At 72.2% G+C, this 115,343-nt stretch carries 90 protein-coding genes, 1 tRNA gene and 7 pseudogenes (2 of these 98 running past the window's edge); 46 read left to right on the forward strand and 52 right to left on the reverse strand.

Annotation, left to right across the window (positions count from 1 at the left end):
• From RVR_RS38080 to RVR_RS31595, 5 genes are all read left to right on the forward strand, one after another.
• A protein-coding gene (locus RVR_RS38080) for an SDR family NAD(P)-dependent oxidoreductase (protein WP_430393252.1) crosses the window boundary here: on the forward strand, positions 1 to 13,720 show its 3' portion. 10,337 nt of this gene lie to the left of the window's left edge; the window shows 13,720 of its 24,057 coding nt (coding positions 10,338–24,057); the start codon falls outside the window, past its left edge; the stop codon is at positions 13,718 to 13,720.
• 1,076 nt (positions 13,721 to 14,796) lie between these two features.
• Positions 14,797 to 16,104 carry an ABC transporter substrate-binding protein gene (locus tag RVR_RS31580; protein WP_202237301.1) on the forward strand — a complete coding sequence of 436 codons (1,308 nt, stop codon included), beginning with the start codon at positions 14,797 to 14,799 and terminating at the stop codon, positions 16,102 to 16,104.
• Between the two features lie 101 nt (positions 16,105 to 16,205).
• Positions 16,206 to 17,135: a carbohydrate ABC transporter permease gene (locus RVR_RS31585; RefSeq protein WP_202239470.1), complete on the forward strand. Its 930-nt coding sequence runs from the start codon at positions 16,206 to 16,208 to the stop codon at positions 17,133 to 17,135.
• Positions 17,132 to 18,022: a carbohydrate ABC transporter permease gene (locus RVR_RS31590; protein WP_202237302.1), complete on the forward strand. Its 891-nt coding sequence runs from the start codon at positions 17,132 to 17,134 to the stop codon at positions 18,020 to 18,022. The genes RVR_RS31585 and RVR_RS31590 overlap by 4 nt, the downstream gene beginning before the upstream one ends.
• A gap of 5 nt (positions 18,023 to 18,027) precedes the next feature.
• Positions 18,028 to 18,684: a DUF624 domain-containing protein gene (locus RVR_RS31595; RefSeq protein ID WP_202237303.1), complete on the forward strand. Its 657-nt coding sequence runs from the start codon at positions 18,028 to 18,030 to the stop codon at positions 18,682 to 18,684.
• A 136-nt stretch (positions 18,685 to 18,820) separates the two neighbouring features.
• Here the strand turns inward: RVR_RS31595 and RVR_RS31600 are convergent, their stop codons facing one another.
• The 3 genes from RVR_RS31600 to RVR_RS31610 form a co-directional block, all read right to left on the reverse strand.
• Complete coding sequence (locus tag RVR_RS31600) at positions 18,821 to 21,100, reverse strand: rhamnogalacturonan lyase family protein (RefSeq protein ID WP_202237304.1); 2,280 nt, start codon at positions 21,098 to 21,100, stop codon at positions 18,821 to 18,823.
• A gap of 668 nt (positions 21,101 to 21,768) precedes the next feature.
• Entirely contained in the window at positions 21,769 to 22,035 is a 267-nt protein-coding gene (locus tag RVR_RS31605) for a hypothetical protein (protein WP_202237305.1), read from the reverse strand.
• Between the two features lie 73 nt (positions 22,036 to 22,108).
• The gene (locus RVR_RS31610; protein WP_202237306.1) at positions 22,109 to 23,194 is read right to left on the reverse strand and encodes a hypothetical protein; all 1,086 of its coding nucleotides are present in this window, start codon (positions 23,192 to 23,194) and stop codon (positions 22,109 to 22,111) included.
• Between the two features lie 911 nt (positions 23,195 to 24,105).
• Here RVR_RS31610 and RVR_RS31615 point away from each other — a divergent pair.
• Together RVR_RS31615 and RVR_RS31620 are read left to right on the forward strand one after the other, a co-directional pair.
• Positions 24,106 to 24,348 carry a hypothetical protein gene (locus RVR_RS31615; protein ID WP_202237307.1) on the forward strand — a complete coding sequence of 81 codons (243 nt, stop codon included), beginning with the start codon at positions 24,106 to 24,108 and terminating at the stop codon, positions 24,346 to 24,348.
• Between the two features lie 89 nt (positions 24,349 to 24,437).
• A pseudogene (locus RVR_RS31620) lies at positions 24,438 to 24,584 on the forward strand (alpha/beta fold hydrolase); the annotation flags it as partial.
• A 465-nt stretch (positions 24,585 to 25,049) separates the two neighbouring features.
• Here RVR_RS31620 and RVR_RS31625 read toward each other — a convergent pair.
• Positions 25,050 to 26,312 (reverse strand): S53 family peptidase, encoded by a 1,263-nt coding sequence (locus RVR_RS31625; protein WP_237405074.1) that lies wholly within the window; start codon positions 26,310 to 26,312, stop codon positions 25,050 to 25,052.
• A 35-nt stretch (positions 26,313 to 26,347) separates the two neighbouring features.
• Positions 26,348 to 28,660 (reverse strand): hypothetical protein, encoded by a 2,313-nt coding sequence (locus tag RVR_RS31630; RefSeq protein WP_202237308.1) that lies wholly within the window; start codon positions 28,658 to 28,660, stop codon positions 26,348 to 26,350.
• A 235-nt stretch (positions 28,661 to 28,895) separates the two neighbouring features.
• Here RVR_RS31630 and RVR_RS31635 point away from each other — a divergent pair, with 235 nt between their 5' ends.
• Together RVR_RS31635 and RVR_RS31640 are read left to right on the forward strand one after the other, a co-directional pair.
• On the forward strand, positions 28,896 to 29,585 hold the full coding sequence (locus tag RVR_RS31635) for a response regulator transcription factor (protein ID WP_202237309.1): 690 nt from the start codon (positions 28,896 to 28,898) through the stop codon (positions 29,583 to 29,585).
• Between the two features lie 819 nt (positions 29,586 to 30,404).
• On the forward strand, positions 30,405 to 31,406 hold the full coding sequence (locus RVR_RS31640; RefSeq protein WP_430393253.1) for a S1 family peptidase: 1,002 nt from the start codon (positions 30,405 to 30,407) through the stop codon (positions 31,404 to 31,406).
• A 265-nt stretch (positions 31,407 to 31,671) separates the two neighbouring features.
• On the opposite strand, the pseudogene RVR_RS38090 reads toward RVR_RS31640, so the two are convergent.
• Positions 31,672 to 31,875: pseudogene (locus tag RVR_RS38090) on the reverse strand (IS110 family transposase); the annotation flags it as partial.
• Positions 31,876 to 32,535: 660 nt separating this feature from the next.
• Complete coding sequence (locus RVR_RS31645) at positions 32,536 to 33,009, reverse strand: DUF4396 domain-containing protein (RefSeq protein ID WP_202237310.1); 474 nt, start codon at positions 33,007 to 33,009, stop codon at positions 32,536 to 32,538.
• A gap of 274 nt (positions 33,010 to 33,283) precedes the next feature.
• Here RVR_RS31645 and RVR_RS31650 point away from each other — a divergent pair, with 274 nt between their 5' ends.
• Positions 33,284 to 33,487, forward strand: a complete 204-nt coding sequence (locus tag RVR_RS31650) for a hypothetical protein (protein WP_202237311.1) — start codon at positions 33,284 to 33,286, stop codon at positions 33,485 to 33,487.
• A gap of 143 nt (positions 33,488 to 33,630) precedes the next feature.
• Here the strand turns inward: RVR_RS31650 and RVR_RS31655 are convergent, their stop codons facing one another.
• Both RVR_RS31655 and RVR_RS31660 read right to left on the reverse strand, forming a co-directional pair.
• Positions 33,631 to 34,194, reverse strand: a complete 564-nt coding sequence (locus tag RVR_RS31655) for a DinB family protein (RefSeq protein ID WP_202237312.1) — start codon at positions 34,192 to 34,194, stop codon at positions 33,631 to 33,633.
• A gap of 8 nt (positions 34,195 to 34,202) precedes the next feature.
• A complete protein-coding gene (locus tag RVR_RS31660) occupies positions 34,203 to 34,679 on the reverse strand; it encodes an Lrp/AsnC family transcriptional regulator (protein WP_202237313.1) in 477 nt (158 codons plus the stop codon).
• A gap of 79 nt (positions 34,680 to 34,758) precedes the next feature.
• Here RVR_RS31660 and RVR_RS31665 point away from each other — a divergent pair, with 79 nt between their 5' ends.
• From RVR_RS31665 to RVR_RS31675, 3 genes and pseudogenes are all read left to right on the forward strand, one after another.
• Positions 34,759 to 35,817: a Glu/Leu/Phe/Val dehydrogenase family protein gene (locus RVR_RS31665; protein WP_202237314.1), complete on the forward strand. Its 1,059-nt coding sequence runs from the start codon at positions 34,759 to 34,761 to the stop codon at positions 35,815 to 35,817.
• Positions 35,817 to 36,302 carry a thiamine pyrophosphate-binding protein gene (locus RVR_RS31670; protein ID WP_202237315.1) on the forward strand — a complete coding sequence of 162 codons (486 nt, stop codon included), beginning with the start codon at positions 35,817 to 35,819 and terminating at the stop codon, positions 36,300 to 36,302. The genes RVR_RS31665 and RVR_RS31670 overlap by 1 nt, the downstream gene beginning before the upstream one ends.
• Before the next feature lie 77 nt (positions 36,303 to 36,379).
• Positions 36,380 to 36,826 (forward strand): annotated as a pseudogene (locus tag RVR_RS31675) (transposase); the annotation flags it as partial.
• A 68-nt stretch (positions 36,827 to 36,894) separates the two neighbouring features.
• Here RVR_RS31675 and RVR_RS31680 read toward each other — a convergent pair.
• The gene (locus tag RVR_RS31680; protein WP_202237316.1) at positions 36,895 to 37,503 is read right to left on the reverse strand and encodes a TetR/AcrR family transcriptional regulator; all 609 of its coding nucleotides are present in this window, start codon (positions 37,501 to 37,503) and stop codon (positions 36,895 to 36,897) included.
• A 253-nt stretch (positions 37,504 to 37,756) separates the two neighbouring features.
• On the opposite strand from RVR_RS31680, the gene RVR_RS31685 reads away from it, so the two are divergent.
• Positions 37,757 to 38,494, forward strand: coding sequence for an alpha/beta fold hydrolase (locus RVR_RS31685; RefSeq protein WP_202237317.1), 738 nt, complete (start codon positions 37,757 to 37,759; stop codon positions 38,492 to 38,494).
• Positions 38,495 to 39,048: 554 nt separating this feature from the next.
• On the opposite strand, the gene RVR_RS31690 is transcribed toward RVR_RS31685, so the two are convergent.
• Genes RVR_RS31690 through RVR_RS31710 form a run of 5 tightly spaced genes read right to left on the reverse strand, consistent with a single transcriptional unit; the run spans position 39,049 to position 43,509 of the window.
• Positions 39,049 to 39,948 (reverse strand): HpcH/HpaI aldolase/citrate lyase family protein, encoded by a 900-nt coding sequence (locus RVR_RS31690; protein WP_202237318.1) that lies wholly within the window; start codon positions 39,946 to 39,948, stop codon positions 39,049 to 39,051.
• Positions 39,949 to 40,005: 57 nt separating this feature from the next.
• Entirely contained in the window at positions 40,006 to 41,175 is a 1,170-nt protein-coding gene (locus tag RVR_RS31695) for a CaiB/BaiF CoA transferase family protein (RefSeq protein WP_202237319.1), read from the reverse strand.
• Positions 41,172 to 41,615, reverse strand: a complete 444-nt coding sequence (locus tag RVR_RS31700) for a MaoC family dehydratase (protein ID WP_202237320.1) — start codon at positions 41,613 to 41,615, stop codon at positions 41,172 to 41,174. The genes RVR_RS31695 and RVR_RS31700 overlap by 4 nt, the downstream gene beginning before the upstream one ends.
• Before the next feature lie 17 nt (positions 41,616 to 41,632).
• The gene (locus RVR_RS31705) at positions 41,633 to 42,136 is read right to left on the reverse strand and encodes a MaoC family dehydratase (RefSeq protein ID WP_202237321.1); all 504 of its coding nucleotides are present in this window, start codon (positions 42,134 to 42,136) and stop codon (positions 41,633 to 41,635) included.
• Between the two features lie 14 nt (positions 42,137 to 42,150).
• The gene (locus RVR_RS31710; protein ID WP_202237322.1) at positions 42,151 to 43,509 is read right to left on the reverse strand and encodes an MmgE/PrpD family protein; all 1,359 of its coding nucleotides are present in this window, start codon (positions 43,507 to 43,509) and stop codon (positions 42,151 to 42,153) included.
• Positions 43,510 to 43,701: 192 nt separating this feature from the next.
• Between RVR_RS31710 and RVR_RS31715 the strand changes: the two genes are divergently transcribed.
• Both RVR_RS31715 and RVR_RS31720 read left to right on the forward strand, forming a co-directional pair.
• A complete protein-coding gene (locus tag RVR_RS31715; protein WP_202237323.1) occupies positions 43,702 to 44,445 on the forward strand; it encodes an IclR family transcriptional regulator in 744 nt (247 codons plus the stop codon).
• Positions 44,446 to 44,537: 92 nt separating this feature from the next.
• Positions 44,538 to 45,779: an acyl-CoA dehydrogenase family protein gene (locus RVR_RS31720; protein WP_202237324.1), complete on the forward strand. Its 1,242-nt coding sequence runs from the start codon at positions 44,538 to 44,540 to the stop codon at positions 45,777 to 45,779.
• A gap of 46 nt (positions 45,780 to 45,825) precedes the next feature.
• Here RVR_RS31720 and RVR_RS38095 read toward each other — a convergent pair.
• The 8 genes and pseudogenes from RVR_RS38095 to RVR_RS31740 all read right to left on the reverse strand — a co-directional run.
• Positions 45,826 to 45,951: pseudogene (locus RVR_RS38095) on the reverse strand (IS5 family transposase); the annotation flags it as partial.
• Positions 45,952 to 46,042: 91 nt separating this feature from the next.
• Positions 46,043 to 46,129: pseudogene (locus tag RVR_RS38990) on the reverse strand (hypothetical protein); the annotation flags it as partial.
• A gap of 106 nt (positions 46,130 to 46,235) precedes the next feature.
• Entirely contained in the window at positions 46,236 to 47,045 is an 810-nt protein-coding gene (locus tag RVR_RS31725) for a class I SAM-dependent methyltransferase (RefSeq protein WP_202237325.1), read from the reverse strand.
• Between the two features lie 219 nt (positions 47,046 to 47,264).
• A complete protein-coding gene (locus RVR_RS31730; protein WP_202237326.1) occupies positions 47,265 to 48,227 on the reverse strand; it encodes an amidohydrolase family protein in 963 nt (320 codons plus the stop codon).
• A 409-nt stretch (positions 48,228 to 48,636) separates the two neighbouring features.
• Entirely contained in the window at positions 48,637 to 49,047 is a 411-nt protein-coding gene (locus RVR_RS38100) for a hypothetical protein (protein ID WP_237405077.1), read from the reverse strand.
• A 58-nt stretch (positions 49,048 to 49,105) separates the two neighbouring features.
• Positions 49,106 to 49,381: an alpha/beta fold hydrolase gene (locus RVR_RS38105; protein WP_237405078.1), complete on the reverse strand. Its 276-nt coding sequence runs from the start codon at positions 49,379 to 49,381 to the stop codon at positions 49,106 to 49,108.
• A gap of 18 nt (positions 49,382 to 49,399) precedes the next feature.
• The gene (locus RVR_RS38110) at positions 49,400 to 49,564 is read right to left on the reverse strand and encodes a hypothetical protein (RefSeq protein WP_237405079.1); all 165 of its coding nucleotides are present in this window, start codon (positions 49,562 to 49,564) and stop codon (positions 49,400 to 49,402) included.
• Positions 49,565 to 49,591: 27 nt separating this feature from the next.
• Positions 49,592 to 50,524 (reverse strand): ketopantoate reductase family protein, encoded by a 933-nt coding sequence (locus RVR_RS31740; RefSeq protein WP_202237327.1) that lies wholly within the window; start codon positions 50,522 to 50,524, stop codon positions 49,592 to 49,594.
• A 156-nt stretch (positions 50,525 to 50,680) separates the two neighbouring features.
• Here RVR_RS31740 and RVR_RS31745 point away from each other — a divergent pair, with 156 nt between their 5' ends.
• Complete coding sequence (locus tag RVR_RS31745) at positions 50,681 to 51,298, forward strand: TetR/AcrR family transcriptional regulator (RefSeq protein ID WP_202237328.1); 618 nt, start codon at positions 50,681 to 50,683, stop codon at positions 51,296 to 51,298.
• A 157-nt stretch (positions 51,299 to 51,455) separates the two neighbouring features.
• On the opposite strand, the pseudogene RVR_RS38115 reads toward RVR_RS31745, so the two are convergent.
• The 4 genes and pseudogenes from RVR_RS38115 to RVR_RS31760 form a co-directional block, all read right to left on the reverse strand.
• Positions 51,456 to 51,635, reverse strand: a pseudogene (locus tag RVR_RS38115) (alpha/beta fold hydrolase); the annotation flags it as partial.
• Between the two features lie 74 nt (positions 51,636 to 51,709).
• Positions 51,710 to 52,048 (reverse strand): hypothetical protein, encoded by a 339-nt coding sequence (locus RVR_RS31750; RefSeq protein WP_202239715.1) that lies wholly within the window; start codon positions 52,046 to 52,048, stop codon positions 51,710 to 51,712.
• 365 nt (positions 52,049 to 52,413) lie between these two features.
• Positions 52,414 to 54,420, reverse strand: a complete 2,007-nt coding sequence (locus RVR_RS31755) for a caspase, EACC1-associated type (protein ID WP_202237329.1) — start codon at positions 54,418 to 54,420, stop codon at positions 52,414 to 52,416.
• Positions 54,410 to 54,754: an effector-associated constant component EACC1 gene (locus RVR_RS31760; RefSeq protein ID WP_202237330.1), complete on the reverse strand. Its 345-nt coding sequence runs from the start codon at positions 54,752 to 54,754 to the stop codon at positions 54,410 to 54,412. Before RVR_RS31760 ends, RVR_RS31755 begins: the two co-directional genes overlap by 11 nt.
• 590 nt (positions 54,755 to 55,344) lie before the next feature.
• On the opposite strand from RVR_RS31760, the gene RVR_RS31765 reads away from it, so the two are divergent.
• The gene (locus RVR_RS31765; protein WP_202237331.1) at positions 55,345 to 55,506 is read left to right on the forward strand and encodes a hypothetical protein; all 162 of its coding nucleotides are present in this window, start codon (positions 55,345 to 55,347) and stop codon (positions 55,504 to 55,506) included.
• A 509-nt stretch (positions 55,507 to 56,015) separates the two neighbouring features.
• Here the strand turns inward: RVR_RS31765 and RVR_RS31770 are convergent.
• A complete protein-coding gene (locus RVR_RS31770) occupies positions 56,016 to 56,744 on the reverse strand; it encodes a TetR/AcrR family transcriptional regulator (RefSeq protein WP_202237332.1) in 729 nt (242 codons plus the stop codon).
• Positions 56,745 to 56,801: 57 nt separating this feature from the next.
• Between RVR_RS31770 and RVR_RS31775 the strand changes: the two genes are divergently transcribed.
• The 4 genes from RVR_RS31775 to RVR_RS31790 all read left to right on the forward strand — a co-directional run bounded on the left by RVR_RS31775 (position 56,802) and on the right by RVR_RS31790 (position 61,431).
• The gene (locus RVR_RS31775; protein ID WP_202237333.1) at positions 56,802 to 57,965 is read left to right on the forward strand and encodes an LLM class flavin-dependent oxidoreductase; all 1,164 of its coding nucleotides are present in this window, start codon (positions 56,802 to 56,804) and stop codon (positions 57,963 to 57,965) included.
• On the forward strand, positions 57,962 to 58,951 hold the full coding sequence (locus tag RVR_RS31780) for a sulfurtransferase (protein WP_202237334.1): 990 nt from the start codon (positions 57,962 to 57,964) through the stop codon (positions 58,949 to 58,951). The genes RVR_RS31775 and RVR_RS31780 overlap by 4 nt, the downstream gene beginning before the upstream one ends.
• Positions 58,948 to 59,838 (forward strand): LLM class flavin-dependent oxidoreductase, encoded by an 891-nt coding sequence (locus tag RVR_RS31785; protein WP_202237335.1) that lies wholly within the window; start codon positions 58,948 to 58,950, stop codon positions 59,836 to 59,838. Before RVR_RS31780 ends, RVR_RS31785 begins: the two co-directional genes overlap by 4 nt.
• 180 nt (positions 59,839 to 60,018) lie before the next feature.
• Positions 60,019 to 61,431: an MFS transporter gene (locus RVR_RS31790; RefSeq protein WP_202237336.1), complete on the forward strand. Its 1,413-nt coding sequence runs from the start codon at positions 60,019 to 60,021 to the stop codon at positions 61,429 to 61,431.
• 259 nt (positions 61,432 to 61,690) lie between these two features.
• On the opposite strand, the gene RVR_RS31795 is transcribed toward RVR_RS31790, so the two are convergent.
• The 16 genes from RVR_RS31795 to RVR_RS31865 all read right to left on the reverse strand — a co-directional run bounded on the left by RVR_RS31795 (position 61,691) and on the right by RVR_RS31865 (position 79,890).
• Positions 61,691 to 63,529, reverse strand: coding sequence for a dipeptide ABC transporter ATP-binding protein (locus tag RVR_RS31795; RefSeq protein WP_202237337.1), 1,839 nt, complete (start codon positions 63,527 to 63,529; stop codon positions 61,691 to 61,693).
• A complete protein-coding gene (locus tag RVR_RS31800) occupies positions 63,526 to 64,407 on the reverse strand; it encodes an ABC transporter permease (protein ID WP_202237338.1) in 882 nt (293 codons plus the stop codon). The genes RVR_RS31795 and RVR_RS31800 overlap by 4 nt, the downstream gene beginning before the upstream one ends.
• A complete protein-coding gene (locus RVR_RS31805) occupies positions 64,404 to 65,354 on the reverse strand; it encodes an ABC transporter permease (protein ID WP_237405080.1) in 951 nt (316 codons plus the stop codon). The genes RVR_RS31800 and RVR_RS31805 overlap by 4 nt, the downstream gene beginning before the upstream one ends.
• Position 65,355: 1 nt before the next feature.
• On the reverse strand, positions 65,356 to 67,011 hold the full coding sequence (locus RVR_RS38120; RefSeq protein WP_237405081.1) for an ABC transporter substrate-binding protein: 1,656 nt from the start codon (positions 67,009 to 67,011) through the stop codon (positions 65,356 to 65,358).
• A 168-nt stretch (positions 67,012 to 67,179) separates the two neighbouring features.
• Positions 67,180 to 68,085: an LLM class flavin-dependent oxidoreductase gene (locus RVR_RS31810; RefSeq protein WP_202237340.1), complete on the reverse strand. Its 906-nt coding sequence runs from the start codon at positions 68,083 to 68,085 to the stop codon at positions 67,180 to 67,182.
• 144 nt (positions 68,086 to 68,229) lie between these two features.
• Positions 68,230 to 68,907 carry an antibiotic biosynthesis monooxygenase family protein gene (locus RVR_RS31815; RefSeq protein ID WP_202237341.1) on the reverse strand — a complete coding sequence of 226 codons (678 nt, stop codon included), beginning with the start codon at positions 68,905 to 68,907 and terminating at the stop codon, positions 68,230 to 68,232.
• An 89-nt stretch (positions 68,908 to 68,996) separates the two neighbouring features.
• Positions 68,997 to 70,007, reverse strand: a complete 1,011-nt coding sequence (locus tag RVR_RS31820) for a methyltransferase (protein ID WP_202237342.1) — start codon at positions 70,005 to 70,007, stop codon at positions 68,997 to 68,999.
• Positions 70,008 to 70,474: 467 nt separating this feature from the next.
• Entirely contained in the window at positions 70,475 to 70,978 is a 504-nt protein-coding gene (locus RVR_RS31825) for a nuclear transport factor 2 family protein (protein WP_202237343.1), read from the reverse strand.
• A complete protein-coding gene (locus tag RVR_RS31830; protein ID WP_237405082.1) occupies positions 70,975 to 72,645 on the reverse strand; it encodes an FAD-dependent monooxygenase in 1,671 nt (556 codons plus the stop codon). The genes RVR_RS31825 and RVR_RS31830 overlap by 4 nt, the downstream gene beginning before the upstream one ends.
• A 2-nt stretch (positions 72,646 to 72,647) precedes the next feature.
• Positions 72,648 to 73,592: an aromatase/cyclase gene (locus RVR_RS31835; protein ID WP_202237344.1), complete on the reverse strand. Its 945-nt coding sequence runs from the start codon at positions 73,590 to 73,592 to the stop codon at positions 72,648 to 72,650.
• 70 nt (positions 73,593 to 73,662) lie between these two features.
• Positions 73,663 to 74,577, reverse strand: a complete 915-nt coding sequence (locus tag RVR_RS31840; RefSeq protein ID WP_202237345.1) for an SDR family NAD(P)-dependent oxidoreductase — start codon at positions 74,575 to 74,577, stop codon at positions 73,663 to 73,665.
• Between the two features lie 225 nt (positions 74,578 to 74,802).
• Positions 74,803 to 75,078, reverse strand: a complete 276-nt coding sequence (locus RVR_RS31845) for an acyl carrier protein (protein WP_202237346.1) — start codon at positions 75,076 to 75,078, stop codon at positions 74,803 to 74,805.
• A gap of 205 nt (positions 75,079 to 75,283) precedes the next feature.
• Complete coding sequence (locus RVR_RS31850; protein ID WP_202237347.1) at positions 75,284 to 76,504, reverse strand: ketosynthase chain-length factor; 1,221 nt, start codon at positions 76,502 to 76,504, stop codon at positions 75,284 to 75,286.
• Entirely contained in the window at positions 76,501 to 77,772 is a 1,272-nt protein-coding gene (locus RVR_RS31855; protein ID WP_202237348.1) for a beta-ketoacyl-[acyl-carrier-protein] synthase family protein, read from the reverse strand. Before RVR_RS31855 ends, RVR_RS31850 begins: the two co-directional genes overlap by 4 nt.
• Complete coding sequence (locus RVR_RS31860) at positions 77,769 to 78,098, reverse strand: TcmI family type II polyketide cyclase (RefSeq protein WP_202237349.1); 330 nt, start codon at positions 78,096 to 78,098, stop codon at positions 77,769 to 77,771. The genes RVR_RS31855 and RVR_RS31860 overlap by 4 nt, the downstream gene beginning before the upstream one ends.
• A gap of 187 nt (positions 78,099 to 78,285) precedes the next feature.
• Positions 78,286 to 79,890, reverse strand: a complete 1,605-nt coding sequence (locus RVR_RS31865) for an FAD-dependent monooxygenase (protein ID WP_202237350.1) — start codon at positions 79,888 to 79,890, stop codon at positions 78,286 to 78,288.
• A gap of 621 nt (positions 79,891 to 80,511) precedes the next feature.
• Here RVR_RS31865 and RVR_RS31870 point away from each other — a divergent pair.
• Together RVR_RS31870 and RVR_RS31875 are read left to right on the forward strand one after the other, a co-directional pair.
• Positions 80,512 to 81,294 (forward strand): OvmZ protein, encoded by a 783-nt coding sequence (locus RVR_RS31870; protein ID WP_202237351.1) that lies wholly within the window; start codon positions 80,512 to 80,514, stop codon positions 81,292 to 81,294.
• Positions 81,291 to 81,521 (forward strand): MerR family transcriptional regulator, encoded by a 231-nt coding sequence (locus RVR_RS31875; RefSeq protein ID WP_202237352.1) that lies wholly within the window; start codon positions 81,291 to 81,293, stop codon positions 81,519 to 81,521. The genes RVR_RS31870 and RVR_RS31875 overlap by 4 nt, the downstream gene beginning before the upstream one ends.
• Before the next feature lie 172 nt (positions 81,522 to 81,693).
• Here the strand turns inward: RVR_RS31875 and RVR_RS31880 are convergent, their stop codons facing one another.
• Positions 81,694 to 82,656 (reverse strand): NADP-dependent oxidoreductase, encoded by a 963-nt coding sequence (locus tag RVR_RS31880; protein ID WP_202237353.1) that lies wholly within the window; start codon positions 82,654 to 82,656, stop codon positions 81,694 to 81,696.
• Positions 82,657 to 82,953: 297 nt separating this feature from the next.
• On the opposite strand from RVR_RS31880, the gene RVR_RS31885 reads away from it, so the two are divergent.
• Entirely contained in the window at positions 82,954 to 84,060 is a 1,107-nt protein-coding gene (locus RVR_RS31885; RefSeq protein WP_202237354.1) for an FAD-dependent oxidoreductase, read from the forward strand.
• A gap of 162 nt (positions 84,061 to 84,222) precedes the next feature.
• Complete coding sequence (locus RVR_RS31890) at positions 84,223 to 85,026, forward strand: SDR family NAD(P)-dependent oxidoreductase (RefSeq protein ID WP_202237355.1); 804 nt, start codon at positions 84,223 to 84,225, stop codon at positions 85,024 to 85,026.
• A gap of 92 nt (positions 85,027 to 85,118) precedes the next feature.
• Here RVR_RS31890 and RVR_RS31895 read toward each other — a convergent pair whose 3' ends face one another.
• Together RVR_RS31895 and RVR_RS31900 are read right to left on the reverse strand one after the other, a co-directional pair.
• Positions 85,119 to 86,756: an FAD-dependent monooxygenase gene (locus RVR_RS31895; RefSeq protein ID WP_202237356.1), complete on the reverse strand. Its 1,638-nt coding sequence runs from the start codon at positions 86,754 to 86,756 to the stop codon at positions 85,119 to 85,121.
• Between the two features lie 353 nt (positions 86,757 to 87,109).
• Positions 87,110 to 87,310, reverse strand: a complete 201-nt coding sequence (locus RVR_RS31900) for a hypothetical protein (RefSeq protein WP_202237357.1) — start codon at positions 87,308 to 87,310, stop codon at positions 87,110 to 87,112.
• 322 nt (positions 87,311 to 87,632) lie between these two features.
• On the opposite strand from RVR_RS31900, the gene RVR_RS39215 reads away from it, so the two are divergent.
• From RVR_RS39215 to RVR_RS31930, 7 genes are all read left to right on the forward strand, one after another.
• Positions 87,633 to 87,710 (forward strand): putative leader peptide, encoded by a 78-nt coding sequence (locus RVR_RS39215; protein ID WP_430393254.1) that lies wholly within the window; start codon positions 87,633 to 87,635, stop codon positions 87,708 to 87,710.
• A 430-nt stretch (positions 87,711 to 88,140) separates the two neighbouring features.
• On the forward strand, positions 88,141 to 89,793 hold the full coding sequence (locus tag RVR_RS31905) for a dipeptide ABC transporter ATP-binding protein (RefSeq protein ID WP_237405083.1): 1,653 nt from the start codon (positions 88,141 to 88,143) through the stop codon (positions 89,791 to 89,793).
• A gap of 32 nt (positions 89,794 to 89,825) precedes the next feature.
• Entirely contained in the window at positions 89,826 to 91,418 is a 1,593-nt protein-coding gene (locus RVR_RS31910; RefSeq protein WP_202237359.1) for an ABC transporter substrate-binding protein, read from the forward strand.
• Positions 91,419 to 91,508: 90 nt separating this feature from the next.
• Entirely contained in the window at positions 91,509 to 92,528 is a 1,020-nt protein-coding gene (locus RVR_RS31915; RefSeq protein WP_202237360.1) for an ABC transporter permease, read from the forward strand.
• The gene (locus RVR_RS31920) at positions 92,528 to 93,463 is read left to right on the forward strand and encodes an ABC transporter permease (RefSeq protein WP_202237361.1); all 936 of its coding nucleotides are present in this window, start codon (positions 92,528 to 92,530) and stop codon (positions 93,461 to 93,463) included. The genes RVR_RS31915 and RVR_RS31920 overlap by 1 nt, the downstream gene beginning before the upstream one ends.
• Positions 93,460 to 95,217, forward strand: a complete 1,758-nt coding sequence (locus RVR_RS31925) for an FAD/NAD(P)-binding protein (protein ID WP_202237362.1) — start codon at positions 93,460 to 93,462, stop codon at positions 95,215 to 95,217. Before RVR_RS31920 ends, RVR_RS31925 begins: the two co-directional genes overlap by 4 nt.
• Positions 95,218 to 95,244: 27 nt before the next feature.
• Positions 95,245 to 96,351, forward strand: coding sequence for a M24 family metallopeptidase (locus RVR_RS31930; protein WP_202237363.1), 1,107 nt, complete (start codon positions 95,245 to 95,247; stop codon positions 96,349 to 96,351).
• A gap of 86 nt (positions 96,352 to 96,437) precedes the next feature.
• Here RVR_RS31930 and RVR_RS31935 read toward each other — a convergent pair whose 3' ends face one another.
• Entirely contained in the window at positions 96,438 to 97,115 is a 678-nt protein-coding gene (locus RVR_RS31935) for a GntR family transcriptional regulator (protein WP_202237364.1), read from the reverse strand.
• 206 nt (positions 97,116 to 97,321) lie between these two features.
• Between RVR_RS31935 and RVR_RS31940 the strand changes: the two genes are divergently transcribed.
• The 6 genes and pseudogenes from RVR_RS31940 (at position 97,322) to RVR_RS31960 (ending at position 101,674) form a co-directional block, all read left to right on the forward strand.
• The gene (locus tag RVR_RS31940; RefSeq protein WP_202237365.1) at positions 97,322 to 98,719 is read left to right on the forward strand and encodes an NtaA/DmoA family FMN-dependent monooxygenase; all 1,398 of its coding nucleotides are present in this window, start codon (positions 97,322 to 97,324) and stop codon (positions 98,717 to 98,719) included.
• 11 nt (positions 98,720 to 98,730) lie between these two features.
• Positions 98,731 to 99,321 carry a carboxymuconolactone decarboxylase family protein gene (locus RVR_RS31945; RefSeq protein ID WP_202237366.1) on the forward strand — a complete coding sequence of 197 codons (591 nt, stop codon included), beginning with the start codon at positions 98,731 to 98,733 and terminating at the stop codon, positions 99,319 to 99,321.
• Positions 99,318 to 99,953: a peroxidase-related enzyme gene (locus RVR_RS31950; RefSeq protein WP_202237367.1), complete on the forward strand. Its 636-nt coding sequence runs from the start codon at positions 99,318 to 99,320 to the stop codon at positions 99,951 to 99,953. Before RVR_RS31945 ends, RVR_RS31950 begins: the two co-directional genes overlap by 4 nt.
• A gap of 72 nt (positions 99,954 to 100,025) precedes the next feature.
• A pseudogene (locus RVR_RS39220) lies at positions 100,026 to 100,134 on the forward strand (IS982 family transposase); the annotation flags it as partial.
• 81 nt (positions 100,135 to 100,215) lie between these two features.
• Complete coding sequence (locus tag RVR_RS31955; protein ID WP_202237368.1) at positions 100,216 to 100,851, forward strand: IS3 family transposase; 636 nt, start codon at positions 100,216 to 100,218, stop codon at positions 100,849 to 100,851.
• A 52-nt stretch (positions 100,852 to 100,903) separates the two neighbouring features.
• The gene (locus RVR_RS31960; protein ID WP_202237369.1) at positions 100,904 to 101,674 is read left to right on the forward strand and encodes a site-specific integrase; all 771 of its coding nucleotides are present in this window, start codon (positions 100,904 to 100,906) and stop codon (positions 101,672 to 101,674) included.
• A gap of 197 nt (positions 101,675 to 101,871) precedes the next feature.
• On the opposite strand, the gene RVR_RS31965 is transcribed toward RVR_RS31960, so the two are convergent.
• Positions 101,872 to 101,945: transfer RNA gene (locus RVR_RS31965), tRNA-Pro, on the reverse strand.
• Between the two features lie 154 nt (positions 101,946 to 102,099).
• On the opposite strand from RVR_RS31965, the gene RVR_RS31970 reads away from it, so the two are divergent.
• Positions 102,100 to 102,393 carry a YiaA/YiaB family inner membrane protein gene (locus RVR_RS31970; RefSeq protein WP_202237370.1) on the forward strand — a complete coding sequence of 98 codons (294 nt, stop codon included), beginning with the start codon at positions 102,100 to 102,102 and terminating at the stop codon, positions 102,391 to 102,393.
• Between the two features lie 139 nt (positions 102,394 to 102,532).
• Here RVR_RS31970 and soxR read toward each other — a convergent pair whose 3' ends face one another.
• Entirely contained in the window at positions 102,533 to 102,997 is a 465-nt protein-coding gene (gene soxR / locus RVR_RS31975) for a redox-sensitive transcriptional activator SoxR (protein WP_202237371.1), read from the reverse strand.
• A 53-nt stretch (positions 102,998 to 103,050) separates the two neighbouring features.
• Here soxR and RVR_RS31980 point away from each other — a divergent pair, with 53 nt between their 5' ends.
• The 4 genes from RVR_RS31980 to RVR_RS31995 all read left to right on the forward strand — a co-directional run bounded on the left by RVR_RS31980 (position 103,051) and on the right by RVR_RS31995 (position 106,703).
• On the forward strand, positions 103,051 to 103,782 hold the full coding sequence (locus RVR_RS31980; RefSeq protein ID WP_202237372.1) for a thiamine pyrophosphate-dependent enzyme: 732 nt from the start codon (positions 103,051 to 103,053) through the stop codon (positions 103,780 to 103,782).
• 177 nt (positions 103,783 to 103,959) lie between these two features.
• Positions 103,960 to 104,862: a transketolase family protein gene (locus RVR_RS31985; RefSeq protein ID WP_202237373.1), complete on the forward strand. Its 903-nt coding sequence runs from the start codon at positions 103,960 to 103,962 to the stop codon at positions 104,860 to 104,862.
• 209 nt (positions 104,863 to 105,071) lie between these two features.
• Complete coding sequence (locus tag RVR_RS31990) at positions 105,072 to 105,665, forward strand: DUF4291 domain-containing protein (protein WP_202237374.1); 594 nt, start codon at positions 105,072 to 105,074, stop codon at positions 105,663 to 105,665.
• Positions 105,666 to 105,950: 285 nt separating this feature from the next.
• Positions 105,951 to 106,703 carry a DUF309 domain-containing protein gene (locus RVR_RS31995; protein ID WP_202237375.1) on the forward strand — a complete coding sequence of 251 codons (753 nt, stop codon included), beginning with the start codon at positions 105,951 to 105,953 and terminating at the stop codon, positions 106,701 to 106,703.
• A 73-nt stretch (positions 106,704 to 106,776) separates the two neighbouring features.
• On the opposite strand, the gene RVR_RS32000 is transcribed toward RVR_RS31995, so the two are convergent.
• On the reverse strand, positions 106,777 to 107,304 hold the full coding sequence (locus tag RVR_RS32000) for an NUDIX hydrolase family protein (protein ID WP_202239478.1): 528 nt from the start codon (positions 107,302 to 107,304) through the stop codon (positions 106,777 to 106,779).
• A gap of 42 nt (positions 107,305 to 107,346) precedes the next feature.
• A complete protein-coding gene (locus tag RVR_RS32005) occupies positions 107,347 to 110,511 on the reverse strand; it encodes a glycoside hydrolase family 2 TIM barrel-domain containing protein (protein ID WP_430393255.1) in 3,165 nt (1,054 codons plus the stop codon).
• Positions 110,512 to 111,082: 571 nt separating this feature from the next.
• Between RVR_RS32005 and RVR_RS38125 the strand changes: the two genes are divergently transcribed.
• Entirely contained in the window at positions 111,083 to 113,368 is a 2,286-nt protein-coding gene (locus tag RVR_RS38125; protein ID WP_237405084.1) for a glutaminase family protein, read from the forward strand.
• Between the two features lie 83 nt (positions 113,369 to 113,451).
• Positions 113,452 to 115,343: the 5' portion of a TIM-barrel domain-containing protein gene (locus RVR_RS38130; protein WP_237405447.1), read on the forward strand. It continues 1,300 nt past the right edge of the window; only the first 1,892 of its 3,192 coding nucleotides appear in the window; its start codon is at positions 113,452 to 113,454; its stop codon lies off the right edge, out of view.

Raw genomic sequence — 115,343 nt, forward strand, 5'->3', positions numbered from 1 at the left:
TGAGCTGGCGCTGCCGGGTGGTGCGGGTTGGCGAGTGGAGGTTGCTCGGCCGGGTGACTTGGGCAGTGCCGCTGTCGTGGACGCTCCCGAGGCGGGCGTGGCGCTGTCGGCGGGCCAGGTGCGGGTGGGGCTGCGTGCGGTGGGGGTGAACTTCCGCGACGTGGTTGCCGGTCTGGGAATGGTTGCGGACAACCGTGGTCTCGGCGGGGAAGGCGCCGGCATCGTCCTGGAGATCGGTCCCGGGGTGACTGGCCTGACGGTCGGTCAGTCGGTGATGGGGCTGGTTCCGGGTTGGGGGCCGGTCGGGGTCGTGGACAGCCGGTTGGTGGCTGCTGTCCCGCGGGGTTGGTCGTTCCAGCAGGCCGCGGCGGTGCCGGTCGGGTTCCTGACCGCGTTCTACGGGTTGCGGGATCTGGCCCAGGTCCGTCCCGGTCAGCGGGTCCTCATCCATGCCGGGACCGGTGGTGTCGGCACGGCCGCGGTGCAACTGGCCCAGGCGTGGGGCCTGGAGGTCTTTGCGACGGCGAGTCCGGCCAAGCAGTCCGCTTTGCGGGCCATGGGCGTGGACGAGAGCCATATCGCCTCGACCCGTGATCTCGCGTTCTGCGAGCGGTTCCTTGCCGTGACCGGTGGCGAGGGCATGGACGTGGTCGTCAACGCGCTGGCCGGGGAGTTCACGGACGCCTCGCTGCGGTTGCTTCCGCGCGGTGGCCGGTTTGTCGAGATGGGCAAGACTGATATCCGCGACCCCGAGCAGGTCGCCGAGGCCCACCCCGGGGTCGTCTACCGGGCGTTCGACACGATGGACTCCGGTGCCCCGCGGGTCGCGGAGATGTTCGCCGAACTCGGTGCGATGTTCGACGCAGGTGAGCTGACTCCGCCTCCGGTGACGTGCTTCGAGCTGTCCCAGGCGGTGGCGGCACTGCGCCACCTCCAAGCTGCCCGCCATATCGGCAAGGTCGTCGTGAACGTCCCCGCCGAATGGGACCCCGAGGGCACGGTACTGGTCACGGGCGGGACCGGGACCCTGGGTGGGGAGTTGGCCCGGCACCTGGTCAAGGTCCGGGACATGCGGCATCTGCTGCTGTTGTCCCGGCGCGGTCCGGCGGCTCCGGGCGTGGCGCGCATGGCTGCCGAGTTGGCTGAGCTTGGTGCGGAGGTGCGGGTGCAGGCCGGCGACGCCGCCGACCGCGACGCCCTCGCCTCGATCCTGCACCGGGATACAGCACTCCGTCCGTTGACGGCGGTGGTGCACGCCGCCGGGGTGATCGACGACGCGACCGTGGAGTCGTTGACGCCCGAGCGGATGACGAAGGTCTTGGCGGCGAAGGCGGACGCGGCCTGGAACCTGCACGAATTGACCGAGGGCGCGGGCCTGGCGGGCTTCGTCCTCTACTCCTCGGCCGCGGCGGTCATGGGCAGCCCCGGGCAAGGCAGTTACGCCGCCGCGAACGCGTTCCTCGACGCACTTGCCACCCACCGCCGCACTCGCCACCTGGCCGGTCAGTCGTTGGCGTGGGGGCTGTGGGCCCAGACCTCCGAGATCACCGGGCAGTTGGCCGGCGCCGACCTCTCCCGTCTGCGCCGTGGCGGCATCCAGCCGCTGTCGACCGAGCAGGGTTTGGCGCTCTTCGAGGCCGCTACCGCGCTGGGCGCGCCGCTGGCCGTCCCGGCCCGACTGGATCTGAGTGCCCTCTCCCGCCCGGGACGACCGCTGCTTCCGCTGCTGCGGAGTCTGGCAGTCGGCGCGTCCGCCCGCCCGACGGCGGCCGTTGCTGCGGATGCCGGTGGCCTGGCGGCGAGGTTGGTCGCGCTCGGCCCCGTCGAGCGTGAGCAGGAGGTTCTGCAGATCGTCCGGGCGGCTGCGGCGGTGGTTCTGGGCCATGCCCGGCCCGAGGACATTGATCCGCAGCGGGCGTTCCGGGACATGGGCATCGACTCGCTGACCGGGTTGGAGCTGCGCAACCGGTTGGCGAACGAGATCGGCCTCACCCTGCCCGCCACCCTCGTCTTCGACTACCCCGTCCCTCTGGAACTCGCCCGACACCTGGTGACAGAGGTGTGCGGGACGGCCGAGGCCGCCGGAACGCTGACCGTGCCGACAGTCCGCTTCGGGACGGACGAACCGGTGGCGATCGTCGGTATGGGGTGCCGGTTCCCGGGCGGGGTCGAGAATCCGGAGGGCTTCTGGCAGATGGTCGCTGCCGGGTCCGACGCGATGTCGGGCTTCCCGGCGAACCGCGGCTGGGACGTGGACGGCCTGACCGTCCCGGATCCCGCCGACGAGGGCGCCGCCTTCGCCCCGGTGGGCGGGTTCCTCGATGGTGCGGGTGAGTTCGATGCGGAGTTCTTCGGGATCAGTCCGCGTGAGGCGTTGGGGATGGATCCGCAGCAGCGACTGCTCTTGGAGACGTGCTGGGAGGCGCTGGAGGACGCCGGCATCACCCCGGCGTCACTCCGCGGCTCCGACACGGGTGTCTACGCCGGCATCATCGCCTCGGGATACCGGGCCGGTGAGCAGGACGGTGCTGGTGGTTTCGGCCTGACCGGGACGACGGCGAGTGTGGCGTCGGGTCGGGTGGCGTACTCGCTGGGGTTGCAGGGTCCTGCCGTCTCGATCGACACGGCGTGCTCGTCGTCGCTGACGGCCATTCACCTTGCGGCGCAGGCGCTCCGCGCGGGTGAGTGCGGGATGGCGCTCGCCGGTGGTGTGACGGTGATGGCCTCGCCCGGGACGTTCACGGAGTTCGCGCGGCAGCGGGGGTTGGCTGCTGACGGGAGGTGTAAGCCGTTCGCGGAGGCGGCTGACGGGACCGGGTGGGGTGAGGGTGTCGGGGTTCTGGTGTTGGAGCGGTTGTCGGATGCGCGGGAGCGTGGGCACCGGGTGTTGGCGGTGGTTTCCGGTAGTGCGGTGAACCAGGACGGGGCCAGCAATGGTTTGTCGGCGCCGAATGGTCCGTCGCAGCAGCGGGTGATCCGGGCGGCGTTGGCGAGTGCGGGGTTGCAGCCTGCTGATGTCGATGTGGTGGAGGCGCACGGTACCGGCACCGCCCTGGGCGACCCGATCGAGGCGCAGGCCCTGCTGGCGACCTACGGGCAGGACCGACCGGAGGGCCGGCCGCTTCTGCTGGGCTCGGTGAAGTCGAACATCGGTCACACGCAGGCGGCTGCGGGTGTGGCGGGTGTGATCAAGATGGTGCAGGCGATGCGGCACGGGACGCTGCCGCAGACGCTGCATGTGGATGCCCCGTCGTCGCACGTGGATTGGTCGGCCGGAGCGGTGGAACTGCTCAGCACGGCGCGGGAGTGGCCGGTGGGGTCTGGTCCGCGGCGTGCGGGTGTGTCGGCGTTCGGGATCAGCGGCACCAACGTCCACCTGATCCTTGAGCAGCCCGCGCAGGATGCGGCTGCCGTGGAGATTCCTGTCCTGGAGGGGTCGGGGTCCGGGGGTTCGGTGGTGTGGGTGGTGTCGGCGCGGTCGGGTGGGGCGTTGGCTGCGCAGGCGGGTCGGTTGGCGGAGTTCGTGGGGGCTCGTCCGGGGGTTTCGGTTCGGGATGTGGCGTTGTCGTTGGCGGTGTCGCGGACGACGACGTTCTCGCATCGTGTGGTGGTGGTCGGGGAGGAGCGTGACCAACTGCTGGCGGGTCTGGGGGCGGTCGCGGCGGGCCGGGAGGCGCCGGGTGTCGTGACCGGTGTGGTGTCCGGGGTTGCTGGTTCGGTGTCTCGGCCGGTGTTTGTGTTCGCGGGTCAGGGTGCGCAGTGGGTCGGGATGGGGTTGGAACTGTGGGATGGGGAGCCGGTGTTCGCGGCGGCGATGGAGCGGTGTGCTGCTGCGTTGGAGCCGTTCGTGGAGTGGCGGTTGCGTGATGTGCTCGCGGATGCGGGGTTGTTGGGGCGGGTGGATGTGGTGCAGCCGGCGTCGTGGGCGGTGGCGGTCAGTTTGGCGGAGTTGTGGCGTGCCTACGGTGTGGAGCCCGCCGCGGTGGTGGGTCACAGTCAGGGTGAGATCGCGGCGGCGTGTGTGGCGGGCGGCTTGTCCTTGGAGGATGGCGCGCGGGTGGTGGCGTTGCGTAGTCGGGCGTTGGCGGGTCTTGCTGGGACGGGTGGGATGGTGTCGGTGCCGGCGGGGCTGGATGAGGTGGGGGAGTGGATCTCCGTCTGGGGTGATGACCTGTCGGTCGCGGCGGTCAACGGCCCTCGGCAGGTGGTGGTGGCGGGTGCCGCGAGGGCGTGCACGGAGTTCGCGGAGGCGTATGCGGATCGGGGTGCGCGGCGGATCGCGGTGGACTACGCCTCCCACACCGCGCATGTCGAGGCCGTCGAGGAGCGTCTGGCGGAGGACCTGGCCGCGGTGGTTCCTGAAAGCAGCCCGGTGCCGTTCTTCTCCACGCTCGAAGCCCGCCTGCTGGATACGGCTGAGTTGGATGGTGGGTACTGGTTCCGGAATCTGCGTCGGACGGTGCGGTTCGGTGAGGTCGTCGCGACGCTGGCGGCGGAGGGTCATCGGGTGTTCGTGGAGGTGAGTCCGCATCCGGTGTTGGGGTTGGCGGTCGCGCAGGCCGGTGAGGACCTGGTTGCGGCGGGCACGTTGCAGCGCGGCGATGGCGGTCGTAACCGCTGGCTGACCGCACTGGCTGGTGCGTATGCGGCTGGCGTGGAGGTGGACTGGGCGGCGGTGAGCACCGCCGCCGGCGCCGGCAAGGTGACTCTGCCGACGTATCCGTTCCAGCGCCGGCACTACTGGCCCAAGGCCGTCAGCGCGCGTGGGGACGCCTCCTCGATCGGACTGCAGCGCTCCGGTCACCCGTTGCTGGGTGCTGCGGTGTGGCTGGCCGAGGGCGACGGGCTGGTGTTGACGGGGCGCCTGTCGTTGGGGGCGATGCCGTGGCTGGCCGACCATGCGGTCCACGGCACCGTCCTGCTGCCCGGCACCGCGTTCGTGGACTTGGCGGTCCACGCCGGTGACCTGGCCGGGTGCGGCATGCTGGAGGAGCTGACGCTCCAGGAGCCCCTGGTCCTGCCGAGCCTGGGTGGCGTGCAGCTTCAGGTCCATGTCGGTGACAGCGAAGGCGACAGCGGCCGCCGAACGGTCACGGTGTCCTCCCGTGACGGAGACGGTGAGTGGGTCCGGCATGCCGTGGGCGTACTGGCCGCAACTGATGGTGAGCCGGTGCCGTCCCCGCTGGCCGTTTGGCCACCGGCCGGCGCGGAGCCGGTTCCGGTCGACGACGCCTACGAGAAGCTCGCCGGGCGTGGTTACGGCTACGGTCCGGCCTTCCAGGGTCTGCGTCAGGTCTGGCGCGCCGGGGACACGGTCTACGCCGAGGTGGAGCTGCCCCAGGCCGCGGAAGCCGATGCGACCGGGTTCGGTCTGCACCCCGCTCTGCTCGACGCCGCGCTGCACGGTCTGCTGGCAGCGAGTGACGGCAGCGGTGGGACGGGGCTGCCGTTCGCGTGGTCGGGGGTGCGGCTGCTGGCCGGCGGTGCACGCCATCTGCGGGTGGCCCTGGCCCAGGTCCAGGGTGGTGTCTCGGTCACCGCGTTCGACGCCGTCGGTCAGCCGGTGTTGCAGGCGCGGTCGTTGGCGTTGCGTGAGGTCCCGGCTGGTCAGCTCAGCGGCTCGGGTCGGCAGGTGCGGCAGTCGCTGTTCACCGTCGACTGGGTCCCGCTGACCGCGCAGGCTTCGGTGGCCGCCGGCGTGCACTGGGTACGGCACGGCCAGCCGGTCGGCTCCGCGCCGGTGGCGGTCGCGGCCGTGCCGGCCGCCCCGTTCGGGATGTCGGCGCCGCAGGCGGCCCAGGTGGCCGCCGCGACGGTGCTGGACTGGGTGCAGCAGTGGCTGGCCGACCCCGAGACGGACACCGCACGGTTGGTGGTATGGACGCAGGGAGCGGCCTCCGGTCAGGACCTGGCCGCCGCGGCGGTGACGGGTCTGGTCCGCTCGGCCCAGTCCGAGCACCCCGGCCGCCTGGTCCTGGTCGACGTCGACCCGTCAGCCGGGCTCTACCCCAGCTACGACGCCGACGTGGAGACCGTTCTCGCGGCTGTGCTGGATGCCGACGAACCGGAGGTCCGGGTCCGTCCCGCTGCCGACGGTGGCGGCGTGGTGGCGTTCGGCCGGCGGCTGGTCCGGGCGGGGACGGAGGAGCCCGGGGCCGCGCCCGCCGAGTGGGACGCGCAGGGCACGGTGCTGATCACGGGCGGAACGGGGGCGCTGGGCGGGGAGTTGGCCCGACACCTGGTGGACGCCCGTGGCATGCGGCACCTGGTGCTGATGTCGCGGCGCGGCCCGGCCGCGCCGGGAGTGGCGCGCCTGACTGCCGAGTTGGCGGCCTCGGGAGCGTGCGTGCGGGTGCAGGCGGGTGACGCCGCCGACCATGACGCCCTGGCTCCGGTGCTGGAAAGGATCGCGGCTGCGCGGCCGTTGACGGCGGTGGTGCATGCCGCCGGGGTGATCGACGACGCGACCGTGGAGTCGTTGACGCCCGAGCGTATGGCGCCGGTGCTGGCCGCGAAGGCCGATGCGGCGTGGAACCTGCACGAGTTGACGGAGGGCGCGGGCCTGGCGGGCTTCGTGCTGTACTCCTCGGCCGCGGCGGTCATGGGCAGCCCCGGGCAGGGGAGTTACTCCGCCGCGAACGCCTTCCTGGACGCACTCGCCACCTACCGCCGGGACCGGCACCTGGCCGGCCAGTCACTGGCCTGGGGCTTGTGGGCCCAGACCTCGGAGATGACCGGCCACCTCGACGGCACGGGTCTGTCCCGCCTGCGCCGTGCCGGCATCCAGCCGTTGACGGCCGAGCGCGGCCTGGCGCTGTTCGACGCCGCAGCCGCGCTGCGTGCGCCCTTGGCAATTCCGGCTCTGTTGGACCTGACGACGCTGTCCCGCCCCGGAAGGCCGTTGCCGCCAATGCTGCGCGGCCTGGTCGCCGGTGGTCCCGCCCGCCCGACCGCGGCCGGGGCGGCGACCGCGGCTCCGGACGCGGGCGGCCTGGCGGCCCGGTTGGCGGCGCTGTCCGGCGCCGAGCGCGAGCAGGAAGTCCTCGAGATCGTCCGGGTGGCTGCGGCGGCTGTCCTGGGCCATGCCGGCCCCGGGGACATCGATCCCCGGCGGGCGTTCCGCGAACTGGGCCTCGACTCCCTGACCGCACTGGAGTTGCGCAACCGACTGGTCGCGGAGACGGGCCTGAGCCTGCCCGCCACCCTCGTCTTCGACTACCCCGTCCCGCTGGAACTCGCCCGGCACCTGGTGGCGGAGGCGTGCGGGACGGCCGAACCCCTCGGCGAGAGCGCCGGGCCGGCGGTTCGTGTCGGTACGGACGAGCCGGTGGCGATCGTCGGAATCGGCTGCCGGTTCCCGGGGGGAGCGGAGGGACCGGAGGGCTTCTGGCAGTTGGTCGCCGGTGGCTCGGACGCGATGGCGGGCTTCCCGTCGAACCGCGGCTGGGACCTGGCCGGTCTGCCGGACCTCGAGTCGGGCGATGACGAGGGCGCGCGGTACGCCCCGGTGGGTGGCTTCCTGGACAGCGCTGGTGAGTTCGATGCCGAGTTCTTCGGGATCAGTCCGCGTGAGGCGTTGGGGATGGATCCCCAGCAGCGGCTGCTGTTGGAGACGTGCTGGGAGGCGCTGGAGGACGCGGGCATCACCCCGGGTTCACTCCACGGCTCCGACACGGGCGTCTACGCCGGCATCATCACCTCCGGCTACCGAGTCGGGGGCCAGTACGGGGCCGGCGGCTACGGGATGACCGGGACGACGGCGAGTGTTGCGTCCGGACGCGTGGCGTACGCGCTGGGGCTCCAGGGTCCCGCGGTCTCGATCGACACGGCGTGTTCCTCGTCGCTGACGGCGATCCACCTGGCCGCGCAGGCGCTGCGGTCCGGGGAGTGCGGGATCGCGCTCGCGGGCGGCGTCACCGTGATGGCCACCCCGGGCGCGTACCTGGAGTTCGCGCGACAGCGAGGACTTGCTGCCGATGGCCGGTGCAAGCCGTTCTCGGATGCCGCCGACGGCACCGGGTGGGGCGAGGGCGTCGGAGTAGTGGTGCTGGAGCGGCTGTCCGTCGCCCGTGAACGTGGGCACCGGGTGCTCGCGGTGGTGGCGGGGAGCGCGATCAACCAGGACGGGGCCAGCAACGGGTTGTCGGCGCCGAATGGTCCGTCGCAGCAGCGGGTGATTCGGGCGGCGTTGGCGAGTGCGGGGTTGCAGCCTGCTGATGTCGATGTGGTGGAGGCGCATGGCACGGGTACGGCGTTGGGTGATCCGATCGAGGCGCAGGCGCTGTTGGCCACGTACGGTCAGGGTCGGCCGGAGGGTCGGCCGTTGTTGTTGGGTTCGGTGAAGTCGAACATCGGGCACACGCAGGCGGCTGCGGGTGTGGCGGGCGTGATCAAGATGGTGCAGGCGATGCGGCACGGGATGCTGCCCGAGTCCCTGCATGTGGATGCTCCGTCGTCGCATGTGGACTGGTCGGCGGGGGCGGTGGAGTTGCTGATGGCGCCGCGGGAGTGGCCGGTGGGGTCTGGTCCGCGGCGGGCTGGGGTGTCGGCGTTCGGGATCAGCGGCACCAACGTCCACCTGATCCTTGAAGAGCCCACCGTGAACGGCCCTGCGCCGGACGGATCCGACGACGGCGGACGCCTCGTGGACGCCTCGGCTCCGGATACCGCTGTCCTGGAAGGGCCGGAATCCGGGGGTTCGGTGGCGTGGGTGGTGTCGGCGCGGTCGGGTGGGGCGTTGGCTGCGCAGGCGGGTCGGTTGGCGGAGTTCGTGGGGGCTCGGCCGGAGATTTCGGCCAGGGACGTTGCGTTGTCGTTGGCGGTGTCGCGGACGACGACGTTCTCGCATCGTGGGGTGGTGGTTGGTGAGGACCGTGACCAACTGCTGGCGGGTCTGGGGGCGGTCGCGGAGGGCCGGGAGGCGCCGGGCGCTGTGTCCGGGGTTGTTGGTTCGGTGTCGGTGTCTGGGCCGGTGTTCGTGTTCGCGGGTCAGGGTGCGCAGTGGGTCGGGATGGGCCTGGAACTGTGGGATGGGGAGCCGGTGTTCGCGGCGGCGATGGAGCGGTGTGCTGCGGCGTTGGAGCCGTTCGTGGAGTGGCGGCTTCGTGATGTGCTGGGTGATGCGGGGTTGTTGGGGCGGGTGGATGTGGTGCAGCCGGCGTCGTGGGCGGTAGCGGTCAGTTTGGCCGAGCTGTGGCGGGCCTGCGGTGTGGAGCCGGCGGTGGTGGTGGGTCACAGTCAGGGTGAGATCGCGGCGGCGTGTGTCGCGGGCGGCTTGTCCTTGGAGGACGGTGCGCGGGTTGTGGCGTTGCGTAGTCGGGCGTTGGCGGGTCTTGCTGGGACGGGGGGGATGGTGTCGGTGCCGGCGGGGTTGGGTGAGGTGGGGGAGTGGATCTCCGCGTGGGGTGAGGACTTGTCGGTCGCGGCCGTCAACGGCCCCCGCCAGGTGGTGGTGGCGGGCGCCGCGAGCGCGTGCACGGAGTTCGCGGAGGCGTATGCGGATCGGGGGGCGCGGCGGATCGCGGTGGACTACGCCTCCCACACCGCGCATGTCGAGGCCGTCGAGGAGCGTCTTGCCGGGGATCTGGCGGGGGTGTCCGCGGTCTCTGGTTCGGTGCCGTTCTTCTCCACGCTTGAGGCCCGCCTGGTGGATACGGCTGAGTTGGATGGTGGGTATTGGTTCCGGAATCTGCGTCGGACGGTGCGGTTCGGTGAGGTCGTCGCGATGCTGGCGGCGGAGGGGCATCGGGTGTTCGTGGAGGTGAGTCCGCATCCGGTGTTGGGGTTGGCGATTGCGCAGGCCGGTGAGGATCTGGTTGCTGCGGGCACGTTGCAGCGCGGCGATGGTGGCCGGAGCCGCTGGCTGACCGCGTTGGCCGGAGCGTATACGGCTGGTGTGGAGGTGGATTGGGCGGCGGTGACCGCTGACGGGGGTCGGGCGGTGAAGGTCGGGCTGCCGACGTATCCGTTCCAGCGGGAGCGTTACTGGCCGAAGGCTGTGGCCGGGCGTGGGGATGCTTCGTCGGCTGGGCAGGAGCGGGTGGGGCATCCGTTGCTGGCGGCGGCGGTGTGGCTGGCCGAGGGCGACGGGCTGGTGCTGACGGGCCGTCTGTCGCTGGGGGCGATGCCGTGGCTGGCCGACCACACCGTCCACGGCACCGTCCTGCTGCCGGGCACGGCCTTCGTGGACCTGGCGATCCACGCAGGGGACCTGGCCGGTTGCCGCACGTTGGAGGAGTTGACGCTCCAAGAGCCCCTGGTCCTGCCGGGCCAGGGTGGTGTGCAGCTTCAGGTCCATGTCGGTGACAGCGAAGGCGACAGCGGCCGCCGAACCGTCACGGTCTCCTCCCGCGGAGGCGAGGGCGAATGGGTCCGGCATGCCGTGGGCGTACTGGTCCCGGGCGGTGGTGAGCCTGTTCCGGTCCCGCTGGCCGCTTGGCCTCCGGTCGGCGCTGAGCCGGTTCCGGTCGACGGCGCCTACGAGAGGTTCGCCGAGCGGGGCTACGGCTACGGTCCGGCGTTCCAGGGCCTGCGTCAGGTCTGGCAGGCCGGGGACACCGTCTACGCCGAAGCCGAACTGCCCGAGGCCATCGGCTCCGATGTGGCCGGGTTCGGTCTGCACCCGGCACTGCTCGACGCCGCGCTGCACGGTCTCCTGGCCGTCGGCACCAGCAGCAGCACCAGCAATGGCATCGGCAACGGCAGCGGCGGGACGGGATTGCCGTTCGCGTGGTCGGGGGTGCGGCTGCTGGCCGGCGGTGCCCGCCATCTGCGGGTGGTCCTGGCCCGTGAGTCGGGCGGCGTCTCGGTGACGGCGTTCGACGCTGTCGGTCAGCCGGTCCTGCGGGCTCAATCGCTGGCGATGCGTGAGACCTCGGCCGGTCAGCTCGCCGGGTCCGGTCGCCAGGTGCGGCAGTCGCTGTTCACCATGGACTGGGTGCCGTTGACCGCGCAGGCTTCGGCCACCCCGGTGCCGTGGGTGCGGCACGGCGAGTCGGTCGGCTCCGCGCCGGTGGTGGTGGCGGTGGTTCCGGCTGCGGAGCCCGGGGTCTCGGCGCCGCAGGCGGCCCAGGTTGCCGCCGCGACGGTGCTGGGTTGGGTGCAGCAGTGGCTGGCCGATCCCGAGACCGACGACGCGCGGCTGGTGGTCTGGACCCAGGGTGCGGCTGCCGGCCAGGATCTCGCTGGTGCGGCGGTGGTGGGCCTGGTCCGCTCGGCGCAGTCCGAGCACCCCGGCCGCCTCCTCCTGGTTGATGTCGACCCGTCAGCCGGTCTCGACCCGGACCGTGACGCCGACGTGGACACCGTCCTGGCCGTGGCACTGGACGCCGACGAGCCCGAGATCCGCATCCGACCCGCTACTGACGGCGGGAACGTCGCGGCGTTCGGCCGGCGGCTGGTCCGGGCCGGGGCGTCCGGGGAACTGGTGCTGCCCGGTGGTGCGGGTTGGCGGGTGGAGGTGACCCGGCCGGGTGACCTGGGCAGTACCGCTGTCATCGACGCTCCGGAGGCGGATGCGATGCTGTCGGAGGGTCAGGTCCGCGTGGGCCTGCGTGCGGCGGGGGTGAACTTCCGCGACGTGGTCGCCGGTCTGGGGATGGTCTCCGACGGCCGGATCCTCGGCGGGGAAGGTGCCGGGATCGTCCTGGAGACCGGTCCCGGGGTGACCGGCCTGACGGTTGGTCAGTCGGTGATGGGGCTGGTTCCGGGTTGGGGGCCGGCCGGGATCGTGGACAGCCGGTTGGTGGCTGCTGTCCCGCAGGGTTGGTCGTTCCAGCAGGCTGCGGCGGTGCCGGTCGGGTTCCTGACGGCGTTCTACGGGTTGCGGGATCTGGCCCGGGTCCGTCCCGGTCAGCGGGTGCTGATTCATGCCGGTACGGGTGGTGTCGGCACGGCCGCGGTGCAGCTTGCCCAGGCCTGGGGCCTGGAGGTCTTTGCGACGGCGAGTCCGGCCAAGCAGTCCGCGTTGCGGGCCATGGGGGTGTCCGACACCCATATCGCCTCGACCCGTGATCTGGCGTTCTGCGACCAGTTCCTTGCCGTGACCGGTGGCGAGGGCATGGACGTGGTGGTGAACGCGCTGGCCGGGGAGTTCACGGACGCCTCCCTGCGGCTGCTGCCGCGCGGTGGCCGGTTCGTGGAGATGGGCAAGACCGACATCCGCGACCCCGAGCAGGTCGCCGAGGCCCACCCCGGGGTCGTCTACCAGGCGTTCGACCTGATGGACGCCGGTGTGCCGCGGGTGGCGGAGATGCTGGCCGAACTGGGCGCGATGTTCGACGGGGGTGAGCTGACTCCGCCGCCGGTGACGTGCTTCGAGCTGTCGCAGGCGGTGGCGGCGCTGCGTCACCTCCAGGCCGCCCGGCACATCGGCAAGGTCGTCGTGAACGTCCCTGCTGAATGGGACCCCGAGGGGACGGTACTGGTCACGGGCGGCACCGGGACGTTGGGTGGGGAGTTGGCCCGGCACCTGGCCGGCTCCCGGGGCATGCGGCATCTGCTGCTGATGTCCCGGCGCGGCCCGGCGGCTCCGGGAGCGGCCCGCCTGGTCGCGGAACTCGCCGGATCGGGCGCTGAAGTGCGGGTGCAGGCCGGCGACGCCGCCGACCGCGACGCCCTCGCCTCGATCCTGCACCGGGATACAGCACTCCGCCCGTTGACGGCGGTGGTGCACGCCGCCGGGGTGATCGACGACGCCACCGTGGAGTCGCTGACGCCCGAGCGCATGGCGCCGGTCCTGGCGGCGAAGGCGGACGCGGCCTGGAACCTGCACGAATTGACCGAGGGCGCGGGCCTGGCCGGCTTCGTGCTGTACTCCTCGGCCGCGGCGGTCATGGGCAGCCCCGGGCAGGGCAGCTACGCCGCCGCGAACGCGTTCCTCGACGCACTCGCCGCCCACCGCCGCGACCGCCACCTGGCCGGCCAGTCGCTGGCGTGGGGATTGTGGGCCCAAGCCTCGGAGATGACCGGCCACCTCGACGGCACGGGTCTGTCCCGTCTGCGCCGTGGCGGCGTCCAGCCGCTGTCGACGGAGCAGGGCATGGCGCTGTTCGAGGCCGCTACCGCGTTGGGCGCGCCGCTGGCCGTCCCGGCCCGGCTGGACCTGACGGGGTTGTCCCGCGGCGGAAGGCCGGTGCCCGGGCTGCTGCGGGAGCTGGCCGCCGCTGGCGGTGTCACCGAGCGTCCGACGGCGGCCGTGGCCGCGGATGCGGGTGGCCTGGCGGCCCGGTTGGCCGCGCTTCCTCCCGCCGATCGCGAGCAGGAGGTCCTGCAGATCGTTCGGGCCGCCGCGGCCGTGGTCCTGGGCCATGCCCGCCCCGGGGACATCGATCCCCAGCGGGCCTTCCGTGAACTGGGCCTCGACTCCCTGACGGCGCTGGAGCTCCGCAACCGGCTCTCGGCCGAGACCGGCCTGAGCCTGCCCGCCACCCTGGTCTTCGACCACCCCGTCCCCCTGGACCTCGCCCGGCATCTGCACGAACAACTGGTGCCGCGCGAAGCCGGCGCCATCGAGACGGCCCTGGCAGATCTGGACGGTCTGCGCGCTGTGTTGTCGGCTGTGCCTCTCGAAGACGTCGATCGCGGGAGGATCACCGAACAGTTGTATGCCCTGATGGCGGACTGGCGAGCGCAGGAATCAGAGGCGGGCGAGGAGGACGACCTGGAATCGGCCACGAACGAGGATCTCTACCAGATCGTCGAGCGCGGGTTCGACAAGTAGCCGAATGGTCTGCCGCGAAACAAGGAGGAGGAGTAACTGAGCGCGCGCCGCCGCCGGCTCGGCCGCTGGGCTGTCGCCGACCACCGTCACCCGAGGCGGCGAACGAGGACGGCCGTGGTGCCGTGCCGGGCGGCGCCGTCCGGGAAGAGCGGAGGAACCGTGGCGGAGCCGGGACCGCGGCTGGTGAAACGTAACAACCAGCCGTCCGGCGTCGATGTCGGCGAGCGGCCGATGGCATGGAGACAAGGCTCGGCGGAACTCGTCGGCCGAGCCGGTCTTTGCGGCGCACCGGCGTAAAAGGCATACGGCGGCGCCGTCAAGAGACTGAATATGTGCAGCGCACAGAGCAATTGATGCTCTTACGCGCCGTGCGGACCCTGATCGGTGCGTCGTCCGGCCCCGCGGACAGGACCCGCATCGGCTGGATTTCGCCTCGGATCACCCAAAGCCGCGCGCGGAAAATCGTTTCAAATATCCTCTTGACGGTGCTCAGTCAGCGCCGTAGCGTCCCAGCCCGTCAGGTCTCGTCGGACCGCAACTTCTTCGCACCGTTCCGAAAGTGAGGGCAGCATGCCGTCAGGTACCGCTTGCACCACGATCGTGGCCCCGCCGCCTCGGGCCGCCGGTATGGAGACCGCTCGGCGGCATGCGCGACAAGGTGCCCGGTCCAGTCCCACCGGTGGCTGACCGAACAGTCGGACACCCTGGTCGTCGGCCCGGAGACGGTCGAGGGCCGACCCCGTGCCCGTGCCGAGTGGATCGCGGCCCGGGCCTGCGGCAGTCGGCGGGTCGGCGCCCAGCCAGCCGGAGACATCGACCAGGGCGCTGAAGACCGTCCACCCCGCCGAGGCGTTCGGCATGGACGGCGAGATGCACGGCGGTGGCACGGCGACCCGGCTGTGCTCAGTGCCGTGCTCGGCGCCGTGCTCGGCGCCGTGGACAACAGCCGCTGGTACGAACGCGGACTGCTGCACCCTCTCCACGACTTCGATGAAGTCCCCCCCCGCATCCGGACCGGGCCACACCGCCATCCGCATCGGCCGTCACAGGCGTGCGCTTCCCGCAGGAGAGTTCCGATGAGACTGCGTCACACAGCCGCCCCGCGCCCTGCCCATCCGCTGCGGACCCTCGCCGTGGCCACGACTTTGGCCTGCGCTCTGCCCCTGACCGCCTGCGGTTCGGGCTCAGGCTCCTCCGACGGCAAGGTCAAGCTGAGCTTCTCGTGGTGGGGGGACGCCTCCCGGGCCAAGGCGACGGAGGCAGCCGTCGCCGCCTTCGAGAAGGTCCACCCGAACATCGAGGTCGGCACCCAGTACGCCACGTTCGCCGCCTACAACCAGAAGCTGGCCACCCAGATCGCCGGCGGTGGTGCCTCCGACGTGATCCAGATCGACTGGGGCAACCAGAGCCAGTACGCCCAGAGCCACACCCTGCTCGACCTGTCGTCCGGGCCCGGCAAGGTCGACGTCTCCGGCCTCGACCCGAAGTTCGCCGCCAGCGGCAAGGAGGGCTCCGACCAGGTCGCCGTCCCGTTCGGCCAGACCGCCCAGAGCATCGTGGTGGACGAGACCAGGCTGGACGCGCTCGGCGTGCCGGTCCCGAAGGCCGGCTGGACCTGGGAGGACTTGCAGACGTTCGCGCAGCAGGTGCACGCCAGGTCCGGGGGGAAGACCGCCGGCATCACCGATCCCGGCTCCACCTGGCCCGCCTTCCAGTCCTGGCTGCTTCAGCGCGGCAAGCCGCTGTACACCGCAGACGGCGCTTTCGGGTTCACGAAGGATGACCTCGCCGGCTTCTGGACCTTCTGTACCCAACTGCGCAAGTCCGGGGCGGCGACCGCGGCCAACCTCACCGAGACGGTCGTCTCCGGCCCGGCCGAGGACCCGCTGGCCAAGGGCGCCGCGGCCGCCGAGTGGGATTACGACAGCATCTACACCAGCCATGTCGCGGCCAACAAGGACAAGTTGGTGCTCGTTCCGCTGCCCACCGTGAACGGCAGGACAGGCATGTACGCGAAACCGTCGATGCTGCTGTCGGTCTACGCCCGCTCCAAGCACCCCAAGGAGGCGGCGGAACTCGTGAGTTTCCTGGTGACCGACTCCCGTGCGGCCACCGCCCTCGGCAGCAGTCGCGGCCTGTTCCCCGACCTGGTGGTGCGCCAGCAGCAGGGGGCGAGCGCGACGGGGGCCGACAAGGTGGTGGCGGACTACGAGGCGGCCGCCGACTCGCTGCTCAGCGCCACCCCCTCGGCTCCTCCGAAGGGAGACGCCCAGCTGATCACCCTGATGCAACGGGTCTACGACGAGGTCAGCTTCGGTCGGCAGAGCCCGCAGGACGCATCGGCCTCCTTCATGCAGCAGGCCGGACAGATCCTCGAGCAGTGAACGCCTGACGGCTCCCGCCCCCGCGCGCACCCCGGCGAAGGACGAAGCACGAAGGAGGCAGTCCGGTGAGCTCGACGGCCAGGTTCGACGGACCGGGGGCGATGACCCCGGCGAGCAGACGACGCAGACCCGCTCGTCCCGGCGGGGTCGCCGACCGCACCGCCGGATACGTCTTCCTGCTGCCCTGGTTCGCCGGGTTGGCGATCTTCACGGTCGGCCCGCTCGTCTACTCCCTGTACCTGTCGTTCACCCGGTACGACCTGCTGGACGCGCCGAAGTGGATCGGGCTGGCCAACTACCGGCGGATGTTCACCTCCGACCCCCGCTACTTCCACGCGGTGCGCGTCACGCTGGAGTACGTGGTGGTGGTGACTCCGGTCAAGCTCGGGCTGGGCCTGGCGGTGGCACTGCTGCTCAACCGCAGACGACGCGGCGTCGGCCTCTACCGCTCGCTCTTCTACCTGCCCTCGCTGCTCGGCACGAGCGTGGCGGTGGCCCTGGTGTGGCGCTCGTTGTTCGCCCAGGGCGGCGCGGCCTCCGACGGCCTGTCTTCGCTCGGCCTCCCCGGGACCGACTTCGTCAACGATCCCTCGTGGTCGCTGCCGACCATCATCCTGCTGTCCTGCTGGCAGTTCGGCGCACCCATGGTGATCTTCCTGGCCGGGCTGAAACAGATCCCCTCCGAGCTGTACGACGCCGCCGCCGTCGACGGGGCGGGCTTCCGGCAACGGTTCCTGCACGTGACCCTGCCGCTGCTGTCACCGGTGATCTTCTTCAACGTGCTGCTGGAGACGATCAACTCCTTCCAGGCCTTCACCCCGGCGTTCATCATCAGCGGCGGCACCGGCGGACCGGCGGACTCCACGCTCTTCTACACGCTCTACCTGTACCAGTCCGGCTTCAACGACTTCCGGTTCGGCTACGCGTCGGCCATGGCCTGGGTGCTGATCGCGGCGGTGGCGGTCATCACCGCGCTGATGTTCCGCCTCTCCCGGCTCTGGGTCTTCTACGGGGACGGAGGAAACCGATGAGCGAGCCCACCCCGAGGGCGGCCCCGGCGCCCGCCGCGTTCGCACCGCCCTCCGGGAGGCGGACACGGACGGTTCTGTGGCACCTGCTGGTGGCAGCCGTCCTCGTCGTCGTGCTCTACCCGGTGATCTGGATGCTGGGCACGTCGTTCAAGCCCGCTACCGAGATCGTCACCTCCGACCGTCCCTGGCCGCTGCACTGGACCTCGCACAACTTCCCGGACGGCTGGCACGCCGACCCGGGGGTGACGTTCGGCCGGTTCTTCGCCAACTCGCTGACCGTCTCGGCCCTGGCAGTGGCCGGCACGCTGGTGTCGTGCTCCCTGGCCGCCTACGCCTTCAGCCGGCTGGAGTTCCGCGGGCGCTCGGTGATGTTCGCCGCCATGGTGGCGACGATACTGCTGCCGTACCACGTGCTGATCGTCCCGCAGTACGCGATCTTCAAGAAGCTCGGCTGGATCAACACCGACCTGCCGCTCGTCGCCCCGAAGTTCCTGGCCACCGAGGCGTTCTTCATCTTCCTCATGGTGCAGTTCATGCGGGGCATCCCCCGGGAGATCGACGAGGCCGCCCGGCTCGACGGCTGCGGTCCGTACCGGACCTTCCTCTTCGTCGTGCTGCCGTTGACCCGGCCCGCACTGATCACCAGTGCGATCTTCAGCTTCCTGTGGACGTGGAACGACTTCTTCACACAGCTCGTGTACCTCAACGACACGGACAAGTTCACCGTGCCCATCGGCCTGTCGCTCTTCGTCGACCAGACGGGCATGACCTCCTACGGGCCCATGATGGCCATGTCGGTCCTGGCGCTCCTGCCGGTCTTCCTGTTCTTCCTCGCCTTCCAGCGGCTCCTGGTGGACGGCGCGACATCCAGCGGACTGAAGGGCTGAGCCCGATGACCTCATCTCGCGCATCCCTGCGCGGCCGGCCGGCCGCCGGCGGCGGCGACGGGCCCGTGCTCAGCGCCGAGCGCAGCGAACACCTGCGCACGGCGGCGGAGACCATGGCGGTCGGCGTCCTGTTCCTGGTGTTCGCGCTGCCCCTGGTCACGATCGGCGCGGCGTGGTGCGCGGCGGCCGAGATCGTCGCGGGCTGGCACGAGGGACGTGAGGCGCCGCTGCTACGGACCTTCGCGCGGGTGGTACGCCGGGACCTGTGGACCGGTGCCGCACTGGAGGCCGTCGTGTCGGCCGTGCTGGGCGCCACCTGGCTGGAGGCGCACGCGGTGCTCCGCTCGCGGATGCCGGGGCGCCCGGCGGAGGCGGTCGCGCTGGTCCTGGTGGCGGCGGCGGTCGTGGCGTTCGCCCTGCTGGCGGCCGGCTGCCGGGCCGCCGGGGGGAACTCCTGGCCGCAGGCGGTGCGCACGGCTGCGGACCTCGCGCGGTCCGTTCCGGCGACGGTGCCCCTGATCGTCACCGCCGTCGCGTGCGTCGTCGCGCTGGTCGCGGCCATCCCGGCCTTCGCCGGCTTCATGGCAGGTCCACTGGCCTACGCGGTGTCCGCGACCGTCGTCCGTGCCGCACGGCTGCGGACCCGGGAGGCCGGCCGATGACGTCCGCCACGGCCGCCGGGCTTCGGCTCGGCTGCCGCACCGCATCGCATCGCATCGCACCGCATCGCATCGGCTCGGCTCGTGGCCGGCCGCCCCGCCTCGGTTGCGGCGGGACGGCCGGTGGTCGGCGCGGCGGTCAGGGGGTGTGGACGGTGGGGCGGGGCGGGGTCGGCATGCCGTTGCCGATGAAGAAGCCGGGGTGCGGCGGCTGGTTGTAGGCGGTGTTCTGCCAGGCGACGGCCTCGCGGTACTGGGTGTCGTGCATCAGCGTGGTGATCCGCAGGGTGGTGGGGTCGGGGGTGGCGTAGATGCGCAGGGCGCGGTTGTCGGTGGTGGGCCAGACGACTTCCTCGCGCCAGTCGCCGAACAGGTCGGCGGACAGGGACGGGGTGGCCTTGGTGGTGTTGTTCGAGTGGACGCCCGAGGCGGTGAGCAGTCGGCTGTCGGCGCTGGTGCCGTACTTGTCGATGTGGGTGTCGTCGAGGAGTTCGCGCACCGGGTCCCCGTCCCACCACACCACGAAGTTGGCCGAGCCCGGCTTGCGGCCGATGTTCTGGCCGAGGGTGTTGTACGGGCCACTGACGCCGGCGGACCAGGATTCCGCCCCGGGGCTGCCCGCGTAGACGTCGTCGGAGACGCCTCGGCCGTTGTCGCACGCGCAGTCCGGCTGGTGCCACAGGATCTGGCCGGTGCGGGCGTCGGCGAACCAGGCGGAGAGCTTGCCGGTGTCCTCGTCCACCTTGAACTCCTCCAGCCCGGGGCGTGACGGGTCGAGATCGCCGACGTGCATGGCGTCACCGTGCCCCTCACCGGTGTTCCACAGGGCGTGGCCGTTGTCGTCCACGGCCATGGCGCCGTAGACGATCTCGTCCTTGCCGTCCTTGTCCACGTCGGCGACCGCGAGCTGGTGGTCGCCCTGGCCGGCGTAGGAGCTGTTTCCGGAGTCGTTGGTGTCGAAGCGCCAGCGCTCCGTCAGTTTGCCGTCACGCCAGTCCCACGCGGCGATGACGGTGCGCGTGTAGTAGCCCCGGGCCATGATGATCGAGGGGCGCGAGCCGTCCAGGTAGGCGGTGCCGGCCAGGAAGCGGTCCACGCGGTTGCCGTAGGTGTCGCCCCAGGACGAGACGGTGCCCCGTGGCGGGTCGTAGTTCACGGTCTGCATCGCCGCGCCGGTCTGCCCGTTGAAGACGGTCAGGTACTCCGGGCCGGACAGGATGTAGCCCGAGGAGTTGCGGTAGTCCGCGCTCGCGTTCCCGATGACCTTGCCGACGCCGTCCGTCGTGCCGTCGGCGGTCTTCATGGCGACCTCGGCCTTGCCGTCGCCGTCGTAGTCGTAGACCTGGAACTGCGTGTAATGAGCCCCTGAGCGGATGTTGCGGCCCAGATCGATCCGCCACAGCCGGGTGCCGTCGATCCGGTAGGCGTCGATGTAGGTGTCACCGGTGTAGCCGGCCTGCGAGTTGTCCTTGGCGTTGGTCGGATTCCACTTGAGCACGAACTCGTAGCTTCCGTCGCCGTCCAGGTCGCCCACGCTGGCGTCGTTGGCCTCGTAGGTGTACGAGACCCCGTCCGGTGTCGTGCCGCCGGCCGGCGGCCTGATCGGCACGTCGTGGTAGCCGTTCGCGAAGGACACGGACGGCGGTGAGGCGGTCTGCTCCACGCCGTCGACCACGGCGCGCACCGTGTAGACGGCGTCGGCGGGAGCTCCGGCGTCCGTGAAGTCCGTGGCGCCGGTCAGCGGTGAGGAGTTCACCTTCGTTGTGCCGCGGTAGACGTTGAACGCGATGTCGTCCGGGTCGGTGGCGAGCCAGCGCCACGAAACGAGGTTTCCGCTGCCGCTGCGTACCGAGACGACCCCGCGGTCGAGCTTTTCCACCTGCCGTCCCTGGCCGGCCGGGGGCGTTCCGGTCCCGCCGGTGTTCCCGCCGGTGTCCCCGCCGGCCGCGGCGCCGGAGTCGGAGCCCCCGCTGGTCGAGACGCCGCCGGTGCAGACCGTTCCGTTGAAGGTGAACGACGGGGGTACGGTGGGGCTCCCGGAGCCGGGCACGGAGCCGTTGAAACCGAAGTCCACCGAACCGCCCGTGGGGACGGCGCCGTTGTAGCTCAGACTGCCCGCGGTCACCTGGGTGCTGTTCAACGTCACGTCGGCGTTCCACGCCTGGGTCACTGTCTCGCCCGCGGCGAACGACCACCGCAGCGTCCAACTCGACACGGCGTTGCCGAGATTGGTGACCTTCACGCTCGCACCGAAGCCGCCCGTCCAGGTGCTGGTGACGGAGTAGTCGACCGTACAGCCGGCCGACGCCGCACCGGCCTGCTGCTGTACCGCCCAGGTCGCGCCGACCGCGACCAGGCCGCCGGCGGCGAGCCCTGCCGCCGTCCGCAGAGCTCGGTTCCTGGGATGTCCTCTTCTCATACCGGTCCTCCAGAGGTGGGGGAGAAGACCTCATGGGAGCGCTCCCATAGTTGTGTCGGGCCATCAAGCCAGAGCGAGGTGGCGTCGTCAAGGCGCGGATCCCGGTTGGCCGAAAGCGGCCCGGAGCGCGGGGCCTGGGGGAAGCGGACAACGGTGCACCGCGCGAGAGGGGTCGCGCATGGCGCTCGGAACGGCCCGAACCGAGGCGATTTCCCCCGGCCGCGGTCCGCCGTGGGTCCCCAGTCGGTCCCCAGGCCGCGGACGGGCCGTCAGGTGGGAACGGTTGCCGACCACGCGGAAGGGCCCGCTGACCTGGAGAAACTCCAGTCCAAACGGGCCCTTCGTGCACGGTCAGGGCGACAGGATTTGAACCTGCGACCCCCTGGCCCCCAGTTTTATTGGAGCAGGCGATATTCATACCAATAGGTATGAAAATTCAGTGCGCTTCGTGTGGATACGCGAGTATCGCTCATTGTCGAGCGTGGCGTGTGGTCCCCGATCGGTCCCCAGAAATCTCGTCCGACGCTGCAGAGGGCGTCGGTTCCTCGCGGTGTGTTGCTTGTCGAAACCGCACATCTGCCCTGCGGCTTTGCAGATGACCAGGGCGGTCGACAGATCGGGCCGGGTCCGTCCTTGCAGGCGGACGAGGCCCGATCAGTCACGCCGGATCAGGCTTTCGCCACCTGCAATCCGAGTGTGCCGTACACAAGGCCGGTCGGCACGATCAGCACCGTGTAGGACCCCGCCGGCAAGGCCGACATCGTGTACAGCGATCCACTGCTTCCACAGCCGCGGCTTCCGCTCTTGAGTTGGGTGCCTGTCTGGTCGTAGAGGTAGAAGTACACCGACGTGGAGTCGCAGGTGCCGCCGGTGATCGTCGAGGAGCCCGTCAGCGCCACGTTCTGCGCGGTGGAGTTCGTGAAGCCGATCGACACGGCCTGCGCGGAGCTCGAAGAGAGTGGCAGCGTGCTGACGGGGGGTCAACAAGCAGTCCGTGGCCGGATGCCGTTATCGGACACCGTCGGCGGGCACCAGAGCCTGGCCGAAGTCGGCACGCGCCTGGTCAAGGACCGAGTGTCCAGGGCCGCCGGGACCGAGCCATGCGGCCAGATCCGGTGCCTCGACGAGCGTGCGCTCGGCAGTGACGTGGGTGACGGTCCACCCTGAGAGATCAGTGACCCGGTCCAGGTGCTCGTCGGTGAGCAGTTGCATGCAGTGCACGTCCGGGACGAACCGGCTCCACAGGTCCGCGTGCATGCGCAGTGCATAGGCGGGGATCTCCTCCCGCAGTGGCGGCAGGGCCCGGGTGCGTGCGTCCCAGCCGTACGCCCGGTGTGGCGTCGGCGCAACGAACGCGTAGTCCGCGTAATCCGCTTCGGCCAGAATCGCCGCGCGGGCCCGATCGGCCTGAACCACCAGGGAGGCGGACACGTCATGGGTCTGATAGATCGCCTGGCCGTCAGAGCCGACCTCAGCCATTGCCGCCCGCGACGCGCGCGCGTCCGCGTACAGAACCGCGCCGGACGAAGCCACATGCAGGGCGGACGCCAGGTGCGCCGCCACCTCCCCGGTGGCGTCGAGCTGACTCATCCCGGAACTTCCGACGTAGGCGTCCCCTCCGGCCTCAGCCGCCCAGCGCACCGCCCGCTCGGCCCAGCCCGCCGCCCCGGCTCGCCCCAGCGCGGACAACGCGCCCAGCGCGATGTACGCCGTCATCATCGGATCAGGCGAATCCCAGGCCGGCAGACGGACGGTCTCCGTGGCCCGCAGCTCACCCGACAGTCCGCCCGCCCGAACACGGCCGCCGAACGCCTCCAGCCACGTCTCCAGCGCCTCCTGACTGTCCATCGACCCCAGCCTCACTGAGAAACCCGCGAGGCTTGCTGTCAGCAAGGACCCCCAGATGGAGTCTGGCAACGCCTCGTTGGCCACGTCATTGGCGGTGTCCACCGCCTGACGCACCACGTCGGCAACCGCGGCCGCACCGCCACCGTCATCCGGAACGAACTCCACCCGGACTTCGTCGAAGCCTTGAGCCTCCAACTGCAGCAGAATGCCGTCGAGATCGACACGGACGCCGTCACGGTTCGCCATACCGCCAGAGTACGGCGAAGGCCCGCGACATGAGCCGAAGTCCGGGGCAGGCGCATCACCTTGGCGGGCACGGCGCTGTCGGCGTTCGAGAACGCCGACAGCGCCCAGCGCTCTGACGGCGGGCGATACCGGCGCAGCAAAGCCGGGCGAAACCCTCGTCGGTCAGCGCATCGGGATCCACGGTGGCCAACGGGTCTCACCTGCGCCCGCGACTGTCATGTACACCAGATCCCGAGCGCGTGGTCGGCAGATACCGAACGCCTTGCGGATCGGAGGAGGGAGCGGCGCCCAAGCGGCCTGTTGATCTGCCTGACTGAGCCTGGGCGGCCGTTGACGCCCTGGTAGAAGTCCGCGGGCGAACTGCTGTAGCCGGACAGGTCCAGGACGAGGCCGTGGTGCGGCGTCGTGGGGATCTGCTCGGTGCGCGGGCGGTCCCAGTCCAGGGCCGGCTGGCGAGTTCGTCGGCCGGCACGCCCACCTCGTGCAGGACGCGGAGGGCCGTCGTACGGCGGCCGGTGTCGGTCGGCCCGGTGAGTACCAGGATGTCGTGCTGGGCCATGGAGCGGTTCAACAGCCGTATTGCACGGGCGACGTGGGCCTCCCCGGCCGGTGTGGTCGGCTCTCCCTGGGCGTAGTCCGATGCGACGAGGCGTACTTCGTCCTGATCGAACTCGACGACACTCAGGTACTCCCAGCCGCGGACGTAGCGGCGATGGTGTTCCTCGTGGTTTCCGGCCACCTGCTTGACGATGGAGTTGCCGGACGCATGCGCTTCCTGCCGTACCCGCTCCTCGGCGGGCTCGGACGCGCTCATGACCGCCTCGGCTTGATAACGGTCTGGTCCCGTCCGACCTGCGTGATCTGTGACCTGCCCTTGGCTTCCGCCTTCTGGCGGACCACGGACGGTTGCGGTGCGGACCCAGGTCCTCGTCGCGCCACTGCTTCACGTAGGCGAGCAACTCCTGTGCCGCCGCAGGGTCCTCGTCCGCTGCATCCTGCAGTCGGACAGCCTATGCGGAGCAGAGGTTGTCGACGCGACCCGCCCGCTCATCCTCCGATACGGCGATGAGGGCACCCGCGCCGAGCTGAAACGCCTGGTCAAGCGCAACGTCCACACCGAGGCCGAGACCGGCAGCATCACCAGGAAGCAGTAGCCGACGAACACGGTGACCAGGGGCCCTTTCCCAGCCTCATCCCGAAAGGGACATCACACCGCGAACCACCCTCTGAGAACGAAGGCGCTCAGCGCGGGCACCTGATCGTGCCCATTCTCGGCGACTCCAGCCGCCACGGCTCCATCCCGGACATGGCGGCCTCCATCAGCCCGTGGGCCGACAACGCGACCGGAGCCGTCGTGCCCGACACCGGACACTTCATCCCCGACGAGTAGCCCGGGCTCGTCGCCGGCGCCATCCCCGGTTCGTCCTCGACGGCGACTGACCTGGCGCCGTCACGCGCGGTCCTGAGCCTGTTCCGCCGAAGACCAGCACCTGTTCGCCCGGAGACCAGCGCCTGCTCAGCCGAAGAAGGGACGAGCTCACGGGGCCGGGCCGCACGGATCACGTCGCCGATCACCCGCGAGGTCGATGTCGCACCCGGGCGCCGGGCGAGCCCGTGTCCCGTTCTCCGATCGCCAGGGCTCCCCTGAGTCCGCCCAGGGCGTCCCGGATCGCGTCGGCTACGGGGGCGTGCCCGGGGGCCGCGCGGAGCCCGTGCCCGCCAGGCTGCCGGCAAGGCAGGCGAGGTGGGCAGGGATTTCGAGAAGCGGCTTGGCGCGGGGACGGTACGCGGACCGGCGCCCTGAAGGGGGCCGGCCCGCGCATGTCACCGGCGCCACTTCAGGGCGCACCGGTGCTCACAAGGCGCTCAGCCCGTTCGGTGTGCCGTTGCCGGTGGGACCGTCATACCCTTCGACCCCCGTGCACAGGTAGTCCCCGGCGCAGTTGCCGTTGGAGCCGCCGACCACGTCGTTGAGGCCGGAGGCCGCGCCGGCGGAGTAGAGCCGGGAGGCGTCGGGGAAGGCCGAGGGGTTCCCGGCCAGGGCGATCAGTCCCGCGATGAACGGCGAGGACGCGCTGGTGCCGCCCACCACGGCCCACCCCGTCCGCGGCCCGGTGGTGTTGTACACCGCGAGCCCGGTCTGCGGGTCGGCGACCGCGGAGACGTCCGCGATCGTACGGCCCGGGCAGTCGGTGTCCTGCTGCCACGCCGGCTTGGCGAACCAGGCGGAACACCCGCTGCCCGCCCCGGCCCAGGCGGTCTCCTGCCAGCCGCGGTCGTTGTCGGCCGGGGTCAGTGAGGTGCCGCCCGCCGCGACGACGCCGGGGTAGGCCGCCGGGACCGACGGTACGCCGTATCCGGCGTCGCCGGAGGACGCCACCACGGCCACCCCCGGGTGGCTGTAGTCCTGGGCGAGGACGTCGTCCCCGTTGTGCTCGGTGACGCCGTAGCTGTTGGACACCTCGGTCGCGCCCAGCGCGGCGGCGGAGTCCACGGACTGCGCCAGGTCCTGCTCAAGGGGCTCGTCGGCCTCGACCAGCAGAATGTGGCACTGCGGGCAGGCCGCGGACACCATGTCCAGGTCGAGGGCCTCCTCCTCGGCCCAGCCGGAGGCCCCCGCCGACACCGGCAGCGGGCTCGCCGCGCCGCTCTGGTTCACCTTGCGGAAACAGCCGTTGTCGGTGGTACAGGCGGGCAGCCCGTAGGTGGCGCGGTAGACGGCGAGGTCGGCCTCGGCGGTGGGGTCGTCGTAGGCGTCGACCAGGGCGACGGTCTGGTCGGCGCCGCCGGTGGTGGGCAGGTCGTATGCGGAACGCAGGTCCGCCGGGCCGTAGCCCGCGGGGAGGGGCGCGTCGGCGGCTCCCGCGGCCCTGGGACCGCGTACGCCCAGGCCGCCGTGGACGTCGGTGCGGATCTCCGCCAGGCAGCGGGCCTGCCCGGCCGGCGCCGGTCCGCAGGCGTTCTCGACGTCGGCCGGCAGGGTGGTGGGCACGGTGCCGGCGGCCGGGGCGGGCGTGGCCGCCTGGGCGGCGCCCGCCGCGGGTATCGCCAGGGCGAGCGGCAGTAAAACGGTCGCGGCGGTCCGCAGGGTACGGACCAGGCGGGTGCTGGTGGTCATCCCGGGATCGGTCTCCTTGTCCGGTGGGGCGGCGGTCATGACGTGATGCCGGCGACGGTGTAGGCGTGCATGACCGTCTGGCTGAGGGTGTTGCCGTCGGCGTCCGCGGCGGTCACCCGGATCGAGGGGTTGGTGCCCCGGGCGCCGACCGGGTTGGTCCAGTGGGCCTGGTAGTGGCCGGCGGAGCCGGTGACGGAGGCCTTCTGCCAGGTCTGGCCGTCGTTGAAGGAGACCTGCACGGTGGCGGAGGTGATTGCGGCCCGCGAACCGGCGCCCTGGTAGGTCACGTGGCCGATCTCCACGCCCATGCGCTGTTCGGTGCGGTGGCTGGTGCCGGTGCCGTCGGTGGCCAGGTCGTAGTGCGCGGTGAGCAGCGGCAGGACCAGGCAGGGCGTGCTGTCGGACTGGCCCGCGCAGGACAGGGTGTCCGGCAGCAGGGAGTCGGTGTCGGCCGCCGAGGGCAGGCCGAAGGTCAGCTCGGTGCGGCTGCTGGTGGACTGGCTGACGGAGGTTTCCGCGCTGGAGTCCTGGTCGGCGACCAGGTCGTAGCGGGCGCCGGGCGTGTCCTGGCCCTCGGCGTACACGCCGGGGCTGTCCTCGCTGTCCACCAGGGTGCCATCACGGGAGAGACTGGCCTGGTACCCGGGGGAGGCGTCGGCATAGACGCTGGGGCCGCCGGCGTGGCCCGGATCGCTGTCGTTCGTCTCCAGGAAGGCCAGCAGGTCGCCGTCCGCGACGCATGCCTCACAGATCCCGGCCGGGATCGTGTCCGGGTACTGGCCGAGCCCCAGGGTCACCGGTCCGCGCGCCCAGTCCACCGAGTAGTTGTGTCCGGCCTGCACGGTGCGCTCGCCTATGAAGACGAGGTCACCGGTGAACGACTCCTGGAGCCAGTCCCCTCCGTTGAAGGTGCTCAGGTAGTCCGTGAGGCGGGCGGGCATGGTCTGGGTCGCCATCGCCGACCACATGCCGGGTGTGTCCGAGGCGAGTTCGCCGCTGGTCACCTGGCCGTCCGCGGGGCTGGCCGGGTCGCGGTCGTAGCGTTCCGCCACGGCGGCGAGCTGCCCGGTGGTGACGTGGATCTGCTGATCGGCCGGGACGTCGGCGGTGCCGGCCGAGTCGAGGTCGTAGCGGTAGCCGCCGGCGGCGTCGGGCGCGTGGCCTGACCACTGCTCGTTGTAGCTGACCGCGCCGACGGCGGCCGCCGGCTGGGCGTTGACGTAGACCGGAGTGCCGTCGGTGGTGGTCGTCCAAACGGTCGGGGCGTACTCGACCGGTGTCTGCCCGGTGGCGTCGGTCCGGGCCCAGTTGGCGCTGACGAAGTCGGCGTCGGCCGGGCGGGGGGTGTCGGCGGTCACCGACGCCGTGGCCGTGCGCGCGTCCATGTCCTCGGTGGTGGCGCCGGACACGGTGAAGTCGGTGATGGTGACCAGGGACTGCGCGGTGACGTCACCCGCCGCGTCGTACGTCGGCACCGGTATGGCGGCGCTGTAGTGGCCGTCGGGAACAGCCACCTTCTCGACGCCGTCGACGACCGGGAGCACAGCCGCGAACACGGTCGCGTCGTCGGTGTCGGTCAGCAGCACCGTGCCGGTGGCCCCGGCGCCGGAGCGGTCCTCGACGTCCAGGGTGAGGATGTCGAGTTTGTAGCCGTTCGACGTGCCGCTTTGGAGACCGTCCGCGGCGGTGCCCGCCGACGCGCCCGTGTCGGCCGCGCCGGTCCTGCCGACCGAGGCCACCCCCTGGAACAGCGGTGTGGTGCCGGGCTTGCGTCCTGCTGTGACGTCGGCGCCGATGCGCTGTTTCAGCAGCCGCGCCAGTTGCCGGCCCGAGGCGGCGGTGGCGTAGCCGCGCGCAGAGGCGCCCCGTCCCGCCGTCCCGCCGGCGGGTGCCGGGGTGGTGGAGGTCAGCGTCAGTCCGGTCGGGGCGGTCGGCTGCGTACCGGCTTTGAAGGACACGGTCACCGGTACTCGGTCGGCGGCCGAGGGGTCCTTCATCAGCGCGGTGACGTCGAACAGGGACAGGGCCAACTGCCGTCCGGCGTACGGCTCGGCGGACGCCGGGATGACGTACCGGTCGCCGGAGGCGTCCTGGAATGAGGTGAAAGCGCCCGCGCCGGCGGCATGCGAGGCCGGACGCACGGCCAGGACGTCCTGGCCGGACGCGGTGGTGGTGACGGCGACCCGGTCACCGGTCACCAGGGTGACGTCCTGGGTGCGGGTGCCGGTCGCGGCGGGCGAGGTGTCGGGGGCGGCGGCTGCGGTGCCAGCGCTCGCCACCGCGGCCGAGGCGGCCAGTCCCAGCGCGAGGGCGCCGCCCAGAAAACCGGTCAGGGCCCGGTTCCGCACTCGGTGTAAAGGGGTTGTGTTTTCCGGTTCCGCCCACCTGATGGGCCATGCATCCATACGCACTCACGTCTCCTTTGCCGAGGCGAATATCCGCAGGCAGCATGACGCAAAGGGTTCGGCCCGGAATAGTTTTATGACCAAGCTGTCACCTTGTAACTGCCTCCGGTCGATGTGCTGTGGCAGCCTCGGGCGGCACGACTGCCGCCCGGCAACCGACCACTCAGGAGCCACCCCGGTGTACCGCCTTCTCCTCGTCAAGGCCGACGCGGCCTGCGACGATTCGCTCGAACCCGTACTGCGCGCCATGGGACACCGGGTGACCCCGGTCGACCGGGACGCGGAAGTGCTGGACCGGCTGCGCGACCTGCGCGACGCAGTGGACCTGATCGTCCTCGACATTGCGTCACCGCATTCCGGCACCTTTGAGACATGCCGTCGAATTCAGGCCGAAAATCCTGTGCCATTGGTCATTCTCGCGGCCCAGGGCAACCCGAACGACGTTGTAACCGGTTTGAACAACGGCGCCGCCGACTATCTCGTGAAACCGGTGGGCGCGCGGGTCCTCGAAGCGCGGCTGCGGGCAGTTCTGCGTCGGTCGGGCCTGCGTCACCGTTCCCCGGAACGGGCGCTCGACCTCGGTCCGCTGAGTGTCGACATCGCGACGCTCACCGCCGTCCGGGACGGCGTGACGGCCCGCCTCACCCCGATCGAGGTGCGGCTCCTGATCGAACTCGCCGCCCGCCGGGGCCGGGTGGTGCCCCGGCGGACCCTGCTGGAGCGGGTCTGGGGCCACCGGCACACCCAGGGCGACATGCGGTTGGTCGACACCTGCGTGTCGCGGCTGCGCCGCAAGATCGAACCGGACCCCTCGGCCCCGGCCCTGCTGCTCACGGTGCGCGGCGTCGGCTACCGCCTGAGCTACTGAACTCGCGGGGTGATGCCGGGGCGTCAGCCCGGCGGTGACCCCTCGGCGGTGCGGCGGGGACTTCGGCGGACGCCGTCAGGCAGCGCCTACCCGGTGGCGGTCTGTCCAGCGACTGGCTCTGTTCCGTAGTCGGTGGTGACGGTGGGTCTGGTGCACGAACGGGCTGCTGCGGCAGTACTTCCCCAAGGGCACCGACCTGTCCGTCCACAACCCCGCCTCCCGTGCCGCACACGGGCCGGCCGCCGCGCGCGTCGCGCCGTGGCCGACCCGCACCCGCACCCGCACCCGCACCCGCACCCGCACGGCGGCCGTATTCCCGGACCGCCGGCCTCGGGCAGGACGTCCGCCCCGGGGCCGCAGCGAAGCGGGAGGGCCGCGCCCGGCCCCCGAGCCCCCGGCCTCTGAACTCCCGCCGGCGGAACGGCCGTCGGCCGTGCGTGCGGCCGCCCGGCCCGGCCCGGCCACCCCACGGTGCTGCGCCCGGGGGCGCAGCCAGGTCGGCTGCTCCACGGCAGCGTGCCGCCCGCCCCCGCGGGGCCTGTGCGGAGCCCCTCCCGGCGGAAAAGGCAAGCTGACTACTCGTCAACTTGCATGTGGCAGAGGAACGTTGTGCCGACCGGACGCGGACCGCGGGCCGGCGGAGTCTCTTACTGAGAAACTCTTGTGTGTTTCCTGTGAAGTATGAATACTCCGTTGGGTACCCGTCAGCAGCACGCCGTGTCCGTTAACCGGCGCGGACTTGGCGGTGTACGGACGAGTGAGTCCATTCTGCTTCCCCCCACACAGGAGGAACGAGTGAAGTCCACCCGACGCATACAGATGATCGCGGTCGCCTCAGGGATGCTCGCCGCGACGGCCTTCGCGCTCCCGTCGGCGACCGCCGCACCCGCCCCCAAGGCAACCCCCGCCGCGGCCGAGGCCATCGCCGCGCACCTCGGCGCGCACAGCACCGCGGGTACGTACTACGACAGCGCACGCGGGACCACGGTCGTCAACGTCAGCACCCAGGCCGCGGCCGACGCCGTCCGCGCCGCGGGCGCCACCCCCCGGCTCGTCGCGCACAGCTCCGCCGAACTGGCCCAGGCGGGCGAGGCGGCCCGGAAGGCCGACATCGCGGGCACCGCATGGTCGGTGGACCCGCGGTCCGACACTCTGGTGGTCAACGTCGACAGCCGGGTGACGGAGAGCCAGGTGGCCCAGCTGCGCCGGTCCACCGCGGGCTACGGCGACGCCGTCCAGGTCACCCGGGTCGCCGGCACGTTCAACAAGCTGATCTCCGGCGGCGACGCGGTCCTCACCACCTCGTGGCGCTGCTCGGTCGGCTTCAACGTCCGCAGCGGCAGCACGTACTACTTCCTGACCGCCGGCCACTGCACCGAGGGACTGCCGGCGTACTACACCTCCGGGAGCGTGTACATCGGCCCGACCGTCGGCACGAGCTTCCCCGGCAACGACTACGGCATCGTTCGCTACGACTCGACCGTCGCCCACGACGGGACGGTCGGCTCCCAGGACATCACCACCGCGGCGAACGCCTACGTCGGAGAGTCCGTCACGCGGCGCGGCTCGACCACCGGCATCCACACCGGCACCGTCCAGGCGCTCAACGCGACCGTCAACTACGGCGGGGGCGACGTCGTCTCCGGTCTGATCAAGACCAACGTCTGCGCCGAGCCCGGCGACAGCGGCGGCTCCCTCTACGACAAGACCGCGGCGATCGGCCTCACGTCGGGCGGAAGCGGCAACTGCACCTCCGGCGGCACGACGTACTTCCAGCCGGTGACGGAGGCCCTCAGCGCCTACGGGGTCAGCGTCTTCTGATCCTGCGCCCCCCGCGGCCGTCCGGACACCGGCCCCGACGGGACTGGGCGGCCGTGGTGACGTGTCCCGGTGCCCCCGTGCGCAGCCCGCGCACCGGGGGCACCGGCACGCGGGGAGCGGGCCGGAGACGGCCGCGGGGACCGTGCGCGACTCGGGCAGGAAGACCGGCAGGGCGAACGCGCAAGACCGTCAAACGCCCGAGACCCTCAAGGCCATCGGCAAGCCCGGAAGATCCTGGTAGATAAAGAACTTCCCAATGACGATGTCAAGCCGCTGCCGTGACGGTTGGTAGGACCTCGTAGCACGCTCCGTCGCGGATCATGGCCCACAAGACGTTGGCTCGCCGACGGGCCAGAGCGAGCAGGGCCTGCTTGTGCCCCTTCCCCTCGTTGCGTTTGCGTCCGTAGTAAGCCTGGGAGGCGGAGCAGGTTCTCAGGCTGGCCATCGCGGAAACGCACGGCGCCGACAGCGCCGGGTGAGTTCGGAGTCTCCGTGCGCCGAGCGTCCGCAGTGCCCCCGCGGACTCCAGCCGCACGGCGATGGCGCTACGTCGTGGTCTTCGCGGTGGGGAGCTTGGCCAGCGGTGATTGGTGGCCCGCCGGGGTGGCGCGGACGGCTGCCCAGTCGATCCGGGGGGAGCGCAGCACGCGGTCGAGGTCGTGAAGTCGAAGCCGAGCACCCGGTATCCGTGCTCGGTGAGGCCCTCCGCCAAGGGAAGGCTCGGCTCCTTGCTGTCGCCCCTGCCTCCGCCGTGCATGAGGACGACGCACTCCGGCTCGACTTCTCCGTGATCCGGTGCGACGTCGAAGTAGCTGAGCCGTTCCCCGTCCCATTCGTGAGCCGATCTGACGATCATGGGCATTTGCGTCCTGAAGTGAGTGCAGCTACCAGGAAGACGCCTCCCAGCGCTCGTCGCCTCCAGCCGTATCGTGCACATGAGCTTCCGAGATGTCTTCAAGGCACATCAGCGAAGCGGGGTGTCGCCTGCGGATTGACAGGTTCTCGATACACACGGTCAGGGCCACCCTCGCTTCCCACGAGAACTGGCGACAGTCGAATATGCGAGCCCACCAGTACCGAGGCCGTGATCCCGCCGTCCGCGCTGCCGGCGACCGCGCCCGGGGCTGCGTCAGTGGTGCGCGTGAACGACAGCGTGTCCCTTGCCGCGCCCGATCATCCACTTGTTGGCCGGCGTCGTGACCAGGAAGGCGACGGCGAACCCGCCGAGCAGGGCGTACCAGAACAGCCCCTCGGACAGGTGGGCGTCCAGGGCGCCGGGGGTGAGGGCGATGACGAGGTTGTCGACCAGTTCCATGATGGCGATGGAGACGGTGTCGGCGGCCAGCGCGACGCGGATGGCGGCCTTCCAGCTCAGGCCGGCCCTGCGCACGGCATACAGGGTGAAGGAGTAGCCGAACAGGAACGCCAGCGCGATCGCCAGGACCATGGTCGGGGCGTTCCCCCACAGCAGCGCGGTCCCGACGGCCATGCCGAGGATCTCGCCGATCGCGCAGCCGGTCAGGCAGTGCAGCGTAGCCTTGGCGGCCGTCGCCCAGGAGGCACCGGCCTCCCTCGGGTCGGCGCGGTCGGCGGTGCGGTCCATGATGACGTCTGCCTCCCGTGTCCAGTGTGGGTCCCATGCAGTGGTCAGCCATCCGCTACAGACCAGAATGCACCCTAGGGGGCATTGTGTGCGGTTTGGTCGTTCGGGAGGACGTGGCCGGGCAAGGGCTGGCCTCGTCGGAGCGCGCTACAGCCCGGAGACGGAGCGGTAGCGCCTACTTCGCCGCACCTCGGGCGGGTCCGGCCGAGTACGACGCGCTGGCCGCGCTCGCCAGCGACTGCCCGACCCGACCATCGACCACATCCTGCCGATCATGGCCATGGGCTGCGCCATCTGGTGGTGCATCGACCTCAGCACTCCCGAAGGCATGATGAGGGGGTGGGACCCCAACCGCGGCTGCGAACGCCATTACCTCTTCCCGGAGAAGTTCACGCTCGCCGAATGGCTCACCGACTGGCTGGCGGGCCACCGCACCTTCCCCTCCCCGCAGGAGACGCCGGAGTGCCCCCACTGCTGACAGCCCACCGCGAAGCGGACCACCCGCCGGAGGCATGACATGACCGCCTGCGGTGTCCAGGCGCTTACCCAGACCGGAATCCGAACGGCGGGGTTCGCACGGCTGGGGCGCTTGATTGACTGCTGCTTGGCACCGCACCCGGCTCATACTCGGTGCGGTGCGGCTCCGTCCTGCCAGCGGTAGAGGTCGCGCAGCAGGGAAATTTCGGCGCCGTGATGGATCAGCTCCCTGTTGACGTGCAGGACCCTGTTCTCCATGGAATACCGCTCGGGACCCCTCGGGGGCGGATTGTCCAGGTCGGCGTCCGAGAGCTCGCGGACCCCCGTGTTCCATCTCCCGTACATCTCATCGAGCTGTTTCAGCGCCTCATCGGCGGTCCCCGCGTAGGCGAATGTCTCGGAGTCGACGTCCTGGCCGCCGAAGTACCATCCGACCCGATAGCCCAGGCACGAGACGATGATGTGCGCCAGCCGCCAGGCAATCGTGGTCACCGGCGCCAGCTCCGGGCCAGGGGACGCGGAGTCCATCGTCCACTTCCCCGCACCTGCCGACATCGGTGCGGCCGACGTGCCACGTGGGCGGATGCTCCAGCAGCCGCGCACCGGCTCCCAGAAGTACTCCTCGTCGGCAAGACCGTCCAGCCTTGGCCGCAGGTTCTTGCGCCAGTACCAGTCCAACTGCTCCGCGAGCCGCTCGCTTCCGGTCATTCACGCTCTCAGGTGTGTTGCTGTGCCGTCGGAGACAGAGGGTCGAGCACTGGGTTCGTGAGGTGCTGGTAGATGATCGCGGTGCGGAAGCTGACGATCTCGCGGCGGTTGGTGAACTGGTCCAGGAGGAAGGCGTGCAGATGGTCGATGTCCTGGGCTGTGACATGGACAAGGAAGTCGTCGCTGCCGGCCATCGTGTAGACCGAGACGACTTCCGGTAGCCGGGTCACCGACTGCTCGAAGGCGGCGACGACGTTCCGGCGCAGCGGCCGGATCCGGGTGGACACCATTGCCTGGACCGGGCGGTTGAGTGCCCGCAGGGAGACCTGGGCTTTGTACCCCTGGATGATGCCGCGCTTGTGCAGCAGCCTGGTGCGTTCGAGGCAGGTGGACGGTGCGATGCCGATCTTCTCGGCGAGCGCACGGTTGGACAGCCGACCATCTACCTGCAGATGATGCACGATCGCCGAATCAACTTCGTCCATGACTACCTCCACGATCCAAAGGCCGAATTTAATTCGGCACAAGGCCGAGTGATCCGTGCATCACTCTAGCTTCGGGTGCATGAGCCAAGCATTTGCACACGAAGAAGTCGTAGTCCGCCGCGGCAGCCGTTCCGGCCTGTCCCTGATCGTCGCCCTCCACTCCCGGGCTCTGGGCCCGGCGGTCGGCGGGTGCCGACTGCGGCGCTACGACACCTGGCAGGACGGACTGGCCGACGCGCTGCGCCTGTCGGAGGCCATGACCTACAAGGCCGCGGTGGCCGGTCTGGACTTCGGCGGCGGCAAGAGCGTGATCGCCCTCGGCAAGGACACCGAAGTCACCGCAGACCTGCGCGAGGCCGCACTTGAGGACCTGGGCGATGTGATCGCCTCCTTGGAAGGGTCGTACCGGGCCGGCCCCGACATCGGCACCGGCCCGGACGACATGGTGGTCCTGAAGCGTTTCTCGCCGTACGCGTACTGCGCGCCCGAGGAGCACGGTGGGACCGGCAATTCCGGCGGTCCCACCGCCACCGGCGTGCTGGCCGCGCTGCGTGCTGGTGCACGGCATGTGTTCGGCGACGCCTCCTGCGCCGGTCGTACGGTGGTCATCAGCGGATTCGGGTCGGTCGGCGGCGGCATCGCGGACGGCTTGGCCGCCGAAGGCGCTCACGTCGTGGTGTCGGATGTGGACCAGTCCCGCAAGGACGCCGCCCTGGCGAGCGGTTACGGATGGGTCGAGCCCGATCAGGCGCTGTCCGCACCCGCCGACATCTTTGTCCCGGCGGCCGTCGGCGGCATCCTCAGCGAAGAAGCCGTGCCCCGGTTGACCGCCCCTCTGGTCGTCGGCCCGGCCAACAATCAGCTCACCGAGGAGTCCGTCGCCGATGCCCTCGCGGGGCGCGGCGTCGTCTGGGTCCCCGACTACGTTGCCAGTGCCGGCGGCATCGTCTACGCGCTCAGCCGGGAATCGGAGAACTACAGCCACGAGGCCGCCCACAAGCGGGTGGAGGGCATCGGCGACACCGTCAGCCACGTTCTCGACATGGCCCGTTCGACGGGCGTGACCCCGCAGCGGGTCGTCCAGCAGATTGCCGAGGCCCGGCTCGCTTCCGCCGCCCGGCAGGTTCGGGGCGCCTGATGGCCGAGGCATCAACGACTCCTCCGGCCGAGGCCAACGCTGGCGCTGCGAACGGGGCGCGGAGCGTCGTGGAGACACTGGCGGCTTCCGGCATCGAGGTGTGCTTCGCCAACCCGGGCACCTCGGAGATGCATTTCGTCAGCGCCCTGGAACAGGGGGCCGGGATCCGGCCGGTGCTGTGTCTGTTCGAGGGCGTGGCCACCGGTGCCGCCGACGGCTACGCGCGGATGGCGGGTAAGCCGGCATCGACCTTGCTGCATCTCGGTCCCGGCTTGGCCAACGGTCTGGCCAACCTGCACAACGCCCGCAAGGCGCAGTCTCCTGTGGTCAACATCATCGGCGATGATGCTCTGAGCCACCTGAGGTTCGAGACCCCGCTGACCTCCGATGTCCAGGCGCTCTGGCCGACCTCATCGGCGCGCCGCCCGCCCACTCCCCGCGGCACGGCTGGAGTCCGCCTCCGGCCCCCGAGGACGGCGATCTGACCCCCCCGCAGCACCTTCCATGCCCACCTGCTCCCCGAGGGAGCGATCGTCAGCGACGAGAGCGTCACTGCCAGCTTCGCCGGCGACGGACCCTGATCCGCACCGACTCCGCCGGCGGCACCCACGACTTCCTGAACTGGCTCACCGCACCGGGACGTTGGTTGTCCTACTCGGTCGGGATGGTCATCACCGACGCAATCCACCAGGCCGTCCTCCTCGTCCCCGCCGCCGCTTGGACGCCCGCAATCGAACCGGACGGCGACGTGCGCGACGGAGCCTGGGTTGCCGAGCTCGCGGGCGACGTGCTCAAGGGCTGGCCGAAGGGCCTGCGGCTGATCGTGCGCAAGGAACGACCGCATCCGGGCACCCAGTTGAGGATCACTGACGCCGACGGCATGCGGATCACGTGCTTCGCGACCAACACGATCGACGTTCCGATCGCGTAGCTGGAGCTGCGGCACCGCCAGCGGGCCAGGGCCGAGGACCGCATCCGTGCCGCCCGCGACACAGGACTGCGAAACCTTCAGTCCGGAAGGTCGCGCGCGTTCTCGATGCTCGGAGAACTAACCCTCAGGATTCCTGGCGCATCACACTAGCGAAGTTCACGCGGCCAACCCTGGACGGCCAGAACAGCCACCTGCTCGAGCACATGCCGGCTGGCTCCGTCGCGGGCGGACTGCGACATGCCTTGCAGTGTCGCTTCGGTGTAGTGGGCCAGGGCCGCGGCGTCGGTCTCCGGCGGCAGGACATGCGCGTCGACGTCGGCCTGGATGCGCTGCTGGAAGGCGGCGATGTGCCGCTCGCGGTGCTGACGTAGCAGGTCGGCGACCTCGGTGCTGCCGGCGGCCTCGACGGTGCACAGCAGCATGCAGCCACGCGGTCTGCCGGGGAGCGTGTGCTCGTGGGCGGCCTCTCGCAGCACCCGCGTGATCGCTTGCCTGGCGGTCGGCTCCTGGCCGAGGGCGTGGGTGATGTATCCACCGTACCGATCCGCGTACACCTCGACGGCTTCGTTGAACAAAGCCCGTTTGTCGCCGAACGCAGCGTACAGGCTGGGCGAACCGATGCCGAGCGCGGCGGTCAAGTCGCTGATCGAGGTCGCCTCGTAGCCGTTCGTCCAAAACAGCTTGATCGCAACGTCCAGCGCGGCGTCCCGGTCGAAGGAGCGTGGTCGCCCCCTGGGGCGCGTCGGTGTCGGCATGGCGCAATTGTATAACGGGTGCTGCAGAAAGATGTGGGCGGGCGGGTCGGTGTGAGCAGGGGATGCCTGCGGGCCGACGGGCCGGCTCCAGCGCGAGGAGCGGGCTCGAGGTCGGCGATCGGTTCACACATCTGCTAACGTCCATTTCTGTAGTGACCACTAGAGAAAGGTGTCGATGATGCCGAGCAGTGGGTGTCTGCGGCCCAGGCGGTTCAACCGCGTCGAAGCTGGCCCTGCCGACCGGGAGACAGTTGTGCTGCTGCACGCCGTCGGCCTGGACCTGACGTACTGGGACCGCCAGATCGAAGCCCTTGCCGATCGCTATCGGGTGGTAGCCGTCGACTTGCCCGGTCACGGGATGTCCGACCCTCCGCCTCGAAACGCGGGCATCGGCCACCTGGCACAGGACGTCGCCGACATCGTCGAGGCCGATGCGGGGGGCAGCGCCCACATCGTCGGTCATTCCTTCGGCGGAATGATCGCCCAGCAGCTCGCGCTGTCGCGTCCCGGCCTAGTGAAGAGCCTCACGCTGATCGCGACGGCGGCGACATTCACCGACGAGACGCGCGCGTTCATGCGCAGCCACGCAGCGTCCGTGCGCCAGGACGGCATGGGCGCCGTCGTGCCGCTCGTGACCAACTGGCTTGCTCCGGCCACGGTAGAGCGCCGACCGGACATACTCGACCGACTCGAGAAGTCGATCCGCGCCATGGACGCTGCCGTGTACGCACCCGCATGGGACCGGATCGCACATTTCGACGCAGCGGACCAACTGGCGGCACTAACCTGCCCGACCCTGGTAGTGGCCGGAGGACGGGACACCAACACTCCAGTAGCCGACGTCACCCTGCTGGCGAAGGCCATCCCGCATGCCGAGCTCAGCGTGATCGCTGATGCCGCGCACATGATTCCGCTCGACACCCCGGACCGGCTCAACAAGGAATTGCTCGGCTTTCTGGCCACTGTCGGGCCCTGTCCACGGACGCGGTAGGGATTCAGGTGAGCGCCGTCGGTGGCTGGTCCGGCGCGACGGCAGCCGGCTGAAGCCCGTGGTGAGCAACTGGCTCGGGTCACCGCGGAAGGGGTTGCCGAGGCTGTCGCCCTCAGCACGGTGCTGAACCTGGGATCCGGGCGTGTTCCTCGACGCTCTCGCCCGACACGCCACGGGTCCCCGTAAGCGGTGGCGAGAACCTGGCGGGCCGACCCGCGAAGGCGCGGATCCGGCACGTCCCGATCATCCATCAGCTACCGGGGGGAAATCCTTCATGACCATCGCCATCGCCTACGCGGCTCCCTCGGCGAAAGCTCCGCTGGAGCCCCCGACGATCGAGCGCCGCGCAGCTCTGGGGTGACCACCCGGAGCCTGCCATGGCGAGTCCTGCGGCGACGACGATGTCGGCCGATGTCGGCCAGTCGCCGCCGCCGCAGGCAGACGGCTGTGTCACACGCCCCCGGAGATGAACAACCTCAGCAGGTCGGGGGACGCGCGAGGTTGAAAATCAAGCTCAGCGGGGACAGGTCGACCCGACGTGGAACGGGCGGCATTCACAAGCCGAGAGCCTCGGCCTGGTCGAGGGTGTTGCGCAGCAGGCGCACGGAGGCGATGTCGACCATGGTTCCGTCCACGGCGACCGCCCCCAGTCCGCGCGTCTTGGCCTCGCCGAAAGCGGCGACCAGCTTGCGGGCCTGGGCGATCTCCTCGTCTGTGGGGCGGAACTCCTCGTTGGCCAGGGCGATCTGGCTGGGATGGATGGCCCACTTGCCGGAGAAGCCGAGGGTGTGGGCGAGGCGGGCCTGCTGCTGGTAACCGTCAGGGTCGCTGAAGTCGGCGAAGGGGCCGTCGACGGCCGCGATCCGGGCGGAGCGGGCCGCAATGGCGATCTTGTTGCGGGCGTAGTGCCAGAGGTCGCCGGGGTAGCCGCCGTCGGAGGCGCCGATCGCCGCGACCCGGACCCCTTGGGAGGCGGAATAGTCCCCGGGGCCGAAGATCAGTGCCTCCAGGCGGGGTGAGGCATGGGCGATCTCCTCCGTGGCGATCATCGCCTCGACTTCCTCGATGAGGACCTCGATGCCGATCCGCTTGGTCAGGCCGAGGTCGGTCTCGATCTGCGTGAGCAGGCGGTCCACCCACCACACGTCTCGCGCGGACTTCACCTTGGGCACGATGACGATGTCCAGGGCGTCCCGAGCGCCGGTGACCACGTCGAGGATGTCGCGGTAGGCGTAGTGGGTTTCCAGGTCGTTGATCCGCACGGCCCGGGTGGCCGGCCGCCAGTCGTGGTTGAGCAGAGCGTGCACGATCTTGGCTCGTGCGGCTGGTTTCTCGGCGGGCGCGACGGAGTCTTCGAGGTCGCAGAAGACCAGGTCGGCGTCGCTGCTGGCAGCCTTGGCGAGCATCTTCTCGTTGCTTCCGGGGGTGGACAGTTCACTGCGGCGCGTTCGCATGGCATGCCTCCGATGAAAGACGGGACGGGGAAACGAGGTGGCGGGTGATCAGCGGTCTTAGCCCGCTGAGGTACCGGGGCCGAGAATCTCGGCCGTGTGCTCGCCCAGCAGGGGAGCGCGGTGGTGGACGGCGGCGCCGGAGCCGGCGAACTTGATGGGCTGTCCGGCCACGGTGACCGTCCGTGCGCTGCCGGGGTGCTCGATGTCGACGAGCATCTCGCGGGCACGAAGGTGTGGATCGGCGTACAGGTCCGCCGCGGTGTTCACCGGACCGCAGGGCACGTCCGCGGCGACGGCCGCCACCACCTGGGCGGAGGTGCGCTGCGTGGTCCACTCCTCGATGACGGCGCGGACCTTGTCGCGTACGGCGACCCGCGCGTTGTTGGTGGCGTAGCGCGGGTCCTCGGCGAGGTCGGGCCGTCCGAGGGCGGTGCACAGCGCCTGCCACTGGTGGTCGCGGGGGGCGGCGACGGTCACCCAGCCGTCCGCGGTGCGGTAGAGGCCGAAGGGGCAGAGCAGCGGATGGTCGTTGCCTTCGCCGGTCGGGACCGCGCCGGTGTAGGAGTGCTGGTAGACGGTCCGCTCGCACAGGGAGACGATGGCGTCGTACATCGCGACGTCCACGAACCGGCCGTGTCCGGTGCGGGCGCGGTCGGTCAGGGCGGCCAGGACGCCTACGGCCAGCAGCGTCGCCGGAAAGACGTCGCCGATGCCGGCGCCGACCTTGGTGGGCTGGTACGGGGGGCCGGTGATGCCCATCAGGCCGCCCATGGCCTGCGCGACGACATCGAAGGCAGGCCGGTCCACATGGGGGCTGGTTCCGGTCCTCGGGTCGCCGAACCCGCGCAACGCGCCGTAGACCAGGCGGGGGTTGTCGCACCGCAGGGACTCGTAGGACAGGCTCATCCGGTCCATGACCCCGGCGCGGAAGTTCTCCACCAGCACGTCGGCGTCGGCGGCCAGCCGCCGCACCGCCGCGGTGCCCTCCGGGGAGCGGAGATCGACGACGACACTGCGCTTGTTGCGGTTGACGCTCTGGAAGTAGCCGCCGTAGTGGTGGTCCTCGTCGTCGCTGGGGAAGGGGCCGGTGCCTCGGGCGGAGTCGCCGGCCGGGGACTCGACCTTGATGACGTCGGCGCCGAGGTCGGCGAGGAGCATGGTCGCGTAGGGACCGGACAGCGCGCGGGTCAGGTCGACCACCACGATTCCGTCGAGCGGGCCGTTCATCGCCGGGCTCCGGCCCGCTGGATGAGCGTGGTGCGCTCTCCTTCGAAGACCAGCACGTCGTCCTGGTTGACGCCCCAGTGCTTGAAACGGACCACGCCGGCGTCGGGCCGGTCGGCGTCCTGCTTGTCCAGGACCTCGGTGTAGGCGTAGAGGGTGTGCCCGTGGGTGACGGGGGCCCGCAGCCTGATCCGGTCCAGGCCGAGTTCGGCGAGCGCGTGCTCGCCGGTGTCCTGGGTGGCCAGGCCGATGACCATGGATATGGTCACCCCGCCGAAGACCAGGACGTGCGGGAAAGCGCTGCCTTCGCGGGAGTGGGCGTTGAAATGGGCCTGGGCGGTGTTCATGACCATGTTGGTGATCAGGACGCCGTCCATCTCGGTGACGGTCTTGCCGCGGGCGTGCTCGTAGACGTCGCCGACGGTGAAGTCCTCGAAGTACATGTCGGTGTCTCCTCAGCTCACAGGACGGCGGGCGCGCCGGCGGTGCGCACGAAGTTGGTACGGACGAAATCCACCACGACCTCGTCGCCGACCAGGCCCTCGGTGCGCCAGCCGACGATGCCCATGCCCGGGTGGCTGTCGGAGCGCCGCGCGGTGCGGACCCGGCTGCGCGCGCGGACCGTCTCGCCCACCAGGACCGGCCGGTGGAAGGTGAGTTCCTCGACGCCGAGGAAGGGGCCGCCGTTCTCGCTGAGGTCCTCCACGCTGAGCCCGAACACCGTGAGGAAGAGCAGGTTCGGGTGGACCACCAGCTGTTCGTGCCCCTGCTCCTGGGCGGTCTCCGCGTTGAAGTGGATCGGGTTGTAGCTCAGCGTCAGGGTGGTGAACAGGACGGAGTCGGCCTCGGTCAGGGTGCGCCCCCAGTGGTGCTCGAAGACCTGGTCCGCCTCGAAGTCCTCGAAGTATCGGCCCTTGGCCAGGAGGCGGGCGCGCTTTTTGATCGCTGCGAGTTCTTGCGACATGGGATTCCCTCGGGTCAGGCGCGCAGCTGTCGGCACAGCACACGCACGTCGTCCAGGCCGGCCAGTCCGGCGACGGCACGCGCCACCAAGGCGGCGCGCTCGGGGCCGAGTACCGGTTCGGCCAGTCCCGTGAACTTCGCCGCCAGGGCGTCGTCCTGTTCTGCGGGGTCATCGGTCCAGGCCGGCGCACGCATGTCCCCCGCGGATCGCAGCTCGCGTCCGTCGCGCAGCGCGACGCGCACCTCGGCGACGGGGCCGGACAGCGACGGGTCGGGGACGACGGCCGTCCGCTCGCGCAGCACCAGGACGGCCGGATCGGCCGTCGCGGCGTCGGTGAACAGGTCGGGGGTGGCGCGCCGGTGGACCAGTGCGAGCGCGGCCGTGCCGGTCAGGCTGAACTTGGCCTCCAGTCCGGTGCGCGGTTCGGGGATGCCGCACACGTCCAGATGTCCCGGTGGCACCGCGATCCCGATGTGCGCCACCTCGCCAGGGTCGAATCCGTCCTGGGCGCGGAGCGCGATCAGGGCGTTGACGGAGGCGTGGGTGAGGAAGCAGGAGGCGTGGGTCTTGAACCGCACCTCCTCCAGGTGCCAGGGATCACCGAAACTCGGCGACAGCGCCCGGGCGTCGAAGGCGTCGGACTCGGCCGCGGCGAAGCCCTGCGCGTGCCCGAGGATGTCGTCGGCACTGGTGAAGCCCCGCACGGCCAACTCGCCGGCGACGACTCCGTTCGCCGCCGCGCGGCCCGCGTGCAAGGGCTTGCTCATGGTGCCGAAGACCGCTTTCAGCCCGGCGGCCTGGGTTCCGGCGATCGCCAGCGCCGTGGTGGTGCGCGGAGTGTCGAGGCCCAGCAGGTGGGCGACCGCGGCGGCCGCGCCGAAGGAGCCGAAGGTGGCGGTGGAGTGGAAGCCGCGGGCGTAGTGCGCGGGGCCGACCGCCGCGGCGATCCGCGCCTGGGTCTCCACCCCGGCCACGAACGCCGTCAGCAGCGCGCGCCCGGAAGCGCCGGTCCGCTCGGCCACAGCGAGCGCGGCCGGAGCCACGGCGACCGAGGGATGGCCCACGGTGCCGATCACATCGTCGAAGTCGAGTGCGTGGCCGGCCGTGCCGTTGACCAGTGCGGCGGACGACGCAGCGGCCGTGCCGGGCATCCCCACCAGGGTGCAGGGGCCGCCCGCGGCCTCCGCGCCTGTGAAGTCCGCCAGGATGCGCGCCGCCGGCTCGCGGGCTCCGGCGAGCATGGTGCCCAGCACGTCGAGCAGGCACTGCCGCGCGAGGGTGACCACCTGCGGCGGAAGGTCCTCGAAGCGCAGTCGACTCGATGCGGCGGCCAGCACCGCCGTCGACGAGTGCGCGGATGGGGTCCGGAGCAACGCCTTCACCTCCTCGTTGAAGCGAAGGGGAATTCATGCCACGATGTGGCATGCCATCCCGAAATTGGATTCCCAGCATGGCTCCGGGTCGACCCCGGCGTCAATGAGCGATACGTCAATGAGCGATACGTCAATGAGCGATACGGCAATGAGCGACGCGTCGGCAGCGACCGTCGATGAAGGAGAACCGCTATGCAGAGCGTGCTTCGCAGCCTCCGGGTGCTGGAGACCGTCTCCGAGCACCAGCCCATCGGTGTGGGCGCGCTCTCGCGCCTGGTCGGCCTGCCCACCTCCACCGTGCAGCGCATCCTGGTGACGCTGGCCGAGGCCGGATGGCTGCGCCCCACCGAGGAGGAGCAGACCCGGTGGAACCTGACGGCCAAGGCACTGATCGTCGGCAGGCGGGCGGTGGGCGAGGTCGGCGTCCGGGAGGCGGCGGCCGAGCCCATGGCCGCGCTGCGCGACGCCACGCAGGAGACCATCCACCTCTCGGTGCTCGACGGCCTGGAGCGGATCGTGCTGATCGACCGGGTGGACTGCGACCAGCCCGTACGCACCTACAACCGCCTGGGCAGTTCGGGGCCGCTGCACGTCACGGCGATCGGCCGCAGCATGCTGGCCGCCATGGGCGACGCGGACGTGGAGCGCGTCATCGCCCACGGACTGGAGCGGGTCACCGAGAACACCATCACCGACCCAGCCCGGCTCCGGGAGAACATCCGCGAGACCCGCGAGCTCGGCTACGCCGTCAACATCGGCGAGAACCGGGCCAACGTGTGCGCCGTCGGTGCGCCGGTGCTCGGCCCCGGCCGCAGGCCCGTCGCAGGCATCGCGATCTCGATGCCGGACATCCGCTTCGACCACCGCAAAGTGCCGCACTGGGGGGACCTGGCGGTCCGGACGGCGGCCGAGATCAGCGCGAACCTCACCGGCTAGCGCAGGTTGACGCGGGACCCGGGCCGGGCGCATAGTCCCGAAGGGTAGAAACGGCATGGCATGCCGTCATGCGGGATACGAAGGAGTGGCCCATGAGTTCTCCCACCGTCATCGCTCCGCCGGTCCCGGTTCTGGCTCCCCCGTACGACACCGGTGCGCGGCTGGCCGTCCAGGCCGAGGCGCGCCGCTTCTCGGACGAGGAGGTACGCCCGGTCGCCGACGAACTCGACAAGCACAAGGGCGAGATGCCGCGCTCGCTGATCGAGAGGCTGAGCAAGCAGGGCTACTTCGGGATCCTCGTCCCCACCGAGTACGGAGGCATGGGGCTGGGGGTGTTCGAGTACTGCCTGATCGCCGAAGAGCTGGCCCGCGGCTGGATGAGCGTCGCCAGCATCATCGCCCGGGCGCAGGGCATGGGCACCGGCTTCGACGACGAGGCCAAGCGCCGCCGGCTGCTGGAGAAGAGCGCGCGCGGGCAGTGGATCGGCGCCGTCGCCCTGTCCGAGCCCGGCGCCGGCTCCGACCTCGCCGGTGTCAGCACGCGCGCGGTGCGCGACGGAGACCACTTCGTCGTCACCGGGACAAAGCGTTGGTGCGGCAATGCCAAGGCCGCGGACTTTATCCAGCTCCTGTGCCGGGTTCGGGATCCCGAACCCGGAGAGCGGCGGTCAGCGGGCATGGGCACCCTCGTTGTCGAGAAGGAGCCCGGTGCCTTTCCCGAGGGGCTGACCGGGAACCCCATCGACAAGATCGGCTACCACGGCTTCCTCACGTGGAACCTCGAGTTCGACGGGCTGCGCGTGCCGGCCGCCAACCTGGTCACCGATCTGGGCCGTCCCGGCGCCGGCGGCAAGGGCAAGGAGACCAACGCCTTCCGGGCCATCGAACAGGACCTCAATGTGGCGCGCGTGCACACCGCCGCGCGGGCGGTCGGCCTCGCCCGGGCCGCGGTCGAGGAGTGCCTGCTGTACCTGCAGGAACGCCACCAGTTCGATCACCCCATCGGAGATTTTCAGGCCCTGCGTTTCATGGTCGCCGAGATGGCCGCGCGGGTGGACCAGGCGCGCGCCTTCTACCAGCAGGTCGCCCACCTGATCGACCTCGGCCGTCCCTGCGAGCGGGAGGCCGCGATGGCCAAACTCCTCGCCACCGAGATGGCTGTCGAGGTCACCGGCCAGGCCATGCAGCTGCACGGCGGCAACGGCTACACCACCGAACGCCGAGTCGAGCGCTATTGGCGTGACGCCCGCCTGACCACCGTCTTCGAAGGAACCAGCCAAATCCAGCAGAAGATCATCTCGGACCGCCTGCTGCCCCGCAGCCCCTTGTGCTGAGAGGACGTCCTGCTTGAAGAAGCGATAGTTCATAGCTTGCTCCATTTTATGACCGTTTCCCCGTCGCTCGTTTCGCGAGGTGGGAGATCATCGCGAGGCGGATCACGCTCTCGGAGTACGCCGGTTTGGTCTCGTAGTCGCGGGCGAGGCGACGGTGCATCATGATCCATCCGGTTGGGTCGGCCGCACTGTTCCGAATGGATACGGTCATGGCAGATGTCGCAGGCCACGAGTGTTTTGCGGCGCCGATGGAGCATGACGCGCGCCCAGTCGGAAGGCTGCCATCCGGCATGTGCGAGGTCGGCGAGAGCGCGGACGTGGTGCACTTGCACATGGAGCCTTGCTTCCACAGGCGTCGGATCGTCACAACAGTTACGTCCGACCGGGGCACTTCAACAAGATCTTTTTACGAGCCCTAAGCCGCATGGCGGGGACTCTGCCTACCTCAAGTGCCTTTCAGAGTCGCCCGCTGAGAAGTTGGCAGCCCATGGGGAACGCGTAAGAGCCGTCCCGCCGGCGGCAGGGGGCGGCAAGTTCGGCCATGGTTCGGCGTGCCCGGCCGAGTGCGTCCTGGCCAAGACGGCGGAACGCGTCCTGCATGGGGCCGGGGATGGCGAGGACGAAGGACCACCAGCTCTCGAAGTCGGCGCGTTCGAAGGTCCAGCGGAGGGTGCGCGAATCGACCGCGGTAAGACCTGCCTCGCGGAGGATCCCTTCACGTACGCCGGCAGCGGCCAGCTTGTCGAAGACACTGAGGTCGGGTACCTGTTCCGCGGGCAGCACGGCCTCAAGACAGCGGAGGCCGAGCCGCATGGCGGCGTGCATGTCGAGCGTTCCCCATACTGCGACGGTGAGCCTGCCGCCGGGGACGAGTACGCGCGCGGCCTCCCGGACAGTGCGTATGGGATCGCCCATCATCAGTGCGCCCATACGGGACATGACTGCGTCGACCGAACCGGTGTCCAGCTCCAGAGCGTCCATGGACATGACCTCAAAGCGCACACCGTCGTTGCCGAGTTGAGCGGCCCGTGACCGCGCGGCCTCGATCTGGGTCTCGGAGATGTCGATGCCTGTCAGCCGAAGATCGGGTCGCTGCCGCGCCAGTGTCACTGCCGGCTCCCCCACGCCGCATGCGAGATCGAGCACCCGGCCCGACTCGGGGACAGTTGCGAGCGCGGCGAGCAGGCCGTCGTTGGCGCCCTGGAGAAGGGGTAGAAACTGGTCGTAGTCGACGTCGAGATGATCGAAATCGGGCTGGTCGGACATAGTGAGGCACCTTTTGACTTCGGAACGAGTCTCGGTTGCTTGTCGTCACTGCTGAGACGAGAGAACGTCGGGCACTTCAACGCGTCATGCGTGTCCGTTCGTTCCCTGGGCCCGGGTACGCCTCGGGACCGTGCGGCGCGAAGTTGGGGGCCGGAGCACCACGGCCTCATCCGCAAGCTGTGAGCTGCACGGACCATAGTGGAGTCCTGGAAGCCTGGGTCACGACACCTGCCGGACATCGGCTTCGTTCGAGCCGTCGGGGATCTTGGTGAACTCCGGCGCGGGCGGTTCCTGGTCGAACATCAGCCGGACGCTGGTCAGGCGCACCGGCGCCTCCGACGGTCCCCACCCCGCGCCAACCCCAGCGCCGGCGCTCGCGGTCAGCCGGGCGGGCGTCCCGCCGGCGCGCCCGCCGGGAGCGTTGCGATGGCGATGGCGAGCAGACAACAGCGCAACAGGGACGATCCACCGCGAGCACCCGCCGTGCCCGAGGTCAGCCCGACCAGCGCGAGCCCCGCGCACACCGCCGCCACCACCCACCGTTCCGCCGCCGCGAGCCTTACCGGCGGTGCGGCGTCGACACCCCCGTGATTCCATTCGGCGCGGCGAGCCGCTTCCGCGCCTGGCCGGACACCGAAGAAGCGCCCAGTCCGTCACCGTGCGGACGTCGCCGGTGAGAGTCGCAGGAGACGTTCGGCGTTGCGGTGGGCGATGTCGTGCTGGGCGTCCTCGGAGAGGCCGGAGCCCGTCAGAAACGCGCGAGCTCCGTCGTTGCCGACGAAGGGGTAGTGGACGGAGTACATCATGCGGTCGGTGCCCAGCACGTGCCCGGTCGGCGGCGGTGGTCGGCAGCGAGGCGAACGCGGCGAACCGCTCGGGGTGGCGCCAGCAGGCCGCCGCGAGGCGGTCGTTGACGTCGCGTACCTGTTCCGGCGCCACGTCGGCGGGCAGGAACTGGGTGGTGAGGTTGGACAGCACCTGCATGCCGATGCCGTGCGCGTCCATGGCGGCGAGGCGTCCCTCGTCGAGGTCCTCCAGCACCTCGGCCGACGGGCTGTAAGGCAGGCCGCTCGCCGGGTCGTAGCTCGCGCCGAAGCCGGGGCTCACCCCGGCCGACCGGGCGGCGGACGCTCTCGCCACACCGGCGTGCAGTGTGTGCTCCTTGATGGTGATCAGTTTCATGGTGCGTCTCCGTGTCTCCCGTTCGGTGTTCCTCGGTGTGCTGGGGCCCGTCGCGATGCGGCTGCCGGGGACGCGGTGCCGTCCGGTCGAACCGCCCGGTGCGAAGCCTTCACGCGCAGCCGGACGCGGGGCCGCGTACGCCTGGGGCGCCGAACGGCTGCCCAGCGCGGGGCCTCACTGTCCACGAGACGGTGAACGTGCCGAAGGGGTTGAGGTCATGCCCGCCGTCGTCGCTCTTCTCCGGTGGGTCGGGGAGCCGTTCGCGGACGTCGTGGCCGGGCGAGGCGCCGAGGGGCGCCGGGAGGCGGTGAACCTTGGCGCGGGCCCGTTCACGTACGGCCGGGTTCAGCATCGAGGGTGGCGGCCCAGTCGCGTAGGAGGGCGGCGTAGGTCTCCGGGTCGGCCCGGCTCAGGTTGTGGGGGCGTCGGGGAGTGATTCGTAGGTGATGTGCTGCCCGGCTCCGGTGACGAGCTCGCGCACATGCCGTGCCTGCAGGTCGGTGAGGGCTCCCTGCAGCCGGCCCGTCGTCTCGTCGACGTGCCGGAAGCGGTGGGTGAACAGCACCGGGACCTTCACTGCGGAGAGCATGCGCGCGTGGTCGCAGGACGCGGTCGCCGAGCCGGTCCAGAAGGCCCGGGCCCACTCCGGGTCGTACTCCTTGAAGGTCGGCGGCGGTTCTTCGCCGCTGACGTACGACTGGCCTCCGTCGCCGCCGGTGCCGGGTCGCCATTCTCGCCAGGCCGTGCAGGACCACCAGTGGCAGGTCCCGGGCGAAGGCCCGCCGCAGTCCCTCCCAGTCGCCGACTTGCCACTGGTCACCCAGATAGGCGTTGACGAGTTGGAACATCGCGCCGTGAGTCTGGCTCATGCCAGGGCCTTAGGGAGGACGGATCTCGGCGGAGAACAGCGGCGGGCCCTCGTAGCAGGCCCCGTGGATCAGGCCGGGCGGCGCGTAGGCGGACAGCCATGCCGCGATGAGCCCGCCGGAGGAGTTGCCGGCCACGACGACCGGTCGCCTGATCCTGCCGGAGATGAACCGCACCAGGTCGTTGCCCATGTTGTCGACCGTGTAGCGTCCGGGGGGCCGGGTTGAGCGTCCCTGGCCGCGCAGATCCACGGCGAAGACCTCGAAGTCGTCTGCCAGGAGCCGCATGGCCCGCTCGTAGCCCCATCAGGAGGTCGCCTGCGGTGGTATGAGCAGCAGAACCGGCTTGCTGCCCGACCCGGCGACGGCGTGGTTCAGTGCCACCTCGCCGGTGTCGAACACTGCCTCGGGGTAGTCGTGCGGGACGTAGGTGATGTCGGGGTGCTCGGGCCCGTAGGGTCCGTGGTTCATGAGTCCGCTTTCCGTGGTCGTGTGTCGTCAGGCGAGCCGGGAGGGGGCGGCGCGGTCACGGTCGGCCTTCGCGGGCCGCAGCGCGCGCAGGGCGCCGGCGGCCTCACCCAGCGCCGGCACCTGTGCGGCTTCGGCGGCCAGCAGGTCGATCAGGCCGCGGCACTCCTCGGCGGAATTCCCGACCGTTTCGCGGAACCTGCTGCGCGACACCCCCCACAGGATGAGTGTCAGCATCAGCCCGGGGGCGCGGCTGATCTGCTTCTTCGCGCCCGGGTAGGGGGTTTCTCCAAGGCCGCGGAGGATCGAGTACCCGGCGCGCAGTGCCCGCGCCCCGGTCCTCGCCTCGGCCCAGCCCGCCCCGCGTTTGTGCCGCATGCCGGCGACCGAGACGCCCTCCATGGCGATGGTGAGTGGTACCTGGGAGCGCAGCCAGCGCCCCATGTCCGGCTCCAGCGCGGACGGCATGCCCGCGGCCCGGAACAGGTTCACCCACCGCTGGTCTCCCTGCATGGCCTTCGTCTTGGGGATCGTCAGTCCGAGCCTCCCGTCGCCGTCGAGCGTGGCCAGGACGGCGGCCATGCCGAACGTGGCACGGTCCGCGCCCACGGCGGAACGTAGTCGCTCGGCCTCGGGGGTGACGAACATGAAGTGCACACACCGGGCCGGGCTGCGCTGCAGGGCCGGCAGGAGCGTGCCTGCCTGGTGGGCGAGCACGGTGACGATGACCAGGTCGAACTGGGCCTGCTCATCGAGGTGTTCAGCGATCTTGACGACAGCGCGATCGCCGTTTGTCAGAACGATCCCGCCGTCGCGTCGCAGTTGGGCCAGGCGGCGCGAACCGGGGCGGGCCACAACGGTCACCGCGTGGCTGGCGCGCCGCAGTTGGAAGGCGACGGCGCTGCCGATACGGCCGGCACCGATGACGGCGACGGCGAGGGAGGGCGTGGGCGTGCTGGTCATGGCTGGGTGACTCCTCGAGGAACGAAGGGTGCGCAGCGGCCGAGGCCGGGACGGGCGGTGTGGTCCGCGGTGCGGGGACCCACATATTTTCACCCGGTGCAAATCACGATAGGCGTAACTTTCACCGAGTGCAAGTAAGTGAGGTAGGCTGGGCGCATGGTCCGAAGGAAGTCCGACGCGCCCGGCCGGTTGCAGGAGGCGGCGATGGCCCTGTTCGTCGAGCGCGGGTACGACGCGGTGACTGTCGCCGAGATCGCCGAGCGGGCGGAGATGACCAAGCGCTCCTTCTTCAACCACTTCGCGGACAAGCGTGAGGTCATGTTCGCCAGCGCCGACGCGCTCCAGGCGAGGGTCCTCGATGTGCTCGCCGCGGCCGGCGACGAACTCGGCCCGCTGGACGCCGCCGTGGAGGCGTTCGCCACGGCGGCCGCCGCCCAGGTCGAGGGCTACCCCGAACTCGCCCGGGCCCGCCGGACGATCATCGATTCCTCCACCGACCTGCAGGAACGAGACCTGCTGAAGATGGCCGCGATGACGGCGGCCGTCGCCGACGCGCTCACCTCCCGCGGCACCCCGCGCCGGGACGCGGCGTTCGCCGCGCAGGCCGCCACCGCCGTGTTCACCACAGCCGTCGAGGACTGGATCCGCGATCCCGCGCGCGGGCTCGCCGACGCGATCCGGGACGCCCTGGGCGGACTCAGGGGAGCCCTGGCGATCGGAGAACGGGACACGGGCTCGCCCGGTGCCCGGGCGCGACATCGACCTCGCGGGTGATCGGCGACGCGGTCCGTGCGGCCCGGGCCCGTGAGCTCGTCCCTTCTTCGGCTGAGCAGGCGCTGGTCTCCGGGCGAACAGGTGCTGGTCTTCGGCGGAACAGGCTCAGGACCGCGCGTGACGGCGCCGGGTCAGTCGCCGTCGAGGACGAACCGGGGATGGCGCCGGCGACGAGCGCGAACTGCTCGTCGGGGATGAAGTGTCCGGCGTCGGGCACGACGACTCCGGTCGCGATGTCGGCCCACGGGCTGATGGAGGCCGCCATGCCCGGGATGGAGACGTGGCGGCTGGAGCCGCCGAGAATGGACACGATCAGGTGCCCGCGCTGAGCGCCTTCGTCCGGCGGTTCGCGAGGTGATGTCCCTTTCGGGATGAGGCTGGGAAAGGGCCACTGGTCACCGTGTTCGTCGGCTACTGCTTCCTGGTGAAGCTGCCGGTCTCGGCCTCGGTGAGGACGTCGAGCTTGACCAGGCGTTTCAGCTTGGCGCGGGTGCCTTGACCTCGAATGATCAGGTCCGAGTAGGGCATGACGTCCAGCGAGGCTGAGCCGAGGCCGGCTCGTCGGTCCAGGACCAGGACCGCACCGCCACGAGCTGACAGCCGCGGCGCGGGCTGACAGCAGGTCATCGCGCCGACCGTGTGGCGGCGCCAGCCCGGGAGGAAGCAGGTCGCCGGCCGGGGAAGCCCTTCCCAGCCGGCGACCTGGGGCTCTTCCAGCGGGGTTGCTGTGGCGGGCGTAGCAGCGCTCACGTCGTAGGGCGAGACGGTGGCGGGGCCGAGGGCGGCAGGGCCGGGCGGGTTTCACCGCGAGCCGGCCGGTGGCGCCGCCGCGGCAAACCCCTGAGCTCCCGCAGAACGCTCCGTCGACGGGCGGCGGCGCCCGGCGTACTCCTCACATCACATGGTGACAGCGGCCAGGCTCTTCGCCATGACCCGCTCCCTGCCCACGCCATCGGGCAGAAGATCGCTGGGCTCACCCGCGTCCGTGAAACCGTGCCGTTCACAGAGCGCGGTCGCCCTGTGGCTGCCCGGCATGACGGACAACCACATCGTCGTGGCACCGCGCTCCGCGAAACTCGGGGCAGCTCAGACTGCTGGCCGCGAGGCGCGCTGGTTCAGCCGTTGAGCCGCCACAACTGCACCGTGCCGTCGCCGCAGGCGCCTGCCATGAGGCGGCCGCTGCGGGCGATGGCTACAGATGAAACGTCGTTATGGTAGCCGTCGAGGGGTTGTCCGATGCGGACGATACGAGCCGGATCTGCGGTGTTCCACAGGAAGATCCGCCGGTCGTTGCCGCCGCTGGCGAGCGTCCTGCCGTCAGGGCTGTACGCGAGCGACCACACGGTGTCGTGATGCCCCGTCAGGGGCTTGCCGACGCGTACGGGCCGGCTGGGGTCGGTGATGTTCCACAGCAGGATGGTGCCGTCGTCACTGCCGGCGGCGAGTGTCCTACCGTCGGGAGCGAACGCCAGCGACGGGACGTAGCGGTGATGGCCGAGGAGGGCCTTGGGCAACTGCACAGGGCGGGCGGGGGCGCTGACGTCCCACAGCAGGACGTCGCCGTTGTCGCAGCCGGCGGCGAGCACCCTGCCATCGGGGCCGAGCGCCACAGCGCCCGTCGAGCCCCGGGAGGTAGTGAGCGGGGCGCCGAGCTGCCGTGCCCGAGCGGGGTCGGCGACGTCCCAAAGCCGGACCGTGCCGTCGTCGCCGCCGGAGGCCAGCATCCCACCGGCGGGACTGTACGCCACCGACCACACGGCGCCGCGATGCCCCGTCAGGGGCCGGCCCACAACGGCGGCCCGCGTGGGGTCGGCGGTGCCCCACAGGCGGACGGTCGCGTCGTCGCCCGCACTGGCCAGCATTGTTCCGTCAGGGCTGTACGCGATCGACTCGACACTGCCTTCATGACCGGAGAGCGACGCGACGGTGGCCACGCCGCGAGCAGGGTCGGTGACGTCCCAAAGGTGAATCATGGCGTCGTTGCCGCCGCTGGCCAGCGTCCTGCCGTCCGTGTCGAAGGCGACGGATGTGACGAAGGAATCGCCGCTGAGGGGCGCCGCCAAGGGCGCCGCGCCGCGCACGACAAAGGGCCTCGCGTCGTGCACGGCAGAGGCAGCCGGCGTGGTGGATGACGCCGTGGGTGCCCCGCCTCGGGTCGGACCGGGCTGAGGTCGATGCGAGTCGGACGGGGAGAGTGCGGTGGCACGCGGTCGATCCCCGCTCAGCCAGATCCCGCCCAGGCTGAAAAGGAGGGCCGACGCCGAGGCCATCAAGACGGTGCGCCTGCTGTTGTGCGGCGCGGGTGCGCGCATCGCGTCGTGGGCCAGGGGGTCGCGGGCCGGTGGGTCGGCAGGCACGGTGTCGCGGGCCGGTGGGTGGGCGGACGCGGCTGCGTTGCGGGCGAAGGGGAAGCGGTGTGCGCCGCGGATACCGCTTTCGACCGGCTCGGGCCGGTTGGCGCGCAGCAGCCTGAGCCGCAGGTCGAGGAAGATCTGGTCCAAGCGCAGCGTGGGGCCAAGGCCAGGGATCCCGGCCTCGACCACTGATACGAACGCATCGGTGAAGAAGGTCATGGAGCCGTCCAGTGGGGACTTGGCCCTCCTGTTCGCCGCGCTGGCACCGATGGCATACAAGCCGTCGACCGGGTACGCCTCGGACAGCGACACCGACTGGAAGCGGAAGTGGGATCGGGTGCTGAGTTCCGCGTGGCAGCAGTCCAGGATGACCAGTTTCGTGGCGGCGGGGCAGCCCCGCATGATGCTCGCCAGGTTCTCGTAGAGCATCGCGGTGTGCGGCAGTGCCTCCGGGTGTGGGTCGGTCCGGGCGAGCATCAAGGCTAAGCGGCCGTCGCTGGTCGGGGCGCCGTGTCCGACGAAGTAGACCAGCAGCACGTCCTCCACGTCGCGGACGGCGGCGACAGCCGCGACGGCCAGCTCGGACGGTGTACCCACCTCGGCCAGGCAGGTCACGCGGTCGGCCGGCCAACCGCACAGGTCGCCGGTCAGCAACTTGTCCATCGCCGCCAGGCTCTTGGGGACCCCCGGAAGGTCGGGGACGTCCGGGTGGCCGTAAGCGGCATTGCCGATCAGCAGGGCGCGCGACCGGGACAGGTCACGATCCATCAAGCAGCTCCTCCAGGAGCGGCAGCGCGTCTTCGACCGTGTCGGCTGTGATCTCCAGTGTTGCGGTGCCCTGCCGGACCGTCAGGGAGAAACCCGGGCGCCTGGCCTCCACCAGGTTCCGCACGATGTCCAGGAGGACCGCGACCGCACCGCCGGATGCGCACGACACCGTCAACAGGTCGACGACCGAGCCCTGGTCCCCAGGCTCGAAGTGGGGAGGCGCCACGGCGGTCTTGATGCCGTGGACGCCCCGCAGCGCTCCATACAGGGCACCGAAGGTCTCGGGCGTGTGTGTCGACAACTCGACCGTCGTCGCCAGCGCGGGGTCTGCCATAGTGCCATCCTCATGCGTAAGTGTCCCGGCCCAGAACAATCAGCCCGACCGGTTCGCCGCGCCATCCCACAGGCCACCGCCGATCAAGCGGCATGCCGATGCCGGAGGGGAATTGTTTCAGAGAGACGGACAGAACCTCGCTTCTACCTGTTTTTCCGTTCTCGTCCCTGATTTTCTGGTATTGGCGATCGGGCGAGGCGGCGTGGGAGTCGGCGTAGGCGGCTGTTCAACGGTTCGGTTCCTCCACGGACGGAAGCACAGGAGGCGAACACGGTCGGCCGCGCCCTGGCCGGGCGCCTCGCCGTGCCGTCCCACTTCGCCAGCCCTGACGAGCCCGACCTCGACACCCCCGCTGGAGAACCACCTCGTGAGCAACCCCGTCGGCCGGCCCGACAGCCCCACCGCCGCGCCCGCCGCGACGACCCAGGAAGCTTCCGACCCAAGGACCACGGAATAGCGCAGGGTCAGAACACCGCCTCTTTGGCTTCGGCACCGGCACCGGTACCGGCACCATCGAGTGGACCACCGCCGACGGCTTCGTCGCCGACAGCACCGTCGACCTGCACTTCGACCACAACGTCGGCCCGCTGGTGGCCATCTCCGGCACGGTCACCGACGGCCCGTTCGCCGGGCACGCCTTCGCCTCGACCTTCACCACCGACCTGTTCGGCGGCGCCGGCAAGTGCACGATCCGCGCACCCTTCGGCGGCGTCACCGAAGCCAACTTCGACGGCCAGTTCACCATCAACTAGCCACACCGCCCGCTCCGGAGAGCCGCGGCGGGTGACGGGTAGCCGTCACCCGCCGGGATGACCCCGTGCACCCGCTCGCGTGGCACATGCGCTCCGCACGGCGCGCCCACCACCGCGGTAGGACCAGAGCCATGCGCTCCACGATCCGCACCGCCATGGCCGGCCTGCTCGCCGCCGCCCTCACCACAACCGCCCCCGCCCACGCCGCCACCTCCAACGGAGGGGACAGCGTCACCCTCCACCAAGCCGTAGAACACCTGGCCGTCGCACCGGAGGACCGCACCGGCGCAACCGCGAAACGTCCTTCGGCGGCTGGATCGGACGAAGCGCCGGTACCGCCCGTCCCGGGCCGTCGCCCCGTCTCCGCCGCGCGCCCCGTCGGAGCCCGGAGCCCGGAGCCCGCGACACACGGAGCCCGCGACACACGGCGCCGCACCGCCGTGGCAACCGGCACCGTACCGCCGCCATACCCGCCGTACAGCCCCCTCGCGGGGGCGGCGTCGCGGCGGTCAGGCGGGGGGCTCGGTGGCGTAGCCGTGGAGGAAGGCGTCGACGCCGCGGGCGACGCAGTCGCGGACCTCGGCCGGACCGAGCTGCGGACTGCCGTGCGGGCGGATGGTGATCTCCGAGGTCACCAGCGCGATGAAGTGCACGGTGGCGCGCGCGGGGTCGGGGATGCGCAGCAGCCCGCCGTCCGCGAGCCGTTCGAGCCGTCGGGCGACCTCCCGCTGCACGCGCTGCGGCCCCGCCTGCTGCCAGGCGTCGATCACCGCGGCGGGGAAGTGCTGCACCTCCGCCTTGATCTGCCGGATCATCGCGAAGTGCTCAGGGAACTGGGTCCGTTGGCCGACGAACGCGTGGCCGAGCGCGAGCAGGTCCGCCCGCGGGTCGGTGCCGGTCACCTGCTTGCCGACCGTCGCGACGAAGGCGTCCGCGACCTGGCCGGCGCTGTCGTGGACCACGTCGGAGAAGAGCTGGTCCTTGCCCTCGAAGTGGTTGTAGATGGTGCGCGTGGACACGCCCGCCTCCGCGGCGATGGCCTCGATGCTGGTGCGGCTGTAGCCCTCCCGGCCGAACACGGTCCGGGCGCCCTGGGTGATGGCGTCGCGCTTCCCCGCCCGCCCGCCGGTGCGGGCGGGGCCGGGGCGTTCCGGTGCCGCCTTGGCGGCAGGGGCCGTCGGTGAGGTACTCAGGGGAAGCCTCCGATACGGGTTGTCGTCCGTTGCCCAATTTACCATGCACGTTGTACTTTACTTTGAGGGCCTTCCATCCACCCGCCTCAAGGACCGTGACACATGGACATCGGGACCATCACTTTCGGCACCCTACTCAGCGACCCCTTCACCGGGCACCGTGTCTCCCAGGCCGAACGCCTGGAGGAGGTGGTGCGCAGCGCGGTGCTGGCCGAGCGGCTGGGGTTCTCCTGGTTCACCGTGGGCGAGCACCACTTCGGCGAACGCGACGTCATCTCGGCGCCCCCGGTGGTCCTCGCGGCGATAGCCGCCCGCACCTCCGCCATCACCCTGGCCACCGGCACCACGCTGGTCGCCAACCGCGACCCGGTGCTGGTCGCCGAGGACTACGCGACGCTCGACCTGCTGTCCGGCGGGCGGCTCCAGCTGATCGCGGGCGCCTCCTTCTTCCCCGATCCCTACGCCGTCTTCGCGCAGCCGCCGGAGAGCAAGGCGGACCGCAAGCGGGAGAACCTCGAACTCCTGCTGCGCCTGTGGTCGCGGGACGAGCACGAGGTGACCTGGGAGGGGGCCTTCCGCCCGCCGCTCGACCACGTGCGGGTGCAGCCCCGGCCTTACCAGGAACGGCCCCCGGTCTGGGTGAGCGGCGGCTCCCGCCCGGAGTCGGTGCACCTGGCGGTCGAGACCGGGTTGCCGATGGTCTTCGGGACCACCGCGCGCCCACCGCGCACGCACGTCCCGATGTTCGACCTCTACCGGGAGCTGTGGGCGCGCGCCGGCCGCCCGGCCGGGCAGGCGCGGACCGGCGCCGCCAGCCACGTCTTCGTCGCCGACACCACCGCCCGGGCCCGCGAGCAGTGGCGCGAGTACTACGGCAACTACTTCCGGGGCGCGAAACTGCCCGCCGGAGCCCGCCCGTTCGCCTTCGACTTCGACGACCTGGTCGGGCCGGGGTCGGCGATCTGCGGCAGCCCGGCCGAGGTGGTCGACAAGCTCGGCCGGCTGCACGAACTGTGGGGCCACGACCTGCACCTGCTGTCCATCGACATCGGCGGTATCCCGCACGGTGAGGTGGCGCGTGCCATGGAACTGGTCGCGTCCGACGTGATCCCGCAGGTCGCGAGCCTCGGCGCCGACCGCCCCACGGGTGGCACGGTGGGCGGCCGCCCCTCGGCCCCGGCCACCGCCACCCCGGCCGGCCGGGCCACCCCGGCCGTCCCGACCGCCGCCGCTGCTCCGGTCGAGCCGGTCGGGGGCAAGGCATGAGCGCGGCGCGGGGCCCGGCCGCGGAGCAGATACCCCCCGTGGTCTCCGCGGCCTGGGTACGCGAACGCGCGGCCTCCCCCGGAGACGGAGTCCCCGCCCCGGACGCGGAACCGGTGCTCGCCGACGTGCGCTGGTACCTCGACGGCCGGTCCGGCCACGACGCCTACCTCGCCGGGCACCTCCCCGGCGCCGTCTGGGTGGACATCGACACCGACCTGTCCGGACCGCCCACGCCGGACGGTGGCCGCCATCCGCTGCTGCCGCCCGAGGAGTTCGCCGCGCGGCTCGGCCGCCTGGGCATCGCCGACGACAGCGTGGTCGTGGCCTACGACGACCAGGGCGGCGGGTTCGCCGCCCGCCTGGTCTGGCTGCTGCGCCGCACCGGCCACCGCGCCGCGCTGCTGGACGGCGGCCTCGCGGCCTGGCTCACCCCCCTGGAGACCGGCCCGGTGCGGCGTCAGCCCGTGGAGCGCCGGGTGGCGCCGTGGCCGGACCACCTGCTGCGGGACGCCGACGAGACAGCGGCGGCGGGGTTGTCGCCGCGGGCCCTGGTGCTGGACTCCCGCGCGGTCACCCGCTATTCGGGCGTGGACCAGCACGCCGGGGAGACCCGCGCCGGCCACCTGCCCGGCGCCCTCAGCGCCCCCTGGCAGGACAACCTCACCGCGGACGGCAGGTTCCGCCCGCCCGGCGAACTGCGCACCCGGTTCGTGGAACTGGGCCTCGCGGGCGCCGAGGACGTGGTGTTCCACTGCGGATCGGGCGTCACCGCCTGCCACAACCTGCTGGCCGTCGAGCTGGCCGGACTGCCGGACGCCGCCCTCTTCCCCGGCTCCTGGTCGGCGTGGTCGGCCGACCCGGACCGCCCGGTGGTGCGCGGCCGGCAGCCCTTCGGTTCCAGCGGGCCCGAGGCCGCACACCGGGCCGGTTCCGCTGCCGGCTGGCCCGGGGCCGGCGGCAGCGCCACGGAAGGGGCGCCGCGGTGAGCGGGACCAGTGGACCGCGGCTCGGCTTCGGGGTCTTCGCCCACTACCGCGGGCCCGACCCCGGCGTGCTGGCGGCCGAGGCGCGCGACGCCGAGCGGCTGGGCTTCGACCTGTTCGCGCTCAGCGACCACCTGCACGGCGACCGCGGCACCTGGGAGCCGTGGACCGCGCTGAGCTTCCTGGCCGCGGCGACCGAGCGGATCACGCTGGCCACCGACGTGCTCGGGCTGCCCTACCGCGCGCCCGCCGTGCTGGCGAAGATGGCCGAGACCCTCGACCGGCTCTCGCGCGGACGCCTGGTGCTGGGGCTGGGAAACGGCGGCTACGAGGCGGAGTTCGCCGCGTTCGGCCTGAGCACGCGCACACCTGGCGAGAAGGTCGAGGCCCTCGACGAGGCCGTGCGGATCGTCAGGTCCCTGTGGCAGCGGCCCTCGACGACTTTCGAGGGCCGGCACTTCTCGGTCCACGACGCGCGCATCGAACCGCGGCCCGCGCACCCCATCCCGGTGTGGCTGGGCACCTACGGCCCGCGCGCCCTGGCCGTCACCGGGCGCCTGGCGGACGGCTGGCTGCCGTCCCTGCAACGCATGGGCCTGGACGAGGCGGTGGAGCGGCGGGAGAAGGTGCGCTCCGCGGCCGCCGCGGCCGGCCGCGACCCGGACACGATCACGTGCGCCTGCAACGTGCAGGTGCGGCTGGACGGCCGTCCCGACGCCGGCGGACGCGTCCTCGCGGGCTCCTCCCAGGAGGTGGCGGAGCAGTTGGCCGCGGTGGTGCGCGCGGGCTTCACCTTCCCGCTGCTGTTCGGTCTGGACCACGCCGAGACCCGGGAGCGCTTCGCGACCGAGGTGATCCCGCTGGTGCGCGGCGAGTTCGCCCGGACCTGACACCGGTTCGCCCGGACCTGACGGCCCGTACGGCACCCCGCCGGGACGCCACCGGGACCGGCGTCGGCAGGGCGCCGCGGCAGCGCGGCCTGCGACGGCACCGGCACCTGCACGCCCCCGGCCCCGCCCCCGGCCCGCGAGACCCGACGCACGTCCCGGATCTGACAAGGGAGATCACGCATGGCACGCAAATGGTGGACGCTCGTGGCCGTGGTGGCCGGGGTGTTCATGCTCGTCCTCGACATCACCATCGTGAACGTGGCGCTACCGGACATCAGCGACGACTTCCACTCGTCGCTGTCCGACCTCCAGTGGGTCATCGACGCCTACGCCCTGGCGCTGGCGGCCGGCCTGCTGACCGGGGGCTCGCTCGCCGACCTGTGGGGCCGGCGGCGGCTCTACGCCGCGGGCACCGCGGTCTTCACGATCGGGTCGCTGCTGTGCGGACTGGCCACCGGTCCGCTCTTCCTGGCGCTGGCCCGGGCCGGGCAGGGCATCGGCGGCGCGGTGGTGTGGGCGACCTCGCTGGCCCTGCTCAGCCAGGCGTTCCAGGGCCGTGAACGCGGCCTGGCCTTCGGGATCTACGGCGGCATCCTCGGCATCGCGGTCGCCGTCGGCCCGGTGCTGGGCGGCGCCCTCACCAGCGGGCTGAGCTGGCACTGGATCTTCTGGGTGAACGTGCCGATCGGCGTGGCCGTCGTCGCGATCACCCTTCTGAAGCTGGAGGAGTCCCGCAACCCGTCGGCCGCCCGGCCCGACTGGGCCGGGTTCGCCGCGTTCAGCGCCGGCCTGACACTGCTGCTGTACGGCCTGATCAGCGCCTCCGACGGCTGGTCGCAGGCCAAGGTGTGGGGCACGCTCGGCGGGGCGGCGGTGCTGCTCGCCGGCTTCCTCCTGCTGGAGCGGCGCGCGGTGCACCCGATGCTGGACCTCACGCTGTTCCGCAAACCCACCTTCAACGGGGGTCTGGTGGCCGCCTTCGGCCTCAACGCCTCGATCTACGCGCTGATCACCTACCTCGTGCTCTACCTCCAGCAGGACCTGCACTACTCGCCCGCCCAAGCCGGACTGCGGCTCCTGGCCCTGACCGGAGCGATGTTCGTGGCGTCCACCACCGCGGGCCGGCTGAGCGCCGCGGTGCCGGTGCGGCTGATGATCAGCGCCGGGTTCGTGGCCATCGCCGTCGGCATCGTGCTCATGACCGGGGTGACGGAGTCCTCGACCTGGACGCATCTGCTGGCAGGGATGATCGTCTCCGGCCTGGGCGCGGGCATGGTCACGGTGCCGCTGGCCTCCACCGCGGTCGGGGTGGTGGCCCCGGCCCAGGCCGGTGTGGCGTCGGGGGTGAACGCCACCGCCCGGCAGGTGGGCCTGGCCACCGCGATCGCGGTGCTCGGCACCGTCTTCACCACCCGCAGCGCCCACCACGGCTTCGCGGGCGGGCTCAACCTCATCCTGTGGATCGGCGCGGTCGTGGCCGCCGTCTCGGCGGTGCTCAGCGCGCTGCTGATCCGCCAGAAGGACTTCGTGCCGCCGCCCGCGCGGCCGGCGCCCGCCGGAGCCGAGGCGCAGCCGGAGGCGGCCGGCGCCTGACCGGCGCCACACGGGCCGCACCGGGGCCGGCCGGGGACGCGACCGGCACCGACGGAGGCCCGACGGAGGCCCGACCGGGAGCCGCAGGGCCCGGCCGGGCACTCCGACGGCGCCGGCGCCCCGGACCCGGAGGGACGCGAAAAAGGGCCCTGGGCCACGGAGTTCGTCCGTGGCCCAGGGCCCTTCGGGATGTCCGGCGGCGCAGCCGCTGCCGCGCCGCCGGACCGGATCAGACGGGACCGGATCAGATGGGACCGGATCAGACGGGACCGGTGCGGCGCAGCGGCGCCACCGGCCGTGCCGGTACCAGCGCGGCGGCCGACAGCAGCGTGCGCGTGTAGGGGTGCGACGGTTCGGCGAAGACATCCTCCACCGGACCGGTCTCCACCACCCGGCCGTCCTTCATGACCACCACCCGGTCGCTGACGTGCCGCACCACCGCGAGGTCGTGCGAGATGAACAGCAGGGCCACACCCGTCTCCTGACGGATGTCGGCGAGCAGGTCGAGGATCTGCGCCTGCACCGACACGTCCAGCGCCGAGACCGGTTCGTCGCAGACCACGACGTCCGGCGCGGTGGCCAGCGCGCGGGCGATGGCCACCCGCTGGCGCTGCCCACCGGACAGTTCGGCCGGCCGGCGCCGCAGCACCGACGCCGGGAGCCCCACCCGGTCCAGCAACTCCGCGGTCCGGGAACGGCGTTCGGCTCGGCCGCGCACCCCGGCCCGGGCCACCGCCTCACCCACCACCCGCTCCACGCCGTAGCGCGGGTCGAACGAGCCCAACGGGTCCTGCTGGACGGTCTGGACCCGCGGGCGCAGGGCACGGCGCAGCCGCTCCGGCACCCCGCTCCAGGGGCGGCCCTCGAACCGCACCTGGCCGGCGTCGGGGGCCAGCAGGCCCAGCGCGATCCTCGCCACCGTGGTCTTGCCCGACCCCGACTCGCCGACCACGCCGACGGCCTCACCCGCGCCCAGGCGCAGCGAGACGTCCCGCACCGCCTGGTGCACCGAGCCGTCCGGACCGCGGAAGCCCTTGGAGACCGCGTCGACCTCCAGCAGGGCAGGGGCCCCGGCGGCCGCCGCGGGCGGTTCGCGGTCGCGCACGGCCGCCGGCGCCATCACGGCCGCCGGCGCCCGCACCGGCGGCGCCACCGGGACCGCGGCGTCCAGCGGATGGTGGCAGACCGCGGTGTCGGGACCGGTGGCCGCCGGCAGTGTGACGAGGCACGCGTCGTCGGCGGCCGCGCACCGGTGCGCGTACGGGCAGCCGTCCGGCCCGGCGTGCGGCCGCGGCGGCGCGGGCACCGACAGCCGGGTGCCCTTGGCGTGCAGCGACGGCACCGCGTCCAGCAGCGCGCGCGTGTAGGGGTGGCGCGGGCGTTCCAGCACGCGCCGGCCGGTGCCCGTCTCCACGATCCGCCCGCCGTACATCACCGCGACGCGGTCGGCGAGCCGCGCCACCACGGACAGGTCGTGGCTGATCAGCAGCAGCGCGGTGCCCTCGCGGCGCAGCCGGTCGAGCAGGTCCAGGATCTGCGCCTGCACGGACACGTCGAGGGCGGTGGTCGGCTCGTCGGCGATCAGGAGGTCGGGGCCGGCGGCCAGGGCGGAGGCGATCAGGGCCCGTTGCCGCAGGCCGCCCGACAACTGGTGGGGATACTGCGCGGCACGCCGCTCCGGCTCGGGCACCCCGACGTCGGCCAGCAGTTCCCGCACCCGCTCGGCGCGGCGCGGGCGGGGCACCACGCCGTGCACGCGCAGCGGTTCGGCGACCTCCGCCCCCACGGTGCGCAGCGGGTCCAGCGAGGACAGCGCGTCCTGGAGGACCAGGCCGACCCGCCGCCCGCGCAGCGCCCGCCACTGCGGTTCGCGCAGGGAGGTGAGGTCGCGGCCGTCGAACGCCAGCGTGCCGGCCCGCACCCGCGCGCCGGCTCCGGCGAGTCCGACGAGCGCGCGGGCGGTCACGCTCTTGCCCGACCCCGACTCGCCCACCACGGCCAGGCACTCGCCGGCGTCGAGGGTGAAGGAGACGTCGCGCACGGCGCGCAGAGCCCCGAAGGACACATGGAGTCCGTCAACGGTGAGCAGCGGTGTCATCGGCCGGTCCTCCGGGTGAAGCGGGCCTGGGCCTGACGGCCCACGACGTTGACCACCAGCGCGGTCAGGGTGATGGCCGCGCCCGGGAAGACGCCCAGCCACCAGGCGGTCTGGAGGAAGTCGCGGCCCTGGTCGAGCATCGCGCCCCACTCCGCGGTCGGCGGCTGCGGGCCGAGACCCAGGAAGCTCAGACCGGAGGCGGCGATCAGCGACGAGCCGAAGCCGACCGTGGCCAGCACCAGCAGCGGGCCGAGCGCGTTGGGCACGACGTGCCGCAGGACCAGTACGGGGCGGGACAGGCCGAGCGTGGTGGCGGCCTCGACGTATCCGGAGCGCCGCACGACCAGCGTCTCGGCGCGGACGATCCGCGCGTAGCCGGGGGCGAACGCGGCGGCGATGGCGAGGGCTACGTTCACGGTGCCGCTGCCGAGGACCGCGACGGCCAGCAGTGCGAGCAGGATCGGCGGCAGCGCCAGCAGCACGTCGGCCAGCCGCATCAGCGCCTGGTCGGCCAGGCGCCCGCCGAGCCCGGCGGCCAGCCCCAGGGCGGCGCCGGCCAGCACCGACATCGCGGTGGCGCCTGCCCCGAGCAGCAGTGACAGCCGGGTGCCGTAGACGACGCGGGTGTACAGGTCACGGCCGAGCTGGTCGGTGCCGAACCAGTGGCCGGACCCCGGCGGGCGCAGCGCCAGGAGCGGGTCGGTGGCGTTGGGCGCGGCCGAGGTGAACAGGCCGGGCGCCGCGGCGGCCAGCACCAGCAGGGCGAGGAAGAGCAGCGCGGGCAGGAGCAGCAGGGCACGGGCGCTGGGCCGCCGCGCGGGGGCCACGGTCCCGGTGGGCGTCTTCGGCGCGGTCTGCGAGGCGGGCGGTGCGGTCATGGTGTCACCTGGTCCGTCCTGAGGCGGGGGTCGATGACCAGGTAGAGCAGGTCCACCAGGGTCGAGAGCACGACGAACACCAGCGCCGACAGCAGCACCAGGCCGATGACCAGGGGCATGTCCTTGTTGGTGGTCGCCTGGAGGATGAGGGCGCCGATGCCGGGCCGGCCGAAGACCGTCTCCACCAGGACCGCGCCGCCCAGCAGCGACCCGGCCAGCCAGCCGGTGAGCGTGACCAGCGGCAGCGCCGCGTGCCGCGCCGCGTGCCGCAGCCGCACCGCGGTGCCGCTCAGGCCCCGGGAGCGGGCGGTGACGGCGAACGGCTCGTGCAGTGCGGTCTCCAGCCCCTCGCGCAGCACCTGGGCCAGGACCCCGGTCATCGGCAGGGCCAAGGTCAGCGCGGGCAGCACCAGCGCGGTGCCGTCCTGCGCCCCCGCGACGGGGAACAGCTGCCAGTGGAAGGAGAACGCGGTCAGCAGCAGGATGCCGGTCCAGTACGACGGGCTGGAGACGGTGAGCAGTTCCAGCAGCGACGACGCGCCGCGCAGCAGCCGCCGGCGCCCGGCGGTGGCGACCGCGGTCAGCAGCGCCAGCAGCAGGGCCACCGCCAGGGCGGACAGGGCCAGTTGGACGGTGGGGGCGAGCTGGTCGGCGATCAGCGAGCCGACCGGCCGCTGCACCTGGTAGGACTCCCCGAGGTCGCCGCGCAGCAGGTGGCCGAGGTAGTGCAGGTACTGCCGCCAGACCGGTTCGCCCAGGCCGTACTGGGCGCGGATGCGTGCGCGGACCTCGGGCGAGGCGGAGCTGAAGGGTCCCAGCATGGTGGTCACCGGGTCGCCCGGGATCAGCTGGAGGGCCGCGAACGCGACCGTGGCGGCGCCCAGGAGCACCGCCACGGCCGCCGCCACCCGTCGGGCGACCGCCCGGAGCAGGTGTGTCGCCTTCACGTCACTTCCCGAGCCAGGCGTCGTGGAACTCCAGCCAGGTGTTGGCGTCGGCGGTGATGCCGTGCACGTGGGTGGAGGCGCCGTACACCGAGGAGACGACGTACATCGGCACCACGAGCGAGAGGTCGAGGGCGCGCTTCTGGACCTGGGTGTAGTACTTGGCGCGGGTGGCCGGGTCCAGCGAGGTCTGGCCCTGCTCGGTCCAGAGGTCGAGGTCGGGGTCCTTGACGAACGTGCCGTTGGCGCCGCCCTTGGCGGGGGTCTCGGCGCTGTTGAAGTACAGCCGCAGCACGTCCGGGTCGGCACGGGCCCAGCTGTAGTCGGAGATGTCGTCCTTGCCGCCGAAGAGCTGCTTGACGAAGGTGCCGACATCCTGCCGGGGCCGCTCCACCTGGATGCCGAGCTTCTTGAGGTCGGCCTGTACCGCCTGGCCGAGGATGTCGTGCTGCTGGCTGACGAGGTTCTGCGGCATCAGCGGCCACACCAGCGAGAGCCGCTTGCCGTCCTTGGTGCGGTAGCCGGAGGAGTCGCGCCCGGTCCAGCCCGCCTGATCCAGCAGCTTCGCCGCCAGCGCCGGGTCGTAAGGCCAGGTCCCGGTGAGCGAGGAGTCGTAGCCGACGGTCGCGGGCGACAGCGGGCTCCAGGCGCGCTGGTAGGCACCGAAGTAGACGCTCTTGACGTCGGCGTCCACGTTGATCCCGCGCTGGACGGCCTCGCGCACGCGCTGGTCGGTGAACGGCCCGCGGGAGGCGTTGAGCACCAGGTTGTAGACGCCGCCGGGTGCCTGCTTGGAGATCACGGTGAGACCGGAGCCGGGCGTGAGGGTCTTGACGTCCGTCGGGGGGACGGACTTGGCGACCTGGACCTGCCCGCTGCGCAGCGCGCCGACCCGCACCGAGTCCTGGCTGAGGAAGCGGTAGGTGAGCTTGTCGAGGTAGGCCGGACCCTGGTGGGCGTCGGTGGCCGGGGCCCAGGAGTACTTCGGGTTCCGGGTCAGGACCGCGCTCTGCCCCTTGGTGTAGGAGGAGAAGACGAAGGGTCCGGTGCCCACGTCGGCGGGGCCGCCCGCGCCGAGCTTGGAGCCGTACTTCGCGATCGCGGCGGGCGAGTAGAAGCCGAGGTAGGGGGTGCTGGCCGCCTGGAGGAAGGGGGCGAACGCCTTGGTGAAGGAGACCTGGACGGTGTACGGGTCGACGACCTTCGTGTCAGCGTACGGGCCGAGCAGGCCGGCGGCGTACTGCGACTTCGTGGCCGGGTCGACGATGCGGTCGAAGTTGGTCTTCACCGCCTGGGCGTTGAACGGGGTGCCGTCGGTGAAGGTGACGTCCTTGCGCAGGTGGAAGGTGTAGGTGCGCAGGTCCTTCGACACGCTCCAGGACGACGCGAGCCAGGCGTGGAACTGCCCCTTGTCGTCCTGGTAGACGAGGGAGTCGAAGACGTTGCGCTGGATCGACCCGGTGATGTCCTGCTGGCTGACGTCGATGTCCCAGGAGACCGGTTCGGTGTCCACCGCGTAGGTGAGGGACCCGCCGGAGACGGGTGTGTCGGAGGAGGAGGTGCCGCCGCCCGACCCCGATCCGGAGCCGCAGGCCGCGGCGAGGAGGACGGCCACGGTGGCGGCGACGAGGGGGACGGGTCTGCGGCTGAGGCGGGACATGCGGGTCTCCCGGAGGTACCTGGTGGGTGCGTGAGGACGGCCGGACCGCGGGGCGCGGCCCGGCCGTCGGGGTGTGCCGGTGGTGCGGTGGTGCGGTTGCGGTGGGCGGGGATGGCTTGGTGCGGGTGGTGCGGGTGGATGCCGTACGACGGGGCCGCCGCCGGGCGGTCAGCCCTTGGCGACGTTCTCGCGGACGGCGGGCACGACGTCCTCCGCCCACCGTCCGAGCGCCACGTCGAGGGGGCCGCCGCCGGTGGCGAAGTGGACGAAGCCGGCGGCCCGGTGGTCGAGCACCGCGCCGGTGAGCTCCTCCACCCACTGCCCCACCGAACCGCCGATCCAGCGGCCGTCGCCGTCGCGGGTCCGGCCCAGGGGCGTGTCGGTGATGCGGCCGGGCAGGTTGAAGACGGTCACGACGTCGGACGGATCGCGGCCGGCCTCCTCGGCGGCCCGGTCGACCAGGGGGCGGGAGGCGAGATACCGCTCGCTCACCCAGTCGGAGGCGTGGCCGGGGATCCAGCCGTCCGCGAGCCGGCCGGTGACCGCGAGGGAGCGCTCGCCGAGCGACCCGGTCCAGATCCGCGGCGCGGGCACGTCGGCGGGCTCGATGTCGCGGATGTCGCTGAACTCCCCGTGGAAGGTGACGGGTTCGCCGCCGCCGGACAGCGCGCGGACCAGGGTGATCGCCTCCTCCAGCGCCCGCACGGCCTGGCCGGGGCCGAGCCGCGGCCGGCCGAACCGCTCGATCTCGTCCCAGAACCCGCCGGCGCCGATGCCGAGCACGATCCGGCCGCCGGACAGCGCCGACAGCGAGGTGACCGCGCGGGCGAGCACCGGCGCCGGACGGCTGGGCAGGTTGGTCACGTTCGCCAGCCCGGCGATGCCGGACGTGGCCCCGAGCACGAAGCCCAGCGTGGAGTAGGCGTCCAGCCGCTGCCCGTAGTACGGATGGTCCGAGGTGGAGAACAGGTCGAGGCCGGAGCGGTCGGCCCGGACACCGAGCCGGACGATCTCGGCGGCGCGGGCGGTCTCGGTCCCGGGAGCGAATCCGAACAACGTGGTGCGCTGCGTCATCGACGCGCACTCCTTTCGTGGAAGGGCGGTGGAACGGCCCCCGCGGTGAACGGTCCCGCGGTGGAACGGCCGTGCGGGGCAGGGGCTTTGCGGTGGGGCAGGGGACCGGTCGGCCGCGGGCGGACCGGCGGGACGGCCGGGAGGTCAGCCGGTCGCGGACCTGCTGTGCACGACGGTGTACGTGTTCGCGTCCCGCGCGGTCACCAGCGAGCGGACGTGCTCCCGGCCGCGCCGCACGCTCGCCGGGCGGTTCTCCTCCGGCAGCCGGTGGAAGGCGTCGTACGCCTCCTTGCTGTCCCACTGCGCGTAGTTGACGACGGTCTCGCCGTCCAGTCCGCGCAGGATCGTGTGGGAGCGGTGCCCGCGGTGGGTGAGCACCCACTCCTCGGGCTGGGCGAGGGTGTCGACCAGGTCCTTCTGGTCGACCGGGTCCACGTCGAAGACGACGATCACCGTGTAGGCGTCGTCCTCGGCGGAGACCTCCACCCTCTCCAGGTCCGGATGCAGCCGGGAGGCGACCACCTCGGTCTGCAACAGGCGGATGGAGGTGGCGAGTTCGTTGAACAGCGGCACCGTGTGGTGCTGGAAGCCCTCGCCGGCGTACCGGGCCTTGAGATCCTCCAGGCTGCGCCACTGGATGTAGTTGGCGGTGCCGTGGGCGTCCTGCCCGCTGTGCAGGGTGGAGGAGATCCACCCGGGGTAGTCGGCGTTGTCGATGATGTCCCGCATCACGTCGAGCAGCCGGTCCTGGCCCTGCCGGGTCTCGGTGCGGAAGAGGTTGAGCACGGTCAGGTAGCCGTCGTCGGGTGAGAGGAAGGGCATGGCGGTCTCCCGGGAAGGGGTGGGCGGGGTACGGCGGTGGCCGGCAGGAGCGGCCTCGACGCCGTGCTGGCGGAGAGGGGGACGGACCGTCAGGCGACGACGGCCTCGACGACGCTGCAGTGGCCGCCGGGGACGACCCGGTTCAGCCGCAGGCCGGCGTCCGCGAGCAGCACCGCGAACTCCGCCTCGGTGCGCTGGCGGCCACCGCACAGCAGGAGCATGTCCAGGTCCATCAGCTTCACGTTCAGGGCGGGGCGGTCGGTCGGCAGCACCGCCTCGACCAGCAGCACCCGCCCGTGCTCGGGCAGCACCGCGCGCACCTTGGACAGCAGGCGCACCGAGGGCTCGTCGTCCCAGTCGTGGATGATGTTGGAGAGCAGGTAGGCGTCGCCGCCGGCCGGCACGGCGTCGAAGAAACTGCCGCCCTCCGCGGTGGCGCGCTCGGCGACACCCGCCTCCTTGAACACCGGTCCGGACTCGGCGACGACCTCCGGCTGGTCGTACAGCACCCCGCGCAGGCCGGGGTTGGCCGCCAGGATCGCGGACAGCAGGGCGCCTCGGCCGCCGCCGACATCGACGAGCGTGCGCAGGTCCGTGAAGTCGTAGGCGGCGACGATCGACCCGATGATCTGCCGGGACGTCTGGGTCATCGCCCGGTCGAACACCCCCAGCACGTGCGGGTGGTCGCGGATGTGGTCCCAGACGGACGCGCCGTGCACGCGCTCGAAGACCGGGGAACCGGTACGGACGCCGGCGGCCAGCTCGGTCCAGGCGGCCCGCTCGGCGGGCAGCCCGGTCCAGATGGCGAAGTCGCGCAGCGAGACCGGTGAGTCGCTGCGCAGGGCGTCGCCGAGCTCGGTGAGCGCGAAGACGTGGTGAGGTCGTTCCTCGAACAGCTCGATGTCGGCACCGGCGCGCAGCAGCCGGTAGAGCGTCGGCGCGTGCGCGCCGATCTCCTCGGCGATCTGGTCGACGGTGCGGGGGCCGGCGGCGAGCGCGTCGGCGACGCCGAGTTCGGCTGTGGCGCTGACAGCCTGCGACAACCAGCCGGCGGTGGCCAGTTGGAGAATCCGCGCGGGCGTCGGAAGTGGAGCGGACATGGCGAGACAGCCTCCATGAAGGGGGTGCCCGGACCCGGGGGCCCGGCCGTTCGCGACGGGGGAGCGGTGCGGTGCGCGGGACGGGACAGGGCGCACCGCCCGCGGGCCCTCCGGGGCCCGGTCCGGTCGTCGACCGGGACACGGCCGTTGGGGAGGGCATGCGCGAGGGCACGGGGTGAGCGGGGGCGGGCTGCGGCAAGCGTGGAGTGGAAGTTCCGAAAGGCTCTGCTCGGAGGGGTCGCTGACGAACCGCCGGATTCCGGGCAGGGCGAAGCCGCCCGGAAAAGCGTGACACATGCCGGAGCGGGGCGTCAAAACGCGTGGTCACAAGGGTCGGCGAGCGGACCGGGGGAGCGGGTGAGCGGCGAGGCGCCCGGGCGGGGGCATCGGCCCTGCGGCCCGTGCGTGCCCTCGCGTTGCGGCGTGCGGCCGCGGCGGGGCCCGCGCCGGTGCGGCGGTGCGCCCGCTCACGGCCGGCCGGGCCGGGGCGGCAGGTCGCCGCGGCTCCACACCAGGCGGATGGCCAGGGCGCGCAGCCGCCAACCGTCCGGGGTGCGGACCGCGCGGGCCGTGATCCGGCTGCCGGTTCGCAGGTCCGCGCGGCCGGATTCCGGCGGATGCACGTGGGTCACCAGCAGCCCCGCGGCCAACTCGGCCGTGTCGCCGTCGAGGTCCACCACGTGGTTGGTGCTGGTGTGGTGGGTGCGCGCCCAGTGCGCCTTGGCGGCCCGCTGGAACTCCGCCAGCCCGGCCAGCCCCTGGTGCCCGCTCACCGGGAACTCCAGGTCCAGGTCCGGCGTGAACAGCGTGCCGTACCAGGTGTCCTGGCGTGGCTCGGAGGAGGACAGGCCGTCGAAGTCCAGCAGGTAGCGGTCGAGGAGGCCGCTGATCTCGGAACGGTCGAGCAGCGCGGCCACGGCGCGGGAGGGAGGGGCGGAGGCGGCGACGGGGGCGGAAGCGCGGTCGCTCATGGTGACGAGGGCCTTCCGGTGGCGGATCGGGCCGGCGGGCCGAACCAGCGGCGCAGCGACCTGCGCGCGGCGGCCAGCGCCCGGGCGGGTGTCGGGTCCTGGCCGGCTGCCCAGGCGACGACCCCGTCGGGACGCACCAGCGCGGCGCCGACGCCCGCCAGCCGTTCGGCGTCGGCGCCCGAGGTCCGCGCACGGACGTGGCGCACCCGGCCCGCCCAGGGGGCGACGGCCCGGGCCAGCCGCTCGCCGTGCCGGGCGTCACCGGTCAGGTCCAGCAGCACACCGCGCCCGTCGCGCAGCAGCGCGGCACTGCTGGTGACCTCCGCGGGCAGGTCCGGGCGGGTGCGCAGCGGGAGGTGGGGCAGCAGTCCGCCGGCCAGCGGGTGGCCACCGTCCAGGTCGTAGCGGGTGTCGAGGCCGCTGACCGCGCCCGCCAGGTGCCGGCGTGCCGGCGGGAGCGCGATCAGTTCCTCGAACACCGCCCGCACCGGATCGACGTCGGGCCCGCCGAGCAGCAGCAGCGCCTGCGCCCGGACGGACGTGAGGACCTGCCGCCCCACCGGGTGCCGTTCGGCGTGGTAGCTGTCCAGGAGCAGGTCGGCGAAGGCGGGTGAGCCGGCGGCCTCCGCGCGTACCGCGGCCGCGAGCTTCCAGCCGAGGTTGAACGCGTCCTGGAGGCCCAGGTTGAGCGCCTGCCCGCCGACCGGAAGGTGCCGGTGGGCTGCGTCGCCGGCGAACAGCACGCGCCCGTCGCGGTAGTGGGCGAGCTGGCGCGCCGCGTCGTCGAAGGAGCCGGCCCACAGCGGGGCGCCGTGCCCGATCTCCTCGCCGGTGACGCGCTTCCAGGTGTCCGCGACGGTCGCGAACGCGGTGGAACGGCCGGGGGAGGGCTGCGCCCCGAACTCGTGCACCATCACCCGCGTCACGCCGTCGCCCCGCCGGGAGGCGATCGCGAGGCCCCGCTCCAGCCGCTCGAAGCGCCGGTCGGGGATGTCCAGGCCGGCCACGTCCGCGCGCAGCAGCTCGCGCTCGGCGGGCAGCCCGGGGAAGTCCGCGCCCAGCACCTCGCGCACGGTGCTGTCCTGCCCGTCGGCCGCCACGGCGTAGCGGGCCCGTATCCGGGTGGTGGTGCCGTCCGGGGTGCGCGCGAGCAGGTCGACGTGGCCGGCGTCCTGTTCGACGCCGTGCACCTCGTGGCCGCGCAGGACCCGGACGCCGAGGTCGGCCGCCCAGGACGCGAGGTGCGCCTCGGTCGCGGTCTGCGGTGCCTTCCACTGGCCCGCGTACGGCCCCGGGCCGGCCAGGTCCAGCGGGATTCCGCCGAAGTGGCCGCGCGAGTCGTGGGGGAGGGCGCCGAAAGCGGCCAGCAGGCCCCGGCTGTCGAGGAGTTCGAGGGTGCGGGCGTTCAGTGTGGAGGCCCGCGACTCTGTGGTCGGCTCGACCAGCCGCTCCACCACGAGCACGTCGGCGCCGCCCAGCCGCAGCTCGCCGGCCAGCAGCAGCCCCACCGGTCCGGCGCCCACCACGACGGCGTCGGCGTGGAGTCCGGGGATGGCGGGTTCGGGGGTGCGGGGTTCGGCGGTGCGGGCGCCGGGGGCGCGCCGCCCGGGAACGCGGGTGCCGGGGGCGTTCGCGCCGGCGCCGGGGGTGCGGTCCGTCGAGGCCACGCTCACCGCCTGCCTTCCGCGTAGGCGCGGGCGAGGTCGAGCGTCGCCCTGCTGTTGGCGCTCAGGGCGCCGTGGACGTAGGAGCGCGCCGCGGCGACGTCCGCGTCCGGGCCGAGGACGCCGCCGATCGCCTCGGGCTTCAGCACGACCGTGTGCCGGGAGGCCGCGGCCACGCCGTTCCGGTCCTCGGTGAACGTCCACAGCCCGGTGTGCACCGCCAGCAGCGCCGGCAGCGTGACCTGCTTGTACGCGATCCGGTCGGGAGCGAGGCACACGCGGTGGGACTTGGTGGTGTGGGTGCTGCCGTCCTTCGCCCGCGTGTCCATCTCCAGGGTCTGGAGGCCGGGGGTGTCCTCGGTGAGCTTCACCCGGGCGACGTGCGGCAGCCGGCTCTCCCACCGGTCGGCCTCGTCGATGAAGTCGTAGACGTCCTTCAGCGCTCCCCCGACGTGCACCACGTCCTCGAAGCTGAACGTCAACTCGGCCGCTTGGTGGGCCCGTTCGACGTTCGCCCGCAGCCCCTCCAGCTCGACGCGGGAGTTGTGGTCCACGGCGCGGTCGATCCACTCCAGACCCTCGGGAGCGTCGTCCACGGCGCTGTAGTCGTGCAGGAGGCGGACCTCGGAGGCGTCCTCGCCCCGCGGTTCGACGATCCAGGTGCCGGCCATCCGGGCGACCGGCGGGGTGGAGACCTCCTGGCGGAAGTCGATCCGCAGGGCGCCGGGGTCGAGCGTGCGGTGCGACGTCCAACTCTTCGGCTCACCACCCGCGGTGGCCCAGATCCGGATCCGCTCCTGGCCGTCGGAGCGCTCCAGGTGGTCGACGTGGATGGTCGGCGCGAAGATCGTCGGCCAGCCGCCGACGTCGGCGAGCAGTCGGTAGACGGCGGCCGCCGGGGCGGCGACGGTGATGGTGTGCTCGGTCGCGTGCGTGCCGCGCTGCGGCATGGGTCCTCCTGGAACGGGTCGGCGGGCGGCGCCGCGTGGCTGCCCGCGGGGTGGGCGGCGGGCCGGAGGGTCAGAAGTTGCCCAGGCCGCCGCAGACGTTGAGCGCCTGGGAGGTGACCGACGCGGCCGCGTCGGTCACCAGGTAGCCGACGAGGCCGGCGACCTCCTGCGGGGTGGAGTAGCGGCCGAGCGGGATCTTCGCCTGGAACCGGGTCAGTACGTCGCCCTCGCTGACGTCCCACGCCTGCGCGTAGCCGGCCCGCACCCGCTGGGCCATCGGCGTCTCCACGTATCCCGGGCACACCGCGTTGACGGTGATGCCGGTCGGGGCGAGCTCGTTGCCGAGTGCCTTGGTGAAGCCGACCACGCCGTGCTTGGAGGCGGAGTAGGGGGCGCCGAGGACCACGCCCTGCTTGCCCGCGGTGGACGCGATGTTCACGATGCGGCCCCAGGGACGCCCGCGCAGCCCGCCGGTGGTCAGCACCTCCCGGGTGACCAGGAACACGCTGGTGAGGTTGGTGCTGATCACGTCGTGCCAGAGGTCGTCGGCGATGTCGGCGGTCACGCCGCCGCCCGAGCGGCCGGCGTTGTTGACGAGGATGTCGACGCCGCCGTACGCCGCAACCGCCCGCGCGACGAAGGCGCGGACGGCGTCCGGGTCGCGCACGTCCACCTCGGCGCCGTCCACCGCGAGCCCCTCGGCCCGCAGTTCCCCGACGGTCGCGGCGACGGCCTCGGCGGTGCGCGCGCCGAGGAAGACCCGGTGGCCCTGGGCGGCCAGCAGCCGGACGACGGCCAGGCCGATGCCGCTGGTGCCGCCGGTGACGAGAGCGACGCGGCGCTGGTCGTCCCGCGGACCGGGGCGGTCGGGTCGGCCGTCCTGCTCGGGTCGGTCGAGTGGGTGGGGCCGGTCGGCCCGCTCGGGGTGCTTGGGTTGCTCACGGCCGGTCGGGGGCCGGTCCTGCTGGTGGTCGGTCGGTGCCACGTCCTGCTCCTTGGGTCCTTGGGTCCTTGGGCCGCGCCCGCCGGCGGGGCGGGGTCCGGCGTGCGCGGCGGGGTGCGGGGCCACGGCGTGCGGGGGTGCGTGCGGGCCGTTCCGGGTGCTGCGGTCCCGTCTGTCCGGCTCGGTGGCGGTCGGGCGAGGAGGGGACGGGCGGCGGCCCGGGGCGCGGCGCGAACCCCACGGCGACGGTGACGGCTTCGGCTTCGGCTACGACTGCGGTTGCGGAGCCGGGGCCAGCTCGCCGTTGACCGCCTCGATCAGCGCCCGGGGCGTGGTGTCGGGGGCCAGCGCGTCGTCGCCGAGCGCGATGCCGTACTCGCGCTCGATCCTGCTGCCGGTCTCCAGCAGGGCCAGCGACTCGTAGCCGAGCGCGCCGAAGTCGGTGTCGAGGATCTCGCCCTCGAGGTCGACGGTCTCGTCTGCGCCCGCGCCCTCGCGCAGGATGCGGCGCAGGTCGTCGAGGCGGAACGGGATGTGCGTCATGACGTCCTCTCGTGTGGACGGGTGCGTGCGGGCCCGCACGGCGGGGCGGCGGACCCGGTGGAGGTGGGGGGAAGGGGTGGGGACGGGAGCGGGGTGAGGCCGGGCGGGGCGCGTCGGGGGACCACCGGAGAGGCCGGACGGGCGGGTGTCCGGGCAGGTCGGCGTCCGGGTGGGCCGGCGGTCCGGCGGGTCGGACGCGCGGGCGTCAGGACGGCTCGGCCCGGCGCACGACCACCGCCGAGTTGAAGCCCCCGTAGCCGCGTGCGACGACCAGGGCGGTGCGCAGGGCCACCTCGCGGGCCGCGCCGGTGACCAGGTCGATCCGGTAGCCGGGATCGGGCCGGACGTGGACGGTCGGCGGGATGACGCCGTGCCGCAGGGCGAGCAGCGCGCCGGCGAGATCGAGTGGGGCGCCGCCCGACCCGAGCCTGCCGGTGGTGGTCTTGGGCGCGGTGACCGGGACGGCACCGGGGCCGAAGACCGCCGCGAGGGCGTCCGCCTCGACCCGGTCCAGCTCGGGCAGCCCGGCTGCGTCGGCGAACACCACGTCGACCTGGTCCGCCGTCACCCGGGCGTCCGTCAGGGCGACCTCGATCGCGTACCGCAGGCCCGGCTCGCGCCCGGAGTCCGGCCGCGGGTCGAAGGACGCGCCGTAGCCGGCGATCACGCCGTAGCCGGTGACGCCGCGCCCGCGCGCGGACACGGCGTCCTCGACCAGGAGGATCGCGCCGCCCTCGCCGGGCACGTGGCCGGAGGCGTCCTTGTCGAAGGGGAGGTAGGCGCTGTCGGGGGCGTCGCTGGTGGTGAGCCGGTCGCTGGCGAGCTGCGCCACCCAGCCCCACGGGCACAGCGCCGCGTCCACCCCGCCGGAGACGATCAGCGGGGTGCCCTTGCGGATGAGCCGGCGGGTGTGGGCGAGCGCGTCGAGGCCGCCGGCCTGGTCGCTGACGATGACGCCGGACGGTCCCTTCATGCCGTTGCGGATGGAGATCTGGCCGCTGTTGACGGCGTAGAACCAGGCGAAGGACTGGTACGCGCTCACGTACTGCCCGCCCTGGCTCCACAGTTTCCTCAGCTCGTTCTGGCCGAACTCGAAGCCGCCGGAGGAACTGGCGGTGACCACTCCCATGTCGAACGCGGCGTGGTCCGCGGCCGGGTCGATCCCCGCGTCGTCCAGCGCCCAGTCGGCGGCCACCAGCGCCAGCCGCGTCATGCGGTCGGTCTGGGGGATCAGCCGCCCGGGCAGGTGGTCCTCCGCGACGAACCCGGCGATCTCGCCGGCCAGCCGCGCGGGATAGCGGTCCGCGTCGAACCGGGTGACCGGGCCGATGGCGCTGCGGCCCTCGACGGTCGCCGACCAGAACGCGTCCGTGCCCAGGCCGGTGGGCGAGACCACGCCGAGGCCGGTGACCAGTGCGTCGGTCATGCCGCGCTCCGTTCGGGGTCCGACAGCACCATGGCGCTCTGGAACCCGCCGAATCCGCTGCCGACGGTCAGCACCGTGTCGGTGCGGTGCTCGCGGGCGGTGAGCGGCACGTAGTCGAGGTCGCACTCGGGATCGCGCGTGCGCAGGTTCGCCGTCGGCGGCACCACGTCGTGCCGGATCGCCAGCGCCGACGCGGCGATCTCGATGGAGCCGATGGCACCCAGCGAGTGGCCCACCATCGACTTGATCGAGCTGACCGGCACGTCGTACGCGTGCGCGCCCAGGCTCCGCTTGAACGCCGCGGTCTCGTGGCGGTCGTTCTGCTTGGTGCCGGAGCCGTGCGCGTTGACGTAGTCCACCGCGGTCGGGTCGAGCCGGGCCTCGTCGAGGGCGACCCGGATCGCCTCCGCCAGCTCCACGCCGTCCGGACGCAGTCCGGTCATGTGGAAGGCGTTGCAGCGCGAGGCGTAGCCGGCGATCTCCGCGTAGATCCGGGCGCCGCGCCGGCGGGCGGAGGCCAGCTCCTCCAGGACGAAGATGGCCGCGCCCTCGCCGAGCACGAAGCCGTTGCGGGTACCGTCGAAGGGCCGGGAGGCGTGCTCGGGGTCGTCGTTGCGGGGGGTGGTGGCCTTGATGGCGTCGAAGCAGGCCACGGTGATGGGCGAGATGGGGGCGTCGGAGGACCCGGCGACCATGACGTCGGCACTGCCCTCGCGGATCAGCTCGACCGCGTGGCCGACGGAGTCGATGCCGGAGGTGCACCCCGTGGAGACCACCGCCGAGGGGCCCTCCGCGCCGGCGGCCCAGGCCACCTCCGCGGCGAAGGAACTCGGCACGAGGTAGTCGTACAGGTGCGGCACGGCGTAGCGGTGGTCGACCGCGGCCAGCCGGCCGCCGTCGCTGACCACCCGGTACTCCGCGTCGAGACCGGTGGTCGCACCGACCGCGCTGCCCACGGTGACACCGACCCGGTGCGGGTCGAGGGAGGCGACGTCGAGGCCGCTGTCGTCGAGCGCCTCGCGGGTGGCGGCCACCGCCAACTGGGCCGCGCGGTCCATCCGCCGGACCTCCTGCGGTCCGAGGCCGTGTGCCTCGGGGCAGAAGTCGATCTCGGCGGCGATCCGGGACCGGAACGGCGCCGGGTCGAAGAAGGTGATGCCGCGGGTCGCGGTACGGCCCTCGGAGAGCAGGCCCCAGAAGTCCTTGACGCCCACGCCGCCCGGCGCGAGGACGCCGATGCCGGTGATGACGACGCGCCGCCCGCTCACGCCGAGCCGTCCCAGTGGTAGAAGCGGGTGGCCATGGCGTCGGCCGGGGACCGCCAGGTGGCCGGGTCGTAGGCGTCGATGAAGGGTTTGAGGTCCGCGCTGATCCGCACGAAGCGCGGGTCGGTCCGCGCGTCCTCGATACGGGTGCCGCCGTCGTTCCCGTCGAAGTCCTGGAGGTGGAAGTACAGGCCGCGGTAGAGGAACAGCTGGCGGCGCCGGGTGCCCATCCGGTGCGGCATGTCGGTGCGGTCGAAGTCGGCGAAGAGCGCGCCGACATCCTCGGCGTGGGCGGGTTCCATCCGCGCCACGATCAGGGTGCTGTGCATGGTGCCTTCTCTCGGTCGTTCCGTGGAAGGGGGGACGGGAGAGCGGGTGAAGGGGGAGCGGGGGCACGTCTTCGGGCCCTCCGGTCGTGGTGCCGGGGGTGGGGAGCCGGGTACGGCGGCAGGGGTGCGGAGCCTGGGCCCCGCCGCCGGGTGCGGCGGCGGTGGTGTTGCGGTGCGGAGCCGGCGGTCAGGCCGCGGCGGCCGGCGCCGGGCGGCGGGCCGGGCCGAACCAGCGGGCCAGGGCTTCCTCCAGGGACAGGCCGCTGCCGGGCGCGGTCCAGGCCACGTGGCCGTCGGGGCGGACCAGGACGGCGTCGGTACCCTCCAGCGGACCGGGTGCGGCGTCCGCGGTGAGCCTTGCTCCGGTTGCTCCGGTTGCTCCGGTTGCTCCGGTTGCTCCGGTTGCTCCGGTACCTCCCGTGCCGTCCGTGCCGTCCGTGCCGTCCGCCGCACCGCCGGGGCGGGGCGTGCCGGTGACGACGGTCAGCCGGTCGGTCCAGGCGCCGGCGCGGTCGCGCAGCTCGGGGTCGTCGGCGAGGTCCAGGAGCACGCCGCGGGCCGGGTGCAGCAGCGAGGCGGTGTCCGAGGGGCCGTGCGGGGTCTCCAGTTCCGCGTGCGGCAGCCGCCGCCCCAGCAGCGGGTGCGCACCGGGGCCGACGTCGTAGCGGATGTCGAGGCCGCTGACCATGCCGGCGAGGTGGCGGCCGACCGCGTCGTGGACCACCAGGTCCGCGAGCACGTCGCGCAGCGGCTGGACCTCGCTGCCGCTGAGGTAGAGCAGGCCCTGCGCACGGGTGTTGGCCAGCAGCCGCCGTCCGACCGGGTGGCGCTCGGCGTGGTAGGTGTCGAGCAGGGACCCGGGCGCGTCGCCGCGCGCCACCGCGGCCAGCTTCCAGCCGAGGTTGACGGCGTCCTGGACCCCGGTGTTCATGCCCTGGCCGCCGGCGGGCAGATGGATGTGGGCCGCGTCGCCGGCCAGCAGCACGCGCCCGCGCCGGTACTCGGTCGCCTGCCGTGCCGCGTCGCCGAACGCGCTGATCCACAGGGGCGTGGCCGCACTGATGTCCTGGCCGGTCAACCGCTGCCAGGCGGCGGCCACTTCGGCGTACCGCAGGCCGTCCGGCCGCGCGCGGGGGCGGGCGCCCCGCTCGCAGACGATGATGCGGTGCACCCCGTCGCCGATCGGTACCGACATCGCCATGCCGCCGGGCAGGGACTCGCCGATCGGGCGCGGCGCGATCGCGCAGTCCCCGATGTCGGCGAGGAACATCTCCGTCGTCGACTCGGTTCCCTCGAAGGCGAACCCGCCGAGTCGGCGCACGGTACTGCGGCCGCCGTCGCACCCGACCAGCCAGGACGCGCGCAGCTTGTCGCGGCCGAGCGGCCCGTCCACCGTGACGGTCACCGCGTCGGGCCCCGCGTGCAGCCCCACCAGTTCGGTGCCGCGCAGGACGCGTGCACCCAACTCCGCGGTCCAGGCTCCGAGTACCGCCTCGGTGCGGTGCTGCGGCACGCCCCTGACGCTGAAGTGCGCGCCGTCGAGCACGCCGAAGTCCACCGGCACGCCGCCGAAGTGGCCCAGGGGGCTGGTGTCCAGGGGTCCGTAGCGCGGCAGCAGCCCGCGCTGGTCGAGGACCTCCATGGTGCGGGGGGTGAAGCCGAGCCCGCGGGACTCGCCGCTGGGCCGGTCCAGCCGGTCCAGCACCAGGACGTCGACGCCGGCCAGGCGCAGTTCGCCCGCGGCCATCAGTCCGGTGGGGCCCGCGCCGACGACGATGACGGATGCGTCCATGGGAGTGCCTCCTCTCGGTTGGTTCCACGGCGGGTGGAAGCGAAGGGGAAGGAGAAGGGGAAAGGGGATGACGGGTCGCCCGGGTGACCGTCGGTCAGGCCACGGGCTCCGGCCGGTTCCGGGCGCGGCGGCCCCGACCGGCTCCGGGCGTCTGCGGCCGGGCGGTGAGGGGCCGGGCGGGCGCCCGGGAGGGGAATCGGCACGCGAGTGCGGGACCGCGAGGGGTCTCCCGCAAGTGCCGGTAAGGCGGTGCGAAGCGGGCACAGCTGCGCCGCAAAATGAGTGTGACAGCACGCTTCCGGCAGTGTCAATAGCGGATCCGAATCCCGCTCGGGGGCCCTCGGGAACCCCGCTCGGCGACCCCTGGGAAACGGGTGATCGGCTGATCACATCGAGCTTCCGCGTCCTGCCGGCGGGTGTCCACACACGCGCTTCATACCCGTGTCATTGGGCGAAACATTTGCCCGCGGAGATCGCCTGTCGCCGGCCTCTGCTTTCCTTGACGCCATGCCTCGGCGCTGCTTACTGTGCTGCCGACTCAGCTGCGAACGGCCATTCGATCCCCTCTCTCCGACCGGACAGAATTCGGATGGACCCGCCGCCGACGGAAAGGGTGTCATCATGCGCCGGCCCCTACGCGTCCCCGAGGCCCACGCACCGCTCAACATCACCGCACCGGTCGGCGACCGCGGCGCCGCCGGCCACGCCTCATCCGCGTGCTCGCGCTGCCGCCGCGGGGTCGGCGGCGCGAGACGCGGCTCGCCCACCCGGCCCGTGCTGTGCGGGCCGTGCGTGGAGCGGCTGCGCACCGACCTGTGCCGTGTACTCGCCCTCCACGAGGAGGCCGAGCGCGCCCTGGTCCGCTCCCCGGCATCGCTGCGCCAACGGGTCAGCGGCAGCCGGTCGGTGGGCATCGTGCTCGACGACGACTCGGTGGCGGTCCGCTCCGCGATCCGCGCCCTGCTGCTGTCGTGGACCCGGCTGGTCGCCGACGAGCGGGGAGTGGCCGGTGTTGGGGACGCCGAGGTCAGGAGCCTGCTGCGGTTCCTGGTGGCCCACCTGGAGTGGCTGGCCGGCCATCCCGCCGCGCCGGACTTCGCCGACGAGGTTGCCGAGTTGCTGGCGTCGGCCGGGCGCCGGTCCGGGGTGGGCGGTGAGGCCGCCGTCCCGCTCGGCCCCTGCCCGCAGCCGGGCTGCGGCGGGACACTGCGGGCGTCCGGCGCGGCCGTCGCCGGCGAGCCGGGGGCCGCCCGCCATGTGCGCTGCGAACACGGCCACGGCGTCACACCGCGCCAGTGGTTCCTGCTCGCCGAGCGCGGCAGGCGCGGCGCGGACCCGCGGCGCGCCGAACCTGCCGGGGCGGGCCGTCCAGGTCCGCCCGGGCGGGGAGGTGCCGCCCGGTGAACGGTGGCCGGCGCCCCGCGCGCACCGTGCCCACGGAACTCGCCGCGCTCGCCATGGGGGTCTCCCCGGCGACCATAAGGAAATGGGCGAGCCGCGGGAAGATCACCCGCTACGGAAGCCCGCAACGCGCGGAGTACGACCTCGACGAACTCTTCGATATCGCGGCGTCGGAGAATATGGAAATCCCCGGAGGAAACCCCGGAGAAACCTCCGAAGGAGAATCCTGATGAGCGCCGTCGGGCGAAGGGAAAAACGCCGGGATTCACGGGGTGAGGAGAAGTCAGGGACACGGCGAGAAACGCCTTTCGCGGCGGAGGAAGCGCCCTGGACGGTGCCCGGGTACCGGTATCCGCTCTCCCGTTCCGGGGTATCCGCGAACGGCCGGGATCGCCGCGCGTGTCACCCGGACACCGGGGGAATTTCCGGCACTCGCGCATCCGGTGCGGGCGGCATTTCCAGCACCACCTTTCCCAGCGTGTGGCCGCCCTCCACCGCGCGCACCGCCTCCGCCGCCCGCGCGAAGGGCACCACCCGCGTCACCATCGGGTCCAGCGCGCCGGTGCGCACCAACTCCACGACCGCGCCCAGCAGTTCCGGGTCGCGTACCGGTCCGACTGGCGCGCCCCCCAAGGCGCGCACCGCCTCCCGGTCCGCCCCGCTGACCAGCCTCCCGGGCCCCGCCGGCAGTCCGGCGACCTCATGAAGGACGTCTCCGCCGACCAGGTCGAGCACCCCGTCGATCCCCGCCGGCGCGGCGGCCCGGACCCGTGCCGCCAGTCCCGGCCCGGAGGCGACGTGCGCGACCCCCAGCGCCTCGACGGCCCCCCGCTTGTCCTCGGCGCAGGAGCCGACCACCGACAGCCCGAGGTGGACCGCGACCTGCGCGGCGGCCACGCCGACGCCGCCGCCGACCCCCGTGATCAGCAGCGTGGCGCCCGGCGGCAGGGCGAGTTGGCGCACCGCGCCGTACCCGGTCGCCGCCGCTATCGGCAGCACCGCCGCGTCCGTCCAGGACACCTCCGGTGGTTTGCGGACGGCCGCGGCCGCGGCCAGCAGGGTGTACTCGGCGTACCCGCCGGCAAAGGGCCCGCCGAGGACGGCGTCGCCCACTGCGAAACCGGTCACTCCGGGGCCGACGGCGGCTACCTCGCCCGCGGCCTCGCCGCCCATCACGGCGGGCAGCACGACCGCGGGCGCGCCGGCCGGCCTGCGACCCGAACGCCGCTTCCAGTCCACCGGGTTGACGCCGGCCGCGCGGACGGCGACGAGCAGTTGCCCGGGCCCTGGCACCGGGACCGGGAGGTCGGCGAAGTGCTCGACCTCCGGGCCGCCGAAGCTGCTGTGTACATAAGCCTTCTGCACGTGTTTCCCCGGTGTTCTCAAGTGGTTCCGCGCGGGCGGAAACCGGTCGGACGGACTTCGGGAGCGCGGCGTTCCGGGCGGCGGATCGGCAAGGCCCTCGCCCCCGATCCGGGCCGCTCACCAAAATGCCATGCAGATTGCACTTTACCTAAGGTGCTGGCTAGGCTCGACCGGAGTCCGACGGACCGTCTGTTTTCGGTCGGCGGTTCGGCATTCGACCCGCACCGCGCGCCCCGGTCGCCCATTGGCCACCGGCGTGCCCCCGGCGGAGCGCGGCACAGACAAGGAGCAGAGCGAATGGGAAACACGGTTGCCGTCGTCGGCGGCGGATACGGCGGGGCGGCTTTGGCCAACGCGCTCGACGCGGACTTCGACGTGGTGCTGGTCGACCCGAAGGACGCCTTCGTCCACACGGTGGCCGCCCTGCGCGGGCTGGTCGACGAGGACTGGTCGCGGCGCATCTACTTCGGCTTCGACGGGCTGCTGCGGCGCGGTCGGCACGTGCGCGACCGCGCGGTGGCGGTCGACGAGCACGGGGTGACCACGGCCAGGGGCCTGCGGCTGGACGCGGACTACGTCGTGCTCGCCACCGGCTCCTCTTACCCCTACCCGGCCAAGCAGCACGACGACGACGCCGCGGCGGCCCGGGACCGGCACGCGGCGACCCGGGCCGCGCTGGCCGGCGCCGAGCGGGTCCTGCTCCTGGGGGCCGGCCCGGTCGGGCTGGAACTGGCCGGGGAGATCACCGAGCGGTGGCCGGGGCGGCGGGTGGTCCTGGTCGATCCGGCCGACGACGTGCTGGGCGGACGCTACCTGCCGGAGCTGCGCGCCACGCTGCGGGAGCAACTGAGCGAGCGGGGCGTCGAGTTCGTGTTCGGCAGCGCGCTCGACGCCGAGCCGCCGGTGCCCTTCGGCGTGCGCCGGCCGTTCACGGTGCACACGCGCGCGGGGGTGCGCGTCGACGCCGACCTGTGGTTCCGCTGCTACGGCGTCTCCCCGCTCAGCGACATGCTCGGCGGTGCCCTGGCCGCGGCGCGCCGCAGCGACGGCCACGTGGAGGTGGACGAGCACCTGCGGGTGCCGGGCGCGCCGAACGTCTTCGCGATCGGGGACGTCACCGCGGTGCCGGAGCCCAAGCGGTCGAAGGCGGCCTCCGAGCACGCCGCCGTCGTGGCTGAGAACATCGCGGCGCTGGCGGCCGGACGGAAGCCGGAGCGCGTCTACCGGCCGGGCGGTGAGGCCGTCCTGGTGCCGCTCGGCTCCACCGGCGGCGCCTCCCAGGTACCGGGTCCGGACGGACCGGTGGTACTGGGCCCCGCGGAGACGGTCCGCCACAAGGGCGGCGACCTGCTCGTCGGCCGCTATGCGGAACTCTTCGGATCGGGCGAGCCGGTGGCCGGCTGACCAGAGGCCGGACCACCACCGGCTGAGTGCCCGTCAGGAGCGTTTACGCACGGAGCAGTTGATCCACCGCGCGACACCGTCGCGCAGCATGTCCTTCACGCAAGTCCGCCAGGACCGGGGGGCCGAACGGCTCCCCGGGCGCGAACGAGAGGTGGTCCACCCATGGGCAACGGAACGCAGTCTCTGGCCGGGAAGGTCGCCGTGGTCACCGGCGGCGCGGGCGGCATCGGCGTCGCCACCGTGGAGGCGCTGGCCGCGGCCGGCGCCGACGTGGTGCTGGCCGACGTCGAGGACGCGCCGGTGGAGAAGGCCGCCGCGGAACTGGCCGCCAAGGGCCTGTCCGTGGTCGGCCGCACCGTGGACGTCGCCTCCGAGGACAGCGTCCGGGCGCTGGTGGACTTCACCGTGGACACCTTCGGCGGCATCGACGTGCTGGACAACAACGCGGCCCTGACCTCGGCGATCCGTGCCGACCGCGACGTGGTGTCGATGCCGGTGGAGCTGTGGGACCGGGTACTCGCGGTGAACCTGCGCGGGCCCATGCTGCTGTGCAAGCACGCGGTTCCGGTGATGATCGCGCGCGGCGGCGGCTCGATCGTCAACATCACCAGCGGCCAGGGCCTGTCCGGCGACCGGGTGATGGTCGCCTACGGCAGCTCGAAGGGCGGGCTGGTCGCGCTGACCCGCTTCGTGGCGGCGGCCTACGGCGCGCAGGGCGTGCGCTGCAACGCCGTCGCGCCCGGGCTGATCCGCACCCCCGCGCTGGAGGCGGACATGCCGCTGCCGGTCCAGCAGATGTTCCAGAGCGCGAACCTGATCCCGCGGCTCGGCACGCCGGAGGATGTCGCCGGCCTGGTGGTGTACCTCGCCTCGTCCGCCGCGTCGTTCATCACCGGCCAGGTGCTGCCCGTCGACGGCGGGTTCCTCGCGCACCTGCCGACGCTCTCGCCGCTGCCCGCGCACTGACCCGCGGGACGCGGGCACGACGAGGCCCGGGGACTCCGCCGGTCGGAGTCCCCGGGCCTCCGCACGTCACCGTGCCGCGGCACGGCCCGCGGTCACCCCACCCAGGGGGCGATGCCCGCTTCGACTGCGTCCGGGGCCGCCGACCCCACCCACGCGAAGTAGCCGTCCGGCCGGACCAGCGCGGCCTCGCCCGAGGCCGGGACGGGCACGTCCCCGGCGGTCAGCCGTGCCACCACCAGGCGGTCCGCGCGCGGGTCGGCATCCGCCGGCGCCCCGACGTCCGTGCCTGACGCACGGCTCGCGCCGTCCGTCCCGTCCGCACCGTCCCCGCCGGGCGTACCGGCCGTGCCGGATTCCGTCGCGCCTGACGTCTCCGCCGGCGGCAGAACCAGTACGAACCGGCCCTCGCGGAGGACTTCGTAGAGCCGTCCCCGGTCCAGCGCCAGGTCCGGCGCACGTCGGCCCGCCTGACGGTGGGACCCGCGCGGGGCCGGGTAGGAGTAGCCGACGCCGGTGATCTCCCCGACGGCCTGCCGTGTCACCGGCCCGACGTGGGTGACGACCAGCTTGCGCACGGTGCGCAGCGCGACCTCCAGCGGGTTGTGGGCCATCGCGAGCCGCAGGTTCAGGCCGCTGCTGCGCAGGACCGCGCGGCCGATCGGGTGCCGCTCGGTGTGGTAGCTGTCCAGCAGCGTGTCACCGGCCCGGCCGCCGAGCACCGCCGCGAGCTTCCAGCCGAGGTTCGCGGCGTCCTGGAGGCCGGTGTTCATGCCCTGCCCGCCGGCCGGCGAGTGCTGGTGCGCGGCGTCGCCGGCGAGCAGCACCCGGCCGACCCGGTACCGGGGCACCTGCCGCTCGTCGCTGTGGAACCGGGACAGCCAGCGCGGGTCGTGCATGCCGAAGTCGCTGCCGAAGGCCCGCTCGATGATCGACCGCAGCTCCTCGAACTCCAGCGGTGCGTCGTCGGGTTCGCCGCGGTGGGCCCGGTCCCAGCCGCCGACGCGCCACCAGCCGTCGCCGAAGGGCGCGATGAAGCCGAACGCGTCCCCCGTCCCGTGTACCCGTACCACCAGCTCCGGCCGCTCGGTGAACCTGACGTCGGCCAGCGCGACCGAGCGGATGACCACCTTGCCGGGGAAGGGCAGCCCCAGCGCCTCGCGCACCGCGCTGCGCACCCCGTCGGCGCCCACCAGGTACGACGCGTGTACGGTGCGCACGGCGCCCTCGCCCTCCTCCTCGTCGCGGCCACCGTCGCCGCCGGCGGTGTCCCGCACCGACACCGTGACCTTGTCGGCGTCCTGCGCGACGCCGACGACCCGCGCGCCGTAGCGGATCGTGGCGCCGTTCTCCTCCGCCCGCCGCAGCAGCAGCTTCTCCACCTCGTACTGCGGGGTGACCAGGAGGAAGGGGTAGCGGGACGGCAACCGCCCGATGTCGAACGGGACCGCGCCGAACAACCGCAGCTCGCGGATGACCTGGCCGGTGGGGACCAACTCGTCCGCCAGGCCGCGGGCGTCGAGGACTTCGAGCGTACGGGCGTGCACCCCGAAGGCGCGGGTGAGGTTGCTGACGCCTTCCGGGCGTCTTTCGAGCACCTCCACGGCCACACCCGCCGCCGCGAGGTCGCCGGCGAGCAGCAATCCGGTCGGGCCGGCGCCGGCCACCACCACCGGTACCGGGCGGGCGGCGGCTGCGCCGCGGTCGGAGTGCGGCCGATCTTCCTGGGACATGCGTGACTCGCTTCCTGAAGAAGGGGACGACAGGAGCCGGTCCGGGGCCGGCGGCGCGGTCGGGGCGGCACGGCGGGCGGGAAGGAGAACGGCCGGGGGCCGCCGCGGGCGGGCGCGGGCGGCCGCGGAGCCGGCTCGTGACGCATCCCATCCTGCTCCGCGTCTGTGAACCCCGTACTGCGACGGCGTGTCAGCCCGCGCGGGCACGCGAGCGCCGCCACGGCGGGCGTGACGGCGTTCGTGGTCGTGCGGCATGCACGGGCACAGGCCGAGCACTTTCTCGCCTTCGTCGGCATAGCAGCGGCCCTCATCTGTCACCGCCGCCTCAGCGGCCACAGCAAGGTGACAGTGCCTCAGCCGCCGAGCCAATGCGCAACACTGTCCGGCTCCAGCACCGGGTCGGCCCACGCGGGGTGGCGGAACACCGGACGCTTCGACATCCGACCGCCCGCGTCATCGACCAGCGTCGTCCGTACGCGAGGCGTGAGTCGAATCCGATAACTCAGACCCTCCACCTCGACGACGCCACAGTCGCCGGCATCGGCATCCAGCACTGCCCCCGCAGTAAGACTCCACGTCCACCCGTCCTTGGCAGCCAGATACATCCGGACCTCGAGAGCCCGCTCGCGATCTGCGCGCACCTGCCGCGTCGTCGTCGGTCGCCGATTCCCCCGCGCCGCACGGCGATGGGGGAGCGCCGGACCCCTCTCCTCCATCCACGGAGATCCAGACGCAAGCCCCTGGCCGGCTCTTCGTGCGCAGGGTGAGAAGGGCGGGATCTCGGCCCGCGGTGCGAGGAAAGTCTCATGTGTCCGCAAGATGATCGGAGTCCGAAAAGTCTTGACCGGCGAGTCGGTCGTTTGGTGAGGTGCTTACGTGAACGAGCAACTCGTCCTGACCCGACGCCGCCATATCGATCTTGCGCGCGTCGCCGGCATGTTCTGTCGCCGCTGATTCGTCGGTGCACGCCAGCGGGGTGTGTCTGGAAGCGCGGCCGTATCCGGGGAGCGTCCTCTTCGGGGGTGGGACGTCCGCATCGCCACTCCACCCTGTGATCTCCCCGGTGGCTTGACCTGGAGCGGCCCGGGCCGCGGCGCGTTCGCCTTACCCGCCTTCCGAGGCCGGCCCGCTCTCCCTGCCTCCTGCGGCGAATGGGGGAGACGGCCGTCGGCCGCGCGCTGCCCGGCGCGATGGCCGTTGCCATGACCCTGACTCTGCCGTGCGTGCTCCGGGGAGCCCCGAACGACCCTTATGTGAACGCCGCATGTCGTGTGTCCGTTCGCCCTGGAAATGTATCCGTTGAATAGTTAACGTATCCACAGCGCGAATAGAGTCGACGTTTCACTCCGTTCGTGTCCGATCGAGTCGGATGGGAAGGGAGCCCATGTCCATCAAGACGACCGATGAGCCGCTGCTCGACATCGCCGGGCTCTCCGTGGGATTCCGCCTGGGTGACGGGCGGGTCGAAGCGCTACGTGACGTCACGTTCCAGGTCGCGGCGGGCGAGACGGTTGCGGTCGTCGGCGAGTCGGGGTCCGGCAAGTCGACTCTGACCCGGGCGATCCTCGGCGTCCTGCCGGACAACGCCGAGACTGCGGCCCGAAGGCTGCACTACCGGGGCGAGGATCTGCTCGGTCTGCCGGAACACGAGGCTGACCGCCTGCGTGGTTCGCAGATGGGTCTGGTGCCGCAGGACCCGTTGGCCGGTCTGGATCCTCTCGTCCGTGCGGGCCGGCAGGTCAGTGAAGCGCCTTACTACCACGGCATGATCCGTCGCCGGGAACGGCACGCGACCGCGGTCGACGCACTGGAGAAGGCCGGCCTGCCCCGGCCCGGGGAAAGCGCCCGCCGCTACCCGGTGGAGCTGTCCGGCGGCATGCGGCAGCGGGTTCAGATCGCGGCTGCCATGGCCACGCGGCCGCGGCTGCTCATCGCCGACGAGCCGACCTCGGCCTTGGACGTGACGGTGCAACGCCGAGTGCTGGACCGGCTGAAATCGCTGGTGGACGAGGACGGTGTGGCGCTGCTGTTCGTCACCCACGACCTCGCCCTGGCCTCCGAGCGAGCCCACCGCATCCTCGTCCTGTACCGGGGGCAGCTCGTGGAGGAGGGCACCGCCCGACAGGTGTTGCACGAGCCGCGGCACGCGTACACCCGCCGGCTGGTGGCCGCCGCGGCCCGTTCGGGCTCTGTGCGGCCGGACCGCACCCGAGCCGTGCGACAGGGCGCACCGCAGATCGAGCTGAGGAACGTCACCAAGGTGCACCGGACCCGGGACGACAGCGGCCGTCGCGTACGCCGCAGCGCGGTCGACGCGGTGTCCGTGTCGGTCGCCCGGGGCGAGACGCTCGGCGTGGTGGGAGAGTCCGGCAGCGGGAAGACCACACTCGCGCGCACCATACTGCGGCTGACCCGCCCCGACGCCGGCACCGTGCACTACGCCGGCCAGGACGTCAGCCGCATCCGCGGCGCCGGACTGCGCCGCTACCGGCGACTGATCCAGCCGGTGTTCCAGGACCCGTCCGCCTCGCTGAACCCGAGGTTCTCGGTGTTCGACGCGGTTGCCGAGCCCATGGTCATCCGCCGGTCCGGCGACGAGGGCGAGCGGCGCGCCAAGGTCGCGGCCCTGCTGGAGCAGGTCGGACTCGCCCCCGGCATCGCCGACCGCGCCTGCACAGAGCTCTCCGGCGGCCAGAAGCAGCGCGTCGCCATCGCCCGGGCGCTTGGCGCGGGCCCCGAGACGCTGGTGCTCGACGAGGTCGTCTCCGCCCTCGACGTGCTCGTGCAGGCCCAGATCCTCGACCTCCTCACCGACCTCCAGCGCCAACTGCGACTGACGTACGTCTTCATCTCGCACGACCTGTCCGTGATCCGGCAGATCGCGGACCACGTGCTGGTCATGCGGGACGGCAGAGCCGTCGAATACGGCCCCACCGAAGCGACGTTCGCCGCCCCGGACCACCCCTACACCCGGCAACTGCTGTCCGCCGTCCCGGTCGCCGACTTCTCGTCGGACCCGGGCGCGGACCCGAGCTGACCCCGCCCCTACCGAACGAGACGAGAACGACCATGAGCACTACTTCCCGGACCAGAGCGACCGCGGGACTCGCCACGGCGGTGGCCCTGGTGTGCCTGGCCGCCTGCACGGCCAACCGCAGCTCTGCCTCGGGAAGCGGCGGCTCCGCTGCGACCGACTCGGTCTTCACCATGCCGCTGAGCACCTCCGTGTCGGCCGATCCGGTGCAGAGCACCGACATCGGCAACCTCAAGATCATCCGTGCGGCCTACGAGGGCCTTGTCAACGAGAAGGCCGGCACCTACGACGTCGAACCGGGCCTGGCCGCGAAGTGGACCACGACCGACAACAAGACGTGGACCTTCACGCTCCGCCAGGGAGTGAAGTTCGCCGACGGCACCGCGTTCACCGCCGACGCCGTCGTGACGAACTTCGCCCGCTACAAGAAGCTTGGCGGCCAGGTCGGCAGCCTGCTCGACGGCGTCGAGTCGATCACGGCCCCGGACGCGGGCACAGTGAAGATCACCCTGGCCACCGCCGACAGCGGGTTCATCGACTACCTTCCCATGGCCGTGATCGTCTCGCCGAAGGCGCTCTCCGCGCACGCCTCCGACAGCGCCAAGGCATGGCTCTCCGAGAACACCGACGGCACCGGCCCCTACCAGACCGCTGCCCCGCTCACCGGCTCCACCCGGGAGCTGGTGCGGAACACCGGCTACTGGGGCGGTTGGTCGGGCCGTCACGTATCCAAGATCGTGTTCACCGCGCCCGCCGACAACGCGACCGCGCTGGAGGAACTGGAACGCGGTGACATCGACCGGGTCGAGAACATCCCGCTGGCGCCGTACCTCGCACAACTGCGGGGCAACAAGGACGTCTCGGTGTACCAGGCCGCCGGCACCCAGATCGACGAGATCCAGATGAACACCCAGCACGGCCCCCTGGCGAACAAGCTGCTGCGCCAGGCCGTCACATACGCCTACGACTACCAGGCGGCGATCAAGGCCGCGTACGACGGTGCCGCCACCGTGCCGGCGGGCGGACTGCCGACCGGCTTCTCGGGGGCCGACTCCTCTCTGACGCCCTACCGGCAGGACCTGGCGAAGGCGAAGGAACTGCTCGCGCAGTCCGGGAAGAAGAACGTCACCCTGACGGTGTGGTGGGACGAGGCGGACAACGTCGCCTTCGAGAAGGCCGAGACCCTGGTGCTGAAGTCCTCGCTCGCCGCCATCGGGATCAAGGTCGACATCGTCGGCACGAGCTTCCAGGCGATGTCGAAGGCCGCGGCCTCGCCGAGCAACTCACCGGACTTCAACTTCCTGTGGCACGGCGCGATCACCGCCGATCCCGTCGAGTACCTGGGCGGCTACTTCCAAGCGAAGTACATCGGCGGCTACAACTGGTCGTTCTACAAGAGCACGGCCTTCGACACCGCACTGGCCAAGGCGAGCGCGGCCACCTCCACCAGCGCCCGCGACCAGGCCCTGGACCAGGCGCAGCAGGACCTCAGGGACGACGCCCCCGCGCTGTTCGTCGCGACGCCGAAGAAGATCGAGGTCGTCAACTCGCGGTTCACCGGGTTCACGGTCCACCCCATCGACTACGGCTACGACATCGACTTCTACGCACTGCGCCTGAAGTCCTGACCCGTCCGCCGTCCGGAGCGGTGCAACGCCCCCGCTCCGGACGGCCCGACCGTGTCCTGTCCGTCATCCCACGGAAAGCAAGACTGCCAGGTGGACTTCGCGCTATTGATCGTCAGGCGCCTGATCGGGCTCGTGTCCGTGATGCTCGGCATAGCCGTCGTCACGTTCGTCGTGACCCGTCTGGTCCCGTCCGATCCGGCCCGCCAGATCGCCGGCCTCGGCGCATCACCCCATGCGATCCAACAGGTCCGGGTCCAACTCGGCCTCGACAAGCCGGTGCTGACGCAGTTCTGGTCCTACCTCGACGGCCTGGTCCACCTGGACTTCGGTACCTCCTACGTCACCAACCACTCCGTGCTCTCGGACATCGGCGACCGCCTGCCCGCGACGCTGGAGCTGGCCTTCGTCGCCGTGCTCCTCTACGTCGTGATCTCCCTGCTGCTCGGCACCCTGGCCGCGGCGTCCCGCTCGCGTTGGCAGCAGAACACGATCCGGATCGCCACCCTGGCCGGATCGTCGATCCCGCCCTACTGGCTTGCACTGGTGCTCCAGGTCGTCTTCTACTCCTTCCTCGGCTGGCTGCCCCCCGGGGGCCGACTGCCGATCGGCACGCTCCCGGACGCCCGGGTCACCGGGTTCTACCTGATCGACTCCACCATCGCCCTGGACCCGGCTACCTTCTGGAACGCCCTGCAGTGCCTGGTCCTGCCGGCGGCCAGCCTCGTGCTGACGAACGTCGGGAGCCTGACGCGCCTGGTGCGGGTCCAGGTACTCCAGGAGCGGTCGACCGACTACGTGTCCGTGCTGCGGGCACGCGGCATCGGCCGGCGCCGCATCATGAGCCGGCACGTGCTGCCGAACGCGGTGAACCCCGTCGTCACGGTGGCCGGCATGCAGGTCGGCTTCCTGATCGGCGGGACGATCTACATCGAGAAGATCTTCCAGTGGCCCGGCCTCGGTTCCTACACCTGGGACGCCATCGTGGCCGGCGACTATCCGGCGGTGAGCGCGGTGGCGATCGTGCTCTCGGGCGTCTTCGTCCTGATCACCCTCGTCGTCGACGTACTCCAGTACCTCCTCGACCCGCGCGCGAGATTGGCCCGAGTCTGATGCGTCCTCTGCGCCTGCCGAGCGCCACCCGCCCGAGAACCCGCCGCTTCTCCTACCGCCGCCTGTTCTTCGGGAACCTCGCGACCGGTGTCGGCACCGTCTGCGGGCTGGTCGTCCTGGTGTTCGTCACCGTCGTCCCGCTCCTGTCCCCGTACGACCCCACCCGCCTTGACGCGTCGAACCGGCTGCTCGCCCCGTCCTGGTCGCACTGGCTGGGTACCGACGACCTGGGCCGGGACGTGCTGGTCCGCCTCGCCGAGGGCGGACGACTCTCGCTGGTCTGCGCCGTCGGCGCCGTCGCCTGCGCGGCCGTCCTGGGAGCGGTGGTCGGCGCGCTGTGCGGATACCTGGGCGGCGTGGTCGACGCCGTGCTGATGCGAGTCGCGGACGCGCTGCAGGGTTTCCCGCAGGTCCTGCTCGCCCTGCTCGTGGCCGCCGGGCTGGGCCGGGGCATGGCCGCGACGACGGCGGCGACCGCGGTCGCCTACTGGCCCTACTTCGCGAAGATCACGCGCGGACTGGTGCGGCAGGTGCGGGGGGCGCTGTACGTGCAGGCGGCCGTGGCCCAAGGCGCCGGAGTGGCCTACGTGCTGCGCCGCCACCTGCTGCCGCAGACCGCCACCGCGCTGTTCACCCAGGCGACGATGGCCGTCGGCGAGGCGATCGTCTTCATCTCCGGACTGTCGCTGATCGGCCTCGGCGCGCAGGAGCCCACGCCGGAGTGGGGCCTGATCATCGCCCAGAGCGCCGGATTCGTGCTCCAGGCGTGGTGGTACCCCACCTTCGCCGGTCTCGCGCTCTTCCTGGCCGTACTGTCGGCGAATCTCCTGGGGGACGCGCTGCGGGAGAATCTCGGTTTCGGCTCCGGGGCCGCGTCGCGCCGCGGAATCCGTCGCCGGACGCCTCCGCCGGCCGCCGTGGACGAGACGCTGTGAGTCCGCACATCGCCTTCGTCGGCGCCGGGCCCCGCGCGATCTCGGCTCTCGAACGCCTCCTGGCCCTGCACCGGGCTGCCGCGGGAGACATCCCGCTGCGCGTGACCCTGATCGACCCGTATCCAGCGGGCCGCGGCCGCACCTGGCGCGCCGACCAGTCCCCGCTGCTGCTGAGCAACACGAGCGTGGCGGCCACCACGATGTACCCGGCGCTCTCCGGCGGAGGGCCCGCGTTCCACGCCTGGGCCCGCTCCGTCGTCGGGCCCGGCTTCCCGGACTGGGTCCGCCGCGACGCCGAGGGCCTCATGCCGTGGACCCAGCACACGCGGCGGCTCCAAGGGGAGTACCAGCGGTGGGTGTTCCGCCGACTGGCCGACTCCGCACCGCCACACGTGGAGATCACCGAGTTGAGGGACCACGCGGTCGACATCGTGGCCTCCGCCGACGAGGCGTCCGAAGTCGTCCTGCACGGCGGCGGGCGGCTGCGCGCCGACGTCGTCGTCCTCGCGCAAGGCCTCCTCCCGCACCGTCCCACCGGTGAGGTGCGGTCGCTCGCCGAGGCGGCGACTGCCGCCGGTCTGCTCCACCTGCCGCCGCGCGCCGCCGCCGAGACCGCGTGGGACCAGGTCCCGGCCGGTGCGGATGTGCTCGTGCGAGGCCTGGGACCCACCCTCTTCGACATCTTGGGCCTGCTGTTCCAGGGCCGGGGCGGCCGCTACACGGGCAGCGGCCGGGCCATGCGCTACCTCCCGAGCGGCCGCGAACCGCGTCTGCTCATCGGCTCGCGGACCGGTCTGCCCAAGCCCGTCCAGCATCCGGGCAAGGTGCCGCAGGCGCCGACCTCCCGCCTCGACGCCGACCGGACGGCCGCGTGGCTGGCGGCCCACGCGGGCCGGCACACGCTGGACTTCGCGACGATCCGACCGTGCGTCCTGCGGGAGATCGGCGGCGCCTTCGCGGGGAAGACCTGGCGGTGGGCGGACCTCCACTCGCCGACAGCGGGACGGTCCTTCGCCTCGCCCACCCACTGGCAGGAGTTCGTCGACGCCTGGGTCGAGCGCGAGTCACCGGGCGCGCTCGACGGACGGAAGAGCCCGTGGCTGGCGGCGCGCGCGGCGGTCCTCGGCGTCCGCGCCGTGCTCGACGAACTCGAAGACGCAGGCTGCTTCACGGACAGGGCCTCCGGCCCGGCGGCCGCGTCGCTGGCCGCCTTCCACCGGGAGGCGGGCCGGGTGACCAGCGGTCCGCCGGCCGTCCGCTTCGCCCAGTTCCGTGCCCTGCGCCGACAGGGACTCGTCGTGCTCACCGGCCCGCGCCAGCGCCTGGACGTCGTCGACGGCCGCTTCCGCAGCCGCTCGGACGCCGTCCCGGGCGCCAGTTGGCATGCCGAGGTCGCCGTGGAGGCCTACCTCGCCTTCGGTGCCCTGGACCTCGCCGAGGACCCCCTGGTCACGTCCCTGCTGCGGTCCGGCCGGGTCCGGCTGCACCGGGGCCCCTCCCCGGCCGTCCCCGCCACCAGTCTCGACATCGACCCGCGCACCTGGGCCGCCGTCCGAAGGGACGGAACGACCGACTCGCGGCTGATCGTGCTCGGCATGGCCGGGTCGGCGCACCAGCGGTCCTTCGGCCGCGCCGGGCTGCCGCACGTCGGCGACCGGTTCTTCACCGAGGCCGAGAACGCCGCGCGGTCGGTCCTGTCCGCCCTGCGCGCATCGGCCCGCGGCGGACGCGCCTCCCGACCCCGCACCACCTGATCCGCAGTCACCCGACCGAGAGGAACCATGTCCACCCCGCCGCGAGCCCGCCCGTCCGCCCGCCTGCACGCGCTCCAGTCGGCACTGCGCAGCGAGGGAGTCGACGCGGCTCTCGTCGGAGCGGGCGCCGATCTCCTCTACTTCACCGGCCTCGACCTCCCGCTGACCCGCCGTCTGGTACTGCTCACTGTCCCCGCCCGCGGTGAACCCGTCCTCGTGCTGCCTCATTTCGAGGCCGCGGGAGCCGACGTCGCCGGTGTCCGGCTGCGGCGCGTGGCGGACGGAGAGGACGCGATGGCGTCCGTGCTCGACATCCTGCCCGTGGGACCGGAATCGGTGCTCGCGGCGGCGGCCGACCTTCCCGCCCACGTGCTGCTGGAGATCGACCGCCGGGCGCGGGTGGGGCGCTGGCGGGACGCCGAAGAGTTCACCGGACCGATCCGCCTGGTCAAGGACTCCCACGAGGTCGCGGCGCTGGCCGAGGCCGCGCTGCTGGCCGACACGTCGATCCGGGAGGCCCTGGCCACGGGCGTGGCCGGCCACAGCGAGCGGGAGATCGCCCGGCGCGTCGGCAGGCGGCTGCGGGCCAACGGTTTCGACGCCGCCTCGGTGACCACGCTGGTCGCCGCCGCCGCGCACGCCGCCGATCTGCGGCACCGGATGAGCGATGAGCCCATCGGGGCGGGCCTGCCGGTCCTGGTCGATTTGACCGCCCGGCACCGCGGTTACTACGCCGATGTCACGCGCACCGTGCACACCGGAGTACCGGACGGCGACGTCGGCGCGGCGTTCAGGTGCGTGCAGCGGGTCCTCGACGCTTCACTGGCGCTCATCAGGCCCGGTACCGCGGCCTCGGAGGTCGAACGGGGAGCGAGAGAGACGTTCGCCGCCGAGGGCCTCGGATCACACGTCAAGCACCGCATCGGGCACGGCATCGGGCTGGAACTGCACGAGGGACCGCACCTCGACGCCGGCAGCGACACGATCCTCGCCGAGGGCATGGCCTTCAGCCTGCAACCCGGAATCTACGTCGACGGGCGGTTCGGCATCCGGACGGAAGCCGTCGTCGTCGTGACCCGCACCGGCTGCCGCCTCCTCAACGAGGTGGCCGCCGAACCGTGGACCGTCACATGAGCGCTCCGGCGCCGCCGAGGCGGCACGGGTCAGACCGGCCGTCCCGGCGGCGCCTGACGCCCGCGGTCGCGGCCGGCGGGGCGCGCCTAGCCGCCGTCCTCCTGCTCCTCCAGCAACGACACGATGCGCAGGTCGCGCACCCGGTTCAGGTGCGCCTCCATGTGTGCCCTGGCGGCCACGGCATCCCGGTCGGCGATCGCCTCGACGATCCGCTCGTGCTCGGACCGGGTGATCTGGGCGCCCTCCGCGCGACGGCGGACGTACGGGCCGTGAATCGTGACCTGGGCGTCGAGCCGTTCGAGCACCTCGGCGATCACGTCGTTGTGCGCAGCCGCCCGCAGAGCATGGTGGAACTCGGTGTCATTGAGCCACAGGGCTTCTGGATCGTCGGTCGAGCGGGCGAGGGCGAGGACGCTGCGCAGCTTCGCCAGGTCGAGCGGGGTGTGGCGCACCACGGCTGTGGCAGCGGCGTGGGACTCCAGGATGATCCGCGCCTCGTAGATGTCCAGCACCTCGTTGGCGGTGCGGTGGCGTACCCGGTATCCGCGCGGGGCGCGGGAGAGCAGCCCGTCCTGCTCCAGCCTCGCGAGCGCCTCACGCACAGGGGTCCGGGAGACGTTGCGCTTCGCGCTCAGCGCTGTCTCCCGAAGCAGCGTCCCGGGCGGGTAGTGACCCACCAACAGCTCGTGGCGGATGAGCGTGTACTGCTCGGCCGCCGTGTCGCGCGGGCTGGATTCACGCTCGTTCGCCGATTCGGTCTGCATGCTGGGCGACCCCCTTCGTGGCCCTCACTGTCGCACAGCGCCGGGTGGCCCCGGAAACGGACACACTCATGACGTTAATGGATACATACACGAGGTATCGTATCCATTAAGTCGGAAGATGGCCCATCAGTGTCGGCCCCCGCGTGCCGACCCGACGGATCCGCCAGCCACCCGGCACACAGCGCGGATCGGAAAGAGTCCTCCCCTTGTCTCGTTCACCTCACATGCGGCTCATGCTGCTGCTGCGCCCCGGGGGTTACCACCGGGCGTCCTGGCGGATCCCGGGCAGTCCGGCCGAACAGGCCGCCGACCTGGAGCCCTACGTCGACATGGCCCGGGCCGCCGAGCGCGCGAAGTTCGACGCGGTCTTCATGGCCGACTCGCCGACGCTGCTCGGCGATCCCTGGGACTACCTCGCCCAGCCCCTGGAGCCCTTGACCCTGCTCTCCGCGGTTGCGGCGCTGACCGAGCGGATCGGGCTGGTGGCCACGGTCTCCACCACTTACTACGAGCCTCTCAACCTCGCGCGCCTGCTCGGCTCGCTCGACCGGGTCAGCAAGGGCCGCGTGGGGTGGAACGTGGTCACCACGGCGGACCCGCGTGCCCCGTTGCTGTTCGGCGGCACCGCTCAGGTCGACCATGCCCTGCGCTACCAGCGCGCGGCCGAGTTCGTCCAGACCGTCTGCGAACTGTGGGACGGATGGGAGGACGACGCGGTCGTGGTCGACCGTGCGGCCGGCATCCTCACCGACCCGGAGAAGATCCACCGCATCGAGCACCACGGGCGATTCTTCGACGTCTCCGGGCCGTTCAACATCCCGCGGTCCGCCCAGGGGAGGCCGGTACTGGCCCACGCGGGGCAGTCCCCCGACGGCCTCAGCGTGGCCCCGCGCTACGCGGAGGTCCTCTTCGGGGTCGCCCACGACCTCGCCGACGCCCGACGGGTCTACGCCGACGTCAAGTCCCGTGTCCGGCAGGTCGGCCGCGACCCCGAGCACCTGAGCGTGCTGCCCGGGCTCCTTCCCGTGATCGGCAGCACCGACGAGGAGGCCCGGCGCCTCGACGAGGAACTGCGGCTGCTGGGCGGAGCGGACACGATCGCCGACGACCTCGCCCTGCAACTCGGCCTCGACCGTGCCCGGATGGACCCCACCCGACGCATCCCCGTCGACACCGTCAACCATCCTGACGCCATCAACGGTCCGCAGAGCTGGTACCGGCAGATCTACGCCGACGTGGAGCGCGGAGCGAGCTTCGAGGACCTGGTCGACAAGTACTCCCGCATCGGCCGCTCCGGCCACCTACAGGTCATCGGCAGCCCGGAGACCGTCGCCGACGTGGTCGAGGAGTGGTTCACCGCACGAGGCTGCGACGGCTTCGTCGTGCAGGGCACCACTGTCCCCGGCAGCACCGACGCGTTCATGGAGCACGTGGTGCCGCTGCTCCAGCGGCGCGGTCTGTTCCGGACCGAGTACGAGGGCCGCACCCTGCGCGACCACCTCGGTCTGCCCCTCCCGGCGAACCGCTTCGCGGACGCGCCCAACCCCGTCACCCATGAGTCCGCCTTCCAGGGAGTCGCCCTCCCGTCCCGGTCCGCCCGATGAAGGAGAAACCCGTGACTTCCACCGGCCCTGCCGCCGGGGCCGAGGCCCTGCGCGCACAGCGCCCGCAGACCTCGGCACTGATCGACCGCCTCGACGGCCTGCTCTTCGCGCCCGCCGACGACCTCGGGGTGACCCGCGCGGAACGCCTCGCCCTGGCCACGTATGCGGCCGCTCTGCACTCCGAAGAGGCGGCCGACGACTTCGCCGACCGCCTCGTCCGGCTGGGCACGCCCGCCGCTGTCGTCGACGGTGTCAGAGCTGCGGCGCGACGCGACCTCGCGCCGGGCCCCTACGGCGTGCACAAGGGCGGCGGCGCCCTCGCCGCCGAGAGCAGGCCCGGCCCCTACCTCTCCGTGACGCCGGAACTGAGAGACCTGGTAGGAACGCGCACCGCCCACGCTCTCCGGTACGCGCACCTGTTGGTGCTGCACCCGCGCGACATCCGCCCAGGCGACCTGCAGGACATGTTCGACGCCGGATGGACACAGCGCCAACTGATCCTGATCGCCCAACTGGTGTCCGCCCTCACCCTCGTCCTGCGGGTACGGCAGGGCGCCGCCGTCGCCGCTTCCTGGCAGCACACGAACGGAGTGCAGGCATGACCGACCACGTGATCGACCCCGGTCCGATCGAGCGGCCCGATCGCTTCGCCCGCGGCTACGGCGGGTGGGTCGCCTGGCTGGCCGAGGAACCCGACGACGAGACGGACTGGGCCGCCGAGGTGGGGGAGAGCCGAGCCGCTCGGCCGACCTTTCGGCTCACCTCAAGCGACCGCACGGTGGCCGGCACGATGGCGGCGATCGAGGACGGGATCATCGACCACGTTCCCGACGGCGAGGGCGAGGGGCTGCCTCGCCGAGATCGGGAGTTCGCCGCGTTCGTCACCTCGCGGCTCAACGGGTGCATGGACTGCACCACCTTCCACGCCCTGCGCTTCGGGCAGTACAGCGGGGACCGCGACTCGGTCCGGCGTGTGCTCGACGACGGCACGAGCGCCGAACTGTCCTCCCGGCTGCGCGTGCTGGCCGACTGCGCTGCCGCCCTCACCGCGACCCCGATCACGTTCGGCCCCGAGCACGCCGCCGCCTTGGCCGAACACGGACTCGACGCACCGGCCATGCTGGACTTCATCCACAACGTCGCCTACTTCAGCTACGCCAACCGAGTGATGCTGACCGTCGGAGAACCCACCGTGCACCGCACGAGCGCCGCCCCCGCACAGAGCGCGACCTAGGCGGGTAGTTCCGATGTCTCGGGATCCGCGGTTTCGGCCCCGGGTAGCAGGGAGGGTGTTCAGCATCGGGTTGTGACGACCGAAGAAACTGAACACCCTTCGGACGGCACTGTAGGTGCTGGTCGATGATCATCTGCCGAAAACTCGGTGGCTGGGCCGTCCTCCACTGTCCACGCAGAGTCTGGCGGCACGTACGGGGCTCGCCGGATCACCCGCGTGCTCGCACGCAGGGGCCACCGGGTGGCCCGCTGCACCGCGGCTGATGGCCGAGTTGGGCCTGGAGGGCGTGATCCGTGGCCGGCGACGCCGCACCACGGTTGCGGAGCCGTCGGCGCCCCGGCCGCCGGACCTGGTCGACCGCGACTTCACCGCCTCCCGGCCGGATCAGCTGTGGGTCGCGGACATGACGTGTGTCCGCACCTGGTCGGGCTGGGCGTACGTGGTGTTCGTCCTGGACGTGTACTTCCGGGTGATCGTCGGCTGGCAGGTCGCGACCCACATGCGGACCGAACTTCCTCTGGACGCATGGGAGATGGCCCTGTGGAGGCGGAGGATCAAGAAGGACTCCGGCCTGGTCCATCACAGCGACAGGGATTCGCAATATGTATCAATTCGGCATACCGACCGGCTCGCCGACATCGGCGCCTCCGCCTCCGTCGGGTCCGTCGCGGACGGCTATGACAATGCGATGGCCGAGGCGCTGAACGGCACGTTCAAGGCCGAGCTGATCGAGATGCAGGGCCCCTGGAAGGATGTCGAGCAGGTCGAACGGGCGATCTTCCAGTGGGTGACCTGGTACAACGAAGAACGACTCCACCCCGCACTCGACTACGTGCCACCCGCCGAGTACGAACACGACGACTGGCGAAGCCAGGAACCAGCCCCACGGTCCGCCTGAAACAAGATCACCGGACTCCACAAAACTCGGGGCAGCTCACCTGGTCCGCGTCATGGAACAGGCCGTCCGGGACGGACTGATCACCGCCAACCCGGCCCGCGTCAAAGGCTGGCAGCGGCAGTACCAACAGGCCGAGGACGAACTCGACGACCCCCGCGCCCTGGCCCTGCGCGACTGGGCGGCGCTGCAAGAACTCACCACGGCGCTCGTGGCCCGCTCCGCCGACCAGTACCCGGGCTGGGGCGACGCCGTCGTCTTCGCCGCCTCCACGGCGGCCCGGATCGGCGAGGTCTCCGGCGTCCGCGTGAAGGACATCGACCTGAACCACTGGATCTGGACGGTGCGCCGCCAGACCACCCCCTCCCCCGGAGGACTGGCCGACAAGAACACCAAAGGAAAGGTCGCCCGCCGGGTTCCCCTCATCGAGGAAGTCCGGCCGATGATCGCCCGGCGCGTCCTCGCCGCCGGCAGCCGGCCCGACGCCAGCCTCTTCACCGGACCTCGCGGAGGACGCATCACCACCGCCGTGCTGCGCGACGCCACCCACTGGGACGAAGTCGTCGCCACGCTCGGCTACGACCATCTGCGCCGCCGCGACCTGCGCCACACCGGCCTGACCTGGATGGCCGACGCGGGGGTTCCCCTGCACGGGCTGCGGTTGATCGCCGGACACGGCTCGCTGTCGACGACCCAGCGCTATCTCCACCCCGACCTGCAATCCGTCGCCCGTGCCGGCCGCACCCTCAGCGCGCACCTGACGGCCGGCCCCGACCTGCCGCCGCCTTCCGCTCCATCACCGTCGGCGCGGCCGCCGGGGCTGTAGGAAGCGGACAACCGCTTACCGCGCGAGTGGGGCCGTGGATCATGCCGAAAACGGCCTGGACCGACGCGTTTCCCCGGCCGTGGTCCCCAGTTGGTCCCCAGGCCGCGGACGGGCCGTCAGGTGAAAACGGTTGCCGACAACGCGGAAGGGCCCGCTGACCTGGAGAAACTCCAGTCCAACGGGCCCTTCGTGCACCGTCGGGACGACAGGATTTGAACCTGCGACCCCCTGACCCCCAGTCAGGTGCGCTACCAAGCTGCGCCACGTCCCGATGCCCGATCTTCCGGGGCGGGGCCCGTGTTGATCGCGCAAGAGAACAATACCGCACTTGGGGAGGTGGTCGCTCGCACCTTGGGGGCGGGGCGGGTACCCGGTGAGTAGGTGTACTCATGTGGGTTTTGCCGGTCCCGGGGATCGTGGAGGGCATGACCAAGGTGATTCCGCAGCAGCAGACGACTGCCGCATATGCCGCGCAGGCCGCGATCTCGTTCGCGCTCGCGCTGGGGGCGATGGTGGTGGGGGTGGCGTACCTGCCGGTGGACGCGTGGGTGAGGGCGTTCCTGGCGGTGGGGCTGCTCTACGTGGTGACGGCGACCTTCACCCTCGCGAAGGTGGTCCGGGACCGCCAGGAGGAGGGGCAGGTGACCAGCCGGGTGGACCAGGCCCGGCTGGACAAGCTGCTCGCCGAGCACGACCCGTTCAAGGTGGAGGGGATCTAGCACCCGGGGAGACGGGCGGTACGGGGGAGAACGGGCGGTACGGGCGGTACGGGGGAGAACCGGCGGTACGGGGGAGGGCGGCAGGGCCCGGGCCCGGAGACGAGGGCGCCCCGGAGGAGGGGGCCGGGGCGCCCCGGGATCAGCGCGCCGGGGGACGGTCGCCCAGCAGGTAGCGGGGGCCGGGCCCCTGGCGCGCTGCCGCGTCCTCGGGGTTGTACAGCCCGCAGCGGGTCAGCGACAGGCAGCCGCAGCCGACGCAGCCGGACAACTGCTCCTTGAGCCGCTCCAGCTCGGCGATCTGCGCGTCGATCCGCCGCTGCCACGCGCGGGCGACCCGGCTCCAGTCCGCGGAGCTGGGGACGTGGTCGACGGGCAGGTGCGCGAGGGCGTCGCGCACCTCCTCCAGGCTCAGGCCGATCCGCTGGGCGGCCCGGACGAAGGCGAGGCGGCGCAGCGTGGCACGGCGGTAGCGGCGCTGGCCGCCCGGGGTGCGCTCGGCCTGGATGAGGCCGAGCTCCTCGTAGTAGCGCAGCGCGGACGTGGCGTTGCCGCTGCGGGCGGCCAGCTCGCCGATGGTCAGGCGGTCGCGGGTGGAGAGGCTCACGCCCCCACGGTAGCGCTTGACTTCAAGCGCGCTTGAAGTTGCACAGTCGGGACATGACGACGACGCGAGCAGCCGCGCCCATCACGGCGGGCCACCCGGACGGGCGGCCGTACGGCTACCAGGACCTCCAACCGCTGATGTCGCTGATGAGCGGCGACGAGAAGCACGACCCCGCGGCCACCTCCACCCTCGACGTGCTGTGGGTGCTGTACGACCGGGTGCTGCGGGTCGCCCCAGACACCGCGGACGACCCGGAGCGGGACCGGTTCCTGCTGTCGAAGGGGCACGGTCCGATGGCGTACTACGCGGTGCTCGCCGCGAAGGGCTTCGTTCCGCGCGCGTGGCTGCCGGGCTTCGGGGCGTACGACTCGCGGCTCGGGTACCACCCGGACCGGACGCTGGTGCCCGGCGTGGAGATCGGCTCGGGCTCGCTGGGGCACGGGCTGCCGCTGGCGGTCGGCAGCGCGCTCGGGCTGCGCGCGCAGGGGCTGGCCGGCCCGGCGGTGTGGGCCCTGGTCGGCGACGCGGAGATGGACGAGGGCAGTAACCACGAGGCGGTGCAGTTCGCCGGGGCGGTCGGCCTGGACCGGCTGCACGTGGTGGCCGTGGACAACCAGTCCGCGACCTACGGCTGGCCCGGCGGCCTCGCGGCCCGCTTCGCGATGGAGGGCTGGTCCGCGGTGACCGTCGACGGGCGCGACCACGACGCGCTGTACGAGGCGTTCACCGCGCCGCATCCGGGCCGCCCGCACGCGGTGGTCGCCCGGGTGGAGCCGAAGTACTGAGCCGCCGCGCGTTCGCTCCCCGCCGGGGTACGGGTCCGCACCCCGGCCCGCGCCCGGCCCCGTAGCCCGGCCCGCACCGAGCCCTGCGCCCGGCCCCCCGTACCCCGGCCCGCACCGAGCCCGCGCCCGGCCCCGTACGGCCCCATCCCACCCACCTCCCGCTTCTCGGAGTACCCCATGGACACCATGCGTGACCGCTTCTGCACGGTCGCCGGCGGCCTTCTCGACGAGGACCCGCGCCTCGCGGTCGTGCTCGCCGTGATCTCCGGCGACCGCTTCCAGGACGCCGCCAAGGCGCACCCCGACCGCGTGATCGACGTCGGCATCAGGGAACAACTGCTGGTCAGCGTGGCCGGCGGGCTGGCGCTCACCGGGCTGCGCCCGATCGTGCACACCTTCGCGAGCTTCCTGGTCGAGCGCCCCTTCGAGCAGGTCAAGCTCGACCTGAACCACCAGGGCGTCGGCGCCGTGCTGGTGAGCGCGGGCGCGTCGTACGACATCGCCTCCGGCGGGCGCACCCACCAGGGCCCCGGCGACGTGGCGCTGCTGGACACCCTCGACGGGTGGACCGTGCACGTGCCCGGGCACCCCGACGAGGCCGAGGCGCTGCTGCGGCACGCCGCGGCCGACGGGGACAACCTCGTCTACCTGCGCCTCGGCGACCAGGTGAACCGCGTGCCGCAGCCGGTCTCGCCGGGCCGCTTCCAGGTGGTGCGCGAGGGCCGCACCGGTGTGGTGCTGGCGGTCGGGCCGATGCTGGACGCGGTGCTGGAGGCGACCAGCGGCCGCGACGTCACGGTGCTGTACGCCTCGACGGTACGGCCCTTCGACGCGGCCACGGTGCGCGCCGCGGTGGGGCGCGCGGCCGCCGCCGACCTGGTGCTGGTCGAGCCGTACCTCGCCGGGACGTCGGCGGACTTCGCGAACGGCGCGCTGGCCGACGTGCCGCACCGGGTGCTGTCGCTCGGCACGCGGCGCGAGGAACTGCGGCGCTACGGTTCCGCGCGGGACCACGTCGCCGCCCACGGCCTGGACCCGGCCGGCCTGCGCGAGCGGATCGACGGTTTCCTCCAGCCGTAGCCGTAGCCGTAGCCGTAGCCGTAGCCGTGCCGTGAGCCGGGCCGCGGCGGGGCGGGGCGGGGCGACCGGACGTGACGGCGGGGCCGCGCGGACAGGCCGAGTCGTACGTCCACGTCGTACGCCCGCGCGGAAAGTGCCGAGCCGTGCGTCCGGCCGCCGGGCCGTAAACCGGTGGCGTCCCGGCGGCCGGACCGGTGAGGGTGGGCCGGGTGACCACCCCCCGACAGCAGATACGCGCCCTGCACACGGCCTCGACCGTGACCGTCTACCAGGCGTACCCGCCCCGGATCGGCGGTCCCGCGGCCCGCGACGGGCGCTTCCCCGCCGCCTGGAAGCGGGACCGCATGACGTGGATCAAGCCGTCCTTCCTGTGGATGATGTACCGCTGCGGGTGGGGCGCCAAGCAGGACCAGGAGACCGTCCTCGCGGTCGAGATCACCCGGCAGGGTTTCGCCTGGGCTCTGGAGCACGCCTGCCTGGCGCACTACGACCCCGCGCTGCACGCCGACCGCGACAGTTGGCGGCGCGCCCTCCGGCAGGCGCCGGCGCGGGTCCAGTGGGACCCCGAACGGGACCTGTTCGCACGGCCGTTGCCGCACCGCTCGCTCCAACTCGGGCTCGTCGGCGAGGCCGCGCGCAGGTACGCGGACGAGTGGACGGTCGCGGTCAGCGACGTCACCGGACTCGCCCACGAGGTCCACGCCCGGGTGCGGGCGGGGGAGTTGGCGGCCGCCCGGCGCCTGCTGCCGGCGGAACGGCCGTATCCCGAGGACGAACGGCTCCTGGCGCACCTGCGCGGCTGAGCCCCGCACGGCGCCCGCGTCCGGATGTTTATGCCATCGTGACCGGACGGATGTCAGGGTGTGTCCATGAGCATGAGACATGCGGAGGACCACAGACACGCGCACGGACACCTCGCGGGCGCGCCGGACGGCTGCGGCGAGGGCTTCGGCCGCGGGACCGACGGCCCCTCGGGCGGGCCGCCCGCCGGCGCGGGGCTCATCGCCCGGGTGCAGGCACTGAACAGACGATGCCGGTGAGCACCCGCCGCCCGCCGCCCACCGGCCGCCACGCGGCACAATCGACACATGAACGACACGTCGCAGGACGGAGCCCGGGCGGACCGGACGCGGGGCCACGACGGCGAACGGGCCCGGGACAGTGAACGGGGCCACGAGGGCGAACAGGCCCACGACGGCGAACGGGCCCGTGACAGTGAACAGGCCCACGACGGCGAACAGGTCCGTGACGGTGAAAGGGCCCGGGATCGGGACCGGGGTCCCGGCCGGGACGGCGACAGCGGCCCGATCCGCGAGGACGGGCCCGAGCGGGACCGGGACGCCGACGGCAGGGCCCGCAACAGCCGCCCCCGCGACGGCCTCGGCCGCCCGCTGCCCTACGGCGAGCAGGGCGTCGAGCGCCAGCCCGAGGGCATCGTCCGCACCGCCGACCAGACCCTGGAGGAGGCCCAGCGCCTCCTCGACGACGGAAAACCCTTCCACGCCCACGAGGTGCTGGAGGACCGGTGGAAGACCGCGCCCGCCGACGAGCGCGCCCTGTGGCGGGCACTCGCGCAGTTCGCGGTCGGACTGACCCACGCCGCCCGGGGCAACGCCCGCGGCGCCGCGACCCTCCTGGAGCGCGCGGCCCGCGGACTGGCCCCGTACCGCGACCGGGCGCCGTACGGCATCGACGCGGCCGGGCTGGCGGGATGGGCCGCCGCACGCGCCGCCGCCCCCGGGGCCGGCGGGAGCACCACCGCGCACACCCCGGCCGACGGCCCTGCCGCCGCCGCGTCCGGGGCGCCCCCGGCCCTGCGCACCGGTGGACCCGCCGCCTGACGCCGGTCCGGCTCCGCCTCGGGTGTGCCGGGCCGCGCGCGGGAACCGCCGGCGCGCGACCCGGCGCGTGCGGTCAGGCCAGACGGCCGACGTGGGCGAGCGCCTGCCTCAGCAGGGTGCCGCGCCCGCCCGGCATCTCCTCCTGGAGCTGCGGCGAGGACGCCTCCTCCGGGGTGAACCAGACCAGGTCCAGCGCGTCCTGGCGCGGCCGGCAGTCGCCGGCCACCGGCACGACGTACGCGAGCGAGACCGCGTGCTGCCGCGGGTCGTGGTACGCCGTGACGCCCTCGGTCGGGAAGAACTCCGCGACGGTGAACGGCTGGAGCGAGGCCGGCACCCGCGGCAGCGCGACCGGCCCGAGGTCCTTCTCCAGGTGGCGGACGAGGGCGTCCCGGACCCGTTCGTGGTGCAGCACCCGGCCGGAGACGAGGCTGCGGCTGACGGTGCCGTCCGGTCCGATGCGCAACAGCAGGCCGATGTGGGTGACTTCTCCGTTGTCGTCGACCCGCACCGGGACGGCGTCGACGTAGAGGATCGGCATACGAGCGCGGGTCAGCTCCAGGTCCTCGGGAGCCAGCCAGCCGGGCGTGGTGTCGGTCATGTCAGCCATTGCGTGATCGTACGTGGCGCGGCGGGCTCTTCACTATGACCTGGGAGACTCCGGGGCATCCGCCCGACCGCGCAGCCGGGCGGACCCGCCGGCCGCGGTGGCGTCGAGCGCGCTGATCCGCTGCGCGCCCGCGGACGTGCCGGGCGCCGCGCTGGTCAGGTCCAGCCGCAGCCGCGCGGTGCGGGTGGCGGGGAAGGTGACGAGCGTGGGCTCGTCACTGCCGGTCGCCCAGGTGACGGCCTGGCCCGGTACCGGCGTCCACCGTTCGCCGTCCCACCCGGACACCACGACCTCGGCCGGCAGCGAGTGCGCGGCGTCCACGGTGAAGTGGACGGAGACGGTGTCGACCGTGCGCGGCCGTTCCCAGGCCACCGAGACCCAGTCCGACCGGCGGGCGCCGTCGAAGGCGGGGAGCAGCCCGGTGGCGGCCTTGGTGAACGCGTTGGACCACCCGGTGTCCGGGTCGCCGTCGAGCATGGCCGCGGGAAGCGTGGTGGGCGCGCCGGAGTAACTGGCGTCGGCCAGCGGGTAGCCGGGCGCGCCGGGTCCGGGGTCGGGGAGGAAGACCTGCGGCGGCGTGGTGGCGACCGGGCCGTCCGCGGGGGTGGTGGCGATCGAGGCGGTGCCGTCGAGCAGCCCGGGTGCGCTCGCGGTCACCTCCAGTTCTCCCGCCCGCGTGCCCGAGCGCACGATGGCCAGGGCCTTGCCGTGGAAGGCGGTGCGGGTGGTGGCCTGGTAGCGCTCGCCGTTGTCCTGCTGGCCGTTGTCGAGGCCGGCCAGCGACCCGCCGGTCACCGCGAAGGTGAGCAGGTGGCCCGCGGACGGCACCGTGACCCCCGCGGAGTCGACCACGTCGGCGGTGACGTGGACGAGGCTGTCGCCGTCGGCCGGCACCGAGGGGCGGTCCGGGGTCAGCCGCACCGCGTGCGGCCGGCCGGCGGTGCGCAGCACGTCGGTGGTGACCACCTCGCCGCCCCTCAGGGCGAGGGCCGTCAGCTCGCCCGGTGCGAACGGCACCCGCCAGGTCAGGTGCAGCTTGCCCGCGCCGCCGTGGGGGCTGGTGTAGCTGCCCGGGTAGGGGCCGGCGGTGACCGTCTTGTCGTCGCCGGTCGGCTCGGTGGTCTCCAGGTACCCGCGCCCGTCCGCGGTCTTCTTGGCGTCGAACCGCCGCACGCCCAGCGAGCGGCCGTTCAGGCGCAGTTCGACGGTGTCCACGGTGGAGTAGGCCCACACCTCGACCGTCTCGCCGGGTTCGTGGTCCGTCCAGTCCATCGGCACCAGGTGCACCATCGGCCCGGTGGTCCACTGGCTGCGGTAAAGGTGGTACATGTCCTTCGGGAAGCCGGCGGTGTCGACCGCGCCGAAGAACGACGCCTTCACCGGGAACGCCGCCTTGTACGGGGTGGGTTCGCCGATGTAGTCGATGCCGGCCCAGAGGAACTGGCCGGCGAAGAAGGCCCGGTCGCGGTCCTTCTTCAGGGCGTACTCGCCGCTCATCGTCCACCGCGCGAGGTTGTTGTCGAAGGACGAGGCGGCGCGCCGGCCGGGGGTGTGGTTCTCGCCGGTGTTCAGGTGCTGCGGGTCCTGGTAGGTGCCGCGGGTGGCGGTGGCCGACGACGACTCGGACTCGAACAGGAAGAGGTGCGGGTGGCGGGCGTGCAACTCGTCGACGGTGGCGGCGCTGTTGTAGTTGAGGCCGAGGCCGTCGAGCTTGGCCAGGAGCAGGTCGGCGGGGGAGCCGACCGGCGGTGGCTGCTGGTACTTGTCGGAGCCCACGACGATCGGGCGGGTGGTGTCGTGCGCGCGGACCGCCGCGATCAGCCCGTCGGCCATGGCCAGCCCCTCGGTCGCCGTGGTGTCGGGGATCTCGTTGCCGATCGACCACATCAGCACCGCGGGGGAGTTGCGGGCCGCGCGCACCATCTCCGCGACGTCCTCGACGTGGTGGGCGTCGAAGAACCTCCCGTAGTCGTAGGCGCACTTGCCGGTGCGCCAGCAGTCGAACGCCTCGATCACCAGCATCAGGCCCAGTTCCTCGCAGAGCCGGACCAGCACCGGCGCGGGCGGGTTGTGGGCAGTGCGGACCGCGTTGGCGCCCATGGACTTCATCAGGGTCAACTGGCGCAGCAGCGCGTCGTGGTGGGTCACCGCGCCCAGGGCGCCCTGGTCGTGGTGGAGGTTGACGCCCTGGAGCTTGGCGGGCTCCCCGTTGACGAACAGGCCGCGGTCGGGGTCGAGGGTGAAGTGCCGCAGGCCGAAGCGGGTGCTGACGGTGTCCACCGCCGTGTCCCCGACGTGGATCGCGGTCTCCAGGGTGTAGCGGTGCCCGGGAGTGGCGGGCGCCCACAACTCGGGTTGGTCCAGCAGCAGTTCGGCGGTCGCCTGCTGCGGTCGCGCGGACGCCGTGAGCGCCAGCGGGGTTCGTGCCCGCGCCACCGGACGGCCGTGCCGGTCGCGGACGGTGCTGACCACGGTGGCGGCGACGGCGGTGCCGGTCTCGTTGACCACCTCGACCTGGGCGCGCACGGTGGCGGGGCGGGCGGCGCGCAGCGCGTCCGCCAGGTCGGGTGTGGTGACGTGGACGCCGTGCCGGGCCACGTGTACCGGGTCGGTGAGGACCAGCCGGGCGTGGCGGTTGATGCCGCTGCCGGAGTACCAGCGGCTGCTGGGCAGCCGGTTGCGGACCTGCACGGCGACCACGTCCGCGGTGCGGCCGTCGGTGTGCACCAGGTCGGTGATGTCGTACGCGAACCCGGTGTAGCCGTAGGGGTGGTTGCCGACCAGGACGCCGTTGCAGTGGACGTCGCTGTCCATGTACACGCCGTCGAACTCGATCGAGACGCGGCGGCCCGCGGCCGCCTCGGGCAGGGTGAAGGCGGTCCGGTACCAGCCGAGCCCGCCGGGCAGGAACCCGCCGCCGGCGGTGGTGTGGTGGTCGGTGGTGGGAGTCTGCTCGATGCTCCAGTCATGCGGCACACGCACGGCCCGCCATCCGGAGTCGTCGTAGTCCGGGTCGGCGGCGCGCGCGTACGCGCCCGTGGGGTCGGTGACGTCGCAGAGGTCCACCAGGGCGAAGCGCCAGCCGTCCGCCAGCTCGACCGTCCTGGGCAGCGCGGTGGATGACCTGCGGTCGGCCGCCATGGCGGGGACCCCTCTCGTTGACGCGTGCGGCCGGCGTCCCCCGCCCGGAGGCGCCAGAACTCACCAGTTCTGAACAAGACCGACCATGAACCCACGGATTCTCGCACTGCGGCACTGCCGCGGGTCAAGGGGTGCGCCGACCTTTCCCGGCCGCCGACCGCAGGTCGCGGCCGGTGCGTCGGGGTGGTCGCCGTTCTTTACAACGATGGAAAAATCGGCCGTCCGAAACATCAACATCGGACACGAGCCCGCCGCTCCCGTCGGCTGATGGGGACTTGTGGGGCCTTGTTGCCCCGCCCTCCGGTCGGTCGGGGAGCCGGTCGCCCCGGCCGGTCCGCAGCGCTCGGAGTCGGACTCAAACCTGCTGCTGGGTACGGGTTTTCCGCCATCGCGACGGTGCGGCGCGCGGTGGCGCGACGGCGCGAAACACGGCGGAAACCCGTCGAGTGCGAGGGATGGACATGACATCGGGGCTGTGCTGTCATCATCCTGCCGCTCTTTACATCGTTGTAGGAACCTCTTCCGGCGGGCCTACCGCCACCTGCTCGCTCCGGCCTGCCGCCGCACCCGCCGGAGCGCATGCCCCTGCCATCCCGCTCCGTTCGGGAGCGGTCCCAGGAGGAAACCGATGACACACAGGAACAACGACGTCGCACCACCCGTGGCCGGATCGGACGGCCCGCCGACGACCGCCGCGGCCGGTCCCGAGCCGGGCATGAGCCGGCGCGGCCTGATCCGCTGGACGGGCGCGGCGGGCGTCGTCGGGCTCGGTGCGGCGGGCGCCGGCATGCTGCCGGGCGTCGCGGGCAGCGCGCAGGCCGCCTCCGCGGACGCGGCGGCGGCCGCGGGGTCCACCGGCGCGAAGGGGGGCACGTCCGGCGGCGCGGCCGCGCCGCACCCGGCGGCCACCGTGTTCGACCCGATCCGGCCCCCGTCGGTGCCGCTGGCGGTGCGCTCGCCGTACCTGAGCGCCTGGCTGCCGTCGAGCAACTCCGCCGGCACCTGGCCGACGTTCTGGACCGGCCGCATCATGGCGATGACCGGCATCGCGCAGATCGACGGGGTGCCCTTCCTCTTCCTCGGGTCGCCCAACATCGACGGGCAGGTGCTGCGCGGCATGGCGCAGCGCTCGCTGACCACCACCGCGACCCGCTCGGTGTTCCTCTTCGAGGCGGCCGGCGTGGAGCTGACGGTGACCTTCCTGTCCCCGGTGGAGCCGGGCGACCTGCGCCGCCAGTCGGTCCCGCTGTCCTACCTCACCGCGGACGTGCGCAGCGCGGACGGTGCCGCGCACGACGTGAAGCTGTACTTCGACATCTCCGGCGAGTGGGCGCACGCCGACTCCGGCACCAGCATCGGTTGGGCGGCGGAGCAGGTGAGCGGCGCCGGCGGCGGCTCGCTCACCTCGCTGTCGTTCTCGCCGGACGGCACCAAGACGCTGGCGGAGAACGGCGACATGGCGACCTGGGGCACCGTGGTGTGGTCCGCCACCAACCGCTCCGGGCTGACCTGGCAGATCGGCGCCGACACCGCGGTGCGGCCGGCCGCGCTCACCGACGGCAAGCTCGCCGGCAGCGTCGACAGCCGCCAGCCGCGGGCGATCAACGACGCCTGGCCGGTCTTCGCCTTCCACTTCGACCTCGGCCGGGTCCGCGCGTCCGCGCAGCAGGCGGTGCTCTCCGTCGGCCACGTGCGCGAACCCGCGGTCAGCTACCTCGGCACGCCGCTGCCGCCGCTGTGGAAGTCGTACTGGGCGAGCTGGCAGAAGATGGCGGCGTTCTTCCACGGCGACCTCACGACCGCCGCCACCCGCACCGCCGCGCTGGACCGCAAGGTGCGGACGGAGGCGACCGCGGCCGGCGGGGCGAAGTACGCGGCGCTGTGCGCGCTGGCGCTGCGGCAGGCGTACGGCGCCACCGAGCTGGTCAGCAGGGACGGCGCGCCCTGGGCGCTGCTCAAGGAGATCTCCTCCGACGGCAACGTCTCCTCGATCGACGTCACCTACCCGGCCATGCCGGTCTTCGCCTGGGCCGACCCCGGCTACCTCGCGCTGCTGCTCGCGCCGATGCTGGAGTACGCCGAACACGGCGGCTGGCCCAAGGAGTTCGCCGAGCACGACCTCGGCTCCTCCTACCCGAACGCCGCCGGCCACAACGACGGCAACGAGGAGGACATGCCCGTCGAGGAGTCGGCGAACATGCTGCTGATGACGGCCGCCTACCTCAAGGGCGCCTCCGCCTCGGACGCCAAGGCGTTCGCCACCACCCACTACACGATCCTCAAGCAGTGGGCGGACTACCTCGTCGCCAACGCCCTCGACCCCGGCTTCCAGAATCAGACCGACGACTTCACCGGGTTCATCGGGCACAGCGCCAACCTCGCGCTGAAGGGCATCCTCGCCCTCGGCGCGATGAGCCAGGTGGCCGCCGCGGCCGGCAACGCCGCCGACCGCACCCGCTACCTCGGCGTGGCCAAGGACTACATCGGGCAGTGGGTCGGCAAGGCCCAGGACACCACCCCCGACCACCTGAAGCTCGCCTACGACCAGCCCGGCACCTGGAGCCTGAAGTACAACGGCTACCCGGACACACTGCTCGGCCTGGGACTGGTGCCCGCATCGGTCGCCGCCGAGGAGGCGGCCTGGTACCTCACCCAGGCCAACCCGTACGGCATCCCGCTGGACGTGCGGCACGCCTACACCAAGGGCGACTGGGAGATGTGGACCGCGGCGTGGCTGCGCGACCACCCGGTGAGCGGCTACCTCATCGACTCCCTCTACGAGTTCGCGCACACCACGCCGACACGGGTGCCGTTCACCGACTGGTACGACACGGTCAACGACAAGCCGAGCGGCGGCTTCCAGGCCCGGCCCGTGGTCGGCGGCATCTTCGCCCTGCTGAGCGTGGCCCGGTGAGCCCGGCACGAGCGCGCCGGCGCTCCCTCACCGTACGGCGCCGGCTGGCCGTCCTGGCGGCCGCGGCCACCGTGGCGACGGTGCTGACCGGCACCGGCCAGGCGGCCTCCGCGCACAGCGGCGTCAGCCCGCGCATCCCCACCGTCAACGCCGGCGACGCCCGCTTCGAGGTGCTGTCGCCGACGCTGATCCGCACGGAGTACGCCGGTGACGGCCAGTTCACCGACAGCCCGACCTTCAACGCCATCGGCCGGGACTCCTTCACCAGCACGCCCTACACCTCCTCCACCTCCGACGGCTGGCTCACCGTCAGGACCAGCAAGGTGACGCTGCGCTACAAGCTGGACTCGGGCGCCTTCACCGCGCAGAACCTGACGGTGCAGCAGAACGCGGGCACCACCCCGGTCACGGCCACCCCCTGGAACGGCCTGACCTGCACCGTGGGCGCGCTGTGCGAGGCGGAGAGCCTGTCCGCCTCCGGTGTCAGCACCGCCGGCGACCACACCGGGGCCACCGGCACCGGATTCCTCGCTGGCTTCACCGCGACCGGCAACGCCGTCACCGCCGACGTGGACGCCGCCTCGGCGGGCGGCTACGAGTTCGACGCCCGCTACGCCAACGCGGTCGGCGGCGACGGCAAGGACGTCACCCGCACCCTGTCGCTGTCGGTCGACGGCGGCAAGGCGACCACCGTCAGCCTGCCGGTGACCGCCGACTGGAACACCTGGGCCGTGGCCAAGGTGCCGCTGACCCTGACCGCCGGCCACCACACGGTGACGCTGTCGCACGCCGCGGCGGACTCCGGCAACGTCAACCTCGACAGCATCGCGGTCGTCACGCCCGGCGCGTCCTACCCGTCGACGTCGGCCACCGCCATCACCGACTGCCGCTTCGGCGTCAGCTGCGAGTCCGAGGCGGGCCGCGCCACCGGCTCGGCGAAGGTCGCCACCGACCACGCCGGCTACTCCGGCTCCGGCTTCGTCGCGGAACTCAACCAGGGCGCGGGGCTGACCCACCGCGTCGTCGGAGTGCCCGCCGCCGGCACCTACCTGCTGCGGCTGCGCTACGCCAACGGCACCGGCGGCGACAACCTGCACCAGACCCGCACCATGACGGTGACGGCCGGCGGCACCACCAGCACGCTCAGCCTGCCGGCCACCGCCGACTGGGACACCTGGAGCACCGCCTCGATCCCGGTCACCCTGGCCGCCGGCAGCGACGACATCACCCTGGGCTGCCCGGACGCGACGAGCTGCCACGTCAACGCCGACACCGTCTCCGTCACCGCCCAGAACGCGACCGCGCCCCCGCCGCACACCGCCCTGGGCGGCTACCGCCGCGGCCTGGACGGGGTCAACGGCGACAACGGCGACCCGGCCATCACCCCCGGCCTGCTCTACCGGGACGGCTGGTACCTGCTCGACGACACCTCCTCGGCGCTGTACTCCACCGCGACCGGCACCGCCTCCGCGCGGCCCGGCCACGGCGGCGCGCCCTACCAGGACGGCTACCTCTTCGGCTACGGGCACGACTACCAGCAGGCGCTGAAGGACCTGGCCACGCTCACCGGCCCGTCCGAGCTGCTGCCCGAGTGGGCCTACGGCGTCTGGTACTCGGAGTACATGGACCGCAGCGCGGCCGACTACGAGAACACCATCCTGCCCGCGTTCCGCTCCGAGGACGTGCCGCTGGACGTGCTGGTCACCGACACCGACTTCAAGTCGCCCGCCACCTGGGACGGCTGGGAGATGGACCCGTCGAAGTTCCCCGACGAGAAGGCATTCTTCGCCTGGGCGCAGAGCCAGGGGCTGCACAACACGCTGAACATCCACCCGAGCATCGTCAGCACCGACCCGCAGTTCGCGCAGGCCGAGGCCACCGCGAAGAACAAGCTCGCCAAGAGCGGCTGCGACGGCACCGTGTGCACGTACACCTTCGACTTCGGCGACCCCGACCAGCTCAAGGCGTACCTCGG

Origin of the sequence: Streptomyces sp. SN-593, assembly GCF_016756395.1 — a bacterium.
In the GTDB taxonomy this organism is placed as follows: domain Bacteria; phylum Actinomycetota; class Actinomycetes; order Streptomycetales; family Streptomycetaceae; genus Actinacidiphila; species Actinacidiphila reveromycinica.

What these genes read in the sequence shown, in the direction of transcription:
- RVR_RS31580 (WP_202237301.1), top strand. Translation starts at nt 14,797, where the DNA reads ATGAGACTGCGTCACACAGCCGCCCCGCGCCCTGCCCATCCGCTGCGG.
- RVR_RS31585 (WP_202239470.1), top strand. Translation starts at nt 16,206, where the DNA reads ATGACCCCGGCGAGCAGACGACGCAGACCCGCTCGTCCCGGCGGGGTC.
- RVR_RS31590 (WP_202237302.1), top strand. Translation starts at nt 17,132, where the DNA reads ATGAGCGAGCCCACCCCGAGGGCGGCCCCGGCGCCCGCCGCGTTCGCA.
- RVR_RS31595 (WP_202237303.1), top strand. Translation starts at nt 18,028, where the DNA reads ATGACCTCATCTCGCGCATCCCTGCGCGGCCGGCCGGCCGCCGGCGGC.
- RVR_RS31600 (WP_202237304.1), bottom strand. Translation starts at nt 21,100, where the DNA reads ATGAGAAGAGGACATCCCAGGAACCGAGCTCTGCGGACGGCGGCAGGG.
- RVR_RS31610 (WP_202237306.1), bottom strand. Translation starts at nt 23,194, where the DNA reads ATGGCGAACCGTGACGGCGTCCGTGTCGATCTCGACGGCATTCTGCTG.
- RVR_RS31625 (WP_237405074.1), bottom strand. Translation starts at nt 26,312, where the DNA reads ATGACCACCAGCACCCGCCTGGTCCGTACCCTGCGGACCGCCGCGACC.
- RVR_RS31640 (WP_430393253.1), top strand. Translation starts at nt 30,405, where the DNA reads ATGATCGCGGTCGCCTCAGGGATGCTCGCCGCGACGGCCTTCGCGCTC.
- RVR_RS31645 (WP_202237310.1), bottom strand. Translation starts at nt 33,009, where the DNA reads ATGGACCGCACCGCCGACCGCGCCGACCCGAGGGAGGCCGGTGCCTCC.
- RVR_RS31650 (WP_202237311.1), top strand. Translation starts at nt 33,284, where the DNA reads ATGGCCATGGGCTGCGCCATCTGGTGGTGCATCGACCTCAGCACTCCC.
- RVR_RS31655 (WP_202237312.1), bottom strand. Translation starts at nt 34,194, where the DNA reads ATGACCGGAAGCGAGCGGCTCGCGGAGCAGTTGGACTGGTACTGGCGC.
- RVR_RS31660 (WP_202237313.1), bottom strand. Translation starts at nt 34,679, where the DNA reads ATGGACGAAGTTGATTCGGCGATCGTGCATCATCTGCAGGTAGATGGT.
- RVR_RS31665 (WP_202237314.1), top strand. Translation starts at nt 34,759, where the DNA reads ATGAGCCAAGCATTTGCACACGAAGAAGTCGTAGTCCGCCGCGGCAGC.
- RVR_RS31670 (WP_202237315.1), top strand. Translation starts at nt 35,817, where the DNA reads ATGGCCGAGGCATCAACGACTCCTCCGGCCGAGGCCAACGCTGGCGCT.
- RVR_RS31680 (WP_202237316.1), bottom strand. Translation starts at nt 37,503, where the DNA reads ATGCCGACACCGACGCGCCCCAGGGGGCGACCACGCTCCTTCGACCGG.
- RVR_RS31690 (WP_202237318.1), bottom strand. Translation starts at nt 39,948, where the DNA reads ATGCGAACGCGCCGCAGTGAACTGTCCACCCCCGGAAGCAACGAGAAG.
- RVR_RS31695 (WP_202237319.1), bottom strand. Translation starts at nt 41,175, where the DNA reads ATGAACGGCCCGCTCGACGGAATCGTGGTGGTCGACCTGACCCGCGCG.
- RVR_RS31700 (WP_202237320.1), bottom strand. Translation starts at nt 41,615, where the DNA reads ATGTACTTCGAGGACTTCACCGTCGGCGACGTCTACGAGCACGCCCGC.
- RVR_RS31705 (WP_202237321.1), bottom strand. Translation starts at nt 42,136, where the DNA reads ATGTCGCAAGAACTCGCAGCGATCAAAAAGCGCGCCCGCCTCCTGGCC.
- RVR_RS31715 (WP_202237323.1), top strand. Translation starts at nt 43,702, where the DNA reads ATGCAGAGCGTGCTTCGCAGCCTCCGGGTGCTGGAGACCGTCTCCGAG.
- RVR_RS31720 (WP_202237324.1), top strand. Translation starts at nt 44,538, where the DNA reads ATGAGTTCTCCCACCGTCATCGCTCCGCCGGTCCCGGTTCTGGCTCCC.
- RVR_RS31725 (WP_202237325.1), bottom strand. Translation starts at nt 47,045, where the DNA reads ATGTCCGACCAGCCCGATTTCGATCATCTCGACGTCGACTACGACCAG.
- RVR_RS31730 (WP_202237326.1), bottom strand. Translation starts at nt 48,227, where the DNA reads ATGAAACTGATCACCATCAAGGAGCACACACTGCACGCCGGTGTGGCG.
- RVR_RS38105 (WP_237405078.1), bottom strand. Translation starts at nt 49,381, where the DNA reads ATGCGGCTCCTGGCAGACGACTTCGAGGTCTTCGCCGTGGATCTGCGC.
- RVR_RS38110 (WP_237405079.1), bottom strand. Translation starts at nt 49,564, where the DNA reads ATGAACCACGGACCCTACGGGCCCGAGCACCCCGACATCACCTACGTC.
- RVR_RS31740 (WP_202237327.1), bottom strand. Translation starts at nt 50,524, where the DNA reads ATGACCAGCACGCCCACGCCCTCCCTCGCCGTCGCCGTCATCGGTGCC.
- RVR_RS31745 (WP_202237328.1), top strand. Translation starts at nt 50,681, where the DNA reads ATGGTCCGAAGGAAGTCCGACGCGCCCGGCCGGTTGCAGGAGGCGGCG.
- RVR_RS31755 (WP_202237329.1), bottom strand. Translation starts at nt 54,420, where the DNA reads ATGGATCGTGACCTGTCCCGGTCGCGCGCCCTGCTGATCGGCAATGCC.
- RVR_RS31760 (WP_202237330.1), bottom strand. Translation starts at nt 54,754, where the DNA reads ATGGCAGACCCCGCGCTGGCGACGACGGTCGAGTTGTCGACACACACG.
- RVR_RS31770 (WP_202237332.1), bottom strand. Translation starts at nt 56,744, where the DNA reads ATGGTAAATTGGGCAACGGACGACAACCCGTATCGGAGGCTTCCCCTG.
- RVR_RS31775 (WP_202237333.1), top strand. Translation starts at nt 56,802, where the DNA reads ATGGACATCGGGACCATCACTTTCGGCACCCTACTCAGCGACCCCTTC.
- RVR_RS31780 (WP_202237334.1), top strand. Translation starts at nt 57,962, where the DNA reads ATGAGCGCGGCGCGGGGCCCGGCCGCGGAGCAGATACCCCCCGTGGTC.
- RVR_RS31790 (WP_202237336.1), top strand. Translation starts at nt 60,019, where the DNA reads ATGGCACGCAAATGGTGGACGCTCGTGGCCGTGGTGGCCGGGGTGTTC.
- RVR_RS31795 (WP_202237337.1), bottom strand. Translation starts at nt 63,529, where the DNA reads ATGACACCGCTGCTCACCGTTGACGGACTCCATGTGTCCTTCGGGGCT.
- RVR_RS31800 (WP_202237338.1), bottom strand. Translation starts at nt 64,407, where the DNA reads ATGACCGCACCGCCCGCCTCGCAGACCGCGCCGAAGACGCCCACCGGG.
- RVR_RS38120 (WP_237405081.1), bottom strand. Translation starts at nt 67,011, where the DNA reads ATGTCCCGCCTCAGCCGCAGACCCGTCCCCCTCGTCGCCGCCACCGTG.
- RVR_RS31810 (WP_202237340.1), bottom strand. Translation starts at nt 68,085, where the DNA reads ATGACGCAGCGCACCACGTTGTTCGGATTCGCTCCCGGGACCGAGACC.
- RVR_RS31815 (WP_202237341.1), bottom strand. Translation starts at nt 68,907, where the DNA reads ATGCCCTTCCTCTCACCCGACGACGGCTACCTGACCGTGCTCAACCTC.
- RVR_RS31820 (WP_202237342.1), bottom strand. Translation starts at nt 70,007, where the DNA reads ATGTCCGCTCCACTTCCGACGCCCGCGCGGATTCTCCAACTGGCCACC.
- RVR_RS31825 (WP_202237343.1), bottom strand. Translation starts at nt 70,978, where the DNA reads ATGAGCGACCGCGCTTCCGCCCCCGTCGCCGCCTCCGCCCCTCCCTCC.
- RVR_RS31835 (WP_202237344.1), bottom strand. Translation starts at nt 73,592, where the DNA reads ATGCCGCAGCGCGGCACGCACGCGACCGAGCACACCATCACCGTCGCC.
- RVR_RS31845 (WP_202237346.1), bottom strand. Translation starts at nt 75,078, where the DNA reads ATGACGCACATCCCGTTCCGCCTCGACGACCTGCGCCGCATCCTGCGC.
- RVR_RS31850 (WP_202237347.1), bottom strand. Translation starts at nt 76,504, where the DNA reads ATGACCGACGCACTGGTCACCGGCCTCGGCGTGGTCTCGCCCACCGGC.
- RVR_RS31860 (WP_202237349.1), bottom strand. Translation starts at nt 78,098, where the DNA reads ATGCACAGCACCCTGATCGTGGCGCGGATGGAACCCGCCCACGCCGAG.
- RVR_RS31865 (WP_202237350.1), bottom strand. Translation starts at nt 79,890, where the DNA reads ATGGACGCATCCGTCATCGTCGTCGGCGCGGGCCCCACCGGACTGATG.
- RVR_RS31870 (WP_202237351.1), top strand. Translation starts at nt 80,512, where the DNA reads ATGCGCCGGCCCCTACGCGTCCCCGAGGCCCACGCACCGCTCAACATC.
- RVR_RS31885 (WP_202237354.1), top strand. Translation starts at nt 82,954, where the DNA reads ATGGGAAACACGGTTGCCGTCGTCGGCGGCGGATACGGCGGGGCGGCT.
- RVR_RS31890 (WP_202237355.1), top strand. Translation starts at nt 84,223, where the DNA reads ATGGGCAACGGAACGCAGTCTCTGGCCGGGAAGGTCGCCGTGGTCACC.
- RVR_RS31895 (WP_202237356.1), bottom strand. Translation starts at nt 86,756, where the DNA reads ATGTCCCAGGAAGATCGGCCGCACTCCGACCGCGGCGCAGCCGCCGCC.
- RVR_RS31905 (WP_237405083.1), top strand. Translation starts at nt 88,141, where the DNA reads ATGTCCATCAAGACGACCGATGAGCCGCTGCTCGACATCGCCGGGCTC.
- RVR_RS31910 (WP_202237359.1), top strand. Translation starts at nt 89,826, where the DNA reads ATGAGCACTACTTCCCGGACCAGAGCGACCGCGGGACTCGCCACGGCG.
- RVR_RS31920 (WP_202237361.1), top strand. Translation starts at nt 92,528, where the DNA reads ATGCGTCCTCTGCGCCTGCCGAGCGCCACCCGCCCGAGAACCCGCCGC.
- RVR_RS31930 (WP_202237363.1), top strand. Translation starts at nt 95,245, where the DNA reads ATGTCCACCCCGCCGCGAGCCCGCCCGTCCGCCCGCCTGCACGCGCTC.
- RVR_RS31935 (WP_202237364.1), bottom strand. Translation starts at nt 97,115, where the DNA reads ATGCAGACCGAATCGGCGAACGAGCGTGAATCCAGCCCGCGCGACACG.
- RVR_RS31950 (WP_202237367.1), top strand. Translation starts at nt 99,318, where the DNA reads ATGACCGACCACGTGATCGACCCCGGTCCGATCGAGCGGCCCGATCGC.
- RVR_RS31955 (WP_202237368.1), top strand. Translation starts at nt 100,216, where the DNA reads ATGGCCGAGTTGGGCCTGGAGGGCGTGATCCGTGGCCGGCGACGCCGC.
- RVR_RS31960 (WP_202237369.1), top strand. Translation starts at nt 100,904, where the DNA reads ATGGAACAGGCCGTCCGGGACGGACTGATCACCGCCAACCCGGCCCGC.
- RVR_RS31970 (WP_202237370.1), top strand. Translation starts at nt 102,100, where the DNA reads ATGACCAAGGTGATTCCGCAGCAGCAGACGACTGCCGCATATGCCGCG.
- RVR_RS31980 (WP_202237372.1), top strand. Translation starts at nt 103,051, where the DNA reads ATGACGACGACGCGAGCAGCCGCGCCCATCACGGCGGGCCACCCGGAC.
- RVR_RS31985 (WP_202237373.1), top strand. Translation starts at nt 103,960, where the DNA reads ATGGACACCATGCGTGACCGCTTCTGCACGGTCGCCGGCGGCCTTCTC.
- RVR_RS31995 (WP_202237375.1), top strand. Translation starts at nt 105,951, where the DNA reads ATGAACGACACGTCGCAGGACGGAGCCCGGGCGGACCGGACGCGGGGC.
- RVR_RS32000 (WP_202239478.1), bottom strand. Translation starts at nt 107,304, where the DNA reads ATGACCGACACCACGCCCGGCTGGCTGGCTCCCGAGGACCTGGAGCTG.
- RVR_RS38125 (WP_237405084.1), top strand. Translation starts at nt 111,083, where the DNA reads ATGACACACAGGAACAACGACGTCGCACCACCCGTGGCCGGATCGGAC.